The sequence below is a fragment of the Rathayibacter sp. AC182 genome (assembly GCF_979253875.1).
The window spans coordinates 623,833-738,067 of sequence record NZ_CEEDEK010000003.1; the positions used below are offsets into that span (position 1 = coordinate 623,833).

Consider the following 114,235-nt stretch of genomic DNA (forward strand, 5'->3'; position numbering starts at 1 on the left):
GCCACCTGCACCTTCGCCGAGCTGGCCGCGATGCCTGACACGGGTCGCGCCGCCCACCGCCTGTTCTTCCAGTGCTGCACGGCACTGCTGGGATCGTTCAAGATCTGGAACGTCGCGACCGTCGGCGGCAACATCGCGAACGCGCTGCCGGCCGGCCCGATGACCAGCCTCGCGGCCGCGCTCGACGCCCGGGCGCTGGTGTGGCGGGCGGACGGCTCCGACGACCTCGTGCCCGTCGCCGAGCTCGTCACCGGGAACACGACGACCCTGCTCGGCCACGGCGACGTGATCCGCTCGATCGAGTTCCCCGCGCACGCCCTCGACGCCCGGACGGCGTACCGCAAGATCGCCCTGTCGCCGCTCGGCCGCTCCGGTGCGGTCGTCATCGGCAGGCTCGATCGCGACGCCTCGTTCGTCCTCACCGTCACGGCGGCGACGATCCGGCCGGAGGTGCTGAGGTTCGCCTCGCCGCCCTCGGCCGCCGAGCTGGCCGCCGCCGTCGACGCGATCGGCACCTGGTTCACCGATCCGCACGGCGCCGCGGACTGGCGGCGCACGCGGTGGTCGGCGTCCTCGCGGAGGAGATCCGGATCGAGCTCGACGGAGGCGTGGCATGAGGTTCACCGTGAACGGGGAGGCCGTCGAAGCGGATCCGCGCCCCGGCCAGGTCCTGCGCACTCTGCTGCGCGACCACGAGCACTTCGAGGTGAAGAAGGGCTGCGACGCGGGCGACTGCGGGGCGTGCTCGGTCCTCGTCGACGGCACGCCGTTCCACTCCTGCCTCTACCCCGCGCACCGCGTCGAGGGGCGCTCGGTCACGACCGCCGCGGGTCTCGGGACCCCGGAGCAGCCGAGCCCGGTGCAGCAGGCGTTCGTCGACTCGGGAGCGTTCCAGTGCGGCTTCTGCACCGCCGGCATGGTCGTCACCGCGACCGCGATCGAGGGCGCCGACCCCGTCGACGTGCCGCGCCTGATGAAGGGCAACCTCTGCCGCTGCACGGCTACCGCGCGATCGGCGAGGCCATCGCCTCCTGCGATCACGAGCACCCGAGCGGCCTCACGCCCGTGCGCCGCACCGGGCGCACCACTGCGGAGGAGTCGAGGGTCGGCCGCTCGCTCGGCGCTCCCGCCGGCCGCCGCATCGTCGCCGGGCAGGAGCCGTACACCCTCGACGTCGCGGTGCCCGGCGTCCTGCACCTCAAGGTGCTGCAGAGCCCGCACGCCCACGCGCGGATCGTCTCGATGGACACGCGGGCGGCGCGCGAGCTGCCCGGCGTCGTGGCCGTGCTCACCGCGGACGACGTGCCCGACGTCCTCTACTCCACCGCCCGGCACGAGTCGCGACTCGACGACCCCGACGACACCCGGATGCTCGACACCGTGGTCCGCTTCCGCGGGCAGCGCGTCGCCGTGGTCGTGGCCGAGTCCGTTGCGCAGGCCGAGATCGCCTGCCGCGCCATCGAGGTGGAGTACGAGGTGCTGCCGGCCGTCTTCGATCCCGAGGAGGCCCGCGCGCCCGGAGCGCCCCTCCTGCACGGCGAGAAGGACCCGATCGCGTCGCGCATCGCGAAGCCGGAGTCGAACGTCGTCGCCGAGCTGCACGGCGAGCACGGCGACGTCGAGGCCGGCTTCGCCGAGGCCGACGTCGTGGTGGGCGAGGCGCTGGAGCACGTCCCGCGTCGCGCACACGGCGCTCGAGGACGCACGGCACGATCGGCTGGCTCGAGGGCGACGAGCTGGTGCTGCGGACGTCGACCCAGGTGCCGTTCCTGGTGCGCGACGAGATCGCGCGGCTGTTCGACCGCGAACCGGCGAGCGTGCGCGTATTCACCGCCCGCGTCGGCGGAGGCTTCGGCGGCAAGCAGGAGATCCTGACCGAGGACGTGGTCGCCCTCGCGGTCCTCGCGACCGGGCGCCCGGTGCAGTTCGAGTTCACCCGGTCGGACGAGTTCACGATGGCTCCCTGCCGCCACCCGATGCGGGTGGACGTGCGCCTCGGCGCCCGCCGCGACGGCTCGCTCACCGCGATGAGCGTGGACGTGCTCTCGGACACCGGCGCTTACGGCAACCACGGACCCGGAGTGATGTTCCACGGCACGTCGGAGTCCGTCGCCGTCTACAACGCGCCGAGCAAGCGCGTGGACGCGCAGGCGGTCTACACGAACAACCTGCCGTCCGGAGCCTTCCGCGGCTACGGCCTGGGCCAGGTGATCTTCGGCATCGAGTCGGCGATGGACGAGCTCGCGCGCGAGCTCGGCATCGACCCGTTCGAGCTGCGGCGGATCAACGCGGTGCGCCCCGGCGACCCGCTCGTCGTCACGCACGTCGAGGGCGACGACATCGGCTTCGCCTCGTACGGGCTCGACCAGTGCCTGGATCTCACCGAGCAGGCGCTCGCGCGGGGGTCCGGGATCGTCGCGCCGTCGGGACCCGACTGGCGGACCGGCGAGGGCATGGCGGTCGCGATGATCGCCACGATCCCTCCGCGGGGGCACTTCTCGGAGGCGACCGTCACGGTCGACGCCGAGGGGATGCTGACGATCGGAGTCGGCACGGCCGAGTTCGGCAACGGCACCACGACTGTGCACACGCAGCTCGTGGCGAGCGCGTTCGGAGCGTCGGCCGACCGGGTGCGGATCCACCAGTCCGACACGGCGGCCGCCCGGTACGACACGGGCGCGTTCGGCAGCGCCGGCACGGTGGTGGCGGGCAAGGCCGTGTACTCGGCGGCCGTGCGGCTGCTCGCCGACCTGCGCTCGCTGGCCAAGCGCCTGACCGGTCACGACGACTTCGAGCCCGACCACGCCGGACTCGTCGCGCCCGACGGCACGCGGGTGGGCTTCGACGATCTGGTGCGCGCCGCCGGTGGCCCGATCACGGCGACGGGCACCGAGGACGAGGCGAAGCGCTCGCTCGCCTTCAACGTGCACGGCTTCCGGGTCGCGGTGCACGTGCCGACCGGCGAGGTGCGGATCCTGCAGTCGGTGCAGTCGGCCGACGCGGGCTACGTGCTGAACCCGGACCAGTGCCGCGGCCAGGTCGAGGGCGGCACGGCGCAGGCGATCGGCTCGGCGCTGTACGAGGAGGTGCTCCTCGACGGCGCGGGCACCGTCACGACCGCGATCCTGCGGAACTACCACATCCCGCAGATGGCGGACGTGCCGGTGACCGAGGTCCACTTCGCCGACACCGCCGACGAGCTCGGGCCGTTCGGGGCGAAGTCGATGAGCGAGGCGCCGTACAACCCGGTGGCCCCGGCGCTCGCGAACGCGGTGCGCGACGCGGTCGGCGTCCGGCCGTACGCACTGCCGGTGTCGCGCGACCGTGTGTGGCGGATGCTGCACCCGGACGCGAAGCCGATCCGCACCGTCGACGCGAAGGCGCCGCAGGGCTGAGCTCTCCCTTGTGGACGTGACGATGGTGGCGGTGCCCCACTCCTGACCGTCGTCGAGCGCGGGATCTCCAGGCAGGAGATACCGGGGGCGTCGGAGGTGCCCGGACGGGCCTCGGAAGTGAGGCTCCGTGACGCGATCGCGCGATTCTCGCTCCGATCACCGCACTCAGCCTCAGTTCTGCAGGCCGAGCGGTCCGCAACCGAGGTCAGGAGCTGCTCGGACGGCTCGAACGGATCCCGTGAGCCCTCCTGACCTCGGTTGCGGACAGGACGACGGGTCAGACCGGCAGCGGTCCCGCGAGAGGACCCGACGGCGCATACCGCTGGTCGAGTAGCCCCGAAGGGGCGTATCGAGACCCGCCCACCTCGGAGGACGTGGATCTCGATACGCCTGCTTTGCTGGCTACTCGATCAGCAGAGAAGGCCGCCGCTCGCATACCCGCGGGCTCGCATACTGCTGGTCGAGTAGCCGCCGGAGGCGGTGTATCGAGACCCGCGTACTGCAGCGGTCACCGCGGTCAGACGCGCGAGGCGAGCTCCGCGCTCGCGCGGGCGACCTCGCGGGCGATCGCGTCCTCGTCCGCATTCACGAGGCGCCCCGCCGAGACCGTCGGGCGGCCGTTCACCAGCAGCAGCGTCAGCGGCGGCTGCGAGCCGAGCGCGAGGGCGGCGACCGGGTCCGCGATGCCCGCGTGCTCGATCCCGTCGACCCGCCACAGCGCCAGGTCGGCGAGCTTGCCGACCTCGATCGAGCCGATCTCGTCCTGCCGGCCGAGCACGCGCGCGCCTCCGATCGTCGCGACGGAGAGCGCCTGGCGGGCGCTCATCCGATCCGCCCCGGCGCGCAGACGGTTCATCAGCACGGCTTCGCGGATCTCGATGCCGAGCTGACCCGACTCGTTGGACGCGGCACCGTCGACGCCGAGCCCCACCGGCACTTCCGCTGCCAGCAGCTGCGGCACCGGCGCGATCCCGCTGCGAGCCGGCCGTTCGAGGACGGGCAGTGCGCGACGCCGGTGCCGGTCGCCGCGAACTTCGCGATCGCGTCGTCGTCGAGGTGCACGCAGTGCGCCATCCCGCGTCGTCGCCGAGCCAGCCGAGCGACTCGAGGTAGTCGGTGGGAGACATGCCGAAGGCCTCACGCGTGTACGCGTCCTCCTCGACCGTCTCGGAGCCGTGGGTGTGCAGCCGCACGCCCAGCTGCCGCGCCAGGACCGCGGACTCGCGGAGCAGATCCGGGGTCACCGAGAAGGGTGAGCAGGGGGCGATGGCGACGCGCACCATCGACTCGAAGGAGGCGTCGTGGTAGCGCTCGACGGCCGCCCCGCTCGCCTCGAGGGCCGCCGCGGTCGTCTCCACGGCGAAGTCCGGCGGCAGCCCGCCCTGGGACTCGCCGAGATCCATCGAGCCGCGGGTCGCGTGCAGCCGCACCCCGAGGGTGGAGGCCGCATCGACGATGCCGCCGACGATGTCGCCGGAGCCCCGCGGGAAGACGTAGTGGTGGTCGCCGACGGTCGTGCAGCCGGAGCGGGCGAGCACGCCCATCGCGCCGAGCGAGGCGGAGCGCGTGAGGTCGGCGTCGATCCGCGACCACGCGGGGTACAGCGCGACGAGCCAGTCGAAGAGGATCGAGTCCTGCGCCCAGCCGCGGGTCAGCCACTGGTAGAGGTGGTGGTGGGTGTTGATCAGGCCCGGAGTCAGCAGGTGGCCGCGGCCGTCGACGCGCGTGATCGAGACGGTCTCCGCGGCGGGGAGCCCGGTCGGGGCGCGGCCCTCGATCGCCCACGCGGGCGCCTCCCCCGCTCCGACGGCGACGATGCGCGAGCCGTCGACGACGACGTGACCGCTGGGATGCTCGGTGCCGAGCGCGTCGACGGTCGCGACGTGGGCTCCGGTGATGATGTGGCGCTGCATCCCCCGAGCATGGCGGGTCCGTGTTTCGCGGTCGTTACCCGCGGCGGGCCGACCGGTCAGGGCGCCGCCGTGTGGATGGGTCCCGCACCGCCGCGCAGCGGCGCTCCCGAGGCGCCCGCCCGCACGGCGAGCACCTCCGCGAGGATCGACACCGCGGTCTCCTCGGGCGTGGACGCCCCGATATCGAGTCCGATCGGCGAGTGCAGCCGCGCGAGCGCCTCCGGGGTCGTCCCTGCCTCGCGGAGCAGCGTCAGCCGCCGCTCGTGCGTGCGCCGCGAGCCATCGCCCCGACGTAGGCGACCGGGAGGGTGAGCGCGAGCTCGAGCAGCGGGACGTCGAACTTCTCGTCGTGCGTGAGCACGGCGAGTACCGTCCGCTCGTCGACCGCCGTCCGGGCGAGGTAGTCCGACGGCCACTCGACGACGACCTCGTCGGCCCCCGGGAAGCGCTCGGCCGTGGCGAACACGGGACGGGCATCGCACACGGTCACGCGGTAGCCCAGCAGGGCTCCGGCGGCGCAGAGGGCGGCCGAGAAGTCGACCGCGCCGAAGACGATCAGGCGCGGCTTCTCGGCGCTCACGACGAGACGCGACCTCGAGCTCCACGCCCTGGCAGTCGATCTCGATCGTCGCCGAGCGTCCCGAGCGCAGCCTCGACTCGCGCTCGGCGAGGATCCGCCGCAGGGTGTCGTCGTCGAGGGAGGGGCCGACGACGTCCTGGGCGCGCGTCGCGCCGGTCAGCACCAGGCCGACCAGCTCCTTGGGACCGCCGACGATCATCGCGAGCCCGGCGGGACGTCCGGCGCGCACCGCGCGCAGCTCCGCCAGGACGGCTCCCGATCCTGCGTCGACCGCGTGGCCGAAGACGCGCAGCTGTCCCGCCGCAGGAGAGGCCGGCCGAGAAGGCCGCCTCGTCGTCGAAGCCGAAGTGGTCGGCCGCCGCGGCGCCCGTGCCGAGCACGTCCTGCGCGAGAGCGTAGGCCTGCGCCTCGACGCAGCCGCCCGAGATCGAGCCGATCGCCGCTCCGCCCGCGTCGACCGCCATCGACGAGCCGAGAGCCCGGGGCGCCGAGCCGAAGACGTGCGTGACGGTCACGACCGCGACCCGCTCGCCCGCCTCGACGCGCTGCAGGATCGGGACGGCGAGCTCGAGCATGGCGGCCTCCTCGGGCAACGGGTGGGAGGCGGCGCTGCCGGGGCGCGGGGTCGGCCGGGAGGGCTCGTCCGCACGAAACATGCCGAGTATAGGGTCGATCCATGCCTTCGGACTCCCCCTCCTCGACCTCGTGATCCGCTCCACCGCCGTCCTCACGGAGCACGGGTTCCAACCCGCCAGCGTGGCCGTGGCCGAGGGCCTGATCGTCGCGGTCAGCGCGATCGACGCACCGTGGGAGGCGCGCGAGGTGGTCGACCTGCCCGACGGCCAGGTGCTGATCCCGGGCGTCGTCGACACGCACGTGCACGTGAACGAGCCCGGCCGCACGGAGTGGGAGGGCTTCGCGTCCGCCACTCGCGCCGCCGCTGCCGGAGGCGTCACGACGCTCCTGGACATGCCGCTCAACTCGATCCCGCCCACGACCACGGTCGCCGGGCTGGAGGCCAAGCGCGCCGCCGCGGGCCCGCAGGCCCTGGTCGACGTGGGCTTCTGGGGCAGGCGGTCCCCGGCAATCTCGGCACGCTCCGCGAGCTGCACGACGCCGGGGTGTTCGGCTTCAAGTGCTTCCTCTCGCCCAGCGGGGTGGACGAGTTCCCGCACCTCTCGACCGATCAGCTCTTCGAGGCGATGCACGAGATCGCCGCCTTCGACGGCCTGCTGATCGTGCACGCCGAGGACCCGGACGAGCTCGACGCGCACACGAACGCGGGCGGCACCTCCTACGACGCGTTCGTGGCCTCACGCCCCGACGCCTCCGAGAGCAGCGCGATCCTGCACGTGATCGAGGCGGTCCGCGAGACCGGCGGGCGTGCGCACATCCTGCACCTCTCCTCCGCGAAGGCCCTGCCGCTGCTGCGCGAGGCGAAGGCGGAGGGGCTGCGCATCACCGCCGAGACCTGCCCGCACTACCTCACGTTCGACGCCGAGACGATCCCCGACGGCGGCACGCAGTACAAGTGCTGCCCTCCGATCCGCGACGAGCACAACCGCGAACTGCTCTGGAAGGGCCTTCTCGACGGCACGATCGACATCATCGCGTCGGACCACTCCCCGCCACCAAGGAGCTGAAGTTCGCGCACGACGGCGACTTCGGCCTCGCCTGGGGCGGCATCTCGGGGCTCGAGGCTCAGCTTCCGCGCCGTGTGGACCGGGCCCGCGAGCGCGGGATCCCGCTCGAGCAGGTCGTCGCCTGGATGTCGACCGGGACCGCCGCCTTCGCCGGGCTCGGGCAGAAGGGCCTGCTGCGGGCGGGCGCCGACGCCGACCTCGTCGCGTTCGATCCGGAGGCGCAGTCGCACGTCGACGTCGAGGCCCTCGCGCACAAGAACAAGGTGTCCGCCTACGACGGCCGCGCGATCCGCGGCGCGGTGACGGGCACCTGGGTCGGCAGGCGCCGGGTCGACGCGAGCACCGCCGCTCCCGTCGGGCGTCTGCTCGAGCGCCTCTGAGCGTCGTGTTCCGGCCGCGTTTCGGGCGTGTGAACAGGAGCGGGTCCGGCACCGGATCCGGACGGATCGCACAAGACTGGAGCCCGACGAGCGCCCGATGCTGAGCGCTCGGACGAAGCGGCGCGGCGACGCGGGCAGCATCCTGGCAGACGGGCACCCGCCTGCCGCCCATCCCGAACGCGAACAGGAGCGGACATGTCGATCATCCTCGGAGACCACCAGTACGGGAAGGCCGAGAACCGCGTCGTCCGGATCTACCGCGACACCCCGCGCCACGAGATCCACGACGTCACCGTCTCGACCGCGCTGCGCGGCGACTTCGAGGCCGCGCACCTCGAGGGCGACCAGTCCGCGGTGCTGCCGACCGACACGCAGAAGCAGACCGCCTACTCCTTCGCGAAGGAGAAGGGGCTGCGCTCGATCGAGGCGTACGGCCTCGAGCTCGCCCGCCACTTCGTCGACGGCTACGCGCCGGTGCACGGCGCGCGGGTCGAGATCGAGGAGTTCGCGTGGGAGCGCGTCCTCGTCGACGGCCAGGAGCACGATCACACCTGGGTCCGCAAGGGTCAGGAGGTGCGCACCGCATCCGTCTCCGTCGAGGGCACCGGCGAGGCGCAGCAGATCTGGGTCACCGGCGGCTTCAAGGACCTGACCATCCTGAAGTCGACGGGCTCCGAGTTCCACGGCTTCCTCACCGACCCGTACACCGTCCTGCAGCCGACCGACGACCGCGTCATGGCGACCTCGCTGGTCGCGAAGTGGCGGTTCGCGCTCACTCCCGAGGAGCTCGGCTCGCTCGACTGGGAGGTCCTCTACGCCGGGGTGAAGGCTCTGATGATCAGCCGCTTCGCGACCGTGCACTCCCTCGCCCTTCAGCAGACGCTCTTCGAGATGGGCAAGGCGGTGCTGGAGGAGTTCCCGCAGATCGTCGAGGTGCGTCTCTCCGCCCCCAACAAGCACCACTTCCTCTACGACCTGTCGCCGTTCGGCGTCGCGAACGACGGCGAGGTGTTCCACGCCGCCGACCGGCCCTACGGGCTGATCCAGGCGAGCGTCGTCCGCGACGACGCACCGGACGCCGGCCCCGCCTGGTACGCCTACACGGGACTGGTGTGACCACCGTCCACCGCGGGCACCTCCTGCACATCGCGGGCCGTCCGACGCTCGAGCAGGCCCGCGAGGCCCTCGTCTCGGTGCCGGACGGCGCGCTGGTCGTCGACGACTCGGGCGTCATCGTCTGGACCGGCCGCTTCGCCGAGCTGCCGGACGCCCACCGCGGCGCGGACGTCGTGGGCGACTCCTCCGCGATCCTCGTGCCCGGCTTCGTCGACGCGCACGTCCACTTCCCGCAGACCTACTCGATCGACGGCTTCGGCGGCGGCCAGCTGCTCGAGTGGCTCGACGGCGCGATCTTCCCGGCGGAGGCGCGTCTCGCCGACGAGGAGTTCGCGACGCGGATCGCCCGCGACTTCACCCGCCGCCGCATCGCTGCGGGCACGACTGCGGCGATGGTCTTCGGATCGGCGTTCCCGCACGCGCAGGACGCGCCTGTTCGAGCGGACCCGCGCGACGGGCCTGCGCCTGGTCTCCGGGCGCGGTGTGCAGACCGTCGGGCCCGCCTCCGCCGCACCCCTGCTCACGGGCGAGACCGAGGCGGTCGACCTCGTCGCCGCCGAGATCGAGCGCTGGCACGCGGTCGACACCGGCGACTCCGCCACCGCTCTGCTGCAGGTCGCGATCGTTCCGCGCTTCTCGCTCTCGGTCACTCCGACGACCCTGGGGGCCCTCGGCGACCTCTACGACGACGTGCGCGGCCGCGGCGTCTACGTGCACAGCCACCTGAACGAGAACGACCGCCCCGGCGACGGCGAGATCGCCGCGGTGCTCGGCTCGTACGGCACGCGCAGCTACCTCGACACGTACGACGGGCTCTTCCTCCCCGGCTCCGCGCGCGGCGGCTCGTCGCTGCTGGGCAGGCGCACGATCCTCGCGCACGCCGTGCACTGCCAAGACGCGGAGCTGCACCGCCTCGCCGAGACCGGCACGTCGATCGCGCACTGCCCCACGTCGCAGCAGACTCCTCGGCTCGGGCGATGCCGTGGCGGCGCACGGTGGCGAGCGGAGTGACGGTGGCCCTCGGGAGCGACGTCGGCGCCGGCGACGAATGGCTGCTGTCGCGCGTCGCGAACGACGCCTTCAAGGTGCACCTGTCGGAGCCCGGCGAGGCGTCGGTCGCGCTGCACCCTGCGGAGATGCTGTTCTCGGCGACCCTCGCGGGAGCCCGCGCGCTCGACATGGAGGAGCGGTTCGGCAACTTCGATCGCGGCAAGGACGCCGACTTCCTCCGCATCGAGCCCTCGCGCTGGGAGCCTCTGGCCGACGTGCTCGAGCGCGGGATCCGGGCCGACGACGACGCGACCGCCACCGCCCAGCTGCTCTTCGCGCTGCTGATGGGGCTGCGCGAGCCGGCGATCGCGGCCGTGCACGTGCGGGGCCGCGAGGTGCTCGCTCAGAGTAGGCCCGGGTGCGATCTGCAGGAGCGCGCACGATCTGCAGGGGAGCGCGCCGATCTGCAGGGGCTCGCACTATCTGCAGGGGATCCGCGCGGGAACGCGCCGTCCTCCGTCAGATCGACGCGCGGGTGCCGGGATCCCCTGCAGACGGTGCAGAGGCCCTGCGGAGCGAGACCCGGTGCGCTCTGCAGACACCCGTACGATTCGCAGGGGATCCGCGCAGGAACGCGCCTTCCTCCGCCCCACCGGTGCGCCCGCCCGGCGAATCCCCTGCAGACCGCACGCGGACACGCCGAGAGGGCCGGCGACTCCCCTGCAGACGGCACCGGGACGCTCCGGACGAGGCCCGCGCCCGGTCAGCGCAGCTGCAGGGCCAGGAACAGGTCCGCGCGGTCCGACGTGTTCGAGAGGTCGCGCTGCGTCAGCTCCTCGACGCGCGCGATGCGGTACCGCACGGTGTTCAGATGCAGATGCGTCTGCTCGCGGCGCGCACCCACGAGCCGCCGCAGTCGAGGAACGCCGCGAGCGTCGCGACGAGCTGCGAGTTGTAGCGGGCGTCGTGCTCGATCAGCCGGCCGAGCACGAGCTCGACGAAGACGCTCCGGAGGTGGTCCGGCACCGCGGTCAGCAGACTGCACCGCCGAGGTCACCTCGCCGGCGTCGTTGATCCGCACCCTCGATCCGTCGCCGGGCACTCCCGGCAGCAGCATCCGTACCGGGCGGAGCGCAGGGCACCGCCGAGGGCGGCGAGCGGAGTCGCGGCGCTCGTCCCCACGCGCAGCACCTGGTCGCCGAGCCCCGACCCGACCCGGCGCAGCGCCGCGGTGACGACCGAGAGCGGATCCGCTGCCTGTGGGGATCGCGTCGGTCGCGTCGACCGGGAGCACCGCCACGACGCGGCCGTCCGCGTCTCGGCCGACCACGGCGCGGCCGAGGTGCGAGGCCGCGTCGGTGAGGATCCGGCGGGCGAGCTCGGAGGAGTCGTCGCCGTCGAACCCGGCGGCGATCACGGCGCAGCGCCCGGCGCCTCCCAGTCCGAGCTGGCGGAGGTACACCGCCGCCTCGGGCTGCTCGCTGTCCTCCTCGACGAGCTCGAGCAGCCGGTCGGCGAGGGCCGTGTCGGCCAGCGTCTCCGCGTCGCGTTGCAGGCGGTAGAGGCCCACCACTCCGGTCAGCTCGGTGACCGCGTCCAGCAGCGACGGGTGCCACTCGTTCCAGTCGCCGGCCACGACCACGAACCACTGGGTCGCGCGGTGCTCGTCTGCTCCGCCGACCGCGAAGACCGAGAGCGTGCCGCCGTGGGCGTCCGCGACGGTCACCGGGTTCTGCCGCGCGGTGAGCCCGGCGTGCACCACCCGCTCGATCTCGGTGAGGCCGAGCGGCTCCGCGGACGCGGCGGAGCGCCCGGTGGCGGTCAGCACGCGCACAGGACGCCCGAGCTCGCCGGACGTCCGCGCGATCAGCTCGTCGAGGAGCTGTCCGCGGTACACCTCCGTCAGCAGCTGCCGCTGGCGGGCGAGCCCCGCGGTGAGCCTCGCCACCCGGTCGCCCGCGAGGGCGTTCGAGAGGTGCGCCGTGATCGAGGCGAACGACACGTCGGCCGGCACCGCGAACAGCGCCACTCCGTGCGCGCGGCACGCCTCGACGACGTCGTCGGGCACGAAGCCGGTGGAGGCCCTCGCCCGCGAGCAGGGCGACGGCACCGGAGGCGGCCACCGCGGACACGAAGGTCTCGCTGTCCTCGGGGGTGCGGCGCGCATCATGCCGGTCAGCACGAGCTGGTCGCGAGCGAGGTAGCGGCGAGGGTCGAGCAGGTCGGTCGTGAAGGTCCAGTTGACCGGGCGCGCGAGCGCCTCGGGAGTGGTGAAGACGGCGCGGATCCGCAGCTGCGGCGCGTCGAGGACGTCCTGGAGCTGCACCGTCAGCTCCCCCGGTACGTCGAGTAGGCGAACGGGCTCAGCAGCAGCGGCACGTGGTAGTGCGCGCCCTCGTCGGCGAGCCGGAACGCGATCACCACCTCCGGGTAGAACGACTCGACGTCGCCGAAGTAGGCGGCGGTGTCGAAGACGACCCGGTAGACGCCCGCGGGCAGCGACCGGGGCCCGAGAGCGGCGACACGCCCGTCGGAGTCGGTGCTCGCCTCGGCGAGCCTCTCCCAGCCCGAGCCGGCGCGCGCCTCGAGCACGACCGGCACCCCCTGGGCGGGACGCCCCGTGCACGGCATCGAGGACGTGGGTCGTGACGTGGCTGGTGTGCGCGCTCATCGGGTGGCCTCCTCGGTGACGGCGCCGGTCGCGGGCCCGAGGGCGCGAAGCGCGCAGGACGGTGATCTCGCGGAGCTGGTCGGCGACGATCGCGCTCTCGGCGTCGTCGTCGAGGGAGAGGCGGCGCTCGAGCTCCCCGACGATCTCCTCGCGCGAGCGACCGGCCGCGCGGATGAGGAACACCCGGTCGAACCGCTCCTCGTAGGCGCGGTTGCCCGCGATCAGGCGCTCGGCCAGGGCCTCGTCGCTCGAGAGGCTCGCGGCCTGCTCGGCGGCCGAGAACGCGGAGGCGCGTCCGGAGGCGGCGTGCCGCTCGCCGATCCTCGGGTGGTCGGCCAGGGCCGACGCGATCTCCTCCGGGGTGAGCGTGCGCGCGACGCGGTCGGCGGCCTCGGCAAGCAGCCCGGTCGAGGCGTACGGCGCTCCGGCCGCCACCTCGTCGGCCCAGCGGGGCACGGCGAGGCAGGCGAGCAGGGCGTCGCGGAGGGGGGCGGGGTGGTCATGGACTCTCCTCGTCGGGCGGCGGGGTGGGGCACGATGGTGGGATGGAGGCTGCTGCGGTGACCGGGATCGTCCTCGCCGCCGGCGCGGGTCGACGCGCGGGCGGCCCGAAGGCGCTGCGCCGGGCCCCGGACGGCACCCCGTGGCTCGCGCTCGCGGTCCGGCGCCTCGAGGCGATCGGCTGCGGACGGGTGCTGGTCGTCCTCGGAGCGGGAGCCCACGAGGCCCTCGCTCTCGTCCCGGAGGGCGCGGACGCCGTCGTCGCGGAGGACTGGGCGGACGGGATGTCCGCCTCGCTGCGCGCGCCGGTCTCGCCGCGGCCACCGGCGATGCCGCCCTCGTGACGCTCGTCGACCTCCCGGAGGAGCCCGCCGCCGTCGGCGCGCGGATCCTGGCGGCGGCCCCGGACTCGCCCGATGCGCTCGTGAGAGCGGTCCACTCCGGTCGACCCGGTCATCCGGTGCTGATCGGCCGCGCGCACTGGGCGGCGCTGGCCGGCGGACTGCGCGGAGACGCGGGAGCCCGGGACCACCTGCGCGACCACGGTGCCGTCGAGATCGAGTGCGGCGATCTGGCCGACGGCCGCGATCACGACGGCCCGCCTGATCCAGGGCGTCGCCGAGCGCCCGCCAGGCGAGGCGTCGCGCAGACCGAGCGCACGGGGTTCGCGGCCACGGCGAGCAGCGCCTCCTCGTCGCCGAGCACCGGATCCGCGACCCGCAGCCGCATCGAGGTCAGGAACGCCCCGACGCGGGCGCGGAGGGCCTCCTCGTCGAGTCCGTCGAGCTCGTCGACGAGCAGCGACGCCGAGCCCTGCGACAGCTCGCAGCCGCGTCCCGTCCAGCGCAGCGACACGGAGTCGTCCACCTCGCACGATGCGCACCACGAGCCGGTCGCCGCAGGTCGGCGTGAGCAGCTCGGCGCGGCCGAGCACCTCCTCCGTCACGTCCTCGTCGATCCGGCCGATCGGGTGACGGGCGTGGGCCTGGATCAGATCCGCGGCCTCGACGGCGCTCACGCCCGGTCCTCGATCTCGGAGAGCTCGGCGTAGACGGTGCTGATCCCGGCGATCCGCTCGCGCGCCTCGCGCGGACGGGCGCCGAGTACCCCCGAGGCGAGCAGCGCGACCGCGCTCATCGCCGCGGCGTAGCTGTCGAAGGCCGCCTCGCTGTCGACCGGGCACTCGAGCCAGACCGCGGCACGGTCGGCGAGCCGGCGGGCCTGCGGATCGGCGAGAAGCACGACCGGCACCCCGCGGTCGGCCAGCCCGTCCAGGAGCGCGGTGAAGGCCGAGGGCCGGCGCCGGAAGCCCACGAGCACGACGACGTCCTCGGCTCCGAGCCCCACGATCTCCTCGCCCAGCGACTGCCCCGGCTGCGGGGCCACTCTGACACGCGCGCGGGCCTGGGCGAGCTGCTGGCGCAGGTGGAGCGCCACCGGGTAGCTGTTGCGCATCCCCACGACCACGACCTCGCGGGCGGCCGCGACGAGCCGGACCGCCTCGTCCAGTCGTCCGTCGCTGAACGTCGAGGGCGAGGCGCTGCAGATTGGCGCGCTCGCTCTCGAGGTGCGCGGCGATCGGGTCGCCGTGGGCGGAGGCTGGTCCGACGGGGACCCCCGAGCTGCGCAGCGCACGGGCGTGCTCGCGCACCTCCTGCGAGTTCGAGAAGCCGAGCCGGCGGAAGAGGCGCGACACCGTCGCCTTCGACACTCCGCTGTGCGCGGCGAGCTCGGTGGCCGTGTAGATCGCGAGGTCGCCCAGGTGGTCCAGGATGAAGTCGGCCGCCCGCTGCTCCTGCCGCGAGAGCGACGCGTAGCCCGCGTCGATGCGGTGCCCGATGCTGGGCGGCGCGTCGGCGTCGGAGGGAGCGGCCGTCGTCATGCCCGCGACCTCGCGAAGGCGTGCACCGCCGCCTCGAAGGCGTCGAGCGCCACGGCCACGTCGGCCTCGGTCACGTTCTCCTCGGGGTGGTGGCTGACGCCGCCCTCGCAGCGGAGGAAGAGCATCGCGTAGTCGGTGAGCTCGGCGATCGCCATCGCGTCGTGGCCCGCCTTCGAGAACAGGACCATCGGCTCCTCGTCGCCGGTCGCGCGGATGCCCTCGCGGATCACGTCCTGGAGCGCCGCGGACGCGACGACGGCGGGAGCGCCGTGCGTCTCCTCGACGGTCAGCGAGAGCCGGCGGCGGCCGGCCGACTCCGACATCGCGTGCTGGATCCCGTCCCACACGCGGTCGCGGACGTCGTCGAACTCGGCGCGCAGGTCGATGCTGAACTCGACCCGGCCCGGGATCACGTTGACCGCTCCGGGGAACGCCTCGAGGCGGCCGACCGTGGCGATGCAGCCGTTGTCGCGGGCGATCCGCTCGACCGCGAGCACCGCCTCCGCAGCCCCGGCGAGCGGCGTCGCGGCGGCGGTCGAAGGGCACGCCGCCCGCGTGACCGGCCTTACCGGTGAGCGTGACGGCGAAGCGGCGGGCGCCGGCGATGGAGGAGGACGACTCCGAGCGCCCGATCGGCCTCCTCGAGGTACGGGCCCTGCTCGATGTGCGCCTCGAGGTAGCCGAGCAGGTCGTCGGCCGCGCGCGCCGCCGTCGAGATGCGGGAGGGATCGAGTCCGAACTCGTGGAACGCCTCGACGAGCGTGGTTCCCTGCGCGTCCTCGAGCTCCCACCAGCGCTCGTCCCAGGTGCCGGCCACGGCGCGCGATCCGAGGACGCGCGGTGCCGAAGCGGGTGCCCTCCTCGTCGCCGAACGCGACGACCTCGATCGCGAACGGCAGTCGGACGCCGGCGGCGTTCAGGCGCGAGACGACCCCGATCGCCAGCATCACGCCGAGGATCCCGTCGTAGCGGCCGGCGTCGATCACCGTGTCGAGGTGCGAGCCGAGCATCAGCGCGGGCTGACCCGGGGTGGCGCCCTCGTAGCGGCCGCACTGGTTGCCCGCGGCGTCCTGCCACGAGCGCATGCCCGCCTCCTCCATCCAGGCCGCCGCCATCGCGTTCACGCGGGCGTGCTCCGGAGAGAGGTAGACGCGCTCGATCGCGCCGCGCGTGCTCGAGGACGGCCGCGAGCAGGTCGCAGCGCTCCATGATCGCGGCGGCGTCGACGGCGCTCACGCGGCGCTCCCGTACACGCCGTAGGCGCCGTCCACCCCGCCGCCCGGAGCGACGCGCGCGCCCGCTCGGCGCAGCACCGCCTCGAGTGCCGCGAGCGTCGTCAGCACGGTGTCGGGGCGGGCGTTGTAGCCCATCGTGCCGATGCGCCAGACCTTGCCGTGCAGCGGACCGAAGGACGTGCCGATCTCGATGCCGAAGTCCTCGAGCATCGCGCCGCGGACCGCGTCGCCGTTCACTCCCTCGGGGATGCGGACCGCGACGACGTTGCTCATCTTGTGCGAGACGTCGCCGAAGACCTCGAGACCGAGGCCCTGCACGCCGGCGAGCATCGCCGCCCCGTGCAGCTCGTGCCGCGCGATCGTGTTCTCGAGGCCCTCCTCCACGATGATCCGGGCGCATTCCCGCGCGCCGTAGAGCATCGTGGTGGCCTCGGTGTGGTGGTTGAGCCGGCGCGGACCCCAGTAGTCGAAGACCATGCCGAGGTCGAAGTAGTTCGAGCGGACGGGGTGCGCACTGACTGCGTCGCCCTCGTCGCGGATGCCGGCCTCGATGCTCTTGCGCGACTCGATGACCGCGACGGCCTTCTCCGAGAACGTGGCGGGCGCCGAGCCGGAGGGTCCGCCGAGGCACTTCTGCAGCCCGGCCGTGACCGCGTCGAGCCCCAGCTCGTCGGCACGGAACGCGTTGCCCGCCAGCGACGCCGTGACGTCGGTGTAGAAGAGCACGCCGTGCTTCTCGCAGATCGCGCCGAGCTCCTCGAGCGGCTGCGCCATGGTGGTCGAGGTGTCGCCGTGCACCACGGCCAGCACCTTGGGCCAGAACCTCTCGATCGCCTCCGCGATGACCGAGACGGGGAACACCTGCCCCCACTCCGCCTCGATCACGTGCACCTCGGCTCCGCGGCGCTCGGCGATCTCGCGGAGGAGGTGGCCGAAGCGGCCGAAGACGGGCACGAGCACGCGGTCGCCCGGCTCGAGCATCGAGACGAGCGCCGCCTCGATGCCCGCGCGGCTGGTGCCGTCGACGAGCAGCGTCTTCTCGTTCTCGGTGACGAAGACGCGGCGGTAGAGCTCCTGCGTCTCGGTCATGTACGCGGTCATGGAGGGGTCGTACTGGCCGACCAGCTGCGCCGACATGGCGCGCAGCACGCGGGGGTCCGCGTTGATCGGGCCGGGACCCATCAGGAGCCGCGGGGGCGGAGTCGATCGGCAGGAACGTCGAGATCGCGGGCGCGGTCGGAATGGGAACCACCTCTTCACGGACGGGGACGCAGGAGGAAAACCTGTTTCAAGCGCCCAGCAGCACGGAACAGACGTTTCACCCGTGTTTCGGCGCACCCGGCGATCAGGACCGGCCGAAGCCGGCGGCGAGCTCGATCAGCGCGAGATCCGTGCCGCGCCCGCCGATCAGGCAGAACCCGACAGGAGCGCCGTCCACGCTGAGCAGCGGCACCGACAGGGCCGGGTATCCGCCGATCCCCGCGACGCACGTCATGCTCAGCGTCGCCGTCCGCACCGCGTCGATCCGCTCGGCCGAGGCGTCGAGCGCGGGAGCGGGCGAGGAGGCGGAGGGCAGGAGCAGCACACGACCGTCGAGGGCGACGTCGAGCGCCCGCCTGAACCCCGCGAGCCGCAGCCGAGCGGAGGCGACGATCTCGGGACCCAGCAGCGACGCGGCGTCGAACCGGCCCTGCACGTCGGGAGCCAGAGCACCCGGATGCGCCGCGACCCACTCGCCGTCGGCGGCCCACGCCTCCGCCGCCTGCACGGTGCGGAAGGCCTCGAGCATCCCGTCGACGGGCGGCAGCTCGACGCCCTCGGGAGCGGTGAGGACGCCGGAGGCGACCAGCGCCTCGACCGCGTCGGTGAACGCACTGCGCACGGCCGGGTCGGCCGACTCGAGCAGTGCCGGAGCGATCGCGACGCCTCCGCCGAGTGGGCGCTGCTCCGACCCGCGCAGCCCGACCCGGGCCGTGCGCAGCAGCGTCTCGGCGTCGCGCGTCAGCCAGCCCACCGTGTCGAAGCTCGGAGCCAGCGGCAGCGCCCCTCGACCGGCACCGCGCCGTGCGTCGTGCGCAGCCCCCAGAGCCCCTGGTAGGACGCAGGGACGCGGATGGAGCCCGCCGTGTCGGTGGCGAGGCCGATGGCCGCCTGCCCGAGCGAGACGGCGGTCGCCGGCCCGCTCGAGGAGCCGCCCGGGATCGCCCCGGGCACGGCGGGGTTCGGCGGGGTCCCGTAGCCGGAGTTGCGGCCCGCGATGCTGTACGCGAACTCGTCGGTCTGCGCGATGCCGCGCACGGCCGCCCCGGCCTCCAGCAGATCGGCCACGGCCGGAGCCGTCAGCGACTCGACCGAGGCCTCGGCGAGGCGCACGGGCACCCCGGCGCCGATCTGCTGCCCCTCGATCGCGAAGAGGTCCTTCACCGCGATGTCGAGCCCGTCCAGCTCCCCGAGCCGGTGGGAGGCACGAGCGGCGCGCCGACGACCCGCCACACCCGCGCGTCCAGCGCCGGTGCGGGCGCCTGCACCTGTGCGGCGCGCACCCGCCACACGCCCTCGTCGAGCGACCAGAGCTGCGTGACCAGACCTCTCCCCCGCGGGACGGCGTGTTCACCGTGACGACCAGCGCGGTGCCGGCGTCCACCGCCCGCACGTGCAGCTCGGCGAGGCCGCGCGGAGGAGTCCCACCGCGCCGTCCGCGGAACCCGGTGATCGCGTCGTGGCCGACCAGCAGCCCCGAGGCGTCGCCCTGGAGCGTCGTCGGCGCGCGGACGAACGCGTCCGCCAGCGCCGGCACGTCGTCGGCCGCGAGGGCGGCCTCGTACGCCACCACCGCGTCGACCAGGCCGTCCGGCAGCTCGCCCTCGAGCGAGGTCACGCGCGGGTCAGACATCGAAGTCCGCCGTCCGCACGCGGGCGTGCACGCCCTTCACGAGGTCCACGACCTGCGAGATGTTGAAGTCGGTCGCTGCGCTCAGGTACGCGTAGGCCAGGCTCGCGTCCATGCCGTAGCGCGCCTGGAGCAGCGCGATGGCCGCGCGCACGCAGTTCTGCACCGCGACGTCGAGATCGGCGTCCATGCCGGTCGGCACCAGGAACTCGCTCGTCTCGCCCAGCGGCCCGACGAGCTCGCCGAACGCCGCGAGCGCGTCGGCGCGCGTCACCACCTCGAAGCGCACCCGCACGCGCAGGCTCGCCTCCATCGCCGTGAGCGCGACCTCGCCGTCGCCCTGCGCGAAGTGCGGATCCCCGACGTAGGCGAGCGCTCCGGGCACCTGCACCGGCAGGTAGAGGCTCGTCCCCGCCGTCAGCAGCGAGATGTCGATGTTGCCGCCGTGCGGACCGGGCGGCACGGAGTGCGGGCGCTCCTCGCCCGCGACCGCGACGCCCATGATCCCGAGGAACGGGTGCAGCTCGAACCTGGCCGAGCGCTCACCGCCCGCGACCAGCGGGAGCACGCCGCGCCGGATCCCGTCGGTACCGTCCTCGACGTGCGCGAAGGCGCTGAAGGGCCCCGCGGCGAGCGGTACTCCCCGGCAGCGCTCCGCGACCGTGCCGGTTCGAGATCACCCCGTAGGGCACGCGCGGCTCGGCCTCGAGCAGGGTCATCCGCAGCAGGTCGCCCGGTCGCGCGCCCCTCACGGCGATCGGACCGGTGACGACGTGCGGTCCGTCGGCCTCGACGTCGCGGAACGGACCGGAGGCGGCGAGCTCGATCGCGTCGCGCAGCACGCCCTCGGGAGCGACGCCGTGGCGGCCGAAGAACGCGACCGGATCGCGGCCCTGATCCTCCAGGACCCCCTCGTGGCTCAGGGTGTCGATGACGACCTCGGCGCCGGAGTCGATCGTCAGCACTGCGCGGTCGCTCGCGCAGGGCAGCCGCCCCCAGAGCACCGAGTCGGGGCTCGCAGGCAGGTACCCCACACCCTCCGGGATCGACTCTCCGGGCTGCACCGCCCGCTCCGCCAACCGCATGCGCCGCCCGCCTTCCTGTGCGGGAGCCTCCGCGACCGTCCGACAGTACCGAAGCCGTGTTTCGTCTCTTCGCGCGCATCCGTGGCAGGATCGGCGGGGCTCAGCCCCCGCTCCACCCCGCGAGATGCACTCGAGCACGCGACGCGCCGTCGCGAGCGTGCCGGAACGGCCTCTCGCGGGCGCCTCCCTCCCTCCGACGACAGGACCCCCGTGTTCCGACGCCTGCGCACCCGCACCGAGAACGTCCACCTCGGCCTGATGCTCGCCCTGACCTTCTCGACCGGCATCATCGACGCCGTCGGCTACCTCGGCCTCGACCGCGTCTTCACCGGCAACATGACCGGCAACGTCGTGATCCTCGGCATGGCCCTCGCCGGCGCCGACGACCTGCCCGTCGTCGGCCCGATCATCGCGCTCGTCGGCTTCATGCTCGGCGCCGCGATCGGCGGCCGCGTGCTGCGCCCCGTGAAGACCGGCTGGACGACCCGCTCCACCTGGCTCTTCACCGTGGTCGGCCTGCTGATGGCCGTGCTCGCGATCGTCCTCGGCGTCGTCCCCGAGCACCCGGAGCCGCTCGCCCTGACCGTGACGGGCATCCTCGGCCTGGCGATGGGTCTGCAGGCGGCGACCGCCCGCCACATCGCGGTGAAGGACGTGACCACGGTCGTCGTCACCTCCACCATCACCGGCTTGGCCGCCGATTCCTGGCTCGGCAGCGGCAAGGGCCAGCCCTGGTTCCGCCGCCTGGCGGCCGTCGTGCTGATCGGAGCCGGAGCCGGAGTCGGTGCCCTCGCGCTGACCGCGGGCCTCTGGCTCGGCCTCGCGATCGCCGCCGCCATCACCCTGATCGCGTCGCTGTTCGGCCACCTCGTCGCGCATGTGAAGCACGCTCCGGCATCCGAGAAGGCCACGGCCTGACCGCGCCGCTCCGCCCCATCGGCAGTGCGGGGTGACCGTCGTCCGTCAGGCCTCCGCACCCTGCCTCAGCTGAGGTCGCGCCGCTCCTCCGCCACCCGCGGCAGCAGCTGGCAGTGCGGGCAGAGGTGCGACGAGCGGTTCATGAACGGCACCCGCACGATCGCCTCGCCGCACCGCGGGCACGGCTTGCCGGTCTGCCCGTAGGCGTTGAGGCTGTGCGAAGTACCCCGACGCCCCGTTCACGTTGACGTACTGGGCGTCGAAGCTCGTCCCGCCCTCGGCCAGCGCACGCTCGAGCACCGAGCGCACCTCCGCGAAGAGGCGGCGGATCCGCGGCTCGCTCAGCGACGCGCTCGAGCGCTCCGGGTGCAGCTCGGCCGCCCACAGCGACTCGTCCGCGTAGATGTTGCCGATGCCGCTGACGAGGGTCTGATCGAGCAGCGCCCGCTTGATCCCGCTGTTCCGGCGCCCGAGCGCCGTCACGATGCCGGAGAGGTCGAAGAAGGGATCGAGCGGGTCCCGCGCGATGTGCGCCACCTGCGAGGGGACGCGTGCGGTCCAGTCTCCCAGCGGCCCGTCGCCGGAGTAGCCGCCCGGGGCGCCGTCCGGGGTGGGCTCGAGCGTGTCGATCGCCATGGAGCCGAAGATCCGCTGGTCGACGAAGTGCAGGGCGAGCTCGCCGTGCTCGGGGTGCTCGATGGCGATCCGGATGCGCGTCAGCCTGGCCGGCGGCGCATCCGCGGCGCGCAGCAGCACCTGCCCGCTCATCCCGAGGTGCACGAGCAGGGCCTCGTCGCGGCCGGCGGGCATCCAGAGGAACTTCCCGCGGCGCACGGCTCCGGCGAGCCGGCGCCCGACCAGCAGACGCTCGAACGCGCCGTGCAGATGCACGTGGCGCTTCAGCGAGCGCTCGTCGACGATCTCGACGCCGGTGACGAGAGAGCCGGTGACGGCCGGGGCGAGGCCGGCGCGCACCACCTCGACCTCGGGGAGCTCCGGCACGCCTAGGCCCCGGAGACGGGCGGCAGTGCCGCGAGGCGTGTCCAGGCGTCCAGCGCGGCCGCCATCTCGGCGGCCTTCTTGCTGGTCCCCTCGCCGCGGGGCGGTGACCAGACCGCCGACGATCACGGTGGCCACGAACACCTTGTTGTGGTCGGGCCCGGTGGCGGCGATCTCGTAGCGCGGGGCGGGCGCGCCGCGCTCGGCTGCCGCTTCCTGCAGGCTCGTCTTGGGGTCCATCGAGACCCCGAAGCGTCCCGGATCCGCGCGCAGCGGAGCGATCAGGCGCAGGACGAGGTCCCGCGCGGCGTCGGGACCGGTGCCGAGGTACACGGCGCCGATGATCGCCTCGACGGTGTCGGCGAGGATCGACGCCTTCTCGCGACCGCCGGTCAACTCCTCGCCACGACCGAGGCGGACGAACGCGCCCAGCCCGATGCCGCGGGCGATCTCGGCCAGCGCGACCGTCGAGACGAGGCTCGCGCGCCGCTTCGCCAGGTCGCCCTCACTGAGGGCCGGGTACTCCGTGTAGAGCATCACCGTGACGGCCTGGCCGAGGATCGAGTCGCCGAGGAACTCGAGGCGCTCGTTGTGCGGGATCCCCGAGCTCGAAAGCGAACGACCGGTGCGTCAGGGCGAGCTCGAAGAGCTCACCGTCGAGGCTCACGCCGAGCGTGGCCTCCAGACGCGACCGGTCGTCGCTGGAGGGTGATGCGGAGGTCTGGTTCACCATGGACCACCTCGTCGCCGGCCGCGGAGCGGCGGACGGCCGGAGGATCGGATCAGACGTCGGCGACCTTGCGGCCCCTTGTACTCGAGGAACAGCGCGGTGCCCGCGGAGTCCTCGACGACCTTGGCGCGGTGGGGAAGGCTGTAGACGACCTTGCCGTTCTCGACGGTCTTGACCAGCTTGGGGGCCTCGGCCTTCCACTGCGAACGACGGGCGTGGGTGTTCGCGCGGGACTTCTTCCCCTTGGGAACAGCCATGATTCTCTTCTCTACCTAAGGTCCCGTAACGGGGCTAGGCCGGATTCGGTGCGGGCGTTCGCGCCTGCACCGCTGTCTGCGGAGCTCCGGGCGCTGCGGCCCCGCCGTTCCCCGTCTCGCTCAACCCGGCGAGCGCGGCCCACCTGGGGTCGTGCGGCGCATCGGGTTCGCGCTCGGAGGAATCGGCCAGCCGCTCCCCCGTGACGGGGTCGAGGCCCGGACAATCCGGCCGGCAGACCGGCTGAACGGCAGCGACAAAACCACCGCATCCCTGACCAGAGGTTCAAGATCCACGTGGTCGTCGTGAACCTCATAGTCGAAAGCTTCGTCAGAAGAGTACGCGAAAAGTTCCTGGAACTCGACATCGACAGGCAGGGAGATGTCGGTGAGGCACCGGCTGCACTCGCCGACGGCCTCCGCCGAGACCTCGACACTGGCCAGGATCCCTCGTGCACCGACTCCACGCGGACGTCGAGCTCGATCGGAGCGCCCTCGCGGACGGCCACGATCCCTCGCCGTACTGCTCGGGCGCGTCGATGTCGAGACGGTGCTCGCGCATCTCCCCCGGACGGCCGATGAGATCGCGCACGTGCACGGTGAACGGCGTCTTTCGGAAAGTAGTCACGAGGGTCCATCTACGCCCGGGAGCGCCGTCCGAGCGGAGGCGCCGGTCGAGGGCGCACCGCACCCGAGGACGCGGCGCGCGGACCGGCCGGGAACGCGCGAGGGCCGGCCGAGAACGCGAAGGGCCGGAGCCGTCGCGAGCGACGACCCGGCCCGGGGAGCACGGATCAGGCGCCGCCCTCCTGCAGCGTCACCTCGATCGGCTCGAAGTCGGCGCCGCTGGTGTCGACGCCCTCCTCCTCGAGCTCGGCCAGCGCCTTCTCGACGTACTCGTTCGAGTACGCCGTCTCCGGCGGGTCGTCGCTGATGATCGTCGCGCCGGTCTCGTTCTGCGTCTCCTTGGCGATGTCGACGGTCTGCTGCCAGGCGGCCTCGTCGATCATGCCGATGCCGCCGGTCGAGGGCCAGATCAGCTTGTTGACCTCGTTGGTCATCCAGAGCTGGTGGCTCGTGCCGAGCGTGGACCCGGCGGCGGTGACGATGTCGGCCGCCTCCTCCGGGTTGTCCTTCGCGTAGATCCAGCCCTTGATCGAGGCCTTCACGAACGCGACCGTCTGCTCGGCGTACGCGTCGTCGCTCTCGAGCTTCTCGGCGTCGGCCCAGATGGCGTCCTGCAGCATCGCCGTGCCGACGTCGTTCCAGCTGATCACGTTCAGGTCGTCGGGCGTGTACAGCTCGCCCGTCTCGGGGTTCACGCTCTCGAGCACCTGCGCGTACTCGTTGTAGGTCATCGCCTGCGCCGCGTCGATGTCGCCGGCGAGGAAGCCGTTCATGTCGAACTGCTGCTGCACGAGCGAGATGTCGTCGAGTGACACTCCGTCCTGCTGCATGCCGGCGAAGAGCTCCCACTCGTTGCCGTAGCCCCAGCCGCCGACCGTCTTGCCCGACAGGTCGGCGGGCGAGGTGATGCCCTCGTCCTTGAACGAGATCTGCGTGGTGGCGCTCCGCTCGAAGATCTGCGCGACATCGGTGATCGCCGCGCCCTGCTCGATCGAGCCGAGCACCTTGGGCACCCACGAGATCGCGTAGTCCGCGTCTCCGGAGGCGAGGACGTCCTGCGGCACGATGTCGCCGCCGCCCTCGGCGATGGTCACGTCCAGGCCCTCGTCCTCGTAGTAGCCCTGGTCGAGGGCGGCGTAGTACCCGGCGAACTGGGCCTGGGCGACCCACTGCAGCTGCAGGGTGACCGGCGTGAGGTCGCCCGAGCCGGAGCCCGAGCCGCCGTCGTCGGTGCCGATGCGCTGCATCCGGCGAGCGCGAGACCGACGGCGGCGAGCCCCGCCGTCGTCGTCGTCGCGATGCGCGTGCGTCTGTTCACCGTTCCTCCTGGTGGTGTGGTGCAGGACGTGCCTGGGCGGTGCTGGGGAGCGACGTGCCGTGGTGCAGGTGGAGCGCCGGGCGGACCCGGGTGGAACGGTGGAGCGCCGGGCGGACCCGGGTGAACGGTGGTGCGCCGGGCGGACCCGGACGGGTGCGGCTGACGGGTCAGCGCGCGCGACTGCGCCGCAGAGCCAGGGCCTCGAGCCCCGCGGTGGCGCAGTAGAACAGGAGGCCGACGAGCACGGCGCCGAGCACGTAGGCGTAGGCGAGCGCGTAGTCGCTGCCCGAGGCCGCCGTGGTGATCGACTTGCCGAGTCCGCCCACCGGACCGCCGAAGTACTCGGCGACCAGCGCCGAGATGACGGCGAGGAGGAGGCGATCCGCAGTCCCGTGAAGAAGAACGGCACGGCGGCGGGGAGGGTGATGGTCAGGGTGCTCTGCCACGGAGTCGCCGCGTAGGCCCGCATCAGGTCGCGGTGCACCGGAGTGGCCTGGCGCAGCCCGCGCAGGGTGTTCACGTAGACCGGCACGAAGACGGCAGAGCTGGGCGACGAGCTGGCGCGCGGTCTCGGCGCTCGCTCCGAACATCGTGTAGAGCACCGGCGCCAGCGCGACGATCGGCACCACAGCGGCCGCGGCGACGATCGGAGCGACGAGGCCGTCGAAGACCCGCAGCAGCGCCGCGAGGCTCGCGACGACGACCGCGATCACCGCACCGGCGACGAGTCCGATCAGCGCGTTCCCTCCGGTGACCCGGACTGCCCGAGGCGACCGAGCCCAGGTTCTGCGCGAACTCCGCGCCGATCGCCACCGGCGACGGGAGCACGAACGGCTTCACGTCGAGCGCCGTCACGACGACCTGCCAGAGCACCAGCGCCGCCACGCCGAGCAGCAGCGGCGCGAGGACGCTGCGCGCCAGCGCCGGGGTCGTCATCGGTTCTCCACGCCGCGCGGCACGGCCGCCGCCTCGTCGTGCAGCAGCTCGCGCACGGCGCTCACGTCGCGGAAGAAGGCCTCGTCCTCGCGAACGCCCTCATCGCGAGAGGCGGCCTCGGGCAGGCGGATGCTCAGCACGTCGCGGATGCGGCCCGGCCGCGGAGACATCACGACGACACGATCCGACAGGAACACCGCCTCCGGGATCGAGTGGGTCACGAACACCACGGCCGCCCCGGTCTCGGTGCGGATGCGCAGCAGCTCCGTCTGCATCCGCTCGCGGGTCATCTCGTCCAGCGCACCGAAGGGCTCGTCCATCAGGAGCAGCCGCGGGCCTTCGGCGAGCGCCCGCGCGATCGCGACGCGCTGCTGCATGCCTCCCGAGAGCTGGTCGGGGTAGGAGTCGGCGAAGTCGCCGAGCCCCACGAGCGCGAGCAGCTCGTCGACGCGCGAGCGGCGGGCGGCCGTGCTCGCCCCGTGCAGCTCGAGCGGCAGCGCGATGTTCGCGCGGATGCTGCGCCAGGGCAGAAGGCCCGCCTGCTGGAAGGCGATGCCGTAGTCCTGGTCGAGGCGGGCGCGCCGGGCGGTCTTGCCGAAGACCGAGATCGCGCCCGACGACGGCTCGGCGAGATCGGCGATCAGGCGCAGGAGCGTCGACTTGCCGCAGCCGGACGGCCTCGATCAGCGAGACGAACTCGCCCGCCGAGATCTCGAGCGACACGTCCTGCAGGGCGGTGACGCTCGCACCCTTCTTCGTGCTGAACGTCTTGGTGACGGCGTCGACGACGACGGCGGACTCGGCAGCGCTCATGCGGGCTGCTCCTCTGCGGTATGGACGGAGGGCGACCCCGATCAGCGCGACGGCGCCGGCGGCCGCGAGGCCGACGAGCACCGCGCCCAGGATCGGCGCCCAGGGCTTGGCCGGGTCTCCCCGGCGGCGGAGGCGAACTCGATGATCATGCGGCCCACTCCGCCGCGCAGGCCGATCGAGACCTCGGCGACCACGGTGCCGATGACCGCGCTGACCGCGCCCAGGCGCAGCGCCGGCAGCAGGTAGGGCACGCTCGCGGGCAGACGGAGGCGCAGCAGCGTCTTCCACCAGCCCACCCCGTAGACCCGCATCAGCTCGACCTGGTGCACGGGCGGGGATCCGAGCCCGCGCAGCGCCCCGATCGAGACCGGGAAGAAGGCGAGGTAGGAAGCGATCAGCGCCACCGACATCCAGTTCTCCCATGTGAACGCGCCGAGCCCGAGCTGCGAGCCCCAGCGGCGCACCAGGGGGCGATCGCGATGAGCGGCACCGTCTGACTGAGCACGATCCACGGCAGCACCGCCGACTCCGCGGTGCGGAAGCGCTGCATCAGCAGGGCGAGCAGCATCCCGACGACCACCCCGACGACCCAGCCGACCGCGGCGATGCCGAGGGAGAAGGCGCTGGCCTGCAGCACCGCGAGCCACAGCGCCGGCGCGCCACGGGCACCCGTCACCGGCTCGGCGAGGCGCGCCGCGATCTCCCACAGGTGCGGCATCGCGATCGCACTCGTGCGCGGGAGCACGGTGACACCGCCGACGACCACTCCCGCCTCGGGTCCGAGCGCCTTGTACGCCTCCCAGACCGCAGCGAGCAGGAGCAGGCCGGCCGCGCCGAGCAGGATCCCGCGCGTCGCGGCCGTAGCCCTCATGCCTTGGCCGTGATGTGCGGGCCGAGAGCCGGGATGACACGCTCGCCGTAGACGCGCAGCGTCTCCTCCTTGTTGTCGTGCTGGAGGTAGCCGGCGAACTGCGTGACGCCGATCGCGGCGAGCGCCTCGAGCTTCGCGATGTGCTCCTCAGCCGTGCCCAGCACGCAGAAGCGCTCCACGATCTCGTCCGGCACGAACGAGGTGTGGCTGTTGCCCGCCCGTCCGTGCTCGTTGTAGTCGTAGCCCTCGCGCCCCGCGATGTAGTCGGTGAGGGCCTGGGGCACCGCGCCGCTCGTCCCGTAGCGTCCGACGATGTCGGCCACGTGGTTGCCGACCATGCCGCCGAACCAGCGGCACTGCTCGTACATGTGGGCCCGGTCCGTGCCGATGTACATGGGCGCTGCGACGCAGAACTGCAGCGACTCCGGATCGCGGCCCACGTTCGCGGCCGCCTCCTTGACCGTGCTGATCATCCAGCGCGCGATGTCGACGTCGGCGAGCTGGAGGATGAAGCCGTCGCCGACCTCGCCCGCCAGCTTGAGCGCGCAGCGGGTCCGTAGGCCGCCACCCACATCTCCAGGGAGGACCCGCGGCTCCACGGGAACTGCAGGGTCGAGCCGCCGTACTCGACCGAGCGGCTGTTGGCGAGCTCGCGGATGACGTGGATCGACTCCCGCAGCGCCTTGAGCGTCGTCGGGGCCCCTCCCGTCACCCGCACCGCGGGAGTCGCCGCGGCCGATCCCGCACACCGTGCGGTTGCCGTACATCTCGTTGAGCGTCGCGTGCAGGGAGGCGATGACCGTCCAGTCGCGCGTCGCGGGATTGGTGACCATCGGGCCGACGGTGATCCGGTGGGTCTTCTCGAGGATCTGCGAGTAGATCACGTAGGGCTCCTGCCAGAGCAGGTGCGAGTCGAAGGTCCACGCGTAGTCGAAGCCGTAGGTCTCGGCCAGGACGGCCAGGGCGACGGTGCGCGAGGCGGGCGGGTTGGTCTGGAGGACGACTCCGAAATCCATGGGGGTTCCTTCATGGTGCTGTGATGCAGGTGGTGACGGAGGTGTCATGCGACCCATTGAGGGTCGCTGTCGCGTGTCGTGGTCTTCCGTGGTTCCGACGACGGAGGTCGTCGGGGCTCGCCGCCTTCTTGATCGGAGCTCGGAGCGATGCTCCGAACTCAGATCAAGTACTGCGAGAGGCCCTGCTTGATGTACTTCCCGTCGCCCTTCGTGCCGATGTACTGCCCGTCGTCGACGACGACCTTCCCGCGCGAGATCACGGTGTCGACGTGGCCGTCGATCTCGAACCCCTCCCACGCCGAGTAGTCCATGTTCATGTGGTGGCTGCGCCCCTCGCCGATGCCGATCGAGGTGTGGCCGTCCGGGTCGTAGACGACGACGTCGCCGTCGGCGCCGGGCTGGATCACGCCCTTCTTCCCGTACATGCCGAACATCCGCGCCGGAGTCGTCGAGGTCAGCTCCACCCAGCGCGGCAGCGAGATCTGCCCGGACACCACGCCCTGGTACATCAGGTCCATCCGATGCTCCACCGAGCCGATGCCGTTGGGGATCTTCGGAGAAGTCGCCGACACCCATGTCCTTCTGGCCCTTCATGCAGAAGGGGCAGTGGTCGGTGGAGACCATCTGGATGTCGTTGGTCCGCAGCGACTGCCACATGTGGTGCTGGTGCCCCTCCGCTTTCGAGCGCAGCGGGGTGGAGCACACCCACTTCGCGCCCTCGAAGCCCGGAGCGCCCAGCTGCTCCTCGAGCGAGAGGTAGAGGTACTGCGGGCAGGTCTCGCCGAACACGTTCATGCCGCGGTCGCGGGCCTGGGCGATCTGCTCCACGGCCTGCTTCGCCGACACGTGCACGACGTAGAGGGGCGCGCCGGTGAGATCGGCGATCATGATCGCCCGGTGCGTCGCCTCCTCCTCCGCCTGCCACGGCCGCGAGGTGCCGTGGAAGTAGGGCGAGGTGTTGCCGGCCGCCAGCGATTGCTTCACCAGCTCGTCGATGATCGCGCCGTTCTCGGCGTGCATCATCATCATCGCCCCGTTCGAGGCGCCCTTCTGGAACGCCCGCAGGATCTGCCCGTCGTCCGAGAGGAACACGCCCTTGTAGGCCATGAACAGCTTGAAGCTGGTCACGCCCTCGTCCATCAGCTCGTCCATCGCGACCAGCGACGAGTCCTGCACATCCGACAGGATCTGGTGGAACCCGTAGTCGATCGCGCACTCCCCCGCGGCCTTCGCCTGCCAGGCCTGGTAGCGGTCCACGACGCTCTCGCCGGGGTACTGGACCACGAAGTCCACGATCGAGGTGGTGCCGCCCCAGGCCGCGGCCCGGGTGCCGGTCTCGAAGGTGTCCGAGGCGAACGTGCCGCCGAAGGGCATCTCCATGTGCGTGTGCGCATCGATGCCGCCGGGGATCACGTACTTGCCCGTCGCGTCGATCACGCGGTCGACGTTCGCCGCGAGATCGAAGCCGAGCAGCGTGGATCCCGGTGCGAGGACCGCGGCGATGGTCTCGCCGTCGATCAGCACGTCCGCGGTGCCGGTGCCGGTCGCGTTCACGACCGTGCCGTTGGTGATGAGGGTCTTCATCGTCGCTCCTGGGTGGATCGGGCGGTCACGGCTTCGGGATGCTGGTGTACGACTCCGGTCGGCGGTCGCGGTAGAACTGCCAGTCGTCGCGCATCTGCTGCACCATGTCGAGATCGAGATCGCGGATCAGGATCTCCTCGCTCTCCCGGAGCCGCGCTCGCCGACGAAGTTCCCGCGCGGATCGATGACCTGGCTCGTGCCGTAGAAGTCGACGGCGAGCTCGCCGTACTCGTTGTCCTCGCGGCCCACGCGGTTGGGCTGGAGCACGAAGTAGCCGTTCGCCACGGCGGCGGCCGGTCCCTCGACCTCCCACAGGCGGTTGGAGAGCCCGGGCTTGGTCGCGTTCGGGTTGAAGACGAGGTGCGCCCCGTTCAGGCCCAGCTCGCGCCACCCTCCGGGAAGTGCCGGTCGTAGCAGATGTGCACGCCCACCTTGCCGACGGCGGTGTCGAACACCGGGAAGCCGAGGTTTCCCGGGCGGAAGTAGAACTTCTCCCAGAAGCGGTCGAGGTGCGGGATGTGGTGCTTGCGGTACTTGCCGAGGATCGTGCCGTCGGCGTCGACCACGACAGCGGTGTTGTAGTACACCCCGGTCTGCTCCTCCTCGTAGATCGGGAGGATCATCACGACGCCGAGCCCTTCGCCAGCGCCGCGAAGCGCTGCACGATCGGCCCGTCCGCGGGCTCCGCGTAGCGGTAGTACTTCTTGTCCTGCGTGATGCCGAAGTAGGGGCCGTAGAACAGCTCCTGGAAGCAGACGATCTGCGCTCCTTCGGCCGCGGCGTCGCGGGCCATCTGCTCGTGCTTGTCGAGCATCGACTCCTTGTCGCCGGTCCAGGTGGTCTGGGTGATCGCTGCGCGGACGATGGTCATCGGTACCTCCATGACGTGGGTCATCCGCCGGCGGGTCTCCATCGGCGGAACTCCTCGGGCGCCTCGGCGCCGTGCGGATGCGGAGCCGAGAGACCGTGGTCCCCACTGTGGTGGGCCGTGCGCCCGAAGGCAACGCTCCCGGCCGAGCTCCGTGGACAGGGGCCATCGTCGTCCTTCGACGTTTCCCGCGTGTTTCGAGCGGGGATCCGCAGCATTAGCGGCTCACGTGCCACCGTTTCCGTCGGTGCGCGCCACGCGCGGTACCGTGAGCGGATGCGCATCACGATCCTGGCCGGCGGCGTCGGCGGAGCCCGCTTCACCTCCGCGGTGCGGGAGCACCTCCGCGATCTGGAGGCCGCGGGCGGAGGTCCCTCCGAGATCACGGTCGTCGCGAACACCGGTGACGACATGTGGCTGACCGGCCTCAAGGTCTGCCCCGATCTCGACTCCCTCACCTACGCGCTCGGCGGCGTGAACGACCCGAGCGCGGCTGGGGCCGCGCGGGCGAGTCGGAGCGGGTGTCGGCCGAGCTCACCGCGTTCGGCGTCGGCTGGCCCTGGTTCACCCTCGGCGACCTCGACCTCGGCACGCACATCGCCCGCACCTCGATGCTCCGCGACGGCCTCACCCTCTCGGAGGCGACCGAGCGGATCACCGCGCGCTGGCCTCTCGGCGTCCGCCTGCTCCCCATGTCCGACGACGACGTCGAGACGCACGTCGAGGTCGAGCTCCCCGGCGAGGGCGTGCGACTGCTGCACTTCGAGGAGTGGTGGGTGCGGCTGCGCGCCTCCGTCCCCGCGCGCCGCTTCGTGCAGCAGGGGGTCGCGGCCGCGCGTCCCGCCCCCGGTGTCCTCGAGGCGATCGCCGACACGGACGCGGTGCTCGTCGCTCCGTCGAACCCCGTCGTGTCGATCGGCACGATCCTCGGAGTGCCCGGCATCGCCGACGCCGTGCGCGCGACGGCGGCGCCCGTCGTCGGAGTCTCCCCCGTGATCGGCGGGGCGGTGGTGCGCGGCATGGCCGACGCCCGCCTCGCCGCGATCGGCGTGGAGACCTCGGCCGAGGCCGTCGGCCGGCACTACGGCGTCCGCTCCTCGGGCGGGCTGCTCGACGCCTGGCTCGTCGGCGAGGAGGACGCGGACGCCGTCGCCGGACTCGAGTCCACCGGGCTGCGCGCCCGCTCGGTGCCCCTCTGGCTGCGCGACCGAGCCTCCTCGGTGCGCCTCGCCGCCGACGCGATCGCGGCCTCGCGCGGCTGACCCGACCGGATCGGCGTCCGCCGCTCCCGCGGTCCGCCCGCGAAGGAGCGCGCCGCGAGTCCCGATCCCTTGTACGGTCGTCCCGGATCGACTTCCCGGTGCTCGCACCGGATCCGGAGTCGCACGACCCCGTCCTGGACCGCACCCGCGTGATCCTCCGGCCGGACCGCAGGGCGCGGACGCCCGCAGGAGGACGCATGGAGCACAGCACCGGGTCGACGGACCCCCGGGTCCGCGCGTCGGCCGTCCGACCGGATCGAGCCGCGGAGGCTCCCGGTGCCTGAGCGCTCCGTGATCGTGCGCACGGCGGAGGACGGCCTCGAGGACGTCCACTCCGCCCTCGAGGAGCTGTGGGCCGAGGCCCCCGAGCTCGGCTCATGGGACCGCATGGCGTTCACGACCGCCGTCGTCGAGCTGGCGACGAACGTCCTCCAGCACGGCCGGGCCCCTCGGGACGTCGTCTGCCGGATCGATCTCGGCCTGGACGAGCACGAGATGCGCGCGGTTCTCGAGGACACCGGCGACGCCGTCGGGATCGACGTCGCCGACCCGCGGGCCATGCCCGACGAATGGGCGGAGGCGGGCCGCGGCATCCCGTTCATCCAGGCGCTCGTCACCCGCTTCGAGCATCAGCGGGTCGACGGCCGCAACGTCTGGACGATCGTCCGCGAGCGCAAGCGCTCCTGACCCGGTCCTGCGAGCGGGACACCGGGGCGAGGAGTCCGCACCCAGGCCGATGTGCCAGCGTGGATCCCGCTGCGCGTCCGCCGACGCCGCAGACCCCCGTCGGAAGGAACACGTCAGGCCCGGTGCCCTCGTCCTCGCCGGAGGCGGCCTCGCCGGGATCGCCTGGGAGCTCGGAGTCGTCCGCGGCATCGCCGACGCCTCCCCCGAGGCGGCCCGCCTCCTGCTCGATCCCTCGACCGTCTTCATCGGCACGTCTTCGCCGGCTCGGCGGTCGCCGCCCAGCTCAGCACCTCCGTCGGACTCGACGAGTCGTACGCCGCGCAGCTGCGCGAGGAGTCCGCCGAGATCGGAGCCGTCATCGACGCCGAAGGGCTGCAGGCGATGTTCGCCGCCGCGGTCGAGGGCGCGGTGTCGGCTGAGGACGCGCGGCGCCGCATCGGCGCGCGCTCGCTCTGACGACCGCCACGCTGCCCGAGGAGTCGCGCCGCGCCGTCATCGCCGCTCGGGTCGCCGACGCCGACTGGCCCGAGCGCCCCCTGCTGATCACCGCGGTCGACACCGCCACGGGCGCGCTCGCCGTCTTCGACCGCACGAGCGGAGTCGGGCTCGTCGACGCGATCGCCGCCAGCTGCGCCGTCCCCGGCGTCTGGCCCCCGGTCACCATCGACGGCGTCCGCTACATGGACGGGGGCGTGCGCTCCGGCAGCAACGCCGACCTCGCGGCGGGAGCCGACTGGGTCCTCATCGTCTACTCCGCTCCCCGGAGTCGGGTCACCGGGAGCGGGCACGCTGCCGACGAACGAGCTGGACGCCCTGTCCGGCTCCCGCGTCGAGGTGGTCTACGCCGACGAGGCGTCGATCCGCGCGTTCGGGCCCAACTCGCTCGATCCGTCGGTGCGCGCCGCGTCGGCCGAGGCCGGTCGCGCACAGGGCGCCCGGATCGCAGGAGTGGTCTCGGCCCTGGTCGGCGCCTGAGCCGGCGCGCCCTCGCGCGCCCGCCTCAGTGCGCGACCCGATAGCGCAGGAACACCGTGCCGTCGGCGAACCGCCGCTCCTCGGTGAGCTCCAGTGAGCTCCGGAGCCCTCGCGGCAGGAACCGCGTGCCGCCGCCGACGACGATCGGGACGACGTACCAGCGGATCTCGTCGACGATCCCCGCCAGGAGCGCCTGCGCGGCGAGCTGGGCTCCCTCGATCGACACGTCGTCCTCCAGGGCCGCGGCGTGCTCCCTCGCCCGCGCGGGATCGAAGCGGCGCTCGAGGCGCGTGCGCCCGGTGCGCACTTCGTCGAGCGTCCGGGAGTACACGACCTTGTCGGCCGCGCGCCACATCCGCTGGTAGTCCTGGATGAACACGAAGTCCTCCGCGAGGGCGAAGCCCGCCTCCCACGGCAGCATCGTCTCGTACATACGGCGCCCGTACAGGTAGGTCCGCACCCGCTCCTCGGTCTCGGTGATGAAGCGGTGCACCTCGGGTCGCGGCTCCGCCCACGCGAAGCCGCCGGCCCTGTCGGTGGTGAACCCGTCGATCGAGGCGATCCCGCTGTAGACGAGCGCGCCCACGTCGGCCTCCCCTGCGGACGGCTTCGGGTTCCGTCCACGAGCGCGAGGGTAGGCGCGAGAGCGCTCCCACGCAAGGATCGACGGTACATCCGGCGGCGATCGGCGGAGGGTCGCGGCACTCCACCCCGCTGTCCCCCGCCGGACCGCGTAAAGTGGCCGAGGCCGTGCCCGCGGCCGCGAAGGGTTCCGGATGAAGATCAGCCAGCTGCGTCACTTTGTGGCGGTCGCCGAGGAGCTGCATTTCGTGCGCGCCGCCGAGAAGCTCGGCATCTCGCGGCAGAAGCTCGACTCCTCCGTCGCCGCCGTCGAGCTCGACCTCGGACGCCCGCTGTTCGAGCCGGGCGCCTCGCGCACGGTGCTGACCGCGGCGGCCGCCAGCGGCTGGCCCAGGCCCGCGAGGAGCTCGCCGCCCTGGGCGACGAGCCCGGCACCAGCGCCCTCGCCGGAGGCAAGGCCAAGGCCTCCAAGGGCACCGGCCGGGCCCCCATCGTGAAGGGCCAGCCCAAGCCCTACAAGCGCCGCCAGTCGCGCTGATCCGCGATCAGGAGTAGCGCACCGCGACGGTGCGCGTCGACGGATCGCCCAGGCGGAAGGCGTCGTCCGTCGAGAGCACGGCGTCGAGCGAGTTCCTCCCGGCGGCCGAACCGATCGGACGCGTGACGCTGAGGTGGACCCAGCCGGCCGTGCCCTCGAGGCCCTCGCGCAGGAATCCGGCCGGCCAGGTGAGCACGATGTCGTCCCCGATCGCTCGAGCGTCCAGTTCGGCGAGTCGTCCTGCGTTCCCGTCCGGCGGCTGAGGACGGGATCGCCGAACAGCGCTGCGGGCGCGTTCCGCCAGGTCAGGCGGAGGGGATCGGGCTCGTCGTCCCCGATCGTCCCGAGATCGAGGTCGATCCTGGCGCTGAGGACGAGCACCTGGCCGGCGGCGACGGACGCCCGGTCGACGGCGACCGCCTCGAGCTGGAGCACCGCGGAGCGCTGGACGACGACCGGGTACGACAGAGTCGGTGCGCCGGGGGTCGAGAGACCAGCAGGACCGCGCTTCCGACCGCCGCACCGTGGACGACGCGGCTCACCGCGCGTCCGGTCGCGCCGGTGGTGCCGGTCACCGTGCCGGGGCCGCCGGTGGTCGAGAAGGCCGCGCGGCCGGTGCCCGCGACCAGGACGAACGTGACGAGCGCCCCCCTGACCGCGGCTCCCGTCTCCCGGTCGGTCACCGCGACCTCCACGTCCCCGCCCGACGCGGCCGGGTGCTGCCCGACGCGCATCGTCAGGGGTGCTCCGCCGAGGGGGAGACCGCTGCGAGCACCAGGGCATCCAGGGTCGGCGACGCCGCGGCCAGCGGGGCGGCGACGGCGGCGACGACGGCGGGCACCGCCCAGGCGACGGTGCGGCGGCAGGGGCCGGAGGGCGTGTGCTCGGTCAAGTGCGGAGTCCGTTCGCGAGGAGCCAGGGTCGCTCAGAACTGTGGGGCACCCCGGCAGCGCGCCGAGGGGCCTGGCGCGAAGAGCGCGAGGAGACCGAGCGCGGATCCTCACGCGAGGCGTCCCACGACGGACGCTCCGCGCACACGCCGGGAAGCGACCGCCCGGGCCCCCGTCGGTCGGATCCGTCCCCCGGACGTCGGGACGCCGCGGAGCCGCGCATGCTCGGACCGCCGTCTGCATCGGCGCGTTCCGAGGCGCTCCATGGACCGACGTCGGGACCGGGACGGCGGCGCGTCGGAGCGAAGCGCGGGTCGGGAGGATCCGACGGAGCCGGGAGTCGAGGAGTGGGCCCTACCGGGCTCGAACCGATGACATCCACGGTGTAAACGTGGCGCTCTACCAACTGAGCTAAAGGCCCTCGTGGCGGCAGGGCCGCACGAGCGTCCCCATCGTACGGCACCGTCGCTCCGAGGCCGGGGCGCCGACGCGCGGGGCGCCGCTACTCTCGCCCCATGACCGACGACGCCCCGGCTGACCGCGCCCGCCGACGCGCCGAGAGCCGCTGGCCCGCCTCGGCCGCGATCCTTCGGCCGTCGTCCTCAACGTGGTCGGGCACGACGACCGGACGTCGGCGGTGCGTTCGGTTGCCGCGGCCCTCACGCTGGCGCTCCTCGTTCCGCTGTTCGTGGTCAACCCGCACCGGCTCGACACCGAGACGAAGTGGTCGCGCGTCGTCTCGATCGCGCTCGCGGTGGTGCTCGCCGCGGCGAACCAGGTGAACGTCGTCGCCCTGGTCACGGCGCTCGTCGACGGGTCGACGGACGGTCCGCTGCTCCTGCTCACCGCGCTGCAGGTCTGGGTGACGAACGTCGTCGCCTACGCACTGCTCTACTGGGAGCTCGACCGCGGCGGCTCCTGTCGCCCGCGGAACACTTCCGCGGAGCGACCTGCCCGCCGCCGATCTCGCGTTCCCGCAGGACGGCTACCGGGACACCGTGCAGGAGGTCTTCGGCGACCTCGTCCGAGCGCGCCGACTGGCGGCCCGGCTTCGTCGACTACCTGTACGTCTCGACGACGAACACCATGGCGTTCAGCCCGACCGACACCATGCCGCTCCCGAGCCGCGCGAAGCTGCTGATGGCCGTCGAGGGCGTCACCGGCTTCGTCCTGCTCGCGCTGGTCATCGCCCGCGCGGTGAACATCCTGAGCTGACCCTCCTCGATCACTCGGGTTGCGTCTCCGCGAGATGCCGCTCCGATGCACGACACGCCGCAGGAGCCGCACCGAAGCGGCATCCCGCGGGGAGCGTCAGGCGTGGCCGGCTGCAGGGCCTCGATGGCCGCGCGGTACGCCTCGATCGAGCGCGGCTCGCCGGGCGCGGTGATGAAGGTGTCGCGGATGACGCCCTCGCGGTCGATGAGGAACGTCGCGCGGGTCGCGTAGCCCTTGCTCTCGACGAAGACGCCGTACTGCTTGGCGACATCGCCGTGCGGCCAGAAGTCCGACAGCAGAGTGAAGTCGTAGCCCTGCTTCTCGCCCCAGGCGCGCAGCGTGTGCTTCGAGTCGACCGAGATGCCGATCACCTCGACGTCGGCGTGCTCGAAGAGGGAGAGGTTCTCGCGCAGGGCGCAGAACTCGCCCGTGCAGGTCCCCGAGAAGGCGAGGGGGAAGAAGACGAGGGCGACGTTGCGCCGTCCGTGGAAGTCGCCGAGCTGGATCCGCTCGCCGTACTGGTTGGCGAGTTCGAAGTCGGGAGCGAGCGTCAGCTTCTGAGAGCCATCGGTCCGATGTCCTTCCGTGCGCACGAGAGTCGCGCGAGCACGAGGGGCAATGCTAGACCCGCTGCGAGCCCCCACCAAGGGGGATCGGCGAAGCGGGGATCGGAACCGGCCCCGCGATGGCCGCGGAGGGCCCTCCGGATGGTGGAACCCCACAGACCGCTGAGCGCTTCCGTCGTGGATCGCCACAGTAGGCCGGAATCGCTAGGCTGGCACAGGTGCCCGCGCGCGGCTCGTCAATCCGCAGCCCGCGCGCGGATCCGGCACCGCTTCATGAGAATGATGTCCCGGGCACGATCTGCCCCCAGAGAGAGGTCGAGGGTGACTGGTTAACGATCAGGACCCGTATTCCGTCGGTCACGTGGACTCGGACCCCGAGGAAACGTCGGAGTGGAACGAGTCGCTCGACGCGCTCGTTGCGGAGCGAGGTGCGGGTCGCGGACGCGACGCTCATGCTCAGCCTCCTCAAGCACTCCAAGGAGCTGCACCTCGGCGTTCCGATGGTGCCGACCACGGACTACATCAACACCATCGCGCCCGAGAACGAGCCCGAGTTCCCCGGTGACGAGGACGTCGAGCGCCGCTACCGCGCGTGGATCCGCTGGAACGCGGCGATCCTCGTGCACCGCGCGCAGCGACCCCGGCATCGGCGTCGGCGGCCACATCTCGACCTACGCGCGTCGAGCGCCTCGCTGTACGAGGTCGGCTTCAACCACTTCTTCCGCGGGCAGGACCACCCGGGCGGAGGGGACCAGGTCTTCATCCAGGGCCACGCCTCCCCCGGCCCCTACGCCCGCGCTCTACCCGAGGGCCGCCTGACCGAGCACCAGCTCGACGGCTTCCGCCAGGAGCGCTCGCACAGCGGCGGAGGGCCTCGAGCTACCCGCACCCGCGCCTCATGCCGGAGTTCTGGCAGTTCCCGACCGTGTCGATGGGGCTCGGACCCATCAACGCGATCTACCAGGCGCAGGCGAACAAGTACCTCACCAACCGCGGCATCAAGGACGCGTCCGACCAGCAGGTCTGGGCCTTCCTCGGCGACGGCGAGATGGACGAGGTCGAGTCGCGCGGTCAGCTGCAGGTCGCGGCGAACGACGGCCTCGACAACCTCAACTTCATCGTCAACTGCAACCTGCAGCGCCTCGACGGACCCGTCCGCGGCAACGGCAAGATCGTTCAGGAGCTCGAGTCGTACTTCCGCGGCGCCGGCTGGAACGTCATCAAGCTCATCTGGGGCCGCGAGTGGGACGACCTGCTCACCCGCGACACCGAGGGCGCGCTGCTCGACCTCATGAACAAGACGCCCGACGGCGACTTCCAGACCTACAAGACGGAGGACGGCGCGTACGTCCGCGAGAACTTCTTCGGCCGCGACGAGCGCGCGAAGAAGCTCGTCGAGGACTACTCCGACGAGCAGATCTGGGGCCTTCGCCGAGGCGGCCACGACTACCGCAAGATCTACGCGGCCATGAAGGCCGCGACGGAGCACAAGGGCCAGCCCACCGTCATCCTCGCCCACGACCATCAAGGGCTACGGTCTCGGCCGCAGCTTCGAGGGCCGCAACGCGACCCACCAGATGAAGAAGATGACGCTGGACAACCTGAAGGGCTTCCGCGACACCATGCGGATCCCGATCACGGACGCCCAGCTCGAGGAGAACCCCTACCTCCCGCCGTACTACCACCCCGGTCAGAACGACGAGGCGATCGAGTACCTGCAGGAGCGCCGTCGCGCGCTGGGCGGCTACCTCCCCGAGCGCCGCTCGAAGTACACGCAGCTGAACCTCCCGGACGACTCCGCGTACAAGATCGGCAAGAAGGGCTCCGGAACGCAGGAGATCGCCACGACCATGGCGTTCGTCCGCATCCTGAAGGACATCCTCCGCTCGAAGGACTTCGGCAACCGCGTCGTCCCGATCATCCCGGACGAGGCGCGCACCTTCGGCATGGACGCGTTCTTCCCGAACGCGAAGATCTACAACCTCGCGCGGACAGCACTACACGTCGGTCGACCGCGAGCTGCTGCTGGCGTACAAGGAGAGCCCCCAGGGCCAGATCCTGCACGTCGGCATCAACGAGGCGGGCGCCCTGGCGGCGTTCACCGCAGTGGGCACCTGCACTCGACGCAGGGCGAGCCGCTCATCCCGGTCTACGTCTTCTACTCGATGTTCGGGTTCCAGCGCACGGGCGACGCGATCTGGGCGGCGGGCGACATGATGGCCCGCGGCTTCATGATCGGAGCGACCGCCGGACGCATCCACGCTGACCGGCGAGGGCCTGCAGCACGCGGACGGCCACCCTCGATCCTCGCCGCCACCAACCCGGCCGTCGTGAGCTACGACCCGGCGTACGGCTACGAGATCGCGCACATCGTGCAGTCCGACCTCGAGCGCATGTACGGCGGGAAGCACTCCGACCCGAACGTCATGTACTACCTGACGGTCTACAACGAGCCGATCGTGCAGCCCGCCGAGCCCGAGGACGTGGACGTGGACGGCATCGTCCGCGGCATCCACCGCGTCTCCTGGGGCCAGTGGGACGGTCCCAAGGCGCAGCTGCTCGCCAGCGGCGTCGCGGTGCCGTGGGCGATCGAGGCGCAGAAGCTCCTCGCCGAGGACTGGGGCGTCTCGGCCGACGTCTGGTCGGTGACCTCCTGGAACGAGCTGCGGCGCGACGGCATCAAGGCCGAGCACCACAACTTCCTCCACCCCGAGGACGCCCAGCAGGTGCCGTACGTCACGCAGAAGCTCGCCGACGCGAAGGGCCCCTTCGTCGCCGTCACGGACTTCTCGCACCAGGTCCCCGACCAGCTGCGCCAGTTCATCCCGGGCGACTTCGCGACGCTCGGAGCGGATGACTTCGGCTTCTCGGACACGCGCGCCGCCGCGCGTCGCCACTTCAAGATCGACGGACCGTCGGTCGTGGTGCGCACGCTGCAGCTGCTCGCCAAGCAGGGCGAGGTCGACCCGTCGCTCTCGGTCCAGGCGATCGAGAAGTACCGTCTGCACGACGTCAACGCCGGCACCACCGGCAACGCGGGCGGCGAGAGCTGACGGTCGAGTCGGTGCCCTCCCCCCACGGGTCGTCGTCGACCGCGCGAGGGTCTGCTGCGGCAGCCCCGGCCTCCCGGCCGGGTGCTGCCCGCACCAAGGAGCAGACCCTCGCGTGGCTGCGCACCATCGCCGGTGAGCTCGCGACGCAGACCATCAAGCGCCTCGACGACACGCTGCCCTGGTACCGGAGCCATGCCTCCGGGGCGGCGCTCGGCGGTGGGCCTGGTCGCCCAGGCCGGCATCACCTCGTTCATCTCCTGGTTCGACGACCTCGACGGCCACCCCGTGGATCGCCGCCGACGCCTTCGGGCGGCGCCGCGGGAGCTCCTCCGCTCCGTCTCGCTGACCCAGACCCTCCAGCTGATCAAGGTCACGGTCGAGGTCGTCGAGGACCGGGTCAAGAACGGCAGCGAGGACCTCCGCGAGGCGATCCTGCTCTACTCGCGCGAGGTCGCCTTCGCCGCGGCCGACGTGTACGCCCGCGCCGCCGAGCGCGCGCGGACTCTGGGACGCCCGCCTCGAGGCGCTCGTCGTCGACTCGATCCTCACGGGCGAGGCGGACGACGAGCTCCCCAGCCGCATCGCCGCTCTCGGCTGGCACGGGCACGGCGAGGTCGCCGTGCTGGTCGGCACGGCTCCCAAGATGCTCGACGTCGACCAGCTGCGCCGCACCGCGAGGCACATGGACGCGGACGTCCTCATCGGCGTGCAGGGCAGCCGGCTCGTGCTGGTCATCGGTCGCGCCGAGCCGAGCGAGAACGCGACGGAGGAGACCGGCCCGCCGGTCGCCTTCCTCGAGATCGCGGAGGCGCTCGAGCCTCGGCTTCGGGACGGGTCACCTCGTTCTCGGGCACGAGGTCCCGACCCTGGTCGAGGCGTCCCGGAGCGCCCGCGCCGCCCTCGCCGGCTTCGCCGTCGCCCGCTCCTGGCGCAACGCCCCCCGCCCGGTCAGCGCCGACGACCTGCTCCCGGAACGCGCTCTGGCCGGGGACCCGCTCGCGCGTCAGAGCCTGATCACCCAGATCTACAAGCCGCTGCAGAAGCACTCGACCGAGCTGCTCACGACCCTGTGGGCGTACCTCGACAACGGGCGCTCCCTGGAGGCCACGGCGCGCGAGCTGTTCGTGCACCCCAACACGGTGCGGTACCGGCTGAAGCGCGTAGCCGAGGTGATCGGCTGGGACGCGACCGGCGCGCGGGAGGCCCTGATCCTCCAGTCCGCGCTGATCCTGGGCTCGATGAGCGATCCCGACGGTGCCGTCCGCCGCCGGCCGACGCGGAGCTGAGCGCCGCCCGTTGTCAGAACCGCCACAAGCCTTTGTGGTTTCTCCGTAGCGCACCAGCGCCGCTCCCGGCGGCGCGGATCGGAAGACTGAACACGTGATCGTCGTCGTCGCCCCGGGTCAGGGCTCCCAGACCCCCGGATTCCTCGCCCCCTGGCTGGCCGTCCCCTCCGTCGCGGAGCAGGTCGCCGCCCACTCCGAGGCCGTCGGCATCGACCTCGCGGCCCACGGCACGGAGTCCGACGCGGACACCATCCGCGACACCGCCGTCGCCCAGCCCCTGATCGTCTCGGCCGGGCTCGTCAGCCTCGCCGCACTGCTCGAGGGCGGACGCCGCGACCGCATCGCCGGGATCGCGGGCCACTCGGTCGGCGAGATCACGGCTGCGGCCGGAGCAGGCGTCCTCTCCGGGTCCGACGCCCTCGTCTTCGTCCGCGAGCGGGCCCGCGCGATGGCCTCGGCCGCCGCCGCGCAGCCCACCGCCATGAGCGCCGTCCTCGGCGGCGACGAGCAGGCGCTCCTGGCGCGTCTGGACGAGCTCGGCCTCGAGCCCGCCAACTACAACGGCGGCGGCCAGATCGTGGTCGCCGGAGCCGTCGACGCGCTGCAGGCGCTCAAGGACGAGCCGGTCGCCGGCACCCGCGTCATCCCCCTCCAGGTCGCCGGAGCGTTCCACACCCGCTACATGGCGCCCGCGCGCGACTCGCTCGCCGCGGTCGCCGCGGGGATCACCCCCTCCGACCCGTCGCTCCGGCTCTGGACCAACCGCGACGGCTCCGTCGTCGACTCCGGGTCCGCGTTCCTCGAGCTGCTCGTCGGCCAGGTAGCCTCCCCCGTGCGCTGGGACCTCTGCATGGCAGGCGTTCGCCGAGGCCGGGGTCACCGGCCTCATCGAGCTCGCCCCCGCCGGCGCCCTCGTGGGCCTGGCCAAGCGCGGCCTCAAGGGTCTGCCGACCCTCGCGGTCAAGACACCCGACGACCTCGACGCCGCCCGCGCCTTCATCGACGAGCACGCCGCCTAGCAGGAGAGACCCCCATGACGCCCCCCACCCTCACCCAGTCCAGCGGCACCGCCTACACCCGGATCCTCGGCATCGGAGCCGCGCGCGGCGACCGCGTCGTGCCCAACGACGACCTGATCGAGCCGATCAACTCCTCCGACGAGTGGATCCGCCAGCGCACCGGCATCATCGAGCGCCGCCGCGCCTCGGCCGGCGTCGAGGCCGTCGACCTGGCGACCACGGCCTCCTCGAGGCGATCGAGAAGGCCGGCATCCGCCCGGACCAGATCGGCGTCGTGCTCGTCTCGACCATCAGCAACACGGTGCAGACCCCGTCGCTCGCCGCGCTGCTCGCCGACCGCATCGGAGCGAACCCCGCTCCCGCGTACGACATCTCGGCCGCCTGCGCCGGGTACACCTACGGCATCGCCCAGGCCGACTCGTTCATCCGCTCGGGACTCGCCGAGTACGTGCTCGTCGTCGGCGCCGAGAAGCTCTCGACCTCGCTCAGCCCCACCGACCGCAGCATCTCCTTCTCTCCTCGGCGACGGAGCGGGCGCCGCGGTCGTCGGGCCGAGCGACTCCGCCGGCATCTCCAAGACCGTCTGGGGCTCCGACGGATCCCGCTGGGACACCGTGGGCATGGACAGCCCGCTGCTCGCCTACCGCGAGGGCGCGCCGAGTGGCCGACCCTGCGCCAGGACGGCCCCTCCGTCTTCCGCTGGGCGGTCTGGGACATGGCGAAGGTCGCCAAGCAGGCGCTGGCCGAGGCCGGAGTCGAGCCCTCGGACCTCGCCGCGTTCATCCCCCACCAGGCCAACATGCGCATCATCGACGAGTTCGCCAAGCAGCTGAAGCTGCCGGACACCGTCACGATCGCCCGCGACATCGAGACGACCGGCAACACGTCGGCCGCGTCGATCCCGCTCGCCACCCACCGCCTGCTCGAGGAGCACCCCGAGCTCAGCGGCGGACTCGCCCTGCAGATCGGCTTCGAGCCGGACTCGTGTTCGGCGCGCAGGTCGTGGTGCTCCCTTAGGGGGAGACGCCCCACCCTAAACTGACTCACGGTCACTCGACGACAACTCGAATCACACCCTCAAGGAGAGAACCATGGCACTGTCCACCGAAGAAGTCCTCGCCGGCCTGGCCGAACTGGTCAACGACGAGACCGGCATCGCGACCGATTCCGTCGAGCTGGACAAGTCGTTCACCGACGACCTCGACATCGACTCCATCTCGATGATGACGATCGTCGTCAACGCCGAGGAGAAGTTCGACGTGAAGATCCCGGACGACGAGGTCAAGAACCTCAAGACGGTGGGCGACGCGGTCACCTTCATCGTCAAGGCGTCCGAGTAGGACTCACCGCTCCAGCCGTCCGCGAGGCGGACACCCCGGCCCGGCACAGGCCCGGCCGGGGTGCGCCCGGCACCCACCCCGTCACGGAACAGAGATCGTCGTCATGAGCAGCAAGAAGATCGTCGTCACCGGCATCGGCGCCAGCACCCCCTGGGAGGGACGGCGCGCGAGTCGTGGAACGCCTCCTCGCGGGCGAGTCCGGCGTCAGCACCATCGAGGCCGACTGGGTCGCCGAGCACGACCTCCCCGTGACGTTCGCCGCTCAGGCGAAGGTGCGCCCGGAGGACGTCCTCCCCCGCCCCGAGTTCAAGCGCCTCGACCCCCTCGAGCCAGTTCGCACTGATCTCGGCACGCGAGGCCTGGGCCGACTCCGGCATCACCGACGTCGACCCGTTGCGCGTGGGCGTCGACTACTCCACCGGCATCGGCGGCCTCTGGACCCTCCTCGACGCCTGGGACACCCTGCGCGAGCGCGGACCCCGCCGCGTCCTGCCCATGACCATCCCGATGCTCATGCCCAACGCCGCCGCCGCGGCGATCAGCATGTCCATCCCCTCGCGCGCCTACGCCCGCACCGACGTCTCGGCCTGCGCGTCGAGCACCGAGGCGATCGCGAACGCCTACGAGCACCTCCAGCAGGGCCTCGCCGACGTCGTCATCGCCGGCGGCACGGAGTCGGTCGTGCACCCGCTTCCCCTCGCCGCCTTCGCGGCCATGCAGGCGCTCTCGCGCCGCAACGACGACCCGGCCACCGCCTCCCGGCCCTACGACGTCAGCCGCGACGGCTTCGTCCTGGGCGAGGGAGCCGCCTCGCTGGTCCTCGAGACCGAGGAGCACGCGCGTCGCCCGCGGCGCCCGCATCTACGCGGAGCTCGCCGGCGGTGCCGTCACCAGCGACTCGTACCACATCACCGCGCCCGACCCCGAGGGATCCGCCGCCGCCCGCGCGATGATCGCCGCCCTCGAGCAGGCCGGCGCCTCCCGCACCGACGTCACCCACGTCAACGCCCACGCGACGAGCACCCCGGTCGGAGACGTCGCCGAGTACCGTGCCCTCGCCCGCGTCTTCGGCGACCACCTCCCGAACATCGCCGTGTCGGCGACCAAGGCGGCCACCGGCCACCTCCTCGGCGGCACCGGCGCCCTCGAGGCCATCTTCACGGTGCTCGCGCTCCACGAGCGCACCGCGCCGCCGACGATCAACCTCACCGAGCAGGACCCCCAGATCCCGCTCGACGTCGTCACCAGCCCCCGCGCCCTCGGCGCCGGCCCGCTGGTCGCCCTCTCGAACTCGTTCGGCCTCGGGGGCACGATGCAGTTGCCGCGTTCCGGTCGGTGTAGCGGGCGTAGCCTCGTACACCGACCGGAACGTGGGCTCGCTGCGCGTGGCGCAACGAAGGCGCGTCCGCTCCCTACGCGGCTGGGTTTCCGAGGGCCGGTGCAGGGTAGCGACGCGATCCGCTGGGACGCGGATCGCCGGATTACGCCTCGCGGCGCTCGGGTGGGCTGCGCGCCACCCTCCGGGCGGCGGCGCGGTGCTCGCCCTCACGGGCATCGGCAGACGGCTCGCCCTCACGGGCATCGGGCACACCGCTCGCCCTACCGGGCATTGGCAGACGGCTCGCCCTTAGGGGCATCGAGCACACCGCTCGCCCTACCGGGCATCGGCGCAGTGCTCGCCCTCACGGGCATCGGGGCACGGCTCGGCCTGCCGGTATCGGCACACCGCTGACGGGCACCGGTGCGCGCCTCTCACCGGGCCTCGGAAGGGAGCCCGGCTTGCCGACTGGCGGCGCCGAGTCGCCCTGACGACGGCCGGCAGAGGATTCGCTTGACCAGCGATCGGCTGGGGGTCATCCGGGCAGGTTCTCGGCCGGGACTGGATGCGCGAGCGGAAACGGACGCACCGCCCGCCGCGCCCGGCATCGGCACTCGATCCCGGCGTCGCCGATCGCGACTCGGGCTCGCTCGATCGCATCCGGCTCGCGAGAACGGCCATGTCCCACGAGCCCGACCCTCTTCCACGAGCCGGGACCCGTGACCGATACGCTCCGACACCGATGGTCGAACCGCACCCACGGGCGGACCATCCCAGCGGGATGATCTAGGCCAGTCTCCCCAGGGCCGAGGCGTTGTCCCGCCACCTCGGACGTCACCTCCGGCTCGCAGAATCGCACTCGACTCACGAGAACCGACGATCCCGACGAGCCCGACCGCCTTCCACGAGCCGACGCTGCTGCGCCCGTCCGAACCTATCGAGCCGAAGGTCCCGAACGCGCCTCCTCGACGCGCCGAAGCACTGAAGCCCCGGCTCCGGATCGCCGAGCCCCGCAAGGCAGCATCCGCCGAATCGCGTACCAGCGATTCTGCGTCGCCGCTCGCAACCCGCTCTGCAGAACGCGACCCCGTCGCGAAGCCGACCGCGCGACGCCGCGTAGGGAACGGCGTCGACATCGAGTCGGCGTCAGCCGACTCGATGCAGCCACACCACCGGCGCGAAATCGCTCGCGTAGCGGAACGGGCTCGAGCTCGTCCTCCCAGGCCTGGCCGAGGGCGAGGCGGAGTTCGCGGTGCAGCTCGATCGGGTCGGCGCCGGCGGTCTCCATGGCGGCGCGGACGCGGTCCTCGGGGATCACCGTGTTGCCGACGCTGTCGGTCTGGGCGAAGAAGATTCCCAGGCCGGGCGTGTGCATCCAGCGGCCGCCGTCCACTCCGGGGGACGGCTCCTCGGTCACCTCGTAGCGGACGTCCTCCCAGCCGCGGAGGGCGGAGGCGATGCCCGCACCGGTCCCGGGAGGTCCCTCCCAGGTGAACTCGGCTCGCTGCGTGCCCCGGAGGACCGGTTGCTCGATCCACTCGAAGTTCACGGCACGACCGAGAGCGCGCCCGGCTCCCCACTCGAGGTGGGGGCAGAGCGCGCGCGGGGCGGAGTGCACGAAGAGCACACCCCGAGTCTGCTGCGCCACCATGCTGTCCTCCGTCCGTCCTGGTGCGTCTTCCCCAACGACCCGGACCACGTACGACAAGTGGTGCATTCTTCGATTGTGCGGTGGACGAGCCACCACGTCAGAGTATGCATCAGGCGTCCCGCGCCGACAAGGCGGCTCGCCGCGCCCGCCCCGGGACCGTCCGGATCCCCTGCCTATACTCGGGATCGTCCGGTGCCTCCTCGCATCCGGGCCCGCCCGAGAGGAGTCCAGTGTCGGTCCGCGACGGCCTCCTGGCGCTCCTCACCCTCGGCCCGGCCTACGGTCTGCAGCTCCACTCCGAGCTCCTGGACCGCGCGGCGCATCGCCGCCGGGTGAACGTCGGCCAGATCTACTCCACCCTCGATCGCCTGCGCGAGCGCGGCCTCGTCGTCTCGGCGGGCGCGACGGAGGACGGCCCCTCCACGCACTCACCGACGAGGGCCGCGTCGAGGCCGTCGCCTGGCTCCACGGCGACGGCGCCACGGCCCAGGAGGACTGGGACGACGTGCTCGACCGCATCCTGCTCGCCCGAGTCCTCGAGGAGGCCGACCTGGAGGCCGTGCTGTCGGCGTACGCCGTGACCCTCCCCGAGGAGGAGGAGCCGCTCGACGACCACCCGCAGCGGCGCCTCGCCGCCCGCGCGATGCGGGTCCGCGACGACGCCCTCCGCGGCCTGCTCGCCGCCGCCCGGGAGGAGCTGTCCGGCGCCGACGCCGGCGCCGGAGTGCGGGGATTCGCCCTGGAGCGCCCCCGCCGCGGCCGCAGAGCGGTGTCCCGCGACGAGACAGGCGCGGGTGCCGTCGCCTAGGGTGGAGCGCATGTCCCGCACACCCTCGGCCTCCGCGAGCCCTCGCGCGCGCGCCGACGCCTGATCGCGGCCGGTGCGGGCACCCTCCTCGTCCTCTGCGCCTCGCTGGCCTCGCCACTGACCGCCTCCGCCGCCTACGATCCGTCCGACTACCCGTCGTGGTCGGACGTCGAGTCCGCGAAGGACAGCGAGAGCGCGACCGCCGCCGAGGTCGACCGGATCACCGCGTTCCTCGCCGACCTCCGCGACCAGGCCGCCGAGCTCACCGACGCCGCGATCGCGCGGGCCTCCGAGGCCGATGCCGCCCGGACCGCGCTCGACGAGGCGAACCAGCGCGTCACCGCTCTCGAGAGCCGCGCCGACGCCGCGCGCGCCGATGCGGACGCCGCGAAGGAGCAGGCCGGCCGACTGGCCGCGCAGCTCTACCGCAGCGGCGGCACCGATGCGACGTTGAACCTCCTCGTCGGCGGCGAGCAGTCGGACGAGCTGCTCTACCGCCTCGGCACGATGAGCCAGCTCACGCTGCAGACGAGCACCCTGCAGACCGCTGCAGAGACCACCGAGAACACGGCGGGCGCCCTCGCCTCCCAGGCCGAGCAGGCCCGCCCGAGCGCGTCGCCCTCGTCGACGCGGCGAGTGCTGCTCGACGCGGCCGAGTCGGCCCAGAGCGCCGCCGACGCCAAGGTCGCCGAGCAGGAGCAGTACAGCTCGACTCTCTACGCGCAGCTCGCCGATCTCAAGAACACGACCGCGGCGCTCGAGGAGCAGTACGCGACGGGTCAGCAGGAGAAGGCGGTCTTCGAGGACCAGCAGCGCCGTGCACGCGAGGCGGCCGAGGCCGAGGCCCGCCGCACGGCACCCGCCGCCGCTCCCGCCCCGCGGCACCCGCCGCACCTGCTCCGGCTCCGGCCGCTCCCGGCGGCGGCCCGCTGCAGCTCGGCAACGACGACCCGACCGGAGCGAAGAACAGCTCGGCCGAGACCATCGCCGCGCTCAGCACCTACGCCGGCCGCACCGACGGCATGTCGCCCGCACAGGCGCAGGCCTACGCACGGTCGGTCCTCGGGAACTACGGCTGGGGCTCGGATCAGATGGACGCGTGCCTCGTCCTGCTGTGGAACGGCGAGTCCGGCTGGCGCTGGAACGCGCTGAACCGCTCCTCCGGTGCCTACGGCATCCCCCAGGCGCTGCCCGCCAGCAAGATGGCCTCCGCGGGCATGGACTACCAGACCAACGCGGCGACGCAGGTGAACTGGGGTCTCTCGTACATCAAGAGCCTGTACGGCTCGCCCTGCAGCGCCTGGGCGAAGTGGAACAGCCGCTCGCCGCACTGGTACTGAGCCCGCGCCTCACTTCGCCTCGTCGTAGGCGTCGACCACCGCGACGGTGACCGGGAAGTCGATGTCGGCTCCGCCGAACAGCGCCCGACCCGCGCGTGCCGCGGACTCCCGGACGATCTCGGCGACCCGGTCCGCCGCCTCGGCGGGCGCGTGCACGATGACCTCGTCGTGCAGGAAGTACACGAGGTGCGCGCGGTCCAGGCCCGGCCCGCCGTCGCGCAGCCGTGCGCGCAGGTCGCCCATCCAGCACAGCGCCCACTCGGCGGCCGTCCCCTGCACGACGAAGTTGCGGGTGAAGCGCCCCCAGTCGCGGGCGCGCTGCGCGCTGCGGGCGTCGGGGCTCTCGTCGTTCGGGCCCACCGCTCCGGGAGGCGAGCTGCGGCCGAGCCAGGTCGAGACGGACTCGCCGCGCTCCCCGCCCGCGCAGCGGCCTCGACGTGCGCGATCGAGCGCGGGTAGGCGCGCGCGAGCCGGGGCAGGAGGCCGCCCGCCTCTCCGCTCGTCGCCCCGTACATGGCGCCGAGCATCGCGACCTTCGCGCGCGGGCGGTCGGGGACGACTCCGGCGTCGACGATGCCCTGGTAGAGGTCGCGGCCGCGCCCCGCTGCGGCCATCGCCGCGTCGCCGGACAGCGCCGCGAGGATCCGGGGCTCCAGCTGCGCGGCATCGGCCACGACCAGCTTCCAGCCGTCGTCGGCGACCACGGCGGCGCGGATCTCGCCGAGGGAGCTGCAGCGCGCCGCCGCCGGAGGTCGCCCACCGTCCGGTGACCACGCCGCCGACGACGTACTCGGGCCGGAACCGGCCCCCGTGGACCCAGGCGTCGAGCCACGCCCAGCCGTTGGCCGTGAGGAGGCGGGACAGCTTCTTGTACTCCAGGAGCGGAGGGATCGCGGGGTGCTCGATCGTGCGGAGCTCCCACGAGCGGGTCGACTCGACGGCGAGCCCGGCGCGACGGAGCGAGCGGATGACGTCGGCCGGCGAATCGGGGTTGAGCTCGGGCGCCGCCAGCTCCTCGCGGAGGCGGTTCGCGAGGGCCTCGAGCCGGGCCGGCCGACCGCCGAACACCGGTCGCGGACCGAGCGCCTCCGTCAGCACGCGGTCGTGGACGTCCTCGCGCCACGGGAGTCCGGCCGCGGCGATCTCACGCGCGATCAGAGCTCCCACGGACTCCGCGGCCAGGAGGAGGCGCAGTCGTCCGGACTGCGGGGAGCCCGCCACCGCGTCCTCCTGCAGCGCGAGCTCGACGACGGGATCCAGCGCCGCGGGGTCGACGGCGGCCTCCTCGAAGCCGAGCAGGGTGTCGGCGGCGGCGGGAGCGGCCGCCTCCGCGTCCCAGGCGTCCCGCGGAGCGCGGGCGAGGACCGAGCCGGTCGCTGCGGAGGAGCGTCGGAGGATCGCGCGGCACAGGCGCAGATCGTGGCAGCGCGAGACCGCGACCCCCGCCTCGAGCAGCCCGGGGTACCAGCGCGCCGTGTCGTCCCAGACCCAGCGCGGCCGGCCCTGCTCGCCCGCTCGGACGAACGCGGCCAGGGACGCCGGTCCGCGACCGGCGCGCTCCTCGGTCACCGCTCCGGAGTCGTCGATCGACGACGCCGTCCAGGCGCCCGAGGGGGAACCGGCGAGGACGAGGAGCATCCGGCCATTCTCCTCCGCCCCAGCAGTGTCGGCGGCGTCGGCACGGGCTCCGCTCACCGCGTGGCCGCGCCCTGGGCCGGCCGCGACGGCGGGTAGCCCGGGAAGGGCTTCTCCTGCGCCGTGGGCGGCTGGCGCTCCCAGAGCGCCTTCGCGATCGTCTCCATGTCGCGGGAGTAGCCGACGAGCGTCCGCTTCTCGGGCTCCGCGGCCCAGGTGACGGCCCTGAACCACGTCTCGCGGTACGGGCCCGTCTCGATCCGGCGCACCAGACCGATCCTGCCGGTGCGGAGCGCGTCGACCATCACCCACTCGTCGGGACCGCTGCTGCGCAGCATCTGCAGAGGACTCCACTCGATCATCGCGCCTCCAGCCGTTCGGCTCGTGGGGCCGTGGCGGGCAGGACCGCCCCGGCGTACACTCGCAGACTATCGAACACATGTTCGAACGGCCAACCGTCCCGGGCACCCCCGGGCGGGTCGCCGGCAGGAGGAACGGGAGCGCGATGATGGCGGTGATCGACGAGACGGCAGTGGTCTCGACCGACGGCGAGGGCGTGCCTGTCGCGCTCGACTGGCGGGGCGGTCGCTACCGCGTCACCGACCGGCCGACGGTGTGGACGTGCACGAGCGCCTGGTGGGCGCCGCTCGAGCCGTTCCCGCCGACGTTCGGGCGGCGTCCCGTGAGCATCGGCGGCTGGCGGTTCCAGGCCACGCACGTCGAGACGGGCGGATCGTTCGTCCTCGACGTCGTCGCGTCGACGGAGCCGTGCTGGAGCGTCGTGCGGGTCTACGAGTGAGGCGCGACGCGGGACGTGCTACTTGTCGGCCGACCAGGGCGACTTCGTCATGGCGATGAGCGCGGCCGTGCCCGAGACGAGGCCGGCGGCGGCGATAGCGGCGATGACGAGCCAGAGCACGAGTTCCATACGACGAGTCTACCGAGCGCGTCGAGTCCTCCTCCCTCCCACTGCCATGGAATACCGTCGGAGGAATGACCGACGCCCCGACCCGCGCCAGCGTCGGGCTGCGCTCCGAGCGCGGTCCGATCCTCCTCTCGCTGATGATCTCGACGGCGCTGGTCGCTCTCGACGCCACGATCCTCGCGACGGCGGTGCCCGCGATCGTCGACGACCTCGGCGGCTTCGCGCAGTTCCCGTGGCTCTTCTCGATCTACCTGCTCGCGCAGGCCGTCTCGGTGCCCCTCTACGGCAAGCTCTCGGACGTCATCGGGCGCAAGCCGATCATGCTCATCGGCATCGGACTGTTCCTCGTCGGCTCCCTGCTGTGCGGCCTCGCCTGGAGCATGCCCGCTCTCATCGCCTTCCGCGCGCTGCAGGGGCTGGGCGCGGGCGCGATCCAGCCGATGGGCATCACCATCGCCGGCGACATCTACACGGTCGCCGAGCGGGCGAAGACGCAGGGCTACCTGGCGAGCGTCTGGGGCATCTCCTCCGTCGTGGGGCCGACCCTCGGCGGCGTGCTGTCGGATCTGGGTGCGTGGCGCGGGATCTTCCTGGTGAACATCCCGCTCTGCCTTCTCGCCGCGGTCCTCCCGATGAGGAGCTTCCGGGAGACCACGAGGGGCGAGCGCCAGCCGCTCGACGTGGCGGGGGCCGTGGTCCTGGCCGTCGGCACCGCTCTGCTGATCCTGGGGCTGCTCGAAGGCGGGACGGCGTGGCCGTGGCTCTCGCCCGCGGGGATCGGGGTGTTCGCGCTCTCGGCGCTCGCCTTCGCCGGCTTCGTCGCGATCGAGCGCCGGGCCGCAGCCCCGGTGCTCCCGCTGTGGGTGCTCAGTCGACGCCTCCTGCTCACGACGAGTCTCGTCTCGGCTGCCGTGGGCGCCATCACGCTCGGCGTCACCTCCTACTTCCCCACCTTCGCGCAGGGCGTGCTCGGCAGCTCGGCTCTCGGCGCCGGGTTCGCCGTCGCCGCCATGACCCTCGGCTGGCCGGTCGCCGCGAGCCTGTCCGGGCGCCTGTACCTGCGCATCGGATTCCGCAGCACGGGCCTCATCGGAGCGCTGCTCGTCGTCGTGGGCAGCGCGCTCACGGTCCTGCTCGGCCCCGGCTCGACCCTCTGGGAGATCGCGGGGTACTGCGTCCTCATCGGAGCGGGGATGGGACTCGTCGCCACCCGACCCTCATCCGCGCGCAGTCCAGCGTCGAGTGGAACGAGCGCGGAGTGGTCTCGTCGACCAACTTCTTCGCCCGCAACATCGGCAGCGCCGTCGCCGTCGCGGTCTTCGGCGCCATCGTCAACTCCGCCACCGGAGGCGGCACCCCTGCGCCCGAGGATCTCGCCGCGGGTACGCGGTTCGTCTGCATCGCCCTCGCCGTCGTGGCGGTCGGGATGCTCGTCGCCGTCGCCGCCATGCCGAAGGAGGGGCGGCCCGCCGCCGACTGACCTCCGCTCAGTCGCGGGTGCGGTCGGAGGCCGCGGCCACCGCGCGTCGGGACGCCGCGATCCGCTGCAGACGCTCGAGGCGGGAGCGGCGGACCCGGTGGGTCCAGCGCAGGACGGGAGCACCGAGGCCGGGGTGCCGGCGCAGCGTGTGCATCGCGCGGTCGAGCCGGCGGACCATGTCCCCGGCGGTGCCGAAGGGCCGCGCCGAGATGCCGACCTCGAGGTGGCGGTCGAGGACGATCCGGTGCCGCACTCCGAGATGCACGCTGATCTCGACGTCGTCGTGCACGTACGCGTCGTCGCGGTGCATCTCCTCCGCGATCTCCTGCCAGGCGGAGCGGCGCAGCGCGCAGTTGGACCCGAACAGCGGCCAGTTCGCGAGGGCGGAGCCCATCAGGGCGAAGTAGGCGTCCATGTAGAGGATGCGTGCCAGCAGACGCGGCAGCGGCGCGAGCTCGACGAAGCGCCCGGGCCCGGTCACCGCTCCCACGGCGGGATCGGCGAAGTGGCCGGCGAGGCGGGCGATCCAGTCCGGCCCGGGCTGCGAATCGGCGTCGAGTCGCGCCAGGACGTCGCCCTGGGCGACGTCGAACCCGAAGGCCGTGCTCGCCGGGATCCCGCTACCCCCGTGCACGACGACGCGCGCACCGTGCGCCCGCGCGACGTCGGCGCTGTCGTCGGTGCTGCCGTCGTCGACGACGACCACCTCGAGAGGGGCGAGCGTCTGCTCGTCGAGAAGGGCGAGCAGTCGCTCGAGGTGTCGGGCGTCGTCCTTCACGGGGACGACGACCGAGATGCGCCGGTGATCCATCCGCCCAGTCAACGCGATCGGGACCGTGGACGGGTCCCTCCCACGCCGGTCGGTGCTCCCGCGCTCCCTGTCAAGGCGCTCCCGGGACCGCCGCCGGGATGCTCGGATCGGTGGGGACGGACCTCGATGAGCACTCAGGAGACGACATGACCCACGGACCCCGTGACTTCCAGCCCACTCGCGCCCTCGTGACCGCGTCCGACTCGGGGATCGGGAAGGCGACGGCTGTCGCCCTCGCCCGGGCGGGAATGGACGTCGGCATCACCTGGCACAGCGATCAGGAAGGCGCCCAGGCCACCGCCGAGGAGGTCCGCCTCTCGGGCGGAGGGCCGAGATCGCCCGACTGGACGCGACCGACCTGGAGGGCGCCGGCGACGTGATCGACGATCTCGCCCGGCGCCTCGGCGGGCTCGACGTCTTCGTGAACAACGCGGGCGGTGGCGGCGGCGAGACCTTCCTCGAGCAGAGCCTGGACAGCTGGCGGCGGACGGTCGCGCTGAACCTCGACGGCGCTTTCGTCTGCCTGCAGCGGGCCGCCCGCCTGATGGTGGAGGGCGGTACCGGCGGCCGGCTCATCGCCGTGACGAGCGTCCACGAGCACCAGCCGCGGGTCGGCGCCGGATCCTACGTCGCCGCCAAGCACGGCCTCGGCGGGCTGTTGAAGGTCGCGGCGCTCGAACTCGGACGGCACGGCATCACCGTGAACGCCGTCGCGCCCGGGGAGATCGCGACCCCGATGAACGACGCCGACGACGTGGATCCGTTCACGATCGACCGCCCGGGCATCCTGCTCGGCCGCCCGGGCGACGCCCGGGAAGTGGCGGAGGTCATCGCGTTCCTCGCCTCCCCCGGCGCGGCCTACGTGACCGGCTCGTCGTACGTCGTCGACGGCGGGATGCTGCAGATGGGTCCGCAGGCCGGCTCCCACCTCCTGCAGGACGACTGGCGCGACGCTTGAGCCGCTCTCCCGCGGCGCTCCCCCGACCGGTATTCTCGAAGAGGTGCTCCGGTGGGCGGAGCGCCGTGCTCAGGATGTAGGTGACGCGCGTGTGGTTCCGCCGTCGACGCAGGCTGAAGATGCGGCCCTACGATCCCGACGAGAACCCCGCCCGTGACCCCGTCTCGGTCGAGGAGGCCACGGAGGAGGGCCTGATGCTCGCGGAGTACGCGAGCCGGATGGCCGTCAAGAACCGGGTCCTGATGGACGGCCTCACCGCCGACGTCCCCTTCGACGTGGGTCACTACTCCCGCGCCGCGGCCGTCGAGCTGCGGAAGCTCGCCGACGAGTCCGAAGCGGCGGCGAAGCGGCTGCGCACCATCGCCGCCGATGTCACCTTCGTCGACGGCCGCTCCGATCACGTGCACGACTACCGCTCTGCCGACGTCGACAACCTCGATCACCGGGAGCGGCTGTCGCTGGCCGTCGCCGAGACGCTCCGCAGCCGCGCGGAGGACAGGGCGTACCTGGCCGCGCTCGTCGACGGCGCCCGTCAGGACGCGTGGCGCGAGCTGTCGCAGTCGATCGAGGAGACGCTCGACCGCGCCCCGCGGATCGACCCGACCGCGGACGACTACCGTCGCGACCGCTCGGTGCGGATGGCGCTCGTCGTCGTCGACGACCTGGCGAAGCTCGCCCAGGATCGCGGCGTCGACCTCGAGGGCTGACTCCGCCGTCGGGCCGGTGGTCAGGCCCAGCCGGCGCGGAAGGACTCCGTCGCCTCGGTGGATTTCTCGCGCACCCCGTCGAGCAGCTGCTCCATCGACCCGCTCCGGAGGAACGCGAGGCGGTCGAACTCCGTCACCGGGGCGACTCCGGCGAGCTGCCACGCGTGCGCGGCCGGGTCCTCCGCCAGCTCGACGACGGCTCCGTAGCGCTGCTCGACGAACTCGCTCGCCACGGCGAGGAGGTGCGGACCGCCGATTCGGCCGTCGCCAGCGACTCGTCGAGCCTCGGCTCCCACTCGAGATCGGGGAGGAAGCGGACCTCGGCGCGGGGATAGGGATCGTCCTCGTACCAGCGGACGACCTCGAAGCGCTGCTCGCCGACCGAGTCGAGAGCGACGAACGACTCCGCACCGTCGATGTTCAGGATGCGCGCCACGGTGCCGACGGCGAAGCGCTGATCGCCGCCGCCCACCTCCTGACCACGCTCGATCAGGACCACGCCGAACGACGGATTCTCGTCCTCGAGGATGTCGCCGAGCATCCGCAGGTACCGCGGCTCGAAGAGCCGGAGCGGGAGCGGCATGTGCGGCAGGAGCACGGAGCCGAGCGGGAACATCGGGAGGTCAGGCACGAGAACAGCGAATCACGAACCGCTCCGAGCGGCCAGTACGGGCGCGCGGACGGCGGACGTGCTAGCGATCACGACGAGGCGATCGAGGGGTGCCGAGGACGGTCGCGACGAGCTCCTCCGCGTCCGCCAGGTAGCCGCCGAGAGCCGTCTCGTCGCGCGCGACGGCGAGCTCGTCGACCGTCGGGGCCGAGAAGACACGGTCGACGGGGTCGCGGAGGAGGATCCCACCTCGGGCGAGCGCCACCGCCGTGTCGTCGTCGAGCAGCCAGGCGTTGACCCCCGCGGTCTCGACCACGTCGTCGACCGTGCGGCGCCGTCGCCCGCTCCTGCGGACGGTCTCGTGCGTGGCGGAGCGGACCGGGAGCGGCACCACCGACAGGTCGCCCCGGTTCACGGCGCGGGTGACCGCGTCCGACAGGGCGCCCCTCCCATCTCGTGCAGCGTCCTCGCGAGCTCGATGCGATCCACCGGTGTCCTCCGTCGTCCGTCCGGACCTCGAGGACGAGTCGGACGCGGGGCCCTCTCGCCCGCCGCGGTCCTCCTGCAGTGCGGGCGAACGCTCCGTCGCATCCTCCACCAGGGTAGGCAGGTCGCCTGGGGATCCGCGCCCCCGTCCGCGCCGTCCTCTCCGGACCGCACGAGCACCTCCCGTTAACCGCAGTGGTGCATCATCCTCTGGTGCCTGCTGACGTGAACCTCGACGAGATCGCCTCCGAAGTATCGGCGCGCCTGCGCGCGCGCTTCCCGGACCACTCCGCGGACGAGGTGGAGTCGACGGTCCGCGCCGAGCTCGACGCCCTCGCCGACCGCCCGGTCCGCGACTACCTCTCGGTGCTCACCGAGCGCGCGGCGAAGTCGCGGCTGAAGAAGTCGCCCTCCGCCTGACGGAGCTCCACTGGGCGGAAGTCGTCGTACTCGACGCCGAGTACGACGACTTCTGCGTACCCGATTTCTCCGACCCTCTTTTGGGCAGGATCGTCGCCTGACCGCCGGCGCGCGAAACGCCCCTCACCGTCCGCTGGGCGGTCGGTGGGAGGCGCTTCGTCGTTCGCGATGGCTGGGCGGCGGCTGCGGTGAACCGCGCGGTGCTACTCCATATCGAGTCCGACCGACGGTCGGAGCGGCGCCGAGACGATCCTCGGATCGGACCCGGATGCTGCCGCCGGGGTCAGGCGTCGAGCTCGTTGATGCTCTCGCACGTGGACGAGCAGAACAGGCTCATCACCCGCGCCCGGCCGCTGGCGCAGGTCATGCAGCTGCGGGTGGTGAAAATCGAACGGAGAATCGTGTCCATGGTGGGTCCTCAAGCTGCGTCGTCGTTGTCGCTGTCGTGGCGAGCGTCCTGTTCCCGCTCGCCGTTCGGGGTGGTGTACGGACGACGCTAGATGCTCAGGAGCCCGTTCGAGCGTTCACGAGGCATCTCTCCACGCCACGACCCCGCACCGGGGGGCGTGCAGGTCATCGCGACCGGCGGGTGCAGCGCGCCGCACCAACCGCGGCGAGGCACCCCGCCAGCTCGTGCGGAAGGACGGGAGGGCGAAGGGCCACCCTGCTGAGCCCTCGTTCACCCAATTGGCTATAAGGCAGGGCCACGGCCAGGCGCCGCTGCGTGACGGCGTCCCTCCGAAAATCCTCCACTCGCGCCGAGCTGATCCGAGTCGCACCGAGATGGACCGCAAACGGGGTGTCGAAGGTGGCCCGACCCGAGCAACGGCGCGGGATTCCCGGTCCTCCATGGCTCGCGGCGGTCTAGCTCGGCTCGGGCCGGTTCTGACTGGGCGCCGCGCTCACAATCCGTCGGTCACGCGTTCAAGTCCCACACGCCCTACTTCCCCCTGGGATCCCTGCAATCGATTCCGGGTCTGCGGGATCCACCCATCGTCCACTCATCGGAGAGGATCGCGTCCGGCCCGGTGTGCCTGGAGGGCTGACTAGTCAGCCGGAGTAGGGGATGGTTCTGCGACTGATGTTTCTTTGCAGATGCACTTTGTTAGTGAACAGTAGCTCGCTAAGAGCACCCCACGTGTCGCGCGTTGCGCCCGGGCCCGCAGCCACCTCTCCGAGGTCGAGCATCTCGACGTACTCCTCCTGGCCGCTGGGCTTCCCTGGCGCCAGGAAGCGTTCCTTTCGGAGCGGGAACTTCACATATGGCACGAGCCCTTTTCGATTCGAGCGAAAGAAGATTCTGTCGCCCGAGAGCCCCTGTAGCCTCGGCGATATCAACCGCCACTCCCGCTCTTCTTCGAAAGAGTCGTCTTTGTGCTCCGCAGCGATGGCGTTTAGTCCAAGCCGCAACGCCCCCTGCACTCGGTTTCGGTCATCCCACTCATGGAATTCGCCTGCGTCGATGCGCTGGAAGCCGCGGGCGACAACCTGCGCCGCTGCGATCCGCGCATTCTGCACGCCGTACTCCACCTTGACTAGCTTCCATCCGATCGCCGCAGCGTGGCGAGCCAGGTCCTCTCGCACGAGTCCGAGAACGTAGGCCTGATCGGAACCGCCATAACCACGCCACTGGCTAAGCGCGTTAGGAAAGGTCGAGAATGATGTCACGTAGTACGGCAACGCGCCGGTTTCTTTCGCGAACATATCAATTGCCAGCTCAATGGACTCCCGCATCTCAGGCCGCTGTTTGAGATACTGGGTCTGCAGCACCCAGACTGCCGCCTCGAAGACCAACCGCAGCTCTGCGAGGTCGTTGAGGTATCGAGCACCGGTCGCCCAGAGCTCAGCATTCTCCACTATGCCGCGGATACCTTCCGAGGTCGTGTAGTGGAAGAGCATGTCTTCGTCTGTCAGGTCGCGAGTCGGTTCCATGGAACCAGCATGAGCCACGAGCGCCGCCGAGGGGATAAGGCCCGCGGAGGGGTTCTGCTCATGGAGCTACCGCCGCGACGGCCCTACTCCCCAGTGCTCACTTGGTAGGGCGTACGGGACTTGAACCCGTGACCGACGGATTATGAGTCCGCTGCTCTGACCGGCTGAGCTAACGCCCCGCGGACCCCGCAGGCGGGAGAGCCGTCAGGCTCGGCCAGCCGTGGCGGAGGCTGCGTCGATGGTCGGATCGGCCACCGGCTCCCCACGATACAGGCTCTCGAATGTGCTGATCGTGCGGTTGATGTCGTGCGCGGCGACGATGCGGAGGGAGGCGCGCTTCATCTCCTCGAGGCGCTCCGGGGTCGACGACAGGACGTCGGTGAGGCGGTCGGCCAGGGCCTGGGCGTTGCCGGGCTCGAAGAGGTGCCCGTTCTCGCCCTCGTGCACGAGGTGCGGGAGCGCCATCGCGTCGGCGGCGACCACGGGGAGGGCCGAGGCCATCGCCTCCATGGTCGCGATGCTCTGCAGCTCGGCGATCGAGGGCATCGCGAAGACTGTCGCCCGCGAGTAGGCCTGCTTGAGTTCGTCGTCCGAGACGTAGCCGGTGAAGCGGACGCGGTCGGCGATGCCGAGGCTCGTGGCCAGCTGCTGCAGGTTGCGCAGCTGGTCGCCGCCGCCGACGATCTCGAGCTGCGCGTCGAGCGACTCGTCGAGGAGGGAGACGGCGCGCAGCAGGACGTCGATGTGCTTCTCGCCGGTCACCCGGCCGACGAAGAGGATGCGGTTGGCCGTGCGCGGGGTGAAGTCGGGGGTGTAGTTGTCGGCGTCGATGCCGCACGAGATGGCGTGCACTCCGCGCAGGCCCGTGTACTGCTCGAGGAACTGCGCAGCCTTGCGGGTCGGAGTGGTGACCGCCTCGGCGCGGCCGAAGGTGCGGCGGGCTGCACGCCACGCCATCTGCACGGCCTTGGCCTGCACGGCCTTGGGCAGCAGCGTGAACTCGAGCATGTTCTCGGGCATGAAGTGGTTCGTGCCGATGATGCGGATGCCGCGCTCGGCCGCCTCGATGCCGAGGCCGCGGCCGACGATGATGTGCGACTGGAAGTGCACGACGTCGGGCTTCACCTCGTCGAGGATCCGTGCGCTGTTCTGCCGGATGCGCCACGGCATGGCGAAGCGCATCCAGTCGTGCGGGAACCAGCGCCAGCTGTAGAGGCGGTGCACGATCATCCGCTGGCCCTCGTGGGTCTCGAAGCGCGTGCCCCTCCAGCCGTCGGCCGACGGTGCGACGACGTGCACCACGTGACCGCGCTGCACGAGTCCGGCGGCGAGGCGCTCGGCGAACTTCGCCGCTCCGTTCACGTTGGGCGCGAACGTGTCGCAGCCGATGACCACGGTGAGCGGCCGCGCTGCGTCGCCGGTCGGCTCCGGGAGCGACGGGGAGGGATCGTCGGAGGCGGGAGCCGACTCGCGGCTCCGGGGCGACTCCGGTCGTGACGCGTCGCGGGGGTCTGACACGGGGGTGGTTCCTAACGGTGTCGTGCCGATCGTGACGGTGAGGAGACGATCGGCGTGTGGTCGGTCGGTTTCGGAGCACCTCGGCGCGCCCTCATTGTAGACAGCGGTGCCCGCGGATCCGCGGATTGGCGACCCGCGTCGCCCGGGCTCAGCGGGCCTGGGGGTGGTGCTTGGCGAGCAGGAGGACGCCCCAGATGGCGACGGCTCCGGCGAGCACGAACAGCGGGATCGCCCACGGAGCGGCGTACTGCGCCTCCCCGAGCACGACGATGCCGATCGCCACGGCGACCAGCGGGTCGATCACGGTGAGCCCCGCGACGACGAGGTCCGGCGGGCCGGACGAGTAGGCGTTCTGCACGAAGTACCCGCCGAGTGCGGTGGCCGCCAGCAGGGCCACGATGCAGACCACCGTCAGCGGGTCGAACTCGCCGAACTTGATCCGGTTGAGGACGACCTTCGCGAGGGTCGCGACGAAGCCGTAGACCACTCCGGCGCCGAGGATGTAGAAGATCGCGCGCGCCTTGCGGCGGAAGATCCAGAAGGCGACGACGAAGATCACCAGGACGATCGCGAGGATCACGAGGATCGTCACCAGCTGGGGAGTCCGGATGGATCTGTCCACCGCATTGAAGGCCGCCACGAGGACGAAGGTGCCCACCCCCGCTACGCACAGCACGATCGCACGGACGGACGCCCTGTTCAGGCGGACCTTGCTCACGCGCGCGTTCACCACGGCGGTGATGACCAGCGCGACGGCGCCGAGCGGCTGCACCACGATGAGGGGCGAGAAGCCCAGGCTCGTGAGCTGGAAGACGATGGCGAGGGCCAGCATCAGCGTGCCCGCGACCCAGGAGGGCCGGGACAGCAGGGCGAACAGCTGACCGCCGCTGAGCCCGGACGACTTGGCGCCGCCCGAGAAGCGCTCGACCTTGACGACTCCGCGGTGCTGGAACTGGGCCCCCAGGGAGAGGAAGACCGCGCCCACGAGGGCGATCGGGATGCCGATGAACTGTGCCGGGTCGAGCGTGAACTGCTCGGTCAACTCGGACAGATCTGTGGACATGCGCTCGACCCTACCCACAATCCCCCGGCGGGCCGTCCGGCGCACGGGTGAGGGCGGAAGACCAGCGGATGACACCCGGACGGGCCCGCGGAGCCCCGCGATACCCTGGTGCTCATGGCCGTCCTCCCCATCCTCATCGCCGGCGACCCCGTCCTGCACTCCCCCGCCGCTCCCGTCACCGTCTTCGACGACTCGCTCCGCACGCTCGTCGCGGACATGTTCGAGACGATGGACACGGCGCCCGGGGTCGGCCTCGCCGGTCCCCAGGTCGGCGTCGCGCTCCGCCTCTTCGTCTACGACTACGCCGCCGACGACGGCACCCCGCGCCGCGGAGTGGCGATCAATCCCGAGCTCTTCGTCTCACCCGTGCCGCTCGGCGAGGCGGACGAGGACACGGAGTCGGAGGGGTGCCTGTCGTTCCCGGGCGAGCGCTTCCTGCTGCGCCGCTCCGAGAAGGCGATCCTCCGGGCCCTCGACCTCGAGGGGACGCCCTTCGAGATCGAGGCGGAGGGCTGGTTCGCGCGCGTCTTCCAGCACGAGTTCGACCACCTCGACGGCATCCTCTACACGGACCGCCTCGAGCACGACTACCGCAAGCCCGTGGCGAAGGTCACCCGCAAGCGGGGCTGGGGCGTTCCCGGCACGTCCTGGCTGCCGGGCGTCGACGACCTCGAGGGCTGATCGCGCTCAGGTCAGGTCGACCCCGTGCACGCCGTTGTGGTGGCGCAGCGCGGGGAAGGAGGCGGTGACCGAGCGGCCCACGCCCGGCGTCCGCTTCTCGACGACGTCGCCGCCGAAGAGCGCGGCGCGCTGACGGAGCTCCGCGAGCGCCGGGCTGTCGATCCGCTCGGTCAGCGCGTGCAGATCGGCGTCGACGGCGCTCGCGTCGGACTGGGCGGCGCCGTGCCGCTCGCGGTCGTCGTCGACCTCGACGCGCAGGCCCGTGGACGTCCAGCGGGAGCTGATGCGGACCTCGGTCCCGGAGCCACCTGTGGCGACCGCCTCGTCGAAGGCGTACTCGAGGACGCGGAGCACCGCGACCTCGGCGCCGTCCTGCAGCGGGAAGGACTCGCCGAAGGTCTCCTCGTGGACGGTGAGTCCGCGATCCCGCGCGAGGGTCACGAGAGTCTCCGCACCCTGAGCGGACGGGAGCTCGACCGGGTCGACCGCGGCGACGCTCGCGATCCGGCGCAGCTGGGCGAGGGAGGACTCGGCCGCGCGCACCGCCCGGACCGCCGAGCGCTCGGCCGCCGCGGATCGCGCTCGATCGTCAGGCGCACGCTCTCGGCCTCCTCGACGACGCGGGCGGCGCTGCGCACCGCGAGCTGCTCGAGCTCGCCGACGATCCGCAGGCGCGCCTCCTGCTCGCCGACGGTCATCTCGAGTCGCACGACGCGCTCGGCCTCGCGAGCGTGCCGCCTCGCGCAGCTCCTTCTCGGCGGTGACGGAGCGGCGCCACAGGACGATCGCGCCGACGGCGGCGATCAGGGCGAGGACGAGGACGACTTCGAGCACGACGGCCTCCGGAACGGGGTGACGGGGATCGGCGCAGGGGACGCCGGAGAGCGATGGTACCCGCGAGCGGGGGTGCCCGCTGAGCCGGCGACGGGGCTTGCGCTCAGCGTCCGGTCGCCCGGACCGATCGCGTCACGGTGAACTTGCCGTCGCGCGCGACGACCGAGGTGGCACCCACCGACCGGCGCAGCTCGGCGGGGTGGGCGAGGTGGGAGTTGAAGACGGTCCAGAGCTCGCCGCCCGGTCGGAGGAGGCGTCCGGCCGCGCGGATCATGCGGCGTGCGACCAGGTCGGTGACCGCTCCGTCCGAGTGGAACGGCGGATTGCAGACGACCACGTCGACCGAGCCCGCATCGAGCGTGGAGGCGTTGTCGTCGCGGAGGACACGGACGCGCAGTCCGTTCGCCTCGGCGGTGGCGCGGGCCGACTCCGTCGCCGCGCGGGACGTGTCGGTGGCGACGACGTCGAGGTCGGGGCGCGATCGGGCGAGCACGGAGGCCAGGATGCCGGTGCCGCAGCCGAGATCGACGGCAGTGCCTCCCGGGAGGGCCGCGGTGTCGAGGGCGGCGAGGAGGGCGCGGGTGCCGATGTCGAGCCGGGCGCCCGCGAATGCTCCGGCGACGGCGACGACCTCCAGGTCGAGCTCGTCGAGCCAACGGCGCTGCATTGCAGGAGCGGGCGGCTGCACGGCGTGCGCGGCGCTCGCGAGCAGCGCCCGCGACTTCTGACGCGCGAGACTCACGTCGATCCGCTCGTAGCGCGTGCGCAGCACCTCGTTCATGCCGTGCGTCATGTGCTTGATGCGGCCCGCTGCGATCAGGGGCGCGGAGGGAGCGGAGAGCGCGGTGCCGGCGGCGATCGCCGCGAGCGCGTCGAGCGAGCGCGGCAGGCGGAGGAGGACGGCGTCGCTCCCGCGCACCGCGTCGGCGACCGAGTCGACGACGGTGAACGGGGCGAGCTCGATGCCGGCCTCGCGGACGATCCGGGCGTTCTCGTCGAGCGCCCGCTCGGCGGTGACGGAGTCCTGCACGCTGCGGACCGCGATCCCCTCGGCGGCCAGGGAGAGCGTCAGCGCTCCGTAGGCGTCCTGCACGACGGCGACCTGCGAGCTCTGCTCCAGGAGCCCGAGGAGGAGCCGGTCAGTCGCGTCGACGGCGACGAGGGACGGCGCCTCGACGTCGGGCCGGCGACGCAGGAGGCCGAGGACGTCCTCGCGCATCGCGCCTCCGATCGGCGACGGGACACCCGCCGCCGGAGCGCGGGACGACCCACCAGGGCAAAAGAAAGGACCTGAGAGTGGAGTCCCAGGCCCTTCGCTCCCCGACTTGGACTCGAACCAAGAACCTACCGGTTAACAGCCGATTGCTCTGCCAATTGAGCTATCGAGGATCATCCGACCACCCGGAGGCGATCAGCGCACGTCTACTTTAGCAAACTCTGCGTGAAGACCAAATCGAGAGGAGCGGAGGTCAGTAGCCCGCCTCCGGGTCGACCGATCCCAGCAGGTCCTCCCCGCGGCGAACGCCGCCACGTTGGCGCGGACGCGCTCCGCGAGTAGCGGAGCGGTCATCTCCGGGGTGTCGGCGGTGTGCGGGGTGATCAGGCAGCGCGGCTCGGTCCAGAGCGGGTGCCCGTCCGGCAGCGGCTCCGGATCGGTCACGTCGAGGGCTGCGCCGGCGAGACGTCCCTCGGCCAGCGCGGCGACGAGGGCGTCGGTGTCGACCAGCGTGCCCCGGGCGATGTTGACGAGGACGGCGCGGGCCGGCAGCCGCGAGAGCAGCTCGGCATCGACGAGACGCCTCGTCCCGGTAGTGGCGGCGGCGGCGAGCACCAGCACGTCGGCCTCGGTCGCGACCTCGGCCAGGCGGTCCGCGGTCACGGTCCGCTCCGCACCGGGCATCGGCTCGGGGCTGCGTCGCACGACGCTCACGCGGGCGTCGAACACCGAGAGGAGCCGCAGGAGCTCCGTGGCGATGCCGCCCGCTCCGACGACGACGACCCGGGCCCGGTGGAGCGTCGTGGCGTGCTTCGCGCCCCACGACTCCGCCCGCGCCCGTTCCGGCAGGGAGCGCAGCAGCGCGAGCGTCAGCGCGAGGGCGTGCTCGGCCACCGGCTCGGAGTAGGCGCCCTTCGCACTCGTCCAGGCGAGTCCCGGCCGCGCGGCGCGCTGCAGCACCTCCGAGAAGGCGTCGACCCCCGCCCACGGCAGCTGCACCCAGCGGATCGTCGGGTGCTCGGCGAGCACGTCCTCGAGTTCCTGCGTGCGCCCGTACGAGAGCCAGAGGAGGACGTCGGGGGCGTCGTCCAGGTCGACGACGCGTCCGCCGCCCTCCCGGATCGCGCGGGTGAAGACGTCCTTGGAGCGCGGCAGGACCGCGACGCGCGGCGCGGTCACAGGACCTCCTCGGCCGGAGCGACGCGCTGGGCGCGGGTGGCGTCGAAGCGCTCGTACTCGGCGAAGGCGGCGCCGAGCTCCTGCACGTACGGGTGGCGCGACTCGGTCAGCACCTCCAGCAGCGGGCCGTAGGCGACCACCTCCCCGCCGACGAGGACCGCGATGCGGTCGGTCGCCCGACTGAGGACGTCGATGTCGTGGCCCACCACGACCGCCGCGAAGTCCTCCTGGCGGCGCAGATCGGCGAGCAGGTCGACGATCGACTCCCGGACCGTCGCGTCGATGCCCGAGGTGGGCTCGTCGGCGACGAGCACCCTGGGTCCGAGGACGAGTGCCCGCGCGATCGCGACGCGCTGCCGCTGCCCGCTCGAGAGCTCGTACGGGAAGCGGTCGAGCAGGAACAGGGGCAGATGCACCGAATCGAGCAGTGTGGCCACGCGCACCGCGGCGCTCTTGGGGTCGTAGCGGCGATCGCGGAGGTAGATCGGCTCGGCGATCAGCTCGGACACGGTCAGCTCGGGGCGGAGAGTCGCTCCGGCGTCCTGCGCCAGGTAGGCCACGTCGAACGTGAAGCGCTTGACCTCGCGGGCGGGCAGGTGGCGCAGGCCGTGACCGGCTACGGTCGCGTCGCCGCCGGTGATGACCGGGCGCGCGCGGTCGCCGTCGCTGCCGAGCCCGTCGCCGCCCAGCACGCGGGCGAGCGTCGACTTGCCCGAGCCGCTGCCACCGAGGATCCCGAGCACCTCCCCCGGCTCCACCCGGAGGCTGATGCCGCGCAGGGCCGTCCAGCGCCGGCTGATGCCGCGGGGCGGGTACTCGACGCTGAGATCGTCGACGACGATCGGCGCGGCCGGGGTGCTCACGCGTCGCGCTCCGCCCGCGTGATGCTGCGCAGGAGTTCGCGGCGCTCGGCCTGCTCAGCCGGATCCGGAACGGGCAGCGAGGCGAGCAGGCGCTGCGTGTACGGGTGCTTCGGCGCCGAGAGGACCTCCTCGCCCGTGCCCTCCTCGACGAGCTCGCCACGATAGAGCACGGCGATCCGGTCCGCGAGCAGATCGACGACCGCGAGATCGTGGCTGATGAAGAGCGACGCGAAGCCGAACTCCCGCTGCAGCTCCGAGAAGAGCCCGAGCACGCGCGCCTGGACCGAGACGTCGAGCGCCGAGGTGGGCTCGTCGGCGATCAGCAGCTTGGGCTGCAGCGCCAGCGCCCGTGCGAGGCTCGCGCGCTGGCGCTGGCCGCCCGAGAGCTCGTGCGGGTAGCGGTCGCCGTACGACTTCGGCAGCTGCACGGCCTCGAGGAGCTCGTCGACGCGGGTCCTGGCCGACCCCGCGTCGGGGAACCTCCGGTGCACGACGAGCGGCTCGGCGACGCACTCGGCGATGGTGAGCAGCGGGTTGAAGCTCGACGCCGGGTCCTGGAAGACGAAGCCGATGTCACCCCGCACCGGGCGGAAGGAGCGCTCGCGGATGCCGCGCATCTCCTTGCCGAGCACGCGCAGGGATCCGCCGGTCACTGTCGTCAGGCCGGCGATCGCCCGCCCGATCGTCGTCTTGCCCGAGCCGCTCTCGCCGACGAGTCCGAGGACCTCGCCGGCGCGGATGCGGAACGAGACGCCGTCGACCGCGACGAAGCCGGCGCGGCCCAGGCGGCCCGGGTACTGGATCCGCAGGTCGTCGGCCTCGACCAGGACCTCGGCCTGGGGCCGGCTCGCGCGCTCGATGGCGCGGTCCTTCGCGCGAGCGACGCCCTGGCCCACGTGCGGCACAGCGGCGAGCAGCTTCTTCGTGTAGTCGGCCTTCGGCGAGGCGAAGAGCTCGGCCACGGGCGCCTCCTCGACCAGCTCGCCCTGGTACATCACCGCGACGCGGTCGGCGAGATCGGCGACCACGCCCATGTTGTGGGTGATCAGCACGATGGAGGTGCCGAAATCGTCGCGGCAGCGGCGGAGGAGGTCGAGGATCTCGGCCTGCACCGTGACGTCCAGCGCGGTGGTCGGCTCGTCGGCGACGATGAGGCCGGGATCGAGCACGAGTGCCATCGCGATGACGACGCGCTGCTTCTGCCCGCCCGAGAACTGGTGCGGGTAGTAGTCGACCCGCTTCTCCGGCTCCGGGATGCCGACGGTGCGCAGCACGTCGATCGCCCGGGCGCGCGCCTCCTTCTTCGAGACGCTGCCGTGGGCGCGCAGCCCCTCGGCGATCTGCCAGCCCACGGTGAACACCGGGTTGAGCGCCGTCGAGGGCTCCTGGAACACCATCGCGACGTCGGTGCCGCGGATCTCGCGCAGGCGCGCCTTCGGCACCGAGACGACATCGGTGGAGGAGCTGCCGTCCTTCTTCGAGAGCAGCACGACGCCCGAGGCTGTCGCCGTCTCGGGCAGGAGGCCGAGGATCGTCTTCGCCGTCACCGTCTTGCCGCTGCCGGACTCGCCGACGATGGCGAGCACCTCGCCGCGCTCGACGCGGAGGCTCACCCCGGCGACGGCGCGCACGGCGCCCCTGTCGCTGGCGAAGGCGACTTCGAGGTCGCTGATGTCGACGATCGGCCGCTGGTCGCTCATCGCGTCCCCTCCACTCCGGCGACGGGGTCGTGCCCCGGCGTCTCCAGGCCGTCCGCGGCGAGCACGCCGCCCGGGACGACGGACGTCGCGGCCACGTCGCCGGAACCGGCGGCCACCGCGCGCCGACCGCGCAGGCGCGGGTCGGCGAGATCGTTCAGGCTCTCGCCGACGAGCGTGATGCCCAGCACGACGAGGACGATGGCGAGGCCCGGGAAGACGGAGGTCCACCAGATGCCGCTCGTCACGTCCGAGAGCGCCTTGTTGAGGTCGTAGCCCCACTCGGCCGCCGAGGTCGGCTCGATGCCGAAGCCGAGGAAGCCCAGGCCGGCGAGGGTCAGGATCGCCTCGGAGGAGTTGAGGGTGAAGATCAACGGGAGGGTCCGCGTCGCGTTCCGCAGCACGTGCCGGAACATGATGCGGCTCGTCGAGGCTCCGACGACCTTCGCGGACTCGACGTAGGCGTCGCCCTTGATCCGCACCGTCTCGGCGCGGATCACTCGGAAGTACTGCGGGATGTAGACGACCGTGATCGAGACGGCGGCCGCGAAGATGCCGGCCCACAGGTTCGACTGCCCGCTCCGAGATCACGATCGACATCACGATCGCGAGCAGGAGGGTCGGGAAGGCGTAGATCGCGTCGCAGACCACGACGAGGACCCGGTCGAGCCAGCCCCCGAGGTAGCCCGAGACGAGGCCGAGGAAGACGCCGACGAAGATCGAGAGCACGACGGCGACGACGATCACGAGGAAGGCGGTCTGCGCTCCCCAGAGCACGCGGCTGAGGACGTCGTAGCCCCCGACCGTCGTGCCGAGCAGGTGCTCGGCGCTGGGCGGCTGCTGAGCGCCGAAGGATCCGCTGTCGGAGCGGAGCTGCGAGTAGCCGTAGGGCGCGATCAGCGGAGCGAAGAGGGCGACCAGGAGGAACGCACCCGTGATGACGAGGCCCGTGACGAGCATCCCGCGCTGCAGCCCCACGCTCTGGCGGAGCTGGTGCACGACGGGCAGGCGGTCGACGAGGCGGCGCCGCGGTCGCGCGGCGGAGGCGGTGGTGGTGCTCATGCTCAGTACCTCACTCGCGGGTCGATGAGCGCCGCGATGACGTCGACGATGAAGTTGGTCAGCGCCACGATCACGGCCAGCAGGGCGACGATGCCCTGCACGGCGACGAAGTCGCGGGCCTGGAGGTACTCGGCCAGCTGGAAGCCGAGGCCCTTCCACTCGAAGGTGGTCTCGGTCAGGACCGCTCCGCCCAGCAGGAGGGCGATCTGCAGGCCGATCACCGTGATGATCGGGATGAGCGCAGGCCGGTAGGCGTGCGTGCGGACGAGGCGGAACTCCCCACTCCGCGCGACCGCGCAGCGTCGACGTAGTCGGTGCCCAGGGTGCCGATCACGTTGGTGCGCACGAGCCGGAGGAAGATGCCCGCGGTCAGCAGGCCCAGCGCGACGGCGGGCAGGACGGCGTGCGAGAGCACGTCCGACACGGCGGCCGGATCGCCGGTCTGGAACGCGTCGATCAGATAGATGCCGGTCTTGTTCTCGAGGAACTGCAGCGACAGCTCGGTGCTGGTCGAGGCGCGTCCGGCGACCGGGAACCACTTCAGCCAGACCGCGAAGACGAGCTTGAGCAGCAGACCCGCGAAGAACACCGGAGTGGCGTAGCAGAGGATCGCGAAGATGCGCAGCACCGCGTCGGGCGTGCGGTCGCGGTGGTAGGCCGCGAGCATGCCCAGCGGGATGCCGACGAGGAACGCGACGAGGAGCGCGTAGAACGCGAGCTCGACGGTCGCCGCTCCGTAGGTGAGCAGCACCTCGGTGACGGGGCGGTTGTCGCTGAGGGTGGTGCCGAAGTCGCCCGTGAGCAGCTGGCCGAGGTACTCGAAGTACTGCACGATCAGCGGGCGGTCGTAGCCCGCCGCCGCCACGCGCTCGGCGAGCTGGTCGGCGGTCAGGCGGCCGCCGAGGGCGGCCGTGATCGGGTCGCCCGTCGTGCGCATGAGCAGGAACACCATCGTCACGAGGATGAAGACGGTCGGGATGATGAGCAGGAAGCGGACGAGCAGGTAGCGCCCGAGTCCGCCCCCGGAGCCGCGCGGTCGCCGGGTGGGCGCCGTCGCCGCAGCCGTCGTGGCTGTCGTCACGTGATGCCTTTCGTGGAGAACGGCGGCCGGCGCCTCCCGAGCGGGGAGGCGCCGACCGCCGGAGGGTGGATCAGCCCTTGCTGAGCGCGGCGTAGCGGAACTTGAAGGACGCGTCGAGCGTGTCCTCGGTGCCGCTGACATCGCTGCCGACGACGGCGACCTGCGAGCCCTGCAGGTAGGGACGGTCGACAGCTGCGCCGCGACCTTCTCCTGGATCTGCTCGATGAGCGCGGTGCGGGCGTCGGCGTCGGTCGTCGAGACCTGCTCGGCGATCAGCCCCTGGACCTCGGCGTCGTCGTAGTGGTTCGCGAGGAAGTTCTCCTTGATGAAGAACGGCGAGAGGTAGTTGTCGGCGTCCGAGTAGTCCGGGAACCAGCCCAGCTGGTAGGCCGGGTAGACGTCGGAGCTGCGGTCCTTGGAGTACTGGACCCACTCCGTGGTCTGCAGGTCGACGGTGAACAGACCCGACGACTCGAGCTGGTCCTTGATCAGCGCGTACTCATCACCCGAGGACGGGCCGTAGTGGTCGTTCGAGTACTGGAGGCTGAGGTTCACCGGCTCGGTGACGCCGGCGGCCTCGAGGGTCGCCTTCGCCTTGTCGGCGTCCGGTCCGCCCTCGCCGTCGCCGTAGAGCGACTTGAGGGGCTCGGTCGCGCCGGTCAGTCCCTCGGGGACGAAGGAGTAGAGCGGCGTGTAGGTGCCCTTGTAGACCTGGTCGGCGATCTCCTCGCGGTCGATCAGGTCGGCCACGGCCTGGCGCACGGCGAGCGACTTGGCGGCGTCCGCCTCCGGGGTCGTCGCGCCGAACGGCTGGGTGTCGAAGTTGAAGACGATGTAGCGGATCTCGCCGCCGGGGCCGTCGACGACCTTGACCGCGTCGTTGCCGCGCAGGTCCTCGACGTCGGTCGCGGAGAGGCTCCGGAACGCGACGTCGATGTTGCCCTCCTGGATGTCCAGCTTGAGGTTCGACGAGTCGGCGTAGTACTTGACGTTGACGGTGCCGGTCTCGGCCGCGCCGAGCACGCCCTCGTAGCCCTCGTACGCCTTGTACTGGATGAGGTTGTTCACGTCGTAGTTGGCGATCGTGTACTGGCCGGCGAACGCCTCGCCCGAGACGATCTCGTCGTCCGAGGTGAGCGCATCGGCCGAGAAGACGTCCTCGTCGACGATCGGGCCCGCGGGGCTCGAGAGGATCTGCGGGAACGTCTGGTCGTTCTCGGACTTGAGCGTGAAGACGACGGTGGTGTCGTCCGGTGCCGCGACGCTGTCGAGGTTCGCGAGGAGCGACGACGGGCCGTTCGCGTCCGCGATCGCGAGCTGGCGGTCGAAAGTGAACTTGACGTCGGAGGAGGTGAGGTCGTTGCCGTTCGCCCACTTCAGACCCTCCTTGAGGGTCACGGTGTACTCGGTCGGCGCGGTGAACTCGGCCGACTCGGCGATGTCCGGCTCGACGTCCGGGCTGCCGTAGGGGGTGTTCATCAGGAACGGATAGACCTGGTTCATCACGGCGAACGAGCCGTTGTCGTACGAGCCGGCCGGGTCGAGCGTCGTGATCTTGTCGGTGGTGCCGATGGTCAGGGTGCCCCCGCCGGCGCTGTCGCCGGACGAGTCGGAACCGCCGGCGGAGCAGCCCGCGAGCACGATCGCGACCGCGGCGAAGCCGGCGGCGGCGGAGAGCGCGCGAGCGCTGCGGGTGGATGCGGATGTCATTGTCCGTCTACCTCTTCCTGGTAAGGATTCGATGCGGGCGCGCTCGTGGCGCGGTTGCGTGGCGCACAGGTCTCCTGTGAGCGCACGGGCGCGCGGAGGCGTGCGCCCGCAGTGCTGTTGTTCATGGGTAACACATGTGGAAGCGCTCTCCGGACAGGCGGGGTCCGCCGGGTCCGAAACTTCACACGACTGCAACACGCCCCTGGACGGGTGACGGTCGCGCCGCGGGCGGCGATCACTCGCTCCGCAGGGCGCGCTTCTCGCGCTCGAGCTCGACGAGGCGCACCTGCACGGCTCGGGACATCACGGGATCGGCGGAGGCGCGCTGCAGGGCACCGCGCAGCTCGGCGATCTCGCGCAGAAGATCGCGCTCGATCAGTGAGACGGCGACGTCGCGCGCGTACCGGGCGAGCTTCGCCTCGTCGGCCGCGGGGATCGGCGCCACGGCGAGCTGGCGGACGAGCGAGGCGAACGGGCCGGGGACGTCGTTCGCGACGTGCTCGACCCAGTCGCGGTCCTCCGCGCGCTCGAGGTTGGCGACGACGGCGTCGCGGACGACGCGCAGCGTCTCGTTGGTCACGGCGGCGTGAGCGGCGCGCGCCAGCAGCTCGGTGCCCATCGCCTGCGGGAGCTGGAGCATCGCCATCAGCGCTTCGCGCTCGATGCGCGTGACGACGTCGACCGGGAGGTCGGCCAGGCGCGCGCCGGCGGGCGCCTCGGGCGCTGCGCTCTCGGGCTCGCGGCGCTCGTCCCGGGAGCCGGAGGAGCGGGGGCGGGAGCCGGCCGAGCGGACGGCCGAGTTGACCTCCGACATGTCGAGGCCGAGCATCCGCGCGAGCTCCGGGAGTACCCGGGCCGCAGCGCGGGGTCGCGGATCTCGGCGACGACCGGGCCGCGGCGCGCAGGGCGGCGATCCGCCCCTCGACCGTCTCGAGGTCGTACCGCGCGAGCAGCTGGCGGATCACGAACTCGAACATCGGCTTCTTGTCGTCGATGAGCCGTCGCACGGCGTCGTCGCCGCGGTTCAGCCGTAGGTCGCAGGGGTCGAGCCCCTCGGGAGCGACCGCGACGAACGTCTGCGCGGCGAAGCGGTGCTCCTCCTGGAACGCGCGCATCGCCGCTTTCTGGCCGGCCGCGTCGGGGTCGAACGTGAAGACGACCTCGCCGACTCCGCTGTCGTCCCCCAGCACCCGGCGGAGCACCTTGATGTGGTCGACGCCGAAGGACGTGCCGCAGGTGGCGACCGCGGTGGTCACGCCCGCGAGATGGCAGGCCATCACATCGGTGTAGCCCTCGACGACGACGACGCGGTGGCCCCGCGAGATGTCGCGCTTGGCGAGATCGAGCCCGTAGAGGACCTGGGACTTGTGGTAGACGGGCGTCTCGGGGTGTTGAGGTACTTCGGCCCCTTGTCCTCCTCGAGGAGGCGGCGGGCGCCGAAGCCGACGGTCTGACCGGTCACGTCCCGGATGGGCCAGGACGAGCCGACCGCGGAACCGGTCGTAGACGCCGCCGCGGTTGCTGCTGCTGACGAGGCCGGCGGCGGTGAGCTCGGTCTCGGAGAAGCCGCGGCGCTTGAGGGCGGTCGTGAGACCGTCCCAGCCGTCGGGCGCGAAGCCGACGCCGAAGCGGTCGGCCGCGGCGCGGTCGAAGCCGCGCTCACCGAGGAAGCGGCGCCCCACGTCGGCGCCTGGAGTCGCGAGCTGCTCGCGGAAGAACTCCTCCGCCGCCCTGTTCGCCTCGAGCAGGCGCACCCGACCGCCCGTCTCGGGGGCCTGACCGCCGCCCTCCTCGTACTGCAGGACGATGCCGACGCGGGCGGCGAGCCGCTCGACCGTCTCGCTGAACGACGTGTGGTCCATCTTCATGATGAAGCTGTAGACGTCGCCCGACTCCTGGCAGCCGAAGCAGTGGTAGAAGCCGGCCTGCGGACGCACGTGGAAGCTGGGACTGCGCTCGTCGTGGAAGGGGCAGAGGCCCTTCAGCGAGCCGACACCCGCCGACTTCAGGGTGACGTACTCGCCGACGATGTCGCCGATGTTGACGCGGGCTTTGACCTCCTCGACATCCTGCTGTCGAATCCGTCCTGGCACGGTGTCCATCGTAGTCGCCGGTCCCTGCCCGGCGACTCGCGGTCGGCTTTTCGACGGTGCGGGTTCCGTGGAGCGTCCTCCGTCCGCCTACGGCGATCCGCTCGCACGCGGATCACCTGTTCGGCTGTGCCGTCGTCGGCGCCGGTTCCCGCCCGGCGTCGCGCAGTCGGCCGTACTCATTCGGAGCCGGTCCCTGCCCGGCTCCCCGCGGTCGGCTTCTCGACGGTGCGGGTACTCGCAGAGCGGGTCACGTCCGCCTACGGCGATCCGCTCGCACGCGGATCACCGGTTCGGCTCGGATGGGCCGCGGCGGCGCGCACTCGGGCGCTGCCGCCGGGGTGTGCTGCACAACATGAGTTGAGGAGGGAGTTCGACCGCTGACAGGCTCTAGACCCCTTGTCAGCAGACGTTGCCTATCGCGCTGCCGCTCCGGAAACGCTCTCGTCTCCTTCTGCTGGTCGAGTAGCCCCGCAGGGGTGTATCGAGACCCAGCCACCGAACTGCCGCGGATCTCGATACGGCCGCTGCGCGCCCTACTCGATCACCAAGAGGCGAGCGGACGAGCGAAACCTGCTGGTCGAGCAGCCCCGCAGGGGCGTATCGAGACCCAGCCACCGAACTGCCGCGGATCTCGATACGGCCGCTGCGCGCCCTACTCGATCACCAAGAGGCGAGCGGACGACCCGGCGACCCTCTCCGAGCCGAATGGGTGATCCGCGTGCGAGCGGATCGCCCTAGGCGAACGCACCCCGCTCTGCGGAACGCGACCACCCGCCCGAGCCGACGGCGCGGAGCCGGGCAGGGACCGGCTCCTCATGAGCACAGCCGACCGCGCGGGGCCGGGCAGGGACCGGCTCCCTATGGGCACAACCTCTGAACCACGCCAGGGCGCTCTGGTCGGTGAGGTTGGCGACCTGGTCGACGACGACGCGGCGGCGGGAGTCGTCGGAGTCGCTCGCGCGCCAGTCCTCGGCGAAGCCGGGCTCGAGGGCGCCTTCTCCGCGCTCGAGGAGGGTGTCGGCGAGGCGGGTGAGGACTTCGCGCTGCTGCGCGTAGATCGGCTGGCGGGTGTTCCGCGACATGACGAAGGTGGCGACGATGCCCTTGAGCACGGCGATCTCGGCCTGCTGCTCGCGCGGGACGACGACGTGACCGCCGAAGCGGACGAGGTCGGGGTGCGAGTACGCCTCGCGGGTCGCCTCGGTGGCGGCGGCGGCGAAGCGGCCGATGAGCTGGCTGGTCAGGTTCTTCAGGCGCGCCTGGTCGCGGCGGGAGCCGTCCCAGGAGTCGAGCCAGACGTCGAGCGAGTCGAGACGGTCGAAGGCCGCGACGAGCTCGGAGTGCTCGATCTCGCCGCCCACCCAGGCGTGCATCGAGGCGACGAGGTCGTCGTGGTCGCTCCGGGAGCCGAGCGCTTCGACGTCGATGTAGCCCGAGACGACGGCGTCCTCGAAGTCGTGGACCGAGTAGGCGATGTCGTCCGAGAGGTCCATGACCTCCGCCTCGATGCAGCGCACGCCCTCGGGCGCGCCCTCCCGCATCCAGGTGAAGGCCGGCGCGTCGTCGGCGTAGAAGCCGAACTTGGCCCGCCCGGACGGGTCGGCGACAGAGCGGGTGTCGGGCCAGGGGTACTTGCAGCTCGCGTCGAGGCTCGCGCGGGTCAGGTTGAGTCCGTACGGCCGCGCGTCATCGCCGAAGACCTTGGGCTCGAGGCGGGTGAGCAGGCGGAACGTCTGCGCGTTGCCCTCGAAGCCGCCGATGCCGTCGGCCCAGGCGTTGAGGGCGCGCTCGCCGTTGTGCCCGAAGGGCGGGTGCCCGATGTCGTGGGCGAGGCAGGCGGTGTCGACGACGTCGGGGTCGAGGTCGAGGCTCGTGGCGAGCTCCCGGCCGATCTGGGCCACCTCGAGCGAGTGCGTGAGGCGGTTGCGGGCGAAGTCGACTCCGGCCGTGGGGCTCAGGACCTGCGTCTTGGCCGCGAGGCGGCGCAGCGCGCTGGAGTGGAAGAGCCGCGCCCGGTCGCGGGCGAAGTCGGAGCGGCGGGTGGAGTGGTCCTCCGGCAGGAACCGCTCGACATCGACGAGCGAGTACTCCCAGAGCGCGCGGTCATCCACCGCTGTGGTGGACTTCGGCGGCGGACACGTCGGCGCGCTGACCGGCGTCGAGCTCGCGCGACTCGAGCCAGCGGTCGGGCAGCGACGGGACCTTCGGGGATCCGGCGCGACCGCGCTGCCCCTCGGCGGCCTCGCCCGGGTACGGCACCTCGGGGTCGAGCTGCGCGAGCAGCTCGTCGAGCTCGGCGAGCGTCTCGGCGGACGCCATGCGCGCGCGCAGCTCGCCGCCGACGGGGTAGCCCTTGAAGTACCAGGCGACGTGCTTGCGGATGTCGCGGCAGCCGCGCTCCTCGCCTCTCGAAGAACTCGCAGATGAGCTCGGCGTGGCGCCGGAACGCGGCGGCCACCTGCCCGAGCGTCGGGCGGAAGCGCTCGTCGGACCCGGCGAAGGCCGCGGCGAGATCGCCGAACAGCCACGGGCGGCCGAGGCAGCCGCGACCGACGACGACGCCGTCGCAGCCGGTCTCGGCCATCATCCGCAGCGCGTCCTCGGCCGACCAGATGTCGCCGTTGCCGAGCACGGGCACGCTCGTGATCGCCTTCTTGAGCGTCGCGATCGCCGACCAGTCGGCGTGACCGCTGTAGAACTCGGATGCGGTGCGCGCGTGCAGGGCGATCGACGCGACTCCGCGCCCTCCGCCGCGCGGGCGGCCTCGAGGTAGGTCAGGTGGTCGGCGTCGATGCCCTTGCGCATCTTGACGGTGAGCAGGACGTCGCCCGCCGCCTTCACCGCTCCCTCGACGATCTGGCGGAACAGGGGCAGCTTCCACGGCAGCGCCGCTCCCCGCCCTTGCGGGTCACCTTGGCGACGGGGCAGCCGAAGTTGAGGTCGATGTGATCGGCGCGGTCCTCCGCGACGAGCATGGTGACGGCCTCGGCGACCGTCTTCGGATCGACTCCGTAGAGCTGGATCGAGCGGACGGACTCGCTCGGGTGGTGGCGGATGAGCCGCATCGACTCCGGCGTGCGCTCGACGAGCGCGCGGGAGGTGATCATCTCGCTCACGTAGAGGCCCGCGCCGAACTCGCGGCACAGGCGGCGGAACGCGGTGTTGGTGATCCCCGCCATGGGAGCGAGGACGACCGGCGCGTCGAGTTCGAGGGGCCGATGCGCAGCGCCGGCGCGGGTCGCGCGGGCGGTGGGGCCAGAAGAGTGGAGGACATCGGTAATGATTCTCCCAGATCCTGTGTTGGGGAAGGCGGGACGAGCAGAGGAGACCCGGACGATGAGCACGATCGACGCTGTGGAGGACGGACCGGCGCGGTTCGAGGAGGATGCGCGAGCGCGCGGCCTGGACGTGGAGGTCGTCGACCGACCGGAGGCGGGCAGCCTCGCGGAGGCGGCGCGGCTCCTGGGCATCGACCCCGCCACGATAGTGAAGTCGCTCGTCGTGAAGCGCCACGACGCCGCTCTGCTGTTCGCGCTGATCCCGGGCGGCCGGCAGATCTCGTGGCCGAAGCTCCGCGCCGTCGTCCGGAGTGAACAAGCTGCGCCTGCCCGACGAGACGGCGGCCTTCGAGGCCACCGGCTACCGTCGCGGCACCATCACCCCGATCGGCTCCACCACCGCGTGGCCGGTCTTCGCCGACGAGCGGATCCGCGGGCAGCGGATCGCGATGGGCGCGGGCACCGGCGGGCGCAGCGCGTTCGTCGACGCGGACGCTCTGATCGCGGCCTACGGCGCGACCGTGGCCGACATCAGCGTCGAGGAGCCTCCGCGCTGACCGGAGCGACGACGGCGGGACGGCGGGGACGGCGCAGACGCCGTCCTCGCACACCGGCACGTCCGCCGCGCCGAGCATCTCGAATCCGCTCACGCGGCGCTCACCCGCTGCGCGAGGACGTGCTCGAGGACCTCGGTGAACGCCTGCGGCTCCTGCGCTCCCGAGACGCCGAAGCGCCCGTCGAGCACGAAGAAGGGCACGCCGTTGATCCCGTACTCGCGTGCCTGGGCGATGTCGGCCTGCACGTCGGCGAGGTGGCGCTGCTCGGCGAGAGCCTGCGCGGTGCCGGTCTCGTCCAGGCCGACCTCCGCGGCGAGCGACGCGATCACGGCGGGATCCGCGAGGTCGCGCCCTCGACGAAGTAGGCGCGCAGCAGGCGCTCCTTCAGCTCGAGCTGCAGTCCCTCGGTCTTGGCGTGGTGCAGGGCCTGGTGCGCGGTGACGGTCTTGACGTGCCGGACCGTCTCGAAGTGGTAGTCGAGGCCGACGCTCGCCGCGATCGCGGTGACGTCGTCCAGCATCTGCTGGGCCTGCGCCTCGGGGATGCCCTTGTGCTCGGCCAGGAACGCCGCCTCCCCGCCGCGGTAGTCCTCGGGGGTGTCGGGCGACAGCTCGAAGCTGCGGTACTCGAGCGACACCTCGGGGCCTCCGGGTGGGCGAGGCGGAACGCCTCCAGCCCGCGCTCGAACTTCCGCTTGCCGATGTAGCACCAGGGGCAGGCGATGTCCGACCAGATGTCGACGGTGATGGGGCTGCGCGTCAGTCACGTGGAGGACAACCGCGCCGCGGCACTGCTATTCCTCAGCAGCCGGACCAGCTCGTCCACGTCGGACTCGTCGTTCCAGACGTGGAAGGCCACCCGCAGCCGACCGCCGCGCCCCGACACGCGGATGCCCGCCTCCAGCAGACGGGCGAGATCGGCGCCGTCCTCGTCGGGCCACGAGACGAGCGCTCGGTGCTGCGGGTCGCGGTCGAGCCGCTCGCAGAGCAGATCGCCGAGCCCGGAGGCGTGCCGCCAGACCTCGTCGGCGTCCAGCGACCCGAGGAGCGCGAGGGACGCCTCGGCTCCGACGAAGGCCTGCCACGCGGGCGAGACGTCGAAGCGGCGCGCGTTCTCGGCGAGATGCATGGCGGGTCCGTAGCAGGAGGACCAGACGTCCTCCCCGGAGTACCAGCCGGCCTGCAGCGGGACGAGCTCGGCCGCGTACTCGGGCGAGACGGTCAGGAACGCCACTCCGCGGGGCGAGCACAGCCACTTGTAGGCGTGGGTCAGGGTCGCGTCGAAGCGGGAGGCGTCGACGGGCAGCACCCCCGCCGCCTGCGTCAGGTCGCACGCCGTGCGGGCACCGCACCGGGCCGCCGCCTCGATCACGGAGTCGAGGTCGGCGATCGCGCCGCTGCTCGACTGCACGGCCGAGAACACGACGAGGTCGTCCGCCGGCTCGACGGAGTCGGCCAGCGCCTCCAGCGGCACCGAGCGGACCTCGATTCCCCGGTGCGCCTGCGCGAGGAACGGGAAGACGATGGAGGAGAAGTCGCCGTCGACGCACAGCACCCGGGCGCCGTCGGGCAGCGATCCGGCGAGCACCGACGCCATCACCGATGTCTGCGAGCCGATCGCGACACGATCCACCGGCACGCCGACGAGCCCCGCGAACGACGATCGGGCGCTCTCGGCGACCACTCCGTAGCCGGCCGCGGTGCTCTCCCCCGCCGACCAGCGGTCGAGGTCGACCCGCAGCGCCTCGACGCTCTCGCGTGGCGGCAGGCCGAGGGTGCAGGCGTTGTGATAGCCGCGCGCCCCGGCGAACCGCTCGCGCAGAGCGGTCATCGGACGGGCCCGAGTACTCACCCTTCGAGGATCCCCCTCCCCGCCCGATCGCCAAGACCGCACCCTCGCCGGGCGCGTCGGCGCTCAGCGGGCGGCGAGGCGGTGCGCCTGCTCGATCACGGCGACGACCGACAGGGCCTCGTGCACGTCGACGGGCGGCGGCGCTCCTCGAGCAGGGTGCGGGCGACTCCGTCGTAGAAGGAGGCGTAGCGGCCCCGTTCGCTCGGCACCGCGCGCGATCCGGCGTCGTCGCTCCGCAGCCCCCACGCTCGGCGCGGACCTCGCCGAAGTCCGCGTCGTCGGGGCGGGCGCCTCCGTGACGCAGCGCGTTCTCCTGCGGATCCAGACCGTCCACCGAGAAGGCCGCCGTCGTGCCGAGCACGCGGAACCGCGGACCGGAGGCGCGGGCGACGCGGCTCATCGCGAGGTGCGAGCGCACGCCGCTCTCGTGCAGCAGCGAGAGGAACGCATCGTCCTCGCTCGCACCGCCCGGGTGCACGATGCGCGTCTCAGCCGCGGTGACCACGGCCGGCCCGAACAGGACCAGCGCCTGGTCGACGAGGTGGCTGCCGAGATCGAAGAGGATCCCGCCGCCCTGCTCGGGGCCGATCTCGCCCTGCCAGCGGCCGGTCTTCGGAGCGCTCCAGCGCTCGAAGGTCGACTCGAAGCGGAGGACGTCGCCGAGCGCACCCTCGCCGAGGAGCCGCTGCAGAGTCAGGAGGTCGGCGTCCCAGCGGCGGTTCTGGAAGACGAGCACCGGCGCTCCGCTCGCCTCGGACGCCGCGATGATCGCCTCGGCGTCGGCGACGCTCGGCGCGAACGGCTTGTCGACGACCACGGCGACGCCCGCCTCGAGCACGGCCACGGCCTGCTCGCGGTGCACCGACGGCGGGGAGGCGAGCACCACGAGCTCCGGAGCGCTCCGCGAGCACCGCCTCGAGGTCAGGCACGATGCGCGCACCCGGATGAGAGGCGGCCGCCGACGCCGCGCGCTCGGCGTTCGACGTGGCGATCGCGACGATCCCGAAGACCGGGTCGGCCGCCAGGAACGGCGCGTGGAAGACGCTGCCGGCCAGTCCGTAGCCGACGACGCCGACGCGGATCATTTCGACGCTCCCGGCACGTCGACGGCACCGCCGAATCGGCGGGAGCGTCCGGAGTAGTGCTCGATCGCCTCCCAGAGATCCGTGCGCGAGAAGTCCGGCCAGAGCCGGTCGAGGAACACCATCTCGGCGTAGGCGCTCTGCCAGAGCAGGAAGTTGCTCGTCCGCTGCTCGCCGGAGGAGCGCACGAAGAGGTCGACGTCGGGCATCTCGGGCACGTAGAGCGCCTTGGCGATGGTCTTCTCGGTGATGCCGGACGGCTTCAGCTCTGCCCGCGGCCACCTCGCCCGCGAGACGCTGCACGGCGTCCGCGATCTCTGTGCGGCCGCCGTAGTTCACGCACATCGTGAGCGTGAGGACGTCGTTGCCCTCGGTCAGCTTCTCGGCGAACTGGAGCTCGTTGATCACCGAGGCCCAGAGCCGTGGCTTGCGGCCGGCCCAGCGGATGCGCACGCCCCACTCGTTCAGCCGGTCGCGGCGGCGGTGCAGGACGTCGCGGTTGAAGCCCATCAGGAAGCGCACCTCCTCGGGCGAGCGCTTCCAGTTCTCGGTCGAGAACGCGTAGACGCTGAGGTGCTTGACGCCGATCTGGATCGCTCCCGCCACGACGTCGAGCAGGGCGGCCTCGCCGCGCTTGTGCCCTTCGATGCGGGTGAGTCCGCGGCCGTTCGCCCAGCGGCCGTTCCCGTCCATCACGATCGCGACGTGACCCGGCACGGCCTTCCGGGGGATCTCGGGCGGATGGACGCCGGTCCAGTCGAGCTCGCGGTAGGGCTCGGCGTCCTTGTGCGTGAAGGGCTTCATCGGGTGACGTGCTCCAGTGATCTCAGTCCGCGTTCGAGGTGGAACTGCGTGTAGGCGGCGACGACCCGCTCGCCCGCGACCGCGTCGACGGCTCGGTCGTCTCGGCGTGCGCCCAGTCTCCGGTGAGGAGCGCTCCGAGCAGGACGACGACTTCCGGGGCGACGCGCGGAGCACCGGGCGGGGTGCAGTCCTGGCAGACGACGCCGCCCATCTGCACGACGACGGCGCCGTGCGGGCCGGGGGCGCCGCACCGGGCGCAGTCCTCGAAGCTCGGCGCCCATCCCGCGATCGACAGTGCGCGCAGGAGGTAGGAGTCGAGGGTGAGCACCGCCTCGTGCTCGCGGCGCGAGAGCGAGCGCAGGGCGCCGACGAGGAGCAGGTACTGCTGGAGGGACGCGTCGGAGTCGGTCAGCCGGTCAGCCGTCTCGACCATCGCGTTCGCCGCGGTGTAGCAGTCGTAGTCGGCCGCGATGAGAGCGCCGTACGCGCCGATCGACTCGGCCTGCGTGACGATGTCGAGGCTGCGGCCCTCGTAGAGCTGCAGGTCGGCGACCATGAACGGCTCGAGCCGCGAGCCGAACTTGGAACCGGTCTTGCGGACGCCCTTGGCGACGGCGCGGATCTTGCCGTGCCCGCGGGAGAGCAGGGTCACGATGCGGTCGGCCTCGCCCAGCTTGTGCGTGCGGAGCACCACGGCTTCGTCACGATAGGTGGGCATGCCCTCGATTATCCTCCCCGCCACCGACAACCTCCCGGCCGCCGGGCCGACAGGCCGGTCTCCCCGTGGAACGATGGGCCGGTGGCCGACACCCTCTTCGTGATCCCCGCCTGGGCCGACCTCCTGGCGATCGCCATCGGCCGCCTCCAGGGCGCGATGTTCGCGGGCGAGTTCCGCGACCTGCCGCATCGATCTGCTCGGCGTGACGATCATCGGCACGGCCACGGGCCTGGGAGGCGGTGTGCTGCGCGATCTGCTGCTGCAGACGCCGCTCGTGGCCCTGCACACCAACGCGTACCTGATCGTCGCGGTGACGGCCTCGCTCGTCGGGATGCTGCTCCAGCACGTGCTCAACCGGGTCGACGGCACGATCACCGCCCTCGACGCCCTGACCCTGGGCCTCTTCGGCGCGATCGGCACCACGAAGGCGCTGGCGCTCGGAGTGCCGGAGGTGCCGGCCGCCTTCGTCGGCACGGTGTCGGCGGTGGGCGGCTCGGTCATCCGCGACATCCTGCTGAACCGGCCGATCGCGCTGATGCACGTCGGCTCGCTCTACGCCGTCGCCGCGACCGCGGGCACGGCCGTCCTCGTCACCGGCCTGCGCTTCGGGATGCTCATCGACTTCGCCGCGCCGCTCGCCGTGGGCGTCACCACGCTGATCCGTCTGCTCGCCGTGCGCTACGGCTGGAGCCTGCCCGAGCAGCGCGCCCTCAGCGGCGTGCCGCGCCTCCGCTGGCGCCGCCGCGCCTAGCCCCGAGCCCCGTCTCCCGCACCGAGGAACCCCGACCCGCCCAGGGAACCCGCTGGTGCAGGCCCCTGGACGGTGCGGGGGTTCCCCGGCGGGGCCGGAGGACGGACGCGCGTCAGACGGAGGCGGACGCCAGCTCGCGGTCGGGAGCCTCCTCGCGAAGGGCGCGGTTCACGGCCGAGACGATCGCCTTCAGCGACGCGGTCGAGATGTCGGCGTCGACGCCCACGCCCCACAGGGTGCGGCCGTTGACCGAGCACTCGACGTACGAGGCGGCCAGCGCGTCGCCGCCGGCGCTGAGAGCGTGCTCGACGTAGTCCAGCACCCGCACCTCGACGCCGTGCTGGCTCAGCACGGACTCGAAGGCGTTGACCGGGCCGTTGCCCGAGGCGTTCGCCTCGATGATCTCGTCGCCGACGCGCAGCACCGCGTTCAGGGCGATGGTGCCGCCCAGGTCGCTCGACGTGCTGGTGCGGGTCAGCTCGAACCGGCCCCACTTCTCGTCGGCGCGGTGCGCGGGAGCGGGCAGGTACTCGTCCTGGAAGATCGTCCAGATCTGCTCGCTCGTGACCTCGCCGCCCTCGGCGTCGGTCTTGGCCTGCACGACGCCCGAGAACTCGATCTGGAGGCGGCGCGGGAGGTCCAGCGCGTGGTCGGTCTTCAGCAGGTACGCGACTCCGCCCTTGCCCGACTGCGAGTTGACGCGGATGACCGCCTCGTAGGAGCGCCCCAGGTCCTTCGGGTCGACCGGCAGGTAGGGAACGGCCCAGGTCAGCTCGTCGACGCCGCGACCGGTGCGCTCGGCCTCGGCCTCCATGGCCTCGAAGCCCTTCTTGATCGCGTCCTGGTGCGAACCGCTGAACGCGGTGAAGACGAGGTCGCCCGCCCAGGGGCTGCGCTCGGGCACGGCGAGCTGGTTGCAGTACTCGGCGGTGCGCTTGATGCCGTCCATGTCGCCGAAGTCGATCTGCGGGTCGATGCCCTGCGTGAACAGGTTGACGCCCAGCGCGACGAGGTCGACGTTGCCGGTGCGCTCGCCGTTGCCGAAGAGGCAGCCCTCGATGCGGTCGGCGCCGGCCAGGTAGCCCAGCTCGGCGGCGGCGACGGCCGTGCCGCGGTCGTTGTGGGGGTGCAGCGACAGGATGATGTTCTCGCGCTGCGCCAGGTTGCGGCTCATCCACTCGATCGAGTCGGCGTAGACGTTGGGCGTGGCCATCTCGACGGTCGCGGGCAGGTTGAGGATCACCTTGCGGTCGGCGGTCGGCTCGAAGACCTCGACCACGCGATCGCAGATCTCGCGGGCGAACTCGAGCTCGGTGCCCGTGTAGCTCTCGGGCGAGTACTCGTAGTAGACGGTGGTGCCGGGGACCGACGCCTCCATCTCGCGGCACTTGCGCGCGCCGGCCAGGGCGATGTCGATGATGCCCTGGCGGTCCTTGCGGAACACGACCTCGCGCTGCAGCACGCTGGTGGAGTTGTACAGGTGCACGATCGCCTGCCGGGCGCCCCGGATCGACTCGTACGTGCGCTCGATCAGGTGGTCCCGCGCCTGCGTCAGCACCTGGATGGTGACGTCCTCGGGATCGCTCCCTCCTCGATGAGGCTGCGGACGAAGTCGAAGTCGGTCTGGCTCGCGCTCGGGAAGCCGACCTCGATCTCCTTGTAGCCCATCGAGACCAGCAGATCGAACATGATCCGCTTGCGCTCGGGGCTCATCGGGTCGATCAGCGCCTGGTTGCCGTCGCGGAGGTCGACGGGCGCACCAGCGCGGCGCGGTCGTGATGCGCTTGGTCGGCCACGTGCGGTCGGGCAGATCGACCGTGATCTGCTCGTGGTACGGCCGGTACTTGTGGATCGGCATGGTCGAGGGCTTCTGCGTGTTCTTCATGAGGGTCTCCCGGCGCGGATGCGCGCCCGTGTCGGTCTCGCGGGGATCCGGGAATCGGATGCGACCTCGCGGAGGGAACTGCGATCAGGCGTCGACGGACTCCGCGACGAGGGAGGCCTGGGGGTTAGGACTCGTCGCGGCAGCTAAGAAGGAGCAGACCGAAGCGCACGGGGCCAGGCTAGCACCGCCTCCGCGCCCAGGTCGCCCGGGCGCTCTCAGGCGACGAGGCCGTTCTCGTAGGCGTAGATCGACCAGCTGCACGCGGTCGCGCAGGCCCAGCTTGCCCAGCGTGCGGCTGATGTGGGTCTTGACGGTCGCCTCGCCGAGGAACTCGGCCGTCGCGATCTCGGTGTTGCTCAGTCCTCGCGCCGCGTGGTGGAAGATCTCGCGCTCGCGGTCGGTGAGCGTCGAGAACGCGACGGGGGCTCCCGACCGCTGCCTGGCGCGCCGAAGTGCTCGAAGAGCTCGCGCGTGGCGGAGGCCGCGACCACGGCCGTGCCCGCGTGGACCGTCCGCACCGAGGCGAGGAGGAAACCGGGCTCGGTGTCCGAGGAGGAAGCCGCTCGCCCCGGCGCGGATCGCCCGGGCCGCGGCCTCGTCCAGGTCGAAGGTCGTCAGCACGAGGATGCGCGGAGCGGGCGTCCCCGTCCTCGGCGGCGCGGGCGAGGATCCGCCGCGTCGACTCGATGCCGTCGACACCGGGCATCCGGATGTCCATCAGCACGACGTCCGGTGCGACCCGGGCGACGACCTCCGCGCCCTCGGCGCCGTCGGACGCCTCGCCGACCACCTCGAGGTCGGGCTGCGAGCTGAGCAGCATGCGGATGCCGGCGCGGAACAGCGCCTGGTCGTCGACGAGGACGATGCGGATGGGGTCGGTCATGACGGGATGCCTCCGGAGGCGAGCGGCGGGACGAGGGTGACGGGCGAGGTGCGTGGGGGCACGGGTGGAGCGGGGAGCCGGGCGTCGACCACGAAGTGGTCGCCGTCGGGACCGGCGAGCAGTGTGCCGCCCGCGAGGACCGCGCGCTCGCGCATGCCGATCAGGCCGTGGCCCTCCCCCGGAGTGTCGAGCGCGTCCTCGCACCGGGAATTGCGCACCGTCAGCACGACATCGCCGCCCTCGCGGCGCAGCGCGATGTCGAGGGGCGCGCCGGGCCGGCCGTGGCGGAGGGCGTTGGTCGTCGCCTCCTGCGTGATCCGGTAGAGCGCCAGTCCGGTGGCCCGCGTGGACGGACTCCGGAGGTCGAGACCCAGTTCGGAGCGGACGGGAGCGCCCGTGCCGCTGACGCCTCCGAGCAGCGCGGGCAGATCGCGCGCCTCGGGCCGCGGGCCGTCCATCCGACTGCGCGGCGCAGCTGCGCGAGGAGCTGTCGCACGCCGCCGAGGGCGTCCCGCGCCACGCCCGAGATCGTCAGGAGGGCCGCGTCGGTCTGCTCGGGACTGGTGGAGCCGAGGTAGCGGGCACCGTCGGCCTGGGCGATCACGACCGCGAGCGAGCGCGCGACGACGTCGTGCATGTCGCGGGCGATGCGGTTGCGCTCCTCGACGGTGTCGAGCTCGCGCTGGGCTCGCGCGCGCTCGCGCTCGGCCTCGTCGCGCTCGGACTGGCCCACGCGGCGCGGCGGGCCGCGCGGGAGAGGAGGCCGATGGTCCAGGACAGGCCGAGCGTGGCGAGGATGCCGCCGGAGGATGCGCCGACGGCGACTGCAGACTGCTCGGCGAGTCCTGGGCCAGGCCGAAGGCGATCGAGAGGTACGCCACCGCGACGACCGTGCCGACGACCGCCGACACCGCACCCGCCGTGCGCACCCGCTTCGAGTCGGCGGCGCCGGCCCCGAAGAGCACGACGAGGATCGCCAGGTCGGACGGAGCGGGCTCCAGCCGGACGCCCATCTGCAGGGCGGCGCCGATCCGAGCGACGCCGAGCGCGAGCCCGGGCGAGCGGCGGTGCAGCACCAGCGCGACGGCCAGCACTCCGGCGACGAAGGGGTGCAGCGAGTCCTCGCCCACGGAGTACGGCACGACCGGAGATCACGAGCAGCACGAGCGCCTGGGCACCGGCCGATCCGGCCGCGAAAGCGTCCTGCGGTCCGGCGACGCGCTCGAGGAGGCGCTCGATCCGATCCTCCGGACCGACCGGGTTCCGCAGCCCGCGGACGAAGGACAGCACCGCGATCGCCGCCAGGACGGCGGCGACGAGGACCGCGACCGCGACCAGGACGAGGAAGCGGATGCTCTGGGGCGGTTCGGGCGAGTCGAGCGACGGGCGGAGCGACGCCGACAGGACGACGCCGCCGAGCCCGCAGAGCAGGAGGGCGCCGACCAGCGCGAGCGATCGGGTCCACGGCCTGAGTCGGCGCGCCGTCGACCAGGAGCACGACCGCTTCGACGACGACGCCGTCCAACGGCACACCGCCGACCGGCACCGCTCCGCCGAGGAGGATCCCGGCGGCGGCCAGGGTGGGGGCGAGCGCCGGGAGCAGGCCCGCCAGCGCGAGGGCGAGCCCGAGGAGCAGGCCCGCGGACGGCGAGGCGCTTCGAGACGCCACTCGCGAGCGCCAGCAGGTGCGCGACGGCGAGCAGGGCACCGGCGATCGGGAGCGTCGCCGGTCGGTCCAGGAGCACGCGCATGCCTTCACGCTAGACGTCGAGCGCCGCGGAGTCGTCGTCCCGACGGCTGATCGACGTGCGCCGAGCGGATCAGAAGCCCAGGCGCCCCAGCAGCTTCGGGTCGCGCTGCCACTCCTTGGCGACCTTCACCCGGATCGAGAGGAACACCCGGCGTCCCAGCAGGCGCTCGATCTGCTCGCGCGAAACCGCGCCGACCTCGCGCAGGCGCTGCCCGCCCTTGCCGATGATGATGCCCTTCTGGCTGTCGCGCTCGACGAAGACGTTGGCGTAGATGTCGATGAAGGAGCCGTCCTCGCGCTCGACCATGTCGTCGAGGGTCACGGCGAGGGAGTGCGGCAGCTCGTCCGAGACGCCTTCGAGAGCGGCTTCGCGGATGAACTCCGCGATGCGCGAGCCGAGGTCCTCGTCGGTCACGGCCTCCTCGGGGTAGAGGGCGGGCGACACCGGCATCAGACGGAGCAGCTCCACGGCGAGCACGTCGAGCTGCTCGTCGGTGACGGCCGAGATCGGCACGATCGTGTCCCACTCGCGGAGCTCGGAGACGGCGAGCAGCTGCTTGGCGACCGACTTCTTCGAGGAGAGGTCGACCTTCGACACGATCGCGACCTTGCGGGCACGCGGGAACGCGTCGAGCTGCTCGTTGATGAAGCGGTCGCCGGGGCCGATCGGCTCGTCGGCGGGGAAGAGCATGCCGATGACGTCGACGTCGCCCAGCGTCGAGGTGACGAGCGAGTTCAGGCGCTCGCCGAGGAGCGTGCGCGGGCGGTGGATGCCCGGGGTGTCGACGACGATGAGCTGGCCGTCGGGCCGGTGGACGATGCCGCGGATCGCGCGGCGCGTGGTCTGCGGCTTGGAGCTCGTGATGGCGATCTTCTCGCCGACCAGGGCGTTCGTCAGGGTCGACTTGCCGACGTTGGGGCGGCCGACGAACGACACGAATCCCGCGCGGAAGGGCGTCGTGGGCGGGCTGGAGTCGGTCATCGTGCGTCCTCGTTCTGTCTGTCGTCGGCGGGGGCGCCCGCTGATCGGTCGTCGGCTGCTCGGCTCCGCGTCTCGCGGTCCTTCGCGGCCCGGGCGTTCGCCGCTCGGTCTGCGACGCCCGCGACGGGGCCGTCCGGGTCGGAGCGGCGCGCGGGTCCCGGGCGCGTGCGTCCCGGCTCCGAGTATCCCCGGTCGGGCCCTCATCGGCGTCGGCCTCGCCGTCGTCGCCCCCGATCGGAGCGGAACCGTCGCCGGTCTCGCCGCTCGGGTCGTAGTCGGGATCGCGGCGGACCAGCACGGTCGAGATGGTGCCGCGGCGCGCGTCCGCCTGCTCGGCCTCGAGGATCACGCCGTCGATCCGGGCGCTGGCACCGCGATCCGGGAGGCGGCCGTAGGCCTTGGTGAGCAGTCCGCCGACCGAGTCGACGTCGTCGTCCTCGAGATCGATCTCGAACAGCTCGCCGAGCTCGTCGACCGGGAGCCGCGCCGAGACCCGGTAGACGCCGGGCTCGATCTCCTCGAAGAGATCGACCTCGCGGTCGTACTCGTCCGAGATGTCGCCGACGAGCTCCTCGATCAGGTCCTCGAGGGTCACGAGGCCGGCGATGCCGCCGTACTCGTCGACCACCATGGCGAGGTGGTTCGACTCCAGCTGCATCTGGCGAAGCAGCTCGTCCGCCATCTTCGACTCCGGCACGAAGAGCGCCGGTCGAGCGAGGTCGGCGACGACGTCGTCGTCGTCGGGCCGCTCGTAGGTGTGGCGGGCGACGTCGCGGAGGTAGAGCACGCCGAGGACGTCGTCCACGCCCTCGCCGATGACGGGGAGCCGCGAGATGCCGCGGCTGAGCAGGAGTCCCATGCCCGCTCCGATCGACGCCGTCGACTCGATCGTCACCATGTCGGTGCGCGGGACCATCACCTCGCGCACGAGGGTGTCGTTGAACTCGAAGATCGAGTGGATGAGCTCGCGGTCGTCCTGCTCGAGGACGTCCTGCTCCGTGGCCTCGTCCACCATGCTCAGCAGCTGCTCCTCGGAGGAGAAGCCGGCGGAGCGGCCGGTGCCGGGGGTCACCCGGTTGCCGAGAGCGACGAGGCCGTGCGCCACGGGCCTCGAGGGCCACGCGCAGCACGTGGATCAGGGAGGCGCTCGTGCCCAGCACGGCGCGCGCGTGCGCCCGGCCGACGCTGCGGGGGCTCGAGCCGACGAGCACGAAGGAGACGGCGGCCATGATCAGGATCGCCAGCAGCAGCGCGAGCCAGAGCTGGTCGACGACGACCACGAGGACCGTCGTGACGAAGACCGCGGCCGTCGTCTCGGCCGCGATCCGCGAGAAGTTGACGACGTTCACATGCGCGCTCATGTCGCCGGCGATGGCGCGCAGGGCGCGGGCGCTGCGCGAGTGGTTCGCCATCTCGAGCACGTCGCTGCGCGAGAGCACGCCGAGGGCCGCGTCGGTCGCGGCGAACCATCCGCCGACCGCGACGAGGACGAGGGCGGCGATGAGGAGCTGGAGGGTGAGCACGGCGAGGCCTAGCGGCGTCGCTCGCTGATGTGGAAGCCGACGAGGATGTCGCGCTGGATGCCGAACATCTCGCGCTCCTCGTCGGGCTCCGCGTGGTCGAAGCCGAGGAGGTGCAGGAGCCCGTGGGCCGTCAGCAGCAGGAGCTCGTCGAGCACCGAGTGCCCGGCGGCCTCCGCCTGCGTCTGAGCGACCTGCGGGCAGAGCACGATGTCGCCGAGCAGACCGGCCGGGGTCTGCTCGTCCTCGGTGCCGGGGCGCAGCTCGTCCATCGGGAAGCTGAGCACGTCGGTCGGGCCCGGCTCGTCCATCCACTGCACGTGCAGCTGCTCCATGGCGCCCTCGTCGACGAGCACGATCGCCAGCTCGGCGTCCGGGTGCACGTGCATCGTGTCGAGCGCGTAGCCGGCGAGGCGCAGCAGCGCCGCCTCGTCGACGGGGACGCCTCGACTCGTTGTTGATCTCGATGCTCACGGGGGCGGTGTTCCTCTTCGTCGGGATGATCGGGTCGGCGGGTCAGCCGCGCGGGCGCTTGGGCTGCGCGTCGCCGGAGGCGCGCGGGGAGCCGGCGCGCCGCTCGGCGCGGTTCGCGAAGTCGCGGGCCTGCTCGCGCTCGTAGTGCTGCGCCTGCTTCTGCTGGTCGTACTCGGTGTAGGCGTCCACGATCCGGCCCACGAGGCTGTGGCGCACCACGTCCTCGCTGGTCGAGCCCGAGAAGTGGATGTCGTCGATGCCGTCGAGCACCTGGGTGACGAGCCGGAGGCCGCTGGCCCCGGTCGGCAGGTCGACCTGCGTGATGTCACCGGTGATGACCATCTTGGAGCCGAAGCCGAGCCGGGTGAGGAACATCTTCATCTGCTCCGGCGTGGTGTTCTGCGCCTCGTCGAGCACGACGAACGAGTTGTTGAGGGTGCGCCCGCGCATGTACGCGAGCGGGGCGACCTCGATGGTGCCCGCGGCGAGCAGCTTGGGGACGATCTCCGGATCCATCATCTCGTTGAGCGCGTCGTAGAGCGGACGGAGGTAGGGGTCGATCTTGTCGGTGAGGGAGCCCGGCAGGTATCCCAGCCGCTCCCCCGCCTCGACGGCCGGACGGGTCAGGATGATCCGCTCGACCTCCTTGCGCTGCAGCGCCTGCACGGCCTTCGCCATCGCCAGGTAGGTCTTGCCGGTTCCGGCCGGGCCGATGCCGAACACGATCGTGCTGTGATCGACGGCGTCGACGTACTCGCGCTGACCGAGGGTCTTGGGGCGGATGCTCTTGCCGCGCGCCGTCAGGATCGCCTGCCCGAACGCCTCCGCCGGGCTGACGGATCCGCCGTTCTGGAGGATGCGAGCGGACTCGCGGACCCCTTCGGGGTCGAGGTCGTGGCCGCCTGCGGTCATGGTCACCAGTTCTTCCACCAGGCGCGCCGCCGCGGAGACGAGAGGGCTCGCCCTCGAGCGTCACCTCGTTGCCGCGCACGTGCACCTGGACGTCAGGGAATCGTGTCTCGACCGCCTTGATGAGGCGGTCCTGGGGTCCGAGGAGGCGCACCATGGCGACTCCGTCGACGGCGATGACGCGTCGCGTCGTGCCCAGGGTCGTGCCGGTCGGGGTCGACTCGGCGGGGGTCGGTGCTTCGGGGCTGTCGCCCGCGTGGTCAACCGGTGGCAAGGGAGCCTTCCGTCAGGTGTCCGCCCATCACGTGGGCGTGGACGTGGAACACGGTCTGCCCGGCCGCTTCGCCCGAGTTGAAGACGAGGCGGAACTGCCCGCCGCAGTGGGCGTCGGCCAGGGTCTGCGCGACCTGGACGATCTCGGCGAGCAGGGCCGGGTCGGCGGCGCCGAGCTCGGCGACGGTCGCGTACTCCTGCGTCTTGGGGAAGACCAGCAGGTGGACCGGCGCTTTCGGCGCGATGTCGGTGATGGCGAGAACCCGCTCGTTCTCGAACACCACGTCGGCGGGGATCTCGCCCCGGACGATGCGCGTGAAGACGGTGGGTTCGCTCATGGGTCCATCTAAACGCCGGGGAGCCGGCGAGGGGGCCCCGTTCGCCCAGGGCGCGCGTCGCGGCTACCAGCGGCCCAGGCGGGCCGAGAGCACGGCGATGGCCGCCGGGCCGGCGGTCGAGGTGCGGAGCACGGTGTCGCCCAGCGCGACGGCCTCGGCGCCCGCCGCCGCGAGCAGCGCCAGTTCCTCCGGAGCGACACCGCCCTCCGGGCCGACCACCAGGACGATGTCGCGGCCGTCGGGCTCGAGGGAGGAGAGACGGACCTCGGCGGACGGCCTCGAGCACGAGGACGCGCTCGGTCGCCGCGCGGTCGGCGAGCAGGCGCGTCGAGGCGACGGCCGAGACCTCGGGCACCCGGGCGCGGAGCGACTGCTTGCTCGCCTCGCGCACGATGCTGCGCCAGCGCTCGCGGCCCTTCTCCTCCTTGGGTCCGCTCCAGCGCGAGATCGACCGGGCGGCCTGCCACGGGACGACCTCGTCGATCCCGAGCTCAGTGGCCGCCTGCACGGCCAGCTCGTCCCGGTCGCCCTTCGCGAGCGCCTGGGCGAGCACGAGGCGCGGCGCCGGAGCGGCCGACTCCTCCACCGACTCGACGACCAGGGCGACGCGGGAGGGCTCGGCGCTCTCGACGACGGCCGTCGCCACGAGACCCCGCCCGTCGCCCACCCGGATCGTCTCCGCCCGCGCGGATCCGGCTCACCGTCGCGGCGTGACGCGCCTCGGCACCGGTCAGGGCGAGGCGTCCGCCTCGCGACGAAGTCGCCGGAGTCGAGGGACTCGTCGATGTAGTGGTGCGCCACCGCCGTGCGCCGATCAGCCGAGGAAGCGGTCGCGGAGCTTCGAGAAGAGGCCCTGCTGGAAGTGGGTGAGCGCGGGCTTCTGCGGCTTGTAGTGCTTCGCGAACTCCTGCACGAGCTCGCGCTCGCGGTGGCCGAGCTTGGTCGGGGTGACGACCTGGATGCCCACGCGCAGATCCTCGCGGCCGTTGCCGCGCAGCTTCGTGACTCCGCGGCCCTTGATCGTGACGATCTCGGTGCTCTGGGTGCCCGGCTTGACCTCGATCTCGATGTCGCCGTCGAGGGCGGCGAGCGTCGTGGTGGACCCGAGGATCGCATCCGTCATCTGCACCTCGAGGGTGCAGAGCAGGTCGTCGCCGTTGCGGCTGAAGACGTCGTGGTGCTTGACCTTGATCTCGAGGTAGAGATCGCCGTTCGGTCCGCCGGCGGGTCCGACCTCGCCGCTGCCCGGCATCTGGAGGCGGAGGCCGGTGTCGACGCCCGCGGGGACGTCGACGGGGATCGTGCGGCGCGCGCGGACGCGGCCCTGGCCCTGGCACGTCGAGCACGGGGTGGCGATGACGGTGCCGTAGCCGCGGCAGGTGCCGCAGGGGCTCGCCGTCATGACGTTGCCCAGGAGCGAGCGGACGGTGCGCTGGATCTGGCCGGAGCCGTGGCAGATGTCGCAGGTGACCGGCGAGGTGCCGGGCTGGCAGCAGGAGCCCTGGCAGGTCTCGCAGAGCACGGCCGTGTCGACCTCGAGATCGCGGTGCGTGCCGAAGATGACCTCGTCGAGCGAGACCTCGACGCGCAGGAGCGCGTCCTGCCCGCGCTCACGGCGGGAGCGCGGCCCGCGGGAGGAGCCCTGGGCGCCCTGGCCGAAGAACGTCTCGAAGATGTCGCCGAAGCCGCCGAAGCCCTGACCGCCGCCGGGGAAGCCCTCCTGGGGCCCGCGGTCGTACTGCTGGCGCTGCTGGGCGTCGCTCAGGACGTCGTAGGCGTGCGTGACGAGCTTGAACCGCTCGGAGGCGTCGGCGCTCGGGTTGACGTCGGGGTGCAGCTCGCGGGCGAGTCGGCGGTACGCCTTCTTGATCTCGTCGGCGGAGGCGTCGCGGGCGACGCCCAGCACTTCGTAGTGATCGGCCACAGGTGGCTTCGTCCTTCGTTCGTGGGTCGGTGCACCGGGTACGGCGGACCGGATGGGAGCCGGGGCGACCGGCGAGTCGGGGAAGTGAAGGGGTCAGTCCTCGCCGAGGAGGCGGGAGAGGTAGCGGGCGACGGCGCGCACCGCGGCGATGTTGCCGGAGTAGTCCATCCTGATCGGTCCGAGGACGCCCAGGCGCGAGACCTGGCCGCCGGCGGTGTTGTAGCCGCTCGTGAGGACCGAGGTCTCCTGCAGGCCGAACGGGGCGTTCTCGCGGCCGATCCGCACCGAGATGCCGCGGGGTCCGGCACCATCTCGGCGAACAGCCGGAGCAGCTCCACCTGCTCCTCGATCGCCTCCAGCACCGGGTAGATGCTGCCCGAGAAGTCCTCCTCGGTGCGGACGAGGTTGGCGGCGCCGGCCATGACGAGGCGGTCCTGCCGATTCGCGCCGACCTGCTCGAGGAGCGTCTGGAGGATCGGCGCGAGCACGTCGCGGCGCTCCGGCGTGAACCGCTCGGCGGCCGCCTGGAGCGTCTCGGCGGCGGCCTGGAGCCCGAGGCCGATCACGGCCGTGTTGAGCTTGGCGCGGATCTCGCCGAGGAACTCGGCGTCGACGTCGGCCGGGGTCTCGAGGACGCGCTGATCGACCTGGCCGGTGTCGGTGATGAGCACCGAGAGCAGGCGGCGCGGCGCGAGGGCGACGAGCTCCACGTGGCGGATGCGGGCGGCTCCGAACGACGGGTACTGCACGAGCGCGACGCTGTTGGTGAGCTGCGAGAGCAGCCGCACGGTCTTGACCAGCACCTCGTCGAGGTCGGGGCTCTGGCCGAGGAAGGTCTCGATGGCCTGGCGCTGCGCGGCGGTGAGCGGGCGCAGGTCGGTGAGCTGATCGACGAAGAGGCGGTAGCCCTTGTCGGTGGGAACGCGCCCCGAGGAGGTGTGCGGAGCCGCGATCAGCTCCTCCTCCTCGAGCTGCGCCATCTCGTTGCGGATCGTCGCCGCCGAGACGCCGAACGAGTGCCGCTCGACGATCGACTTCGAGCCCACGGGCTCGCGGTGGGCCACGTAGTCCTGCACGATCACGCGCAGGACCTGGAGACCGCGCTCCGTCACCATACGACCGACCTCCCGCCGGGCTCCGGGTGCCTCTCGGCACGAACCACCGCGGCGCCGACGCGCCGCACGGAGCTTGGCACTCCGCAACTTCGAGTGCCAATCATACCCGCGAGCGGGGGGAGGGACGGGGGATCGCGCGGGATCGGCGTGGTGAGGAGGGGACTCCTCCTCCGGCGCGGCTGCGCGGCCCGCGCGGTGCGCCACACGACGTGCCACGATGGACGCCGAGCGCACGGGGGTCGCCCGTCGCGATGACGCCCGGAACAGGAGACCTCATGTCGACCACGCCTCCCCCTCCCCGCCCCCCGCGTACAGCACGCCGGCGCCCCCGCTGAACCCGGCCGACGAGAAGACCTGGGCGATCGTGACCCACGTCCTGGGCATCTTCTTCAGCATCCTGCCGTCGCTGATCGTGTACCTCGTGTTCAAGGGCCGGGGCCCGTTCCTGGAGGCGCACGCGAAGACCGCGCTGAACTTCCACCTGACGACGCTGATCGCCTACGTGGCGGGCACGATCCTGACGTTCGTCCTCGTCGGGTTCATCGTGTTCCTCGTCGTGCCGATCCTCGTGATCGTGTTCGCGATCATCGCCTCGGTGCGCGCGAGCGCGGGCGAGTACTACACGTACCCGCTGAGCATCCCGTTCTTCGGCAGGCGGCTGCCGCCGGTCGAGCGGCCCGTTTCCCTGCTGGTCGAGCAGCGCCGCCGGCGGCGTATCGAGACCCACGTCCTCCGGGAGCGGCGGGTTCGATACGCCGCTCCGCGGGCTACTCGACCAGCAGGTGGGGCGACTGGGCCGTTCGTCAGCGGTCCGTCAGCCGCCGCACTTCCGCGTCGGCCGGCAGGAGCCTCGATCAGCCGTCGGTCAGGCGGCGCACCACCGCGTCGGCCAGCAGCCGGCCGCGCAGCGTCAGCACCACGCGGCCCTGCAGAGCCGCCCGGCCGTCGATCAGCCCGTCGGCGATGAGCCCGGCGACCTCGCGCCGGCGCTCCGGGTCGATCGCCTCGACGGGCAGGCCGTCCGAGAGGCGCGAGCGCAGCAGCACGTCCTCGACGCCCCTCGTCGCGGCATCGAGGGTCTCGCGACCGGCGGCAGGACTCGATCCGGCCTGCAGCCGGTCGGCGTACGCCGCCGGATGCTTCACGTTCCACCAGCGCACGCCTCCGACGTGGCTGTGCGCACCTCGGTCCGACGCCCCACCAGTCGTGGCCGAGCCAGTAGGACAGGTTGTGGCGCGAGCGGTGGGCGTCGTCGATCGCCCAGTTGCTGACCTCGTACCAGGAGTAGCCGGCGGCCGCGAGGCGCTCGTCCGCCAGCTCGTACATGTCGGCCGTGAGGTCGTCGTCGGGCGTCGCCACCTCGCCGCGGCGGATCTGCCGGGCGAGCTTCGTGCCGTCCTCGACGATCAGCGCGTAGGCCGAGAGGTGGTCGGGGCGGTTCGCGAGAGCGGAGTCGAGCGACCGCTCCCAGTCGGCGAGCGACTCCCCCGGAGTGCCGTAGATGAGGTCGAGGCTGACCTGCAGTCCCGCCTCCCGCGCCCACTCGACCACCAGCGGGACGCGCTCGGGGTCGTGGGTGCGCTCGAGGGTCGCGAGCACGTGCGGCACTGCCGACTGCATCCTCGAAGCTGACGTGCGGTGAACCCGGCGTCGGCGAGGGCGCGCAAGTACGCGGCGTCGACGGAGTCGGGATTCGCCTCGGTCGTGATCTCGGCGCCGTCGGCGATGCCGAAGCGCGAGCGCAGACCGTCGAGCATGCGGACGAGGTCCTCCGCCGGGAGCAGCGTGGGCGTGCCTCGCCGAAGAACACCGTCGCGGCGGGCCGCTCGGGCAGTCCCGCACGGCGCAGCACCTCAGCGCCGAGGGTCATCTCGGCGACCGCCTGCTCGGCGTAGTCGGACTGCTTCGCCCCGCGCAGCTCGGTCGCCGTGTAGGTGTTGAAGTCGCAGTAGCCGCAGCGCACCCGGCAGAACGGCACGTGCACGTAGAGGCCGAGGTCGCGCTGCTCGGCGCCGTCGGCGACGGAACCGGGCAGGAGCCCGTCGAGCGGGGCCGGATCGGCCAGTGGGAGGGCGCTGCCCACGTCAGCCGACGCGCGCCGGCAGCAGCGCGCGCAGGTACTTCTTGACCTGCTTCTTCTGCACCGCGCGCAGCACCGGGGAGCCGAGGCGGTAGAGGCGGGTGGAGGGGCGCGAGAAGACGCGGATGACCAGCCAGACGGAGTCGTCGGCGCGCTTCTCGACGACGAACGACTCCTCGCCGCTCTCGGGGTGGCCCTCGAGCGTGCCGTAGGCGAAGCCGACCTGGTCGGGCTCGTCGACGACGTAGACCACGCGCACTGGAGCGTCGAAGGTGCGGCCCAGCAGGTCGACCTTGAGCACCGCGGTGACGCCGGCGGTGATGTAGGGGGTGCCGTCCGGACCGAACCGCTCCTCCGTGGGGCGGCTCGTGAGATCGATCGGAGTCCCGGCGGAGTCGAAGTTGACCCCGTGTACTGCACGCCGCTGCCGCTCGTGATGTCCTCGACGCGGATGCCGCCGCCGCGCTGCACGCCCCAGGTCATCAGCGACGCCGTCGTGATCGCGAAGCGCTCGTCTCCGGACCCGAGGCGCGCCTCGAAGCGCTCGGCGGTGAAGCCGTCCGGCGGGTACTCGAGGAGATCGGGCGCCAGGGTTCCGCCGACGGCCGCGTAGGTGACCTGCGGCTGCTCCTCGAAGCTCGAGCGCCGGACGCTCACTTCTTGTCCTTGGTCTCGACGTCTTCCGGAGAGCGCGGCGATGAACGCCTCCTGCGGCACTTCGACCCGGCCCACCATCTTCATGCGCTTCTTGCCCTCCTTCTGCTTCTCGAGCAGTTTGCGCTTGCGGGTGATGTCACCGCCATAGCACTTGGCCAGGACGTCCTTGCGCATCGCGCTGATGGACTCACGCGCGATGATGCGGGCGCCGATCGCGGCCTGGATGGGGACCTCGAACTGCTGCCGAGGGATGAGCTTGCGCAGGCGCCCCGTCATCAGCACGCCGTAGGCGTAGGCCTTCTCGCGGTGCACGATCGCGCTGAACGCGTCGACCTGCTCGCCCTGGAGCAGGATGTCGACCTTCACGAGGTCGGCCTCCTGGTCGCCCGCCGGCTCGTAGTCGAGCGACGCGTAGCCGGCGGTCTTGGACTTCAGGTTGTCGAAGAAGTCGAAAGACGATCTCGCCGAGGGGCATGTGGTACCGGATCTCGACCCGGTCCTCGCCGAGGTACTCCATGCCGATCAGGGTGCCGCGGCGGCTCTGGCAGAAGCTCCATGATCGTGCCGACGTAGTCCTTGGGCGCGAGGATCGCGGCCTTCACGATCGGCTCGGTGACCGAGGCGATCTTGCCGCCCGGGAACTCGCTCGGGTTCGTCACGGTGACGGTCTTCTTGTCCTCCGTGATCACCTCGTAGATGACGGAGGGAGCGGTGGTGATGAGGTCGAGGCCGAACTCGCGGTCCAGGCGCTCGGTCACGATCTCGAGGTGGAGGAGGCCCAGGAAGCCGCAGCGGAAGCCGAAGCCCAGCGCGACCGAGGTCTCGGGCTCAGTAGACGAGCGCGGCGTCGGACAGCTTGAGCTTGTCGAGCGCCTCGCGGAGGTCGGGGTAGTCGCTGCCGTCGATCGGGTAGAGGCCCGAGAAGACCATCGGCAGCGGCTCGGTGTAGCCCGGCAGCGCCTGCGTCGCGGGCTTGGACGCCGTGGTGACGGTGTCGCCGACCTTCGACTGGCGGACGTCCTTCACTCCAGTGATCAGGTAGCCGACCTCGCCGACGGCGAGACCCTGGGTGGCGACCGGCTCCGGGCTCGAGACGCCGATCTCGAGGATCTCGTGAGTGGCCCGCGTCGACATCATCTGGATCTTCTCGCGCGGCGAGAGCTTGCCGTCGATCATGCGGACGTAGGTGACGACTCCGCGGTAGGCGTCGTAGACCGAGTCGAAGATCATGGCGCGCGCGGGGGCGTCGGCGTCGCCGACGGGCGGCGGGATGAGCTGCGTCACGCGATCGAGCAGGGCCTCGACGCCCATGCCTGTCTTCCCCGAGACGCGGAGCACGTCGTCGGGATCGCCGCCGATGAGGCTCGCGAGCTCCTTCGCGTACTTGTCGGGGTCGGCGGCGGGGAGGTCGATCTTGTTCAGGACCGGGATGATCGTGAGGTCGTTCTCGAGCGCCAGGTAGAGGTTCGCGAGGGTCTGCGCCTCGATGCCCTGCGCGGCGTCGACCAGGAGGATCGCGCCCTCGCACGCGGCGAGCGAGCGGCTGACCTCGTACGAGAAGTCGACGTGACCGGGGGTGTCGATCATGTTGAGGGCGAAGGTCCGGCCCTCGTGCTCCCACGGCATGCGCACGGCCTGCGACTTGATCGTGATGCCGCGCTCGCGCTCGATGTCCATGCGATCGAGGTACTGCGCGCGCATCGCGCGGTCCTCGACCACACCTGTGATGCCGAGCATGCGATCGGCGAGGGTGGACTTGCCGTGATCGATGTGGGCGATGATGCAGAAGTTGCGGATGGACGCCGGATCGGTCGCGGCGGGCTCGAGCCCGAGGTGTGCACGTGGAGACATCGTGGGGCCATTGTCCCACGGTCGGGGTGCGTCGGCGGGCGGAGGGCCTGGAGGGCCGGTGACGTCGGTGCGCGGCGGGTGGGATGCGGTGCAGAACCTCGGCGGAGAAGAGGGATCGGACGCTGTCGGCCGGGGACGCCCCTCCGCGAGCGTGCGCCGCTCTGCGCTACAGGTCGAGGCCGTAGGTGCGCGTCGGCTCGACTCCGGGCGGGTTCTCGCGCTCGGGAAGGCGGACGAAGCCCATGCTCTCGTAGAGAGCGTGCGCGGCGACCATGTCGGTCCCGCTGTTCATCACGACGCGGTCGAGGCCCCGCTCGACCGCGAGCATCACGACGAACTCGGTGAGCAGGCGGCCCAGGCCCCGGCCGCGCGCCTCGGGAGCGACGGCGAGCAGCCGCCAGTCGAGCTCGCCCGGGCGGCCGAGGGAGTAGAGGTTCGTGCTCGGAGCGGCGGTGGTCACCGTCGCGAGGATCCGGCCGTCGGCGTCCTCGGCCACCCACACCTCGCCCTCGCGGTCGTGCCGGGACACGTCCGCGACGTCGGCCGCGTACTCCTCCCCCAGCTCGTAGTCGTGCGCGTACGCGGCCAGACGCAGGCGCGACACCTCGGCGTGCTCGTCCTCGCGCACGCGGCGGACGAGGATCCCGTCCGCGCTCACGGGCGCGCCGGAGCGGGCAGCGTGCGCAGGCCGTGCTCGATGTCGGCGGGGTCCGCCGCGAGGCAGATCCGGATCCAGCCCTCGCCCGTGCGCCCGAACGCGCTGCCCGGGGCGACGGCGACGAGCGTCTCGAGGAGGAACGCCTCGACCCAGGACGCGACGTCGCCACCGGTCGCGTGCGACAGGTCGATCCACAGGTAGAAGGCGCCCTCGGGCTCGCGGTAGCGGATCCCCTGCTCGTCGAGGATCGACGTCGCCAGACGCAGGTTCGACAGGTAGTGCGCGGCGGCGTCGGCCACCGCCTCCTGCGGGCCGGTCAGCGCCGCGAGGGCCGCGCGCTGGTCGGGCGAGGCGACGCAGCTGATCGCCGCTTCCTGCACCGTGACCATGGTCGTCGTCAGGCCGGGAGGGGTGACGAGGTAGCCGACGCGGACGCCGGTCATGGCGTAGGTCTTCGAGAAGGAGAACACGCTGAACACGCGGTCGTCGTCGTGCCCGAGCTCCTGCGCGATGCTCGCGAGGCTGACGTGGGGGCGCCCGTAGGTGAAGTACTCGTAGACCTCGTCGCTGATGATCCACAGGTCGTGCCGGCGGGCGAACTCGAGGAGCCGCTCCAGGACCGGGCGCGGGAAGACGATCCCGAGCGGGTTCGACGGGCTGTTCACGATGATCACCCGGGTGCGGTCGGTGACGATGCGCTCGAGCTCGTCGAGATCGGGGAGGAAGCCGTTCTCGGGACGGAGCGTGTAGGGCACCGGGACGGCCTCGATCATCCGGGCGTTCATGGTGAACGTGGTGTACCCGGGATCGGGCACCAGCACCTCGTCGCCGGTGCGCAGCGTCAGGGTCATCGCCTGGTAGAGCGCCTGAGTGCCGCCGACGGTGAGCCAGACCTGCTCGACATCGGCGCGGATGCCGTTGTCGCGGGCGAGCTTCTCGACGATCGCGCGGCGGAGCTCGGGGAGGCCGCCGTTGGGCCCGTAGTCCGTGTCGTCCGCGGCCCTCGCCGCCGCGCGCGCGGCCTCGATGATGTGCGGCGCGGTCGGCACGTCGGGTTCACCGACGCAGAGGAAGGTGACGCCCTCGAGACGGAGGGCGATCTCGAACAGGCGGCGGATGCCGGACGGCGGCACCGCGGGGAGGTGATCGGCGAGACGTGGCATCGCTGATCACCGTACCGCCCGAGGGGCCGACTCGTCGGCGGGCCGCGGTTGAAGCGGGACGACGGGTGCGCTAAAGTTCCTTGTTGGCTTGCGCTCCACCACCGGCACCCCCGGCGTACGTGGAGTGATCAGAAGCCGGCGACCTCCAGTCGCACCGGGACGGCCCGCGCCGCCCGGAAGGGGCACTCCGACGAGTAGCCGGCTGCACACACGCACATCCGAGAAGAAGGTAATCCACGTGGCAAACATCAAGTCGCAGATCAAGCGCAACCTCACGAACAAGAAGGCGAACGACCGCAACAAGGCCGTCAAGAGCCAGCTCAAGACCGCCGTCCGCTCGGTCCACACCGCCATCGCCGCCGGCGACGCCGCCCAGGCCGCGACCGCCCTCGCGTTCGCCGCCAAGAAGCTCGACAAGGCCGCCAGCAAGGGCGTCATCCACAAGAACCAGGCCGCGAACCGCAAGTCGGCCATCGCGAAGCAGGTCGCTGCGCTGGAATACTGCGCTTCGCTGCAACGACGAAGGGTCCGGCCGATGGCCGGACCCTTCGTCGTTTCCGCTTCGCGGTCGACGGACTCCTCGTTCCTCGTCGTCCGTCGCGCGGTCGGCTCGCGGAGGGGGTCGCGGTGAGAGGAGCGTGGTGCGTTCCGCGTACGGCGATCCGCTGGGACGCGGATCGGCGGTGACGCTGCGGGGCGTGCGGCTGGTCGAGGGGGGCTCCCGCTGCGCGGGTCGGGTGGTCCTGCGGGGGCGTGGGGTGATGAGGATGTTCCAGCGGTGCGGCGGTCGCGTGTCGACGAGACCTGCACCCTCGCTGGTCGAGTAGGCCCGCAGGGGCGGATCGGGCCCTCCACCCTTGCTGGTCGTGCAGGCCCTCAAGGGCGTGTCGAGACCTCACCCTTGCTGGTCGAGTAGCCCCGCAGGGGCGTATCGAGACCCGGCGACTCCGGGAGTGCGGGGGATCCCGAGACGTCCGGTGCGCGGACTACTGGATCAGCAGAGAGGCGCGAGCGGGAGCGCCGCTCGCGGGGAGGGCAACGAGGGATGGGCGCACCGCTCGCGGACGGAGCAGCGCGCCCCTGAGCCTCCGCCTCCGTACCCGGTGGTCGAGCAGCCCCGCAGGGGCGTACCGAGACCCAGAGACCCAGAGACCCAGAGACCCCAGCCCCCCGAGCCCCCAGCCCCCCTCCTCAGGGGTGCAGCCCGCGGGCGGAGATGACGGAGACCATGCGCTCGAGGGCGTAGACGGGGTCGCGGCCGCCGCCCTTGACGTTCGCGTCGGCGTCGGCGACGGTCTCGATCGCGGTGCCCAGGCCGTCGCCGGTCCAGCCCTGGAGGTCGCGGCGCGCTCGGTCGACCTGCCAGGGGCGAGGCCCAGGCGCGAGGCGATCTGGCCGGAGCCCTCGCGGGAACCGGCGACCTTCGCCATCGTGCGGAGCTTGCTGGCGAACGCGGCGACGATCGGCACCGGGTCGGCGCCGGACGCGAGCGCGTGCCGGAGGCCCAGCAGCGCCTCCCCGTGGCGGCCGGCGATCGCGGAGTCGGCGACGGTGAACGCGGTCGTCTCGACCCGGCCGCCGTAGTACTTCTCGCGACGGTCGCCTCGGTGATCTCTCCCGAGGCGTCCGAGATGAGCTGCTGGCAGGCGGACGCGAGCTCGTCGAGGTCGTCCGAGAACGCCGACACCAGGGCACGGACGGCACCGGTCGTCGCGGTGCGGCCGGCGGTGCGGAACTCGGCGACGGCGAAGTCGACCTTGTCGCTCTCGCGCTTGAGCTCGGCGCAGACGATCTCGATGCCGCCTCCACTGCCCGAGCGGATGGCGTCGAGGAGCTTCTTGCCGCGGTTGCCGCCGCCGTGCCGCAGCACCACGGTCGCTCCGTCGGCGGGCGCCGCGAGGTACTCGACGGCCTCGATGAGGAACGCGTCGGTGCACTTCTCGACGTTCGAGACGCGGATGAGGCGCGGCTCGTCGAACAGGGACGGGCTCGCGAGCGTCAGCAGCTCGCCGGGCGCGTAGCCGCCGGCGTCGATGTCGCTGACCTCGAGGCTGGGATCCTCGGCGCGGAGGAACTCGCGGAGGAACCGCAGGGCGCGATCGGCGAGGAACTGCTCGGGGCCGGTGATCAGCACCACGGGAGCGGGCCGCGTCTCGTTCCACGCGAGCTGCGGGATCGCCGCCTTCGAGGGCGCCGCCTTCGCGCGCGAGGGGGCTCTGCCTGCCATGCCGTCGTCCTTCCGTCCTGCGATCGCCGTCGCCCGCCCGTTCGAGCGCCATCCACCCTACGGTCTGCCCGTGCCCGCCCGCGGCCGCCGGGACCGCCGCTGCGCCGCTCGCCCACACCGCGATCCCGTCCGGCCGCGACGCCAGGACGACCGTACCCTCGACATCCGACCTCAGCGCCTCGACCCCGCGCTCGGCGAGGAGCGAGAGCAGTGACGGAGCGGGATGCCCGTAGTCGTTGTCCGCTCCGACCGAGACCAGACCGAGGCGCGCGGCGAGGGCGTCGTACAGCGCGGGCGCCTGGTCGGACGATCCGTGGTGGGCGACCTTGACCACGTCCACCTGCTCCGGCGCCAGGCGCGCGAGCCGGCCCTGCTCCTCCGCCCCCAGATCGCCCAGGAGCGCGATCGACAGCGCGCCGCCGATCGAGTCCGGTCGGATGTCGACGCGCACGGTGACGCTCGCGGCGTTGCTGCTCAGCGCACTCCCCTGCTCGGGCCACAGCACGCGCCAGCGGAGGGACCCGAGCGCTCCCTCCTCGCCCCGTGCCGTCTCGCGCACCTCCGCCCCTCCCTCCCGGAGCGCCCGCCGGTCGCGCTCGTCCTCGGGCTCGACGGCGGGGCCGACGAGCGCGGCATCCACCCGACCGACCACCGCCTCCAGCCCTCCCACGTGGTCGAGGTCGTAGTGGGTCAGCACGAGCAGCGCGACGCGCTCGACGCCGAGCAGGTCGAGGCAGGCGTCGAGCCGCTCCGGCAGCGGGCCGGCGTCCACGAGCAGCACGCCCGCGTCCCCCCGGAGCAGGATCGCGTCGCCCTGACCCACGTCGCACATGGCCACGCGCCAGTCCTCGGGCACCGACGCGGAGCGCAGGAGTGGCGTGGCGAGAGTGGAGGCCGCTCCGGCGACGAGCAGAGCGGCCAGACCGGCGGCGATCACCCGTCGTGCCGCCGCCCACCGGCGCGAGCGCGTCAGCAGGAGCAGCGCCAGCACGGTCAGCACGGTCAGCGCGAGCACCCCGACGAGCCCGGCCACCAGGCGAGCCGCGGTGACGGCCAGCCCGACACGGCGCGGGCGATCGACGCGATCCACCAGGTGGGCACCGCGGCCAGGCGGATCGCGACGTCGGCCGCGGACGGCCACCACGGCGCGAGCAGGCAGCCGACCAGCCCGAGCCCGGTGGCGAGCGGAGCGGCGGGCTCGGCGAGCAGGTTCGCGAGGATCCCGTATACGGGGACGGACGGGTCGACGAGCAGCACGACGGGCTGGCAGGCGAGCTGCGCGGCCGTCGGCACGGCGAGGACGAGGGCGAGGGGACGGGGCAGGATCTCGGCGAGCCGGCGCATCAGGGGCTCGGCGAGCAGCAGCGACCGGCCGTGGCGAGGACGGACAGCACGAAGCCGAGCTTCCCCGCGATGCTCGGATCGGCCACCACGAGCACGACGACGCTCAGCAGCAGCGCCGGCACGGCCGCTCCCGATCGCCGACTCAGGCGGGCCAGGAGGACCACGGTCGCCATCGCCGCGGCGCGCACCACACTCGGCTCCGGCGTGACGAGGACCACGAAGGCGGCGAGCGCGGCGAGGGCCGCGAGCGTCCGGAGCAGCCGGCTCGCTCCGAGGAGGGAGGCGAGCGTCCAGCCCGAGACGACGACCACGGCGCAGTTCGCGCCGGACACGGCCGTGAGGTGGGTGAGCGACGCGGTCCGCATGTCCTCCTCGAGATCGGCCGGCAGGGCGGTCGTGTCGCCGGTCGCGAGCCCGGGCAGCAGCCCGGCGACGTCTCCGCCGAGCACCGCGGTGCGGGCGAGGAAGCGGGACCGCAGGACCTCGGCGGCACCGGCGACTCCCGCAGGCGGTCGCCTGCCCAGGACCGCCGACGCGGTGACGAGGGTGCGCTGCGCCACAGGATCGTCCCCTCCGCCGTCCGCCCTCACCCGAGCAGCAGCTCGGAGCCGACGGGGACCCGTCCGCCGGGATCGGCCAGGAACACGCGCACGGGTGCGGCGGTCGCAGCGCCTCGGACCGAGAGCGCGACCGCGTCGAACCAGACGCCGCCGGTGGCGAGAGGCCGGGCCGCTGTCTCGACCCCGACCTCCAACTCGATCCGCGTCCGCTCCTCGGCCGCCCGCACGAGCGGCTCCGGATGCCGTCCCGGAGCCGAGAGGACGACCGCGGTGACCGCCAGGGCGGCTCCGGCGAGCGAGACGGCGACGACCGCGAGGACCGCTCTGCGCGTCCGCGCCGCCACGAGCAGCCCGACGACCACGAGTACCCAGGCCGTCGTGACGATCCCCGCGCCGCTGCCGAGGACGACGGAGATCGGCAGCAGTCCGCACGAGGCCGAGGCCGTCCACGTCGCGAGGGCGATCGGCGCGAGCCGGAGGTCGGCCGCCCTCACGGCCCCACCTGGTCGCGGAAGGCCTCGAGGGTCTTCTCGCCGATCCCCGGAACCTCGAGCAGCTGATCGACGGAGCTGAAGGGCCCGTTGGCCTCGCGGTAGGCGACGATCTTCGCCGCGGTCGCGGGCCCCACCTCCGGCAGCTCCTCGAGCTGCGCGGCTGTGGCGGTGCTGAGACTGACCGGGCCGGAGGCGGCCGCCGCTCCCGGCGCGGCACCCGCCGCCGGAACCGCGCCGACCGCGGGCACCAGCAGCTGCTCCCCGTCGACCACGCGGCGCGCGAGGTTGACGGCGTCCGGATCGGCCGACTCCGTCGCCCCGCCCGCTGCCGCGAGAGCGTCCGCGACCCGCGCACCGTCCGTCAGCAGGTAGAGCCCGGGCGACGCGACCTCTCCCGCGACGTGCACGTAGAGCGTCGACGACGCCGCGGAGGAGGGCGCTGCGGACGGTGCTCCGCTCTGCGCCGCGGAGACCGCCGGCAGCATCTCGTCCGACCGCTCGCCTGCGCCCCGGCGAGCAGCACGGCGATCACCGCCGCGGCGAGCACCAGCACGACGGCGACCCCCGTCCCGATCCGCCAGCGGGCCCGGGGCCGCCGCGGGCGCAGGAGGAGCGCCAGTTCCTCCGTCCCGTCGCTCTGCTGCATCCGAGAACGCTAGGAGCGCAGCGACCGGCCGAGCGGACCGGCAGCACTCATCCGTGGACGACGCGCGGCCCCTCCGATGTGGAGGAGCCCCTGCGGCCGGACGCGGACTCGCGCCCTCGAGACGGAGAGCTAGACGGCCTTCGTCACCAGGTTCACCAGGCGCGGTGCGCGCACGATCGCCTTGACGACCTCGCGGCCGACCAGAGCGCGCGCGACGCCGGCCGTGGCCCGCGCCTTCTCCTCGAGCTCGTCCGACGAGATCTTGGGCGAGACCTCGAGGCGGTCGCGCACCTTGCCGTCGACCTGGAGGATCGCGGTGACCTTCTCCTCGACGAGCAGCGTCGCGTCGGCCTTCCGCCAGACGACGTGCGCGACGGGGCCCTGGTAGCCCAGGCGGTTCCACATGTCCTCGGCCGTGTACGGCGCGAACAGGTTGAGCGCCATCGCGATGACCTCGGTGGCCTCGCGCACCGCGGCGTCGCCGCCTCCGGCTCCCGAGTCGATCGTCTTGCGGGTCGCGTTGACGAGCTCCATCAGGCGGGCCACGACGACGTTGAACTTGAACGCCTCGATGAGCGACGGCGACTCCGCGAGGAACCGGTGCGTCTGGCGTCGCAGTGCGGCGTCGCCGTTCTTCCACTCGATGTCGGGCTTCGAGGTGACGTCCTTCGCGAGACGCCAGGCGCGGGCGAGGAACTTCGCGCTTCCGGACGGCGAGACGTCGGCCCAGTCGATGTCGTCCTCGGGCGGTCCGGCGAACGCCATGGTGAGGCGCACCGCGTCCACGCCGTACTCGTCGAGCTGCTCCGACAAGCGCACGATGTTGCCCTTGGACTTCGACATCGCGGCGCCGTCCATCTGCACCATGCCCTGGTTGAGCAGCGCCGTGAACGGCTCGGTGAAGGACACGTAGCCGAGGTCGAAGAGCACCTTGGTGATGAACCGCGCGTACAGCAGGTGCAGGATGGCGTGCGTCACGCCTCCGACGTACTGGTCGACGGGCGCCCACTTCTCGGCGAGCTTGGGGTCGAACGCCTGCGTGTCGTCCTTGGGCGAGAGGAAGCGGAGGAAGTACCAGGAGGAGTCGACGAACGTGTCCATCGTGTCCGGGTCGCGGCGCGCAGGGTGCCGTCGACGGGGTTCGGCACGTTCACCCAGTCCTCCGCCGCACCGAGCGGCGACGAGCCCTTGGGCTGCAGGTCGAGGCCCTCGGTCGGCGGGAGCACCACCGGCAGCTGGTCCTCGGGCACGGGGATCAGCTCGCCGTTCTCGCCGTGGATGATCGGGATGGGCGTTCCCCAGTAGCGCTGGCGCGAGATCAGCCAGTCGCGCAGGCGGTAGTTCTTTGCCGAGCGGCCGCGGCCGCGCTCCTCGAGCAGCTTGATCACGCGCTCGATCGCGGTGCGCTTGGAGAGTCCGTCGAGCGGGCCCGAGTTCATCAGGCGTCCGTCGCCGGTCAGCGCCTCGCCGGTGACCGCGGGATCGGCGGAGTAGCGCGCCTCGAGAGCTGCGAGCTCCTCCGGGTCCTCGGGGATGACGGGGATCGCACCGGTGACGGGTGCGGAGGTGTCGACGACGACGCGGACCGGCAGGTCGAAGGCGCGGGCGAAGTCGAGGTCGCGCTGGTCGTGCGCGGGCACGGCCATGACCGCGCCGTGGCCGTAGTCGGACAGCACGTAGTCGGCGGCCCAGATCGGCAGCCGCTCGCCGTTCACCGGGTTGACCGCGTAGCGGCCGAGGAACACGCCGGTCTTGGGGCGGTCGGCGGTGAGGCGCTCGATCTCGCTCGATTTCTGCACCTTCTCGAGGTACGACCGGAACGCCTCCCGGAGCTCCGGCTCCGCGCCCTCGACCAGCTCGGTCGCGAGGTCGGAGTCGGGGGCGACGACCATGAAGGTCGCGCCGTAGAGCGTGTCGGGGCGCGTCGTGAAGACGGTGACGCGCTCGTCGCGGCCCTCGATCTCGAACTCGACGTCGGCGCCGATGGAGCGGCCGATCCAGTTGCGCTGCATCGCAATGACCTTCGACGGCCAGGAGCCCTCGAGCTGGTTGAGGTCGTCCAGCAGGCGGTCGGCGTAGTCGGTGATCTTGAAGTACCACTGGGTGAGCTTCTTCTTGACCACGACGGCGCCCGAGCGCTCGGACGTGCCGTCGGCGAGGACCTGCTCGTTGGCGAGGACCGTCTGGTCCACCGGGTCCCAGTTGACCCAGCTGTCCTTGCGGTAGGCCAGGCCCTTCTCGTACATCTTCAGGAACAGCCACTGGTTCCACTTGTAGTAGTCCGGGTCGGACGTGTGGATGACGCGGTCCCAGTCGAAGGAGGCGGCGTAGCGCTTCATCGAGCGCTTCTGCTGCTCGATGTTGTCGTAGGTCCAGGTGACGGGGTTCAGTCCGCGCTTGATCGCCGCGTTCTCGGCGGGCAGGCCGAAGCTGTCCCAGCCGATCGGGTGGAGCACGTTGAAGCCCTGCTGGCGCCAGTAGCGCGCGATGACGTCGCCGAGCGCGTACGCCTCGGCATGGCCCATGTGCAGGTCGCCCGAGGGGTACGGGAACATGTCGAGCACGTACTTGCGGGGGCGCTTGTCGTCGGGGAGGTCCGTCGAGAACGGGCGGGTCTCCTCCCAGATCGGCAGCCACTTCTCTTGAAGCGCGCGGAAGTCGTAGCGGTCCTCGTCGTTCGCGCCGGTGTGCTGGGAGGTCTCGTCTGCCACAGGTGTGTCCTACTTCATCAGGGTGGGGAGGACGCGCACGGCCCCCGGGGGCGGCGTCCGACGAACCACCCTACTGGCCCCTAGCGACCGGGCGACGAATCCTCCGCGACCTCCGGGGGCACTCCGAGCGCGGCGAGCAGCGCGCGCGCCTTCAGCCGCGTCTCCTCGACCTCCTCCTCGGGCACCGAGAGGACGGTGATGCCGCCGCCGGTGCCCAGCCGTGCCCGCTCCGGCTCGATCACGAGGCTCCGGATCGTCATCGCCAGATCCAGCGAGCCGTCGGCGCCGATCCTCCCGAACGCGCCGGAGTAGACGCCGCGCGGCCCCTGCTCCCACTCGCGCAGCAGCTCGACGGCACGGCGCTTGGGCGCTCCCGTCATCGAGCCGGCGGGGAAGGTCGCGGCGATCAACGCCGCGGGCCCCACTCCCTCGGCCGGCAGCGCCGACACCTCGCTGACCAGCTGGTGCACGTGCGGGTAGGTCTCGACCTCGAGCAGCCGGTCCACGCGCAGAGAGCCGGGACTCGCGATGCGGGCCAGATCGTTGCGGACGAGGTCGACGATCATGACGTTCTCGGCGCGCTCCTTGACGCTGGAGAGCAGCTCCTCACGCAGGGCCTCGTCCTCGGCGGCGTCGCGACCGCGGGGGCGGGTGCCCTTGATCGGATGCGTCGCCGCGCGTCCGCCCGCCTCGCGCGTCAGGAAGCGCTCGGGCGAGGCGCTGACGAGGGAGCGCCCGCCGAAGCGGATCAGACCGCCGTGGTGGCTCGGACTCCAGCGTCGCAGCCGCCGGTAGCACTCGACGGCGTCGAAGGAGCCCTCGATGACCACCTCGTTGGTGAGGCAGAGCTGATAGGCGTCGCCGGCGCGGATCGCGGCCTGGCAGAGGCGGATCAGCTCGAGATAGGCGTCGCGCCCGTGCCGCCAGCGGACTCCGGACACGGGCTCGGCGGGAGCGGGATCCGCGAGGGGCTCTTCGGCGAGCGCCGTCAGCGCCGCGGCGAGGCGGTCCGCCTCCTTCCGCCGGGGCGGGGAGGACACGACCCGGAGCGACTGCGCGGCGTGGTCGAACTCGAGCACGGGGTCGCCGCGCAGGAGCACGAGGGCCGGAGGCGCGTCGGCGGACGCCTCGGGGACGGGCAGCGCGACGAAGGGCGCGCCCGCCTCGTACGAGAGCCAGCCGTAACGGCCGAGCGCGCGGTCGCCGCCCGTCGACTCCGCATCGACGCGGGCGAGCGCCTCCGGCACGTCGCCGCCGGCCTCGACGACGATCGCCTCGGACGGCGCGCAGGAGCCCTGGAAGGACCGGCCCAGGCCCGCCCCTGAATCGAGCCAGAAGGCGGCCTCGCAGTCGCGGTACAGGGCGAGGAACGCCCGCTCGGGGTCCACCCACGGCAGGACCACCTCGTGCAGGTCCTCGAAGAGCGGGGCGCCGACCACTGGGCTAGCGTAGGCCGTCGTGGACGACGAGCAGATGCGGGACTGGGACGGGCGGGAGCTCGGCGCCCCGCGCGAGCCGTCGAGCACCCCGCTCCTCGCCGCCGACTCGTGGCTCGTCTCCGAGGGCCGCGTGCGCGGACTCGACCTGCACCGCGAGCGCTTCCTGGGCGCGGTCTCGGCGGCCCGCGGCCCGGCCGACGCCGGCGCCTTCTTCGACGCGGCCGTCGCCGCTCTCCCGCACCGGCGACCTCTTCCCCCGCGTCGAGCTCGACTCCGGCGGACTGCGCCTGCGGCTGCGCCCCGCCCCGCCCCGCACCCGCACGGTCGCCCTCTGGACCAGCCCCGTCGACCCGCGGCGCGTCCCGGAGTGGAAGGGTCCGGACATCGCCCGGCTCGCGCTCCTGCGATCGCGGGCGATCGCGAACGGCGCCGACGAGGCCGTGATCCTCGACGCCGACGGCGCGATCCTCGACGGCGCGACGAGCGCCGTGCTGTGGTGGCTCGGCGACACCCTCGTCGTCCCTCCGCCCACCAGCCCGCGCGTGCGCAGCGTCACGGCGCGCACGATCTCGGTGCTCGCCGGCGCCCTGGGCGTCGATGTCCTCGAGGCGCCTACCGAGCCGGAGTCGCTCGACGGCCGGGAGGTGTGGGTGGTCAACGCCCTGCACGGGGCGCGCCTGGCGACCTCCTGGGTCGGCGGACCGGCGCTCGCCGCCGAGCCCGGCCGGCTCGACGCGTGGCGTCGCCGCCTGGACGCGCTCCGCCGCCCCCTGCCCTGACGGCGCTCTGCCGATCCTGCAGGATGGAGGGGTGCCTCCCTCTCCTCCGACCCGTGCCGTCGCCCCGGCGGTGCTCCTGCTCCCGGCCCTCCTCGTCGCAGGATGCGCGACCGCTCCCGCCGCGCCCGCAGTCACGAGCACCACGCAGGCGATCCTCGAGTACCAGTACTACGAGCTCGAGGAACTGGTGGCGGACGCCGACCGGATCGTCGAGGGCACCGTCGTCTCGACATCGGACGTCGTCGCGCACCCGGTCTTCGAGGGGGACGACCCGTACCTGAATCCTTCTCCGAGGCGTCCGAGGAGGAGCGGGAGGCGGCGAGCAGGGAAGGCGCCCACGCCACCACCGAGGTCGTGCTCGACGTGACCGGCGTGCACAAGGGCGAGAGCCCGGACCGCCTCGTCATCACGCAGTGGGGCGGCGTCCTCGACGGCGTGCTGACCACCAGCGCGCAGCAGCCCCTCCTCGTCCCCGGCGAGGACTACCTCCTCTTCCTCGGCGCGGGCGAGCGCCCCGCCACCCTCGGTGGCGGGGCGGGCAGCTACGAGGCGTCCGACGGCGCCTTCCTCGCGATGGCCGACCACGCTCCGGTCGCGTCGCTCGAGCGCGAGGAGCTCGCGATCCTCCTCGCCTCCGACGGCGCCCGTGCGCCTCTCGCGCAGTGGCGGTATGAGCGAGGCCGGTGACTTCCTGCGCGCCGTCCTGGCCTACGAGGGCGACGAGTGGCGCGCTCAGGACGTGCGCGAGCGGCTGGGGAACGACCTGGACCTCGACCGGGGCGTCGGTCGGAGCGGTGCGCGGGAGCGTCCGGGACGCGCTGAACAAGTTCCGCGGGCTGACCCACGACGACGTGACGGCGCTCGCCTCGGAGCTCTGGCTGCCTCCCGTCTTCGAGCACCGGCTCGCCGCGGTGGTGCTGCTGCAGTCCCGTGTCGCTCTGCTGCGCGCCTCCGATCTGACCCGGCTGGAGGGCTTCGTGCGCGACGGCCGGGTGGCCGAGCTCGTCGATCCGCTCGCCCGGGACGTCGTGCGGCCCCTGCGCGACGCACTCGACGGGCGCGCTCGCGCCCGGATGGACGCGGTCCTGGACCGCTGGGCGTCCGAGGGCGGGATGCCCGCCCGGCCGCCGCGCTCGTCACACGCTGACGGCGGTCCCTCGCGAGACGACGACCCTGCGGTCGAAGCAGAGCGACGGATCCACGCGGTGCGCGATCAGGATCACCGTGCGCCCGCCCGCAGCGTCCAGCAGATCCGCGAGCAGCGCGTCGGCGACCGGGGCGTCGACCGAGGCGGTGGGCTCGTCGAGGACGAGCACCGCGAAGTCGGCCAGCAGGGCGCGCGCCAGGGCGAGGCGCTGCGCCTGCCCGCCCGACACGAGGGAGCCGCGCTCCCCCACGCGGGCGTCCAGCCCGCCGCGGGACGCGGTCCACCCCGCGAGTCCGACCCGCGCGAGCACGGCCTCCAGCTCCTCCGCCGACGCGGACGGCCGTGCGAAGAGCAGGTTCTGCCGGATGGTGTCGTCGAAGAGGTAGGGCTGCTGCTCGACCAGGCCGACCACGCGCCGCACGTCGGCCTGCGGCAGGAGGCGCGCCTCCACTCCCCGACGAGGTACGAACCGGAGTGGTCGAGGAAGCGCACGAGCGCGTGGGCGAGCGTGGTCTTGCCGGACCCGCTGCCACCGGTCACGAGCACCCGCTCGCCCGCGGGCAGATCCAGGGTCACGTGCGCCAGCGCCGGAGCGGAGGCGCCCGGCCACGAGACCGACACGTCGCGGAGCGCGAGATCGGCACCCTGCGGCGCCGGGGCGAGCGGTTCGACGTCGGCG

79 protein-coding genes, 3 tRNA genes and 56 pseudogenes (2 of these 138 running past the window's edge) are annotated in these 114,235 nt (G+C 72.2%); 43 read left to right on the forward strand and 95 right to left on the reverse strand.

Annotated elements, in window-relative coordinates; translation table 11 throughout:
* The 3 genes and pseudogenes from AC0CII_RS06425 to AC0CII_RS06435 all read left to right on the forward strand — a co-directional run.
* Window positions 1–252: pseudogene (locus AC0CII_RS06425) on the forward strand (FAD binding domain-containing protein) (its annotated part extends 138 nt beyond the left edge of the window); the annotation flags it as partial.
* Complete coding sequence (locus AC0CII_RS06430; RefSeq protein ID WP_465228911.1) at window positions 201–617, forward strand: hypothetical protein; 417 nt, start codon at window positions 201–203, stop codon at window positions 615–617. The pseudogene AC0CII_RS06425 and the gene AC0CII_RS06430, both read left to right, overlap by 52 nt.
* A pseudogene (locus AC0CII_RS06435) lies at window positions 614–3,395 on the forward strand (molybdopterin-dependent oxidoreductase). Before AC0CII_RS06430 ends, AC0CII_RS06435 begins: the two are co-directional and overlap by 4 nt.
* Window positions 3,396–3,912: 517 nt before the next feature.
* Here the strand turns inward: AC0CII_RS06435 and AC0CII_RS06440 are convergent.
* The 4 genes and pseudogenes from AC0CII_RS06440 to AC0CII_RS06455 all read right to left on the reverse strand — a co-directional run bounded on the left by AC0CII_RS06440 (window position 3,913) and on the right by AC0CII_RS06455 (window position 6,463).
* Entirely contained in the window at window positions 3,913–4,536 is a 624-nt protein-coding gene (locus tag AC0CII_RS06440) for an amidohydrolase family protein (protein ID WP_465229077.1), read from the reverse strand.
* Window positions 4,490–5,308: pseudogene (locus tag AC0CII_RS06445) on the reverse strand (amidohydrolase family protein); the annotation flags it as partial. The pseudogene AC0CII_RS06445 and the gene AC0CII_RS06440, both read right to left, overlap by 47 nt.
* Window positions 5,309–5,499: 191 nt before the next feature.
* A pseudogene (locus AC0CII_RS06450) lies at window positions 5,500–5,888 on the reverse strand (XdhC family protein); the annotation flags it as partial.
* On the reverse strand, window positions 5,885–6,463 hold the full coding sequence (locus AC0CII_RS06455) for an XdhC family protein (RefSeq protein ID WP_465228912.1): 579 nt from the start codon (window positions 6,461–6,463) through the stop codon (window positions 5,885–5,887). The gene AC0CII_RS06455 and the pseudogene AC0CII_RS06450, both read right to left, overlap by 4 nt.
* A gap of 79 nt (window positions 6,464–6,542) precedes the next feature.
* Between AC0CII_RS06455 and allB the strand changes: the two are divergent.
* Together allB and pucL are read left to right on the forward strand one after the other, a co-directional pair.
* Window positions 6,543–7,911: pseudogene (gene allB, locus AC0CII_RS06460) on the forward strand (allantoinase AllB).
* 195 nt (window positions 7,912–8,106) lie between these two features.
* On the forward strand, window positions 8,107–9,027 hold the full coding sequence (gene pucL, locus AC0CII_RS06465) for a factor-independent urate hydroxylase (RefSeq protein WP_465225702.1): 921 nt from the start codon (window positions 8,107–8,109) through the stop codon (window positions 9,025–9,027).
* On the opposite strand, the gene AC0CII_RS06470 is transcribed toward pucL, so the two are convergent.
* Entirely contained in the window at window positions 9,009–9,248 is a 240-nt protein-coding gene (locus AC0CII_RS06470; RefSeq protein WP_465228913.1) for a hypothetical protein, read from the reverse strand. The two genes, pucL and AC0CII_RS06470, sit on opposite strands and share 19 nt — an antisense overlap.
* On the opposite strand from AC0CII_RS06470, the pseudogene AC0CII_RS06475 reads away from it, so the two are divergent.
* The 3 genes and pseudogenes from AC0CII_RS06475 to AC0CII_RS06485 form a co-directional block, all read left to right on the forward strand.
* A pseudogene (locus tag AC0CII_RS06475) lies at window positions 9,225–9,377 on the forward strand (amidohydrolase family protein); the annotation flags it as partial. The gene AC0CII_RS06470 and the pseudogene AC0CII_RS06475 overlap by 24 nt on opposite strands.
* 133 nt (window positions 9,378–9,510) lie before the next feature.
* On the forward strand, window positions 9,511–10,038 hold the full coding sequence (locus tag AC0CII_RS06480; RefSeq protein WP_465228914.1) for an amidohydrolase family protein: 528 nt from the start codon (window positions 9,511–9,513) through the stop codon (window positions 10,036–10,038).
* Window positions 10,039–10,064: 26 nt separating this feature from the next.
* Window positions 10,065–10,208 (forward strand): annotated as a pseudogene (locus tag AC0CII_RS06485) (hypothetical protein); the annotation flags it as partial.
* A gap of 572 nt (window positions 10,209–10,780) precedes the next feature.
* Here AC0CII_RS06485 and AC0CII_RS06490 read toward each other — a convergent pair.
* Window positions 10,781–13,162, reverse strand: a complete 2,382-nt coding sequence (locus tag AC0CII_RS06490) for a 2-oxo-4-hydroxy-4-carboxy-5-ureidoimidazoline decarboxylase (protein WP_465229078.1) — start codon at window positions 13,160–13,162, stop codon at window positions 10,781–10,783.
* A gap of 86 nt (window positions 13,163–13,248) precedes the next feature.
* Between AC0CII_RS06490 and AC0CII_RS06495 the strand changes: the two genes are divergently transcribed.
* Both AC0CII_RS06495 and AC0CII_RS06500 read left to right on the forward strand, forming a co-directional pair.
* Window positions 13,249–13,533 carry an NTP transferase domain-containing protein gene (locus AC0CII_RS06495; RefSeq protein ID WP_465229079.1) on the forward strand — a complete coding sequence of 95 codons (285 nt, stop codon included), beginning with the start codon at window positions 13,249–13,251 and terminating at the stop codon, window positions 13,531–13,533.
* The gene (locus tag AC0CII_RS06500; protein WP_465228915.1) at window positions 13,530–14,240 is read left to right on the forward strand and encodes an NTP transferase domain-containing protein; all 711 of its coding nucleotides are present in this window, start codon (window positions 13,530–13,532) and stop codon (window positions 14,238–14,240) included. The genes AC0CII_RS06495 and AC0CII_RS06500 overlap by 4 nt, the downstream gene beginning before the upstream one ends.
* Here the strand turns inward: AC0CII_RS06500 and AC0CII_RS06505 are convergent.
* The 9 genes and pseudogenes from AC0CII_RS06505 to AC0CII_RS06545 all read right to left on the reverse strand — a co-directional run bounded on the left by AC0CII_RS06505 (window position 14,204) and on the right by AC0CII_RS06545 (window position 20,260).
* Window positions 14,204–14,644 (reverse strand): MurR/RpiR family transcriptional regulator, encoded by a 441-nt coding sequence (locus AC0CII_RS06505; protein ID WP_465229080.1) that lies wholly within the window; start codon window positions 14,642–14,644, stop codon window positions 14,204–14,206. The two genes, AC0CII_RS06500 and AC0CII_RS06505, sit on opposite strands and share 37 nt — an antisense overlap.
* 253 nt (window positions 14,645–14,897) lie before the next feature.
* Window positions 14,898–15,071, reverse strand: a pseudogene (locus AC0CII_RS06510) (hypothetical protein); the annotation flags it as partial.
* Entirely contained in the window at window positions 15,068–16,186 is a 1,119-nt protein-coding gene (locus tag AC0CII_RS06515; RefSeq protein WP_465229081.1) for a M20/M25/M40 family metallo-hydrolase, read from the reverse strand. The gene AC0CII_RS06515 and the pseudogene AC0CII_RS06510, both read right to left, overlap by 4 nt.
* 117 nt (window positions 16,187–16,303) lie before the next feature.
* Window positions 16,304–17,488 carry a pyridoxal-phosphate-dependent aminotransferase family protein gene (locus tag AC0CII_RS06520; protein ID WP_465228916.1) on the reverse strand — a complete coding sequence of 395 codons (1,185 nt, stop codon included), beginning with the start codon at window positions 17,486–17,488 and terminating at the stop codon, window positions 16,304–16,306.
* 163 nt (window positions 17,489–17,651) lie between these two features.
* Window positions 17,652–18,320 (reverse strand): amidase family protein, encoded by a 669-nt coding sequence (locus AC0CII_RS06525; protein WP_465229107.1) that lies wholly within the window; start codon window positions 18,318–18,320, stop codon window positions 17,652–17,654.
* The gene (locus tag AC0CII_RS06530) at window positions 18,308–18,856 is read right to left on the reverse strand and encodes an amidase family protein (RefSeq protein WP_465229082.1); all 549 of its coding nucleotides are present in this window, start codon (window positions 18,854–18,856) and stop codon (window positions 18,308–18,310) included. The genes AC0CII_RS06525 and AC0CII_RS06530 overlap by 13 nt, the downstream gene beginning before the upstream one ends.
* Before the next feature lie 79 nt (window positions 18,857–18,935).
* Window positions 18,936–19,199: pseudogene (locus AC0CII_RS06535) on the reverse strand (AtzH-like domain-containing protein); the annotation flags it as partial.
* Window positions 19,192–19,764, reverse strand: a complete 573-nt coding sequence (locus AC0CII_RS06540; protein ID WP_465228917.1) for an acetamidase/formamidase family protein — start codon at window positions 19,762–19,764, stop codon at window positions 19,192–19,194. The gene AC0CII_RS06540 and the pseudogene AC0CII_RS06535, both read right to left, overlap by 8 nt.
* Complete coding sequence (locus tag AC0CII_RS06545) at window positions 19,739–20,260, reverse strand: hypothetical protein (protein ID WP_465228918.1); 522 nt, start codon at window positions 20,258–20,260, stop codon at window positions 19,739–19,741. Before AC0CII_RS06545 ends, AC0CII_RS06540 begins: the two co-directional genes overlap by 26 nt.
* Window positions 20,261–20,491: 231 nt before the next feature.
* Between AC0CII_RS06545 and AC0CII_RS06550 the strand changes: the two genes are divergently transcribed.
* On the forward strand, window positions 20,492–21,199 hold the full coding sequence (locus AC0CII_RS06550) for a YoaK family protein (protein WP_465225693.1): 708 nt from the start codon (window positions 20,492–20,494) through the stop codon (window positions 21,197–21,199).
* 65 nt (window positions 21,200–21,264) lie between these two features.
* Here the strand turns inward: AC0CII_RS06550 and mutM are convergent.
* From mutM to AC0CII_RS06615, 13 genes and pseudogenes are all read right to left on the reverse strand, one after another.
* Window positions 21,265–22,201, reverse strand: a pseudogene (gene mutM, locus AC0CII_RS06555) (bifunctional DNA-formamidopyrimidine glycosylase/DNA-(apurinic or apyrimidinic site) lyase).
* Between the two features lie 2 nt (window positions 22,202–22,203).
* Window positions 22,204–22,931: pseudogene (gene rnc, locus AC0CII_RS06560) on the reverse strand (ribonuclease III).
* A 49-nt stretch (window positions 22,932–22,980) separates the two neighbouring features.
* Window positions 22,981–23,185: pseudogene (rpmF, locus tag AC0CII_RS06565) on the reverse strand (50S ribosomal protein L32).
* A 34-nt stretch (window positions 23,186–23,219) separates the two neighbouring features.
* Window positions 23,220–23,744, reverse strand: a pseudogene (locus AC0CII_RS06570) (YceD family protein).
* Window positions 23,745–23,976: 232 nt separating this feature from the next.
* Window positions 23,977–25,056: an ABC transporter substrate-binding protein gene (locus AC0CII_RS06575; RefSeq protein ID WP_465228919.1), complete on the reverse strand. Its 1,080-nt coding sequence runs from the start codon at window positions 25,054–25,056 to the stop codon at window positions 23,977–23,979.
* A 238-nt stretch (window positions 25,057–25,294) separates the two neighbouring features.
* Window positions 25,295–25,729, reverse strand: coding sequence for a hypothetical protein (locus tag AC0CII_RS06580; protein ID WP_465228920.1), 435 nt, complete (start codon window positions 25,727–25,729; stop codon window positions 25,295–25,297).
* Entirely contained in the window at window positions 25,644–26,063 is a 420-nt protein-coding gene (locus tag AC0CII_RS06585; protein ID WP_465228921.1) for a hypothetical protein, read from the reverse strand. Before AC0CII_RS06585 ends, AC0CII_RS06580 begins: the two co-directional genes overlap by 86 nt.
* Window positions 26,060–26,876: pseudogene (locus AC0CII_RS06590) on the reverse strand (ABC transporter ATP-binding protein). Before AC0CII_RS06590 ends, AC0CII_RS06585 begins: the two are co-directional and overlap by 4 nt.
* 41 nt (window positions 26,877–26,917) lie before the next feature.
* A complete protein-coding gene (locus tag AC0CII_RS06595; protein WP_465228922.1) occupies window positions 26,918–27,280 on the reverse strand; it encodes an ABC transporter permease in 363 nt (120 codons plus the stop codon).
* A complete protein-coding gene (locus tag AC0CII_RS06600; protein ID WP_465228923.1) occupies window positions 27,271–27,747 on the reverse strand; it encodes a hypothetical protein in 477 nt (158 codons plus the stop codon). The genes AC0CII_RS06595 and AC0CII_RS06600 overlap by 10 nt, the downstream gene beginning before the upstream one ends.
* Entirely contained in the window at window positions 27,744–28,820 is a 1,077-nt protein-coding gene (locus AC0CII_RS06605; protein WP_465228924.1) for a TIGR03842 family LLM class F420-dependent oxidoreductase, read from the reverse strand. Before AC0CII_RS06605 ends, AC0CII_RS06600 begins: the two co-directional genes overlap by 4 nt.
* Before the next feature lie 101 nt (window positions 28,821–28,921).
* A pseudogene (hydA, locus tag AC0CII_RS06610) lies at window positions 28,922–30,347 on the reverse strand (dihydropyrimidinase).
* 25 nt (window positions 30,348–30,372) lie between these two features.
* Window positions 30,373–31,218: pseudogene (locus AC0CII_RS06615) on the reverse strand (nitrilase-related carbon-nitrogen hydrolase).
* Between the two features lie 273 nt (window positions 31,219–31,491).
* Here AC0CII_RS06615 and AC0CII_RS06620 point away from each other — a divergent pair.
* From AC0CII_RS06620 to AC0CII_RS06645, 6 genes and pseudogenes are all read left to right on the forward strand, one after another.
* Window positions 31,492–31,641 (forward strand): annotated as a pseudogene (locus AC0CII_RS06620) (2-phospho-L-lactate transferase); the annotation flags it as partial.
* 185 nt (window positions 31,642–31,826) lie between these two features.
* Window positions 31,827–32,477 (forward strand): 2-phospho-L-lactate transferase CofD family protein, encoded by a 651-nt coding sequence (locus tag AC0CII_RS06625; protein WP_465229083.1) that lies wholly within the window; start codon window positions 31,827–31,829, stop codon window positions 32,475–32,477.
* A gap of 276 nt (window positions 32,478–32,753) precedes the next feature.
* Window positions 32,754–33,164, forward strand: coding sequence for an ATP-binding protein (locus tag AC0CII_RS06630; protein ID WP_465225687.1), 411 nt, complete (start codon window positions 32,754–32,756; stop codon window positions 33,162–33,164).
* Between the two features lie 51 nt (window positions 33,165–33,215).
* Window positions 33,216–33,620 carry a hypothetical protein gene (locus tag AC0CII_RS06635; protein ID WP_465228925.1) on the forward strand — a complete coding sequence of 135 codons (405 nt, stop codon included), beginning with the start codon at window positions 33,216–33,218 and terminating at the stop codon, window positions 33,618–33,620.
* Between the two features lie 38 nt (window positions 33,621–33,658).
* Window positions 33,659–33,874 (forward strand): annotated as a pseudogene (locus tag AC0CII_RS06640) (patatin-like phospholipase family protein); the annotation flags it as partial.
* Window positions 33,875–33,998: 124 nt separating this feature from the next.
* The gene (locus AC0CII_RS06645) at window positions 33,999–34,139 is read left to right on the forward strand and encodes a hypothetical protein (RefSeq protein ID WP_465228926.1); all 141 of its coding nucleotides are present in this window, start codon (window positions 33,999–34,001) and stop codon (window positions 34,137–34,139) included.
* Between the two features lie 25 nt (window positions 34,140–34,164).
* On the opposite strand, the gene AC0CII_RS06650 is transcribed toward AC0CII_RS06645, so the two are convergent.
* Window positions 34,165–34,725 (reverse strand): dihydrofolate reductase family protein, encoded by a 561-nt coding sequence (locus tag AC0CII_RS06650; protein ID WP_465228927.1) that lies wholly within the window; start codon window positions 34,723–34,725, stop codon window positions 34,165–34,167.
* A gap of 190 nt (window positions 34,726–34,915) precedes the next feature.
* On the opposite strand from AC0CII_RS06650, the gene AC0CII_RS06655 reads away from it, so the two are divergent.
* On the forward strand, window positions 34,916–35,218 hold the full coding sequence (locus AC0CII_RS06655) for a helix-turn-helix domain-containing protein (RefSeq protein WP_465228928.1): 303 nt from the start codon (window positions 34,916–34,918) through the stop codon (window positions 35,216–35,218).
* Window positions 35,219–35,266: 48 nt separating this feature from the next.
* Here the strand turns inward: AC0CII_RS06655 and AC0CII_RS06660 are convergent, their stop codons facing one another.
* The 4 genes from AC0CII_RS06660 to AC0CII_RS06675 all read right to left on the reverse strand — a co-directional run bounded on the left by AC0CII_RS06660 (window position 35,267) and on the right by AC0CII_RS06675 (window position 36,570).
* Window positions 35,267–35,455 carry a hypothetical protein gene (locus AC0CII_RS06660; protein ID WP_465228929.1) on the reverse strand — a complete coding sequence of 63 codons (189 nt, stop codon included), beginning with the start codon at window positions 35,453–35,455 and terminating at the stop codon, window positions 35,267–35,269.
* A 109-nt stretch (window positions 35,456–35,564) separates the two neighbouring features.
* Window positions 35,565–35,942 (reverse strand): hypothetical protein, encoded by a 378-nt coding sequence (locus AC0CII_RS06665; protein WP_465228930.1) that lies wholly within the window; start codon window positions 35,940–35,942, stop codon window positions 35,565–35,567.
* A gap of 53 nt (window positions 35,943–35,995) precedes the next feature.
* Complete coding sequence (locus AC0CII_RS06670) at window positions 35,996–36,151, reverse strand: hypothetical protein (RefSeq protein ID WP_465228931.1); 156 nt, start codon at window positions 36,149–36,151, stop codon at window positions 35,996–35,998.
* Between the two features lie 346 nt (window positions 36,152–36,497).
* Window positions 36,498–36,570 (reverse strand) — tRNA-Val (locus AC0CII_RS06675).
* A gap of 216 nt (window positions 36,571–36,786) precedes the next feature.
* On the opposite strand from AC0CII_RS06675, the gene AC0CII_RS06680 reads away from it, so the two are divergent.
* A complete protein-coding gene (locus AC0CII_RS06680) occupies window positions 36,787–37,290 on the forward strand; it encodes a hypothetical protein (protein ID WP_465228932.1) in 504 nt (167 codons plus the stop codon).
* A gap of 178 nt (window positions 37,291–37,468) precedes the next feature.
* Here AC0CII_RS06680 and AC0CII_RS06685 read toward each other — a convergent pair.
* Window positions 37,469–37,918, reverse strand: a pseudogene (locus AC0CII_RS06685) (peroxiredoxin); the annotation flags it as partial.
* Window positions 37,919–38,861: 943 nt separating this feature from the next.
* Here AC0CII_RS06685 and AC0CII_RS06690 point away from each other — a divergent pair.
* The 7 genes and pseudogenes from AC0CII_RS06690 to AC0CII_RS06720 form a co-directional block, all read left to right on the forward strand.
* A pseudogene (locus tag AC0CII_RS06690) lies at window positions 38,862–39,101 on the forward strand (hypothetical protein); the annotation flags it as partial.
* A gap of 415 nt (window positions 39,102–39,516) precedes the next feature.
* Window positions 39,517–40,983 (forward strand): transketolase-like TK C-terminal-containing protein, encoded by a 1,467-nt coding sequence (locus AC0CII_RS06695; protein WP_465228933.1) that lies wholly within the window; start codon window positions 39,517–39,519, stop codon window positions 40,981–40,983.
* A 116-nt stretch (window positions 40,984–41,099) separates the two neighbouring features.
* Window positions 41,100–42,269 (forward strand): annotated as a pseudogene (locus AC0CII_RS06700) (PucR family transcriptional regulator).
* 94 nt (window positions 42,270–42,363) lie between these two features.
* A pseudogene (locus tag AC0CII_RS06705) lies at window positions 42,364–43,288 on the forward strand (ACP S-malonyltransferase).
* Between the two features lie 14 nt (window positions 43,289–43,302).
* Window positions 43,303–44,305, forward strand: a pseudogene (locus AC0CII_RS06710) (beta-ketoacyl-ACP synthase III).
* Between the two features lie 74 nt (window positions 44,306–44,379).
* Window positions 44,380–44,628: an acyl carrier protein gene (locus tag AC0CII_RS06715; protein WP_207402410.1), complete on the forward strand. Its 249-nt coding sequence runs from the start codon at window positions 44,380–44,382 to the stop codon at window positions 44,626–44,628.
* Window positions 44,629–44,731: 103 nt separating this feature from the next.
* Window positions 44,732–45,969, forward strand: a pseudogene (locus AC0CII_RS06720) (beta-ketoacyl-[acyl-carrier-protein] synthase family protein).
* A 1,123-nt stretch (window positions 45,970–47,092) separates the two neighbouring features.
* On the opposite strand, the pseudogene AC0CII_RS06725 reads toward AC0CII_RS06720, so the two are convergent.
* Window positions 47,093–47,597: pseudogene (locus AC0CII_RS06725) on the reverse strand (DUF3145 domain-containing protein).
* 230 nt (window positions 47,598–47,827) lie between these two features.
* On the opposite strand from AC0CII_RS06725, the gene AC0CII_RS06730 reads away from it, so the two are divergent.
* The 3 genes from AC0CII_RS06730 to AC0CII_RS06740 all read left to right on the forward strand — a co-directional run bounded on the left by AC0CII_RS06730 (window position 47,828) and on the right by AC0CII_RS06740 (window position 49,745).
* The gene (locus AC0CII_RS06730) at window positions 47,828–48,178 is read left to right on the forward strand and encodes a PadR family transcriptional regulator (RefSeq protein WP_465228934.1); all 351 of its coding nucleotides are present in this window, start codon (window positions 47,828–47,830) and stop codon (window positions 48,176–48,178) included.
* Window positions 48,157–48,405 carry a hypothetical protein gene (locus AC0CII_RS06735; protein WP_465228935.1) on the forward strand — a complete coding sequence of 83 codons (249 nt, stop codon included), beginning with the start codon at window positions 48,157–48,159 and terminating at the stop codon, window positions 48,403–48,405. The genes AC0CII_RS06730 and AC0CII_RS06735 overlap by 22 nt, the downstream gene beginning before the upstream one ends.
* 158 nt (window positions 48,406–48,563) lie before the next feature.
* A complete protein-coding gene (locus AC0CII_RS06740; protein WP_465228936.1) occupies window positions 48,564–49,745 on the forward strand; it encodes an aggregation-promoting factor C-terminal-like domain-containing protein in 1,182 nt (393 codons plus the stop codon).
* Window positions 49,746–49,754: 9 nt separating this feature from the next.
* On the opposite strand, the pseudogene AC0CII_RS06745 reads toward AC0CII_RS06740, so the two are convergent.
* Window positions 49,755–51,383 (reverse strand): annotated as a pseudogene (locus AC0CII_RS06745) (bifunctional 3'-5' exonuclease/DNA polymerase).
* Between the two features lie 53 nt (window positions 51,384–51,436).
* Window positions 51,437–51,742: a hypothetical protein gene (locus AC0CII_RS06750; protein WP_207402416.1), complete on the reverse strand. Its 306-nt coding sequence runs from the start codon at window positions 51,740–51,742 to the stop codon at window positions 51,437–51,439.
* Between the two features lie 77 nt (window positions 51,743–51,819).
* On the opposite strand from AC0CII_RS06750, the gene AC0CII_RS06755 reads away from it, so the two are divergent.
* Both AC0CII_RS06755 and AC0CII_RS06760 read left to right on the forward strand, forming a co-directional pair.
* A complete protein-coding gene (locus AC0CII_RS06755; RefSeq protein WP_465225679.1) occupies window positions 51,820–52,179 on the forward strand; it encodes a DUF6504 family protein in 360 nt (119 codons plus the stop codon).
* A gap of 194 nt (window positions 52,180–52,373) precedes the next feature.
* Window positions 52,374–53,785: pseudogene (locus AC0CII_RS06760) on the forward strand (MFS transporter).
* 7 nt (window positions 53,786–53,792) lie between these two features.
* Here AC0CII_RS06760 and AC0CII_RS06765 read toward each other — a convergent pair.
* A complete protein-coding gene (locus tag AC0CII_RS06765) occupies window positions 53,793–54,596 on the reverse strand; it encodes a glycosyltransferase family 2 protein (protein ID WP_465225678.1) in 804 nt (267 codons plus the stop codon).
* 146 nt (window positions 54,597–54,742) lie between these two features.
* On the opposite strand from AC0CII_RS06765, the pseudogene AC0CII_RS06770 reads away from it, so the two are divergent.
* Together AC0CII_RS06770 and AC0CII_RS06775 are read left to right on the forward strand one after the other, a co-directional pair.
* Window positions 54,743–55,554 (forward strand): annotated as a pseudogene (locus AC0CII_RS06770) (SDR family oxidoreductase).
* A gap of 119 nt (window positions 55,555–55,673) precedes the next feature.
* The gene (locus tag AC0CII_RS06775; RefSeq protein ID WP_465228937.1) at window positions 55,674–56,261 is read left to right on the forward strand and encodes a hypothetical protein; all 588 of its coding nucleotides are present in this window, start codon (window positions 55,674–55,676) and stop codon (window positions 56,259–56,261) included.
* Window positions 56,262–56,394: 133 nt separating this feature from the next.
* On the opposite strand, the gene AC0CII_RS06780 is transcribed toward AC0CII_RS06775, so the two are convergent.
* Window positions 56,395–56,892, reverse strand: coding sequence for an LON peptidase substrate-binding domain-containing protein (locus tag AC0CII_RS06780; RefSeq protein ID WP_465228938.1), 498 nt, complete (start codon window positions 56,890–56,892; stop codon window positions 56,395–56,397).
* Window positions 56,893–56,953: 61 nt separating this feature from the next.
* On the reverse strand, window positions 56,954–57,469 hold the full coding sequence (locus tag AC0CII_RS06785) for a hypothetical protein (RefSeq protein ID WP_465228939.1): 516 nt from the start codon (window positions 57,467–57,469) through the stop codon (window positions 56,954–56,956).
* Window positions 57,470–57,570: 101 nt separating this feature from the next.
* Here AC0CII_RS06785 and AC0CII_RS06790 point away from each other — a divergent pair, with 101 nt between their 5' ends.
* Window positions 57,571–57,777 carry a three-helix bundle dimerization domain-containing protein gene (locus AC0CII_RS06790; protein ID WP_207402423.1) on the forward strand — a complete coding sequence of 69 codons (207 nt, stop codon included), beginning with the start codon at window positions 57,571–57,573 and terminating at the stop codon, window positions 57,775–57,777.
* A 283-nt stretch (window positions 57,778–58,060) separates the two neighbouring features.
* Here AC0CII_RS06790 and AC0CII_RS06795 read toward each other — a convergent pair whose 3' ends face one another.
* The 5 genes from AC0CII_RS06795 to AC0CII_RS06815 all read right to left on the reverse strand — a co-directional run bounded on the left by AC0CII_RS06795 (window position 58,061) and on the right by AC0CII_RS06815 (window position 62,290).
* Entirely contained in the window at window positions 58,061–58,186 is a 126-nt protein-coding gene (locus AC0CII_RS06795; protein ID WP_278249978.1) for a hypothetical protein, read from the reverse strand.
* Between the two features lie 641 nt (window positions 58,187–58,827).
* The gene (locus tag AC0CII_RS06800; protein ID WP_465228940.1) at window positions 58,828–59,676 is read right to left on the reverse strand and encodes a DUF2971 domain-containing protein; all 849 of its coding nucleotides are present in this window, start codon (window positions 59,674–59,676) and stop codon (window positions 58,828–58,830) included.
* A 135-nt stretch (window positions 59,677–59,811) separates the two neighbouring features.
* Window positions 59,812–59,888 (reverse strand) — tRNA-Ile (locus AC0CII_RS06805).
* Window positions 59,889–59,913: 25 nt separating this feature from the next.
* Complete coding sequence (locus AC0CII_RS06810; RefSeq protein ID WP_465229084.1) at window positions 59,914–61,098, reverse strand: glycosyltransferase; 1,185 nt, start codon at window positions 61,096–61,098, stop codon at window positions 59,914–59,916.
* 277 nt (window positions 61,099–61,375) lie between these two features.
* Window positions 61,376–62,290 (reverse strand): DMT family transporter, encoded by a 915-nt coding sequence (locus tag AC0CII_RS06815; RefSeq protein WP_465228941.1) that lies wholly within the window; start codon window positions 62,288–62,290, stop codon window positions 61,376–61,378.
* Window positions 62,291–62,404: 114 nt separating this feature from the next.
* Between AC0CII_RS06815 and def the strand changes: the two genes are divergently transcribed.
* On the forward strand, window positions 62,405–62,971 hold the full coding sequence (gene def / locus AC0CII_RS06820; protein WP_465228942.1) for a peptide deformylase: 567 nt from the start codon (window positions 62,405–62,407) through the stop codon (window positions 62,969–62,971).
* A 6-nt stretch (window positions 62,972–62,977) separates the two neighbouring features.
* Here def and AC0CII_RS06825 read toward each other — a convergent pair whose 3' ends face one another.
* The 12 genes and pseudogenes from AC0CII_RS06825 to dusB form a co-directional block, all read right to left on the reverse strand.
* Window positions 62,978–63,805, reverse strand: coding sequence for a hypothetical protein (locus AC0CII_RS06825; protein WP_465228943.1), 828 nt, complete (start codon window positions 63,803–63,805; stop codon window positions 62,978–62,980).
* A 103-nt stretch (window positions 63,806–63,908) separates the two neighbouring features.
* Window positions 63,909–65,024, reverse strand: coding sequence for a class I SAM-dependent methyltransferase (locus AC0CII_RS06830; protein ID WP_465225668.1), 1,116 nt, complete (start codon window positions 65,022–65,024; stop codon window positions 63,909–63,911).
* A gap of 97 nt (window positions 65,025–65,121) precedes the next feature.
* Window positions 65,122–65,194 (reverse strand) — tRNA-Asn (locus AC0CII_RS06835).
* A gap of 22 nt (window positions 65,195–65,216) precedes the next feature.
* On the reverse strand, window positions 65,217–66,200 hold the full coding sequence (locus tag AC0CII_RS06840; protein ID WP_465228944.1) for an NAD(P)-dependent oxidoreductase: 984 nt from the start codon (window positions 66,198–66,200) through the stop codon (window positions 65,217–65,219).
* Window positions 66,197–67,063: an ATP-binding cassette domain-containing protein gene (locus AC0CII_RS06845; RefSeq protein ID WP_465225666.1), complete on the reverse strand. Its 867-nt coding sequence runs from the start codon at window positions 67,061–67,063 to the stop codon at window positions 66,197–66,199. The genes AC0CII_RS06840 and AC0CII_RS06845 overlap by 4 nt, the downstream gene beginning before the upstream one ends.
* Window positions 67,060–68,763, reverse strand: coding sequence for an ABC transporter ATP-binding protein (locus AC0CII_RS06850; RefSeq protein ID WP_465228945.1), 1,704 nt, complete (start codon window positions 68,761–68,763; stop codon window positions 67,060–67,062). The genes AC0CII_RS06845 and AC0CII_RS06850 overlap by 4 nt, the downstream gene beginning before the upstream one ends.
* Window positions 68,760–69,822, reverse strand: a pseudogene (locus AC0CII_RS06855) (ABC transporter permease). The gene AC0CII_RS06850 and the pseudogene AC0CII_RS06855 overlap by 4 nt, the downstream one beginning before the upstream one ends.
* A gap of 2 nt (window positions 69,823–69,824) precedes the next feature.
* Window positions 69,825–70,903: pseudogene (locus tag AC0CII_RS06860) on the reverse strand (ABC transporter permease).
* A 70-nt stretch (window positions 70,904–70,973) separates the two neighbouring features.
* Window positions 70,974–72,613 (reverse strand): annotated as a pseudogene (locus AC0CII_RS06865) (ABC transporter substrate-binding protein).
* 235 nt (window positions 72,614–72,848) lie between these two features.
* Window positions 72,849–74,715 (reverse strand): annotated as a pseudogene (dnaG, locus tag AC0CII_RS06870) (DNA primase).
* A 725-nt stretch (window positions 74,716–75,440) separates the two neighbouring features.
* Complete coding sequence (locus tag AC0CII_RS06875; RefSeq protein WP_465228946.1) at window positions 75,441–76,817, reverse strand: deoxyguanosinetriphosphate triphosphohydrolase; 1,377 nt, start codon at window positions 76,815–76,817, stop codon at window positions 75,441–75,443.
* Window positions 76,810–77,980 (reverse strand): annotated as a pseudogene (gene dusB / locus AC0CII_RS06880) (tRNA dihydrouridine synthase DusB). The gene AC0CII_RS06875 and the pseudogene dusB overlap by 8 nt, the downstream one beginning before the upstream one ends.
* 62 nt (window positions 77,981–78,042) lie before the next feature.
* Between dusB and AC0CII_RS06885 the strand changes: the two are divergent.
* A pseudogene (locus AC0CII_RS06885) lies at window positions 78,043–78,541 on the forward strand (aminoacyl-tRNA deacylase).
* An 89-nt stretch (window positions 78,542–78,630) separates the two neighbouring features.
* Here the strand turns inward: AC0CII_RS06885 and AC0CII_RS06890 are convergent.
* The 7 genes and pseudogenes from AC0CII_RS06890 to recO all read right to left on the reverse strand — a co-directional run bounded on the left by AC0CII_RS06890 (window position 78,631) and on the right by recO (window position 82,996).
* A pseudogene (locus AC0CII_RS06890) lies at window positions 78,631–79,307 on the reverse strand (DsbA family oxidoreductase).
* On the reverse strand, window positions 79,304–80,371 hold the full coding sequence (locus tag AC0CII_RS06895; protein WP_465228947.1) for an aminotransferase class V-fold PLP-dependent enzyme: 1,068 nt from the start codon (window positions 80,369–80,371) through the stop codon (window positions 79,304–79,306). The pseudogene AC0CII_RS06890 and the gene AC0CII_RS06895 overlap by 4 nt, the downstream one beginning before the upstream one ends.
* An 84-nt stretch (window positions 80,372–80,455) precedes the next feature.
* Complete coding sequence (locus AC0CII_RS06900; RefSeq protein ID WP_465228948.1) at window positions 80,456–80,638, reverse strand: hypothetical protein; 183 nt, start codon at window positions 80,636–80,638, stop codon at window positions 80,456–80,458.
* A 103-nt stretch (window positions 80,639–80,741) separates the two neighbouring features.
* Window positions 80,742–81,332 (reverse strand): annotated as a pseudogene (locus AC0CII_RS06905) (Gfo/Idh/MocA family protein); the annotation flags it as partial.
* Between the two features lie 22 nt (window positions 81,333–81,354).
* Window positions 81,355–81,477 (reverse strand): annotated as a pseudogene (locus tag AC0CII_RS06910) (oxidoreductase); the annotation flags it as partial.
* A pseudogene (locus tag AC0CII_RS06915) lies at window positions 81,474–82,278 on the reverse strand (isoprenyl transferase). The pseudogenes AC0CII_RS06915 and AC0CII_RS06910, both read right to left, overlap by 4 nt.
* Window positions 82,275–82,996 (reverse strand): annotated as a pseudogene (gene recO / locus AC0CII_RS06920) (DNA repair protein RecO). Before recO ends, AC0CII_RS06915 begins: the two co-directional pseudogenes overlap by 4 nt.
* Window positions 82,997–83,198: 202 nt before the next feature.
* Between recO and AC0CII_RS06925 the strand changes: the two are divergent.
* The gene (locus AC0CII_RS06925) at window positions 83,199–83,747 is read left to right on the forward strand and encodes a trimeric intracellular cation channel family protein (RefSeq protein WP_465228949.1); all 549 of its coding nucleotides are present in this window, start codon (window positions 83,199–83,201) and stop codon (window positions 83,745–83,747) included.
* Window positions 83,748–83,859: 112 nt separating this feature from the next.
* Here the strand turns inward: AC0CII_RS06925 and leuA are convergent.
* From leuA to hrcA, 14 genes and pseudogenes are all read right to left on the reverse strand, one after another.
* A pseudogene (leuA, locus tag AC0CII_RS06930) lies at window positions 83,860–85,632 on the reverse strand (2-isopropylmalate synthase).
* Between the two features lie 215 nt (window positions 85,633–85,847).
* A pseudogene (locus AC0CII_RS06935) lies at window positions 85,848–86,515 on the reverse strand (response regulator).
* Window positions 86,512–86,733, reverse strand: coding sequence for an ATP-binding protein (locus tag AC0CII_RS06940; RefSeq protein ID WP_465228950.1), 222 nt, complete (start codon window positions 86,731–86,733; stop codon window positions 86,512–86,514). Before AC0CII_RS06940 ends, AC0CII_RS06935 begins: the two are co-directional and overlap by 4 nt.
* 2 nt (window positions 86,734–86,735) lie before the next feature.
* The gene (locus tag AC0CII_RS06945; protein ID WP_465228951.1) at window positions 86,736–87,152 is read right to left on the reverse strand and encodes a histidine kinase dimerization/phosphoacceptor domain-containing protein; all 417 of its coding nucleotides are present in this window, start codon (window positions 87,150–87,152) and stop codon (window positions 86,736–86,738) included.
* Window positions 87,116–88,048 carry a hypothetical protein gene (locus tag AC0CII_RS06950; RefSeq protein WP_465228952.1) on the reverse strand — a complete coding sequence of 311 codons (933 nt, stop codon included), beginning with the start codon at window positions 88,046–88,048 and terminating at the stop codon, window positions 87,116–87,118. Before AC0CII_RS06950 ends, AC0CII_RS06945 begins: the two co-directional genes overlap by 37 nt.
* 287 nt (window positions 88,049–88,335) lie before the next feature.
* Window positions 88,336–89,247, reverse strand: a complete 912-nt coding sequence (gene era / locus AC0CII_RS06955; RefSeq protein WP_251947115.1) for a GTPase Era — start codon at window positions 89,245–89,247, stop codon at window positions 88,336–88,338.
* A gap of 343 nt (window positions 89,248–89,590) precedes the next feature.
* A pseudogene (locus AC0CII_RS06960) lies at window positions 89,591–90,262 on the reverse strand (hemolysin family protein); the annotation flags it as partial.
* Between the two features lie 160 nt (window positions 90,263–90,422).
* A pseudogene (locus AC0CII_RS06965) lies at window positions 90,423–90,770 on the reverse strand (CNNM domain-containing protein); the annotation flags it as partial.
* 8 nt (window positions 90,771–90,778) lie between these two features.
* Window positions 90,779–91,241 (reverse strand): annotated as a pseudogene (ybeY, locus tag AC0CII_RS06970) (rRNA maturation RNase YbeY).
* A 42-nt stretch (window positions 91,242–91,283) separates the two neighbouring features.
* A pseudogene (locus AC0CII_RS06975) lies at window positions 91,284–92,307 on the reverse strand (PhoH family protein).
* Window positions 92,308–92,410: 103 nt separating this feature from the next.
* The gene (locus tag AC0CII_RS06980; RefSeq protein ID WP_207402453.1) at window positions 92,411–92,761 is read right to left on the reverse strand and encodes an HIT domain-containing protein; all 351 of its coding nucleotides are present in this window, start codon (window positions 92,759–92,761) and stop codon (window positions 92,411–92,413) included.
* A gap of 63 nt (window positions 92,762–92,824) precedes the next feature.
* Window positions 92,825–93,495: pseudogene (locus AC0CII_RS06985) on the reverse strand (16S rRNA (uracil(1498)-N(3))-methyltransferase).
* A gap of 80 nt (window positions 93,496–93,575) precedes the next feature.
* Window positions 93,576–94,685, reverse strand: coding sequence for a molecular chaperone DnaJ (dnaJ, locus tag AC0CII_RS06990; protein WP_465228953.1), 1,110 nt, complete (start codon window positions 94,683–94,685; stop codon window positions 93,576–93,578).
* Between the two features lie 93 nt (window positions 94,686–94,778).
* Window positions 94,779–95,800: pseudogene (gene hrcA / locus AC0CII_RS06995) on the reverse strand (heat-inducible transcriptional repressor HrcA).
* 217 nt (window positions 95,801–96,017) lie between these two features.
* Here hrcA and AC0CII_RS07000 point away from each other — a divergent pair.
* Window positions 96,018–96,767, forward strand: coding sequence for a DUF4870 domain-containing protein (locus AC0CII_RS07000; protein WP_465228954.1), 750 nt, complete (start codon window positions 96,018–96,020; stop codon window positions 96,765–96,767).
* Here the strand turns inward: AC0CII_RS07000 and hemW are convergent.
* From hemW to AC0CII_RS07030, 6 genes and pseudogenes are all read right to left on the reverse strand, one after another.
* Window positions 96,655–97,883, reverse strand: a pseudogene (hemW, locus tag AC0CII_RS07005) (radical SAM family heme chaperone HemW). The gene AC0CII_RS07000 and the pseudogene hemW sit on opposite strands and share 113 nt — an antisense overlap.
* Window position 97,884: 1 nt before the next feature.
* Window positions 97,885–98,181, reverse strand: a complete 297-nt coding sequence (locus AC0CII_RS07010) for a DUF1990 family protein (RefSeq protein WP_465229085.1) — start codon at window positions 98,179–98,181, stop codon at window positions 97,885–97,887.
* A 191-nt stretch (window positions 98,182–98,372) separates the two neighbouring features.
* Window positions 98,373–98,537: pseudogene (locus tag AC0CII_RS07015) on the reverse strand (DUF1990 family protein); the annotation flags it as partial.
* 24 nt (window positions 98,538–98,561) lie between these two features.
* A pseudogene (gene lepA / locus AC0CII_RS07020) lies at window positions 98,562–100,388 on the reverse strand (translation elongation factor 4); the annotation flags it as partial.
* A 166-nt stretch (window positions 100,389–100,554) separates the two neighbouring features.
* Window positions 100,555–101,046 carry a GNAT family N-acetyltransferase gene (locus tag AC0CII_RS07025; RefSeq protein WP_207402460.1) on the reverse strand — a complete coding sequence of 164 codons (492 nt, stop codon included), beginning with the start codon at window positions 101,044–101,046 and terminating at the stop codon, window positions 100,555–100,557.
* Window positions 101,043–102,209, reverse strand: a complete 1,167-nt coding sequence (locus AC0CII_RS07030) for a pyridoxal phosphate-dependent aminotransferase (RefSeq protein WP_465228955.1) — start codon at window positions 102,207–102,209, stop codon at window positions 101,043–101,045. The genes AC0CII_RS07025 and AC0CII_RS07030 overlap by 4 nt, the downstream gene beginning before the upstream one ends.
* 238 nt (window positions 102,210–102,447) lie before the next feature.
* Between AC0CII_RS07030 and rpsT the strand changes: the two are divergent.
* Window positions 102,448–102,705, forward strand: a pseudogene (gene rpsT / locus AC0CII_RS07035) (30S ribosomal protein S20); the annotation flags it as partial.
* A 695-nt stretch (window positions 102,706–103,400) separates the two neighbouring features.
* On the opposite strand, the pseudogene holA reads toward rpsT, so the two are convergent.
* The 9 genes and pseudogenes from holA to AC0CII_RS07080 all read right to left on the reverse strand — a co-directional run bounded on the left by holA (window position 103,401) and on the right by AC0CII_RS07080 (window position 111,871).
* Window positions 103,401–104,436 (reverse strand): annotated as a pseudogene (gene holA / locus AC0CII_RS07040) (DNA polymerase III subunit delta).
* 586 nt (window positions 104,437–105,022) lie between these two features.
* Window positions 105,023–105,268, reverse strand: a pseudogene (locus AC0CII_RS07045) (MBL fold metallo-hydrolase); the annotation flags it as partial.
* A gap of 170 nt (window positions 105,269–105,438) precedes the next feature.
* Complete coding sequence (locus tag AC0CII_RS07050; protein ID WP_465228956.1) at window positions 105,439–105,780, reverse strand: ComEC/Rec2 family competence protein; 342 nt, start codon at window positions 105,778–105,780, stop codon at window positions 105,439–105,441.
* On the reverse strand, window positions 105,780–106,340 hold the full coding sequence (locus AC0CII_RS07055) for a ComEC/Rec2 family competence protein (RefSeq protein WP_465228957.1): 561 nt from the start codon (window positions 106,338–106,340) through the stop codon (window positions 105,780–105,782). Before AC0CII_RS07055 ends, AC0CII_RS07050 begins: the two co-directional genes overlap by 1 nt.
* 26 nt (window positions 106,341–106,366) lie before the next feature.
* Complete coding sequence (locus AC0CII_RS07060; protein WP_465228958.1) at window positions 106,367–106,834, reverse strand: hypothetical protein; 468 nt, start codon at window positions 106,832–106,834, stop codon at window positions 106,367–106,369.
* Window positions 106,831–107,319 carry a ComEA family DNA-binding protein gene (locus AC0CII_RS07065; RefSeq protein WP_465228959.1) on the reverse strand — a complete coding sequence of 163 codons (489 nt, stop codon included), beginning with the start codon at window positions 107,317–107,319 and terminating at the stop codon, window positions 106,831–106,833. The genes AC0CII_RS07060 and AC0CII_RS07065 overlap by 4 nt, the downstream gene beginning before the upstream one ends.
* Before the next feature lie 290 nt (window positions 107,320–107,609).
* Window positions 107,610–110,191, reverse strand: a pseudogene (gene leuS / locus AC0CII_RS07070) (leucine--tRNA ligase).
* An 80-nt stretch (window positions 110,192–110,271) separates the two neighbouring features.
* Window positions 110,272–111,630 (reverse strand): anthranilate synthase component I family protein, encoded by a 1,359-nt coding sequence (locus AC0CII_RS07075; RefSeq protein ID WP_465225644.1) that lies wholly within the window; start codon window positions 111,628–111,630, stop codon window positions 110,272–110,274.
* A 4-nt stretch (window positions 111,631–111,634) separates the two neighbouring features.
* Window positions 111,635–111,871 carry a hypothetical protein gene (locus AC0CII_RS07080; protein WP_465228960.1) on the reverse strand — a complete coding sequence of 79 codons (237 nt, stop codon included), beginning with the start codon at window positions 111,869–111,871 and terminating at the stop codon, window positions 111,635–111,637.
* Between the two features lie 52 nt (window positions 111,872–111,923).
* Here AC0CII_RS07080 and AC0CII_RS07085 point away from each other — a divergent pair, with 52 nt between their 5' ends.
* The 4 genes and pseudogenes from AC0CII_RS07085 to AC0CII_RS07100 all read left to right on the forward strand — a co-directional run.
* Complete coding sequence (locus AC0CII_RS07085; RefSeq protein WP_465229086.1) at window positions 111,924–112,409, forward strand: aminotransferase class IV; 486 nt, start codon at window positions 111,924–111,926, stop codon at window positions 112,407–112,409.
* A 70-nt stretch (window positions 112,410–112,479) separates the two neighbouring features.
* The gene (locus AC0CII_RS07090) at window positions 112,480–112,776 is read left to right on the forward strand and encodes a hypothetical protein (protein WP_465228961.1); all 297 of its coding nucleotides are present in this window, start codon (window positions 112,480–112,482) and stop codon (window positions 112,774–112,776) included.
* A complete protein-coding gene (locus AC0CII_RS07095) occupies window positions 112,764–113,096 on the forward strand; it encodes a hypothetical protein (RefSeq protein ID WP_465225641.1) in 333 nt (110 codons plus the stop codon). The genes AC0CII_RS07090 and AC0CII_RS07095 overlap by 13 nt, the downstream gene beginning before the upstream one ends.
* Before the next feature lie 107 nt (window positions 113,097–113,203).
* Window positions 113,204–113,449: pseudogene (locus AC0CII_RS07100) on the forward strand (DNA alkylation repair protein); the annotation flags it as partial.
* 96 nt (window positions 113,450–113,545) lie between these two features.
* On the opposite strand, the gene AC0CII_RS07105 reads toward AC0CII_RS07100, so the two are convergent.
* Window positions 113,546–114,166 carry an ATP-binding cassette domain-containing protein gene (locus tag AC0CII_RS07105; protein WP_465229087.1) on the reverse strand — a complete coding sequence of 207 codons (621 nt, stop codon included), beginning with the start codon at window positions 114,164–114,166 and terminating at the stop codon, window positions 113,546–113,548.
* Window positions 114,076–114,235: pseudogene (locus AC0CII_RS07110) on the reverse strand (thiol reductant ABC exporter subunit CydC) (its annotated part continues 143 nt past the right edge of the window); the annotation flags it as partial. The gene AC0CII_RS07105 and the pseudogene AC0CII_RS07110, both read right to left, overlap by 91 nt.

What these genes read in the sequence shown, in the direction of transcription:
- AC0CII_RS06455 (WP_465228912.1), bottom strand. Translation starts at nt 6,463, where the DNA reads ATGCTCGAGCTCGCCGTCCCGATCCTGCAGCGCGTCGAGGCGGGCGAG.
- pucL (WP_465225702.1), top strand. Translation starts at nt 8,107, where the DNA reads ATGTCGATCATCCTCGGAGACCACCAGTACGGGAAGGCCGAGAACCGC.
- AC0CII_RS06505 (WP_465229080.1), bottom strand. Translation starts at nt 14,644, where the DNA reads ATGCGCAACAGCTACCCGGTGGCGCTCCACCTGCGCCAGCAGCTCGCC.
- AC0CII_RS06515 (WP_465229081.1), bottom strand. Translation starts at nt 16,186, where the DNA reads ATGGCGGCGGCCTGGATGGAGGAGGCGGGCATGCGCTCGTGGCAGGAC.
- AC0CII_RS06520 (WP_465228916.1), bottom strand. Translation starts at nt 17,488, where the DNA reads ATGGGTCCCGGCCCGATCAACGCGGACCCCCGCGTGCTGCGCGCCATG.
- AC0CII_RS06575 (WP_465228919.1), bottom strand. Translation starts at nt 25,056, where the DNA reads ATGCAGCGCATCGGCACCGACGACGGCGGCTCGGGCTCCGGCTCGGGC.
- AC0CII_RS06585 (WP_465228921.1), bottom strand. Translation starts at nt 26,063, where the DNA reads ATGACGACCCCGGCGCTGGCGCGCAGCGTCCTCGCGCCGCTGCTGCTC.
- AC0CII_RS06600 (WP_465228923.1), bottom strand. Translation starts at nt 27,747, where the DNA reads ATGAGGGCTACGGCCGCGACGCGCGGGATCCTGCTCGGCGCGGCCGGC.
- AC0CII_RS06605 (WP_465228924.1), bottom strand. Translation starts at nt 28,820, where the DNA reads ATGGGTCGCATGACACCTCCGTCACCACCTGCATCACAGCACCATGAA.
- AC0CII_RS06625 (WP_465229083.1), top strand. Translation starts at nt 31,827, where the DNA reads ATGCTCCGCGACGGCCTCACCCTCTCGGAGGCGACCGAGCGGATCACC.
- AC0CII_RS06655 (WP_465228928.1), top strand. Translation starts at nt 34,916, where the DNA reads ATGAAGATCAGCCAGCTGCGTCACTTTGTGGCGGTCGCCGAGGAGCTG.
- AC0CII_RS06695 (WP_465228933.1), top strand. Translation starts at nt 39,517, where the DNA reads ATGACGCTGGACAACCTGAAGGGCTTCCGCGACACCATGCGGATCCCG.
- AC0CII_RS06715 (WP_207402410.1), top strand. Translation starts at nt 44,380, where the DNA reads ATGGCACTGTCCACCGAAGAAGTCCTCGCCGGCCTGGCCGAACTGGTC.
- AC0CII_RS06750 (WP_207402416.1), bottom strand. Translation starts at nt 51,742, where the DNA reads ATGATCGAGTGGAGTCCTCTGCAGATGCTGCGCAGCAGCGGTCCCGAC.
- AC0CII_RS06755 (WP_465225679.1), top strand. Translation starts at nt 51,820, where the DNA reads ATGTTCGAACGGCCAACCGTCCCGGGCACCCCCGGGCGGGTCGCCGGC.
- AC0CII_RS06765 (WP_465225678.1), bottom strand. Translation starts at nt 54,596, where the DNA reads ATGGATCACCGGCGCATCTCGGTCGTCGTCCCCGTGAAGGACGACGCC.
- AC0CII_RS06775 (WP_465228937.1), top strand. Translation starts at nt 55,674, where the DNA reads ATGCGGCCCTACGATCCCGACGAGAACCCCGCCCGTGACCCCGTCTCG.
- AC0CII_RS06795 (WP_278249978.1), bottom strand. Translation starts at nt 58,186, where the DNA reads ATGGACACGATTCTCCGTTCGATTTTCACCACCCGCAGCTGCATGACC.
- AC0CII_RS06800 (WP_465228940.1), bottom strand. Translation starts at nt 59,676, where the DNA reads ATGCTCTTCCACTACACGACCTCGGAAGGTATCCGCGGCATAGTGGAG.
- AC0CII_RS06815 (WP_465228941.1), bottom strand. Translation starts at nt 62,290, where the DNA reads ATGTCCACAGATCTGTCCGAGTTGACCGAGCAGTTCACGCTCGACCCG.
- def (WP_465228942.1), top strand. Translation starts at nt 62,405, where the DNA reads ATGGCCGTCCTCCCCATCCTCATCGCCGGCGACCCCGTCCTGCACTCC.
- AC0CII_RS06830 (WP_465225668.1), bottom strand. Translation starts at nt 65,024, where the DNA reads ATGCGCGAGGACGTCCTCGGCCTCCTGCGTCGCCGGCCCGACGTCGAG.
- AC0CII_RS06850 (WP_465228945.1), bottom strand. Translation starts at nt 68,763, where the DNA reads ATGAGCGACCAGCGGCCGATCGTCGACATCAGCGACCTCGAAGTCGCC.
- AC0CII_RS06895 (WP_465228947.1), bottom strand. Translation starts at nt 80,371, where the DNA reads ATGACCGCTCTGCGCGAGCGGTTCGCCGGGGCGCGCGGCTATCACAAC.
- AC0CII_RS06945 (WP_465228951.1), bottom strand. Translation starts at nt 87,152, where the DNA reads ATGCACGACGTCGTCGCGCGCTCGCTCGCGGTCGTGATCGCCCAGGCC.
- era (WP_251947115.1), bottom strand. Translation starts at nt 89,247, where the DNA reads ATGACCGACTCCAGCCCGCCCACGACGCCCTTCCGCGCGGGATTCGTG.
- AC0CII_RS06980 (WP_207402453.1), bottom strand. Translation starts at nt 92,761, where the DNA reads ATGAGCGAACCCACCGTCTTCACGCGCATCGTCCGGGGCGAGATCCCC.
- AC0CII_RS07000 (WP_465228954.1), top strand. Translation starts at nt 96,018, where the DNA reads ATGGACGCCGAGCGCACGGGGGTCGCCCGTCGCGATGACGCCCGGAAC.
- AC0CII_RS07030 (WP_465228955.1), bottom strand. Translation starts at nt 102,209, where the DNA reads ATGCCACGTCTCGCCGATCACCTCCCCGCGGTGCCGCCGTCCGGCATC.
- AC0CII_RS07050 (WP_465228956.1), bottom strand. Translation starts at nt 105,780, where the DNA reads ATGCGCCGGCTCGCCGAGATCCTGCCCCGTCCCCTCGCCCTCGTCCTC.
- AC0CII_RS07065 (WP_465228959.1), bottom strand. Translation starts at nt 107,319, where the DNA reads ATGCTGCCGGCGGTCTCCGCGGCGCAGAGCGGAGCACCGTCCGCAGCG.